The sequence below is a fragment of the Carboxylicivirga sediminis genome (assembly GCF_018156225.1).
Classification (GTDB): Bacteria; Bacteroidota; Bacteroidia; order Bacteroidales; family Marinilabiliaceae; genus Carboxylicivirga; species Carboxylicivirga sediminis.
This window is the reverse complement of record NZ_JAGTAR010000007.1, coordinates 57,672-172,111: the sequence shown is the minus strand read 5'-3', so window position 1 is coordinate 172,111 and position 114,440 is coordinate 57,672. Positions and strand designations below refer to the sequence as shown.

General features: G+C 41.0%; 79 protein-coding genes. 32 read left to right on the top strand and 47 right to left on the bottom strand.

Annotated features, from left to right (window positions below; translation table 11 throughout):
* The 8 genes from KDU71_RS06635 to KDU71_RS06600 form a co-directional block, all read right to left on the bottom strand.
* Positions 1-612: hypothetical protein (locus KDU71_RS06635; RefSeq protein ID WP_212189134.1), on the bottom strand; the 612-nt coding region annotated here is incomplete at its 3' end.
* 126 nt (positions 613-738) lie between these two features.
* On the bottom strand, positions 739-1,608 hold the full coding sequence (locus tag KDU71_RS06630; RefSeq protein WP_212189133.1) for a hypothetical protein: 870 nt from the start codon (positions 1,606-1,608) through the stop codon (positions 739-741).
* A gap of 18 nt (positions 1,609-1,626) precedes the next feature.
* Complete coding sequence (locus KDU71_RS06625; RefSeq protein ID WP_212189132.1) at positions 1,627-3,069, bottom strand: RagB/SusD family nutrient uptake outer membrane protein; 1,443 nt, start codon at positions 3,067-3,069, stop codon at positions 1,627-1,629.
* A gap of 29 nt (positions 3,070-3,098) precedes the next feature.
* The gene (locus KDU71_RS06620; protein ID WP_212189131.1) at positions 3,099-6,008 is read right to left on the bottom strand and encodes a SusC/RagA family TonB-linked outer membrane protein; all 2,910 of its coding nucleotides are present in this window, start codon (positions 6,006-6,008) and stop codon (positions 3,099-3,101) included.
* Between the two features lie 86 nt (positions 6,009-6,094).
* Entirely contained in the window at positions 6,095-6,523 is a 429-nt protein-coding gene (locus KDU71_RS06615; protein WP_212189130.1) for a DUF4625 domain-containing protein, read from the bottom strand.
* A gap of 130 nt (positions 6,524-6,653) precedes the next feature.
* The gene (locus KDU71_RS06610) at positions 6,654-8,678 is read right to left on the bottom strand and encodes a T9SS type A sorting domain-containing protein (protein WP_212189129.1); all 2,025 of its coding nucleotides are present in this window, start codon (positions 8,676-8,678) and stop codon (positions 6,654-6,656) included.
* 143 nt (positions 8,679-8,821) lie between these two features.
* The gene (locus KDU71_RS06605; protein WP_212189128.1) at positions 8,822-16,468 is read right to left on the bottom strand and encodes a S8 family serine peptidase; all 7,647 of its coding nucleotides are present in this window, start codon (positions 16,466-16,468) and stop codon (positions 8,822-8,824) included.
* Between the two features lie 10 nt (positions 16,469-16,478).
* Positions 16,479-16,625: a hypothetical protein gene (locus KDU71_RS06600; protein ID WP_212189127.1), complete on the bottom strand. Its 147-nt coding sequence runs from the start codon at positions 16,623-16,625 to the stop codon at positions 16,479-16,481.
* Positions 16,626-17,067: 442 nt separating this feature from the next.
* Here KDU71_RS06600 and KDU71_RS06595 point away from each other — a divergent pair, with 442 nt between their 5' ends.
* Together KDU71_RS06595 and KDU71_RS06590 are read left to right on the top strand one after the other, a co-directional pair.
* A complete protein-coding gene (locus tag KDU71_RS06595) occupies positions 17,068-18,708 on the top strand; it encodes a tetratricopeptide repeat protein (RefSeq protein WP_212189126.1) in 1,641 nt (546 codons plus the stop codon).
* 37 nt (positions 18,709-18,745) lie between these two features.
* Positions 18,746-19,726, top strand: a complete 981-nt coding sequence (locus KDU71_RS06590; protein ID WP_212189125.1) for a helix-turn-helix domain-containing protein — start codon at positions 18,746-18,748, stop codon at positions 19,724-19,726.
* 103 nt (positions 19,727-19,829) lie between these two features.
* On the opposite strand, the gene KDU71_RS06585 is transcribed toward KDU71_RS06590, so the two are convergent.
* Positions 19,830-20,207, bottom strand: coding sequence for a hypothetical protein (locus KDU71_RS06585; RefSeq protein ID WP_212189124.1), 378 nt, complete (start codon positions 20,205-20,207; stop codon positions 19,830-19,832).
* Positions 20,208-20,458: 251 nt separating this feature from the next.
* Between KDU71_RS06585 and KDU71_RS23180 the strand changes: the two genes are divergently transcribed.
* Together KDU71_RS23180 and KDU71_RS06580 are read left to right on the top strand one after the other, a co-directional pair.
* Positions 20,459-20,590 carry a hypothetical protein gene (locus tag KDU71_RS23180; protein ID WP_262898256.1) on the top strand — a complete coding sequence of 44 codons (132 nt, stop codon included), beginning with the start codon at positions 20,459-20,461 and terminating at the stop codon, positions 20,588-20,590.
* Between the two features lie 410 nt (positions 20,591-21,000).
* Entirely contained in the window at positions 21,001-21,189 is a 189-nt protein-coding gene (locus KDU71_RS06580; protein ID WP_212189123.1) for a cold-shock protein, read from the top strand.
* A gap of 190 nt (positions 21,190-21,379) precedes the next feature.
* On the opposite strand, the gene folD is transcribed toward KDU71_RS06580, so the two are convergent.
* Complete coding sequence (folD, locus tag KDU71_RS06575) at positions 21,380-22,321, bottom strand: bifunctional methylenetetrahydrofolate dehydrogenase/methenyltetrahydrofolate cyclohydrolase FolD (RefSeq protein ID WP_317195160.1); 942 nt, start codon at positions 22,319-22,321, stop codon at positions 21,380-21,382.
* 10 nt (positions 22,322-22,331) lie between these two features.
* Positions 22,332-23,669, bottom strand: a complete 1,338-nt coding sequence (ffh, locus tag KDU71_RS06570) for a signal recognition particle protein (protein ID WP_212189122.1) — start codon at positions 23,667-23,669, stop codon at positions 22,332-22,334.
* A gap of 373 nt (positions 23,670-24,042) precedes the next feature.
* On the opposite strand from ffh, the gene KDU71_RS06565 reads away from it, so the two are divergent.
* The 4 genes from KDU71_RS06565 to KDU71_RS06550 all read left to right on the top strand — a co-directional run bounded on the left by KDU71_RS06565 (position 24,043) and on the right by KDU71_RS06550 (position 29,059).
* Positions 24,043-24,822, top strand: a complete 780-nt coding sequence (locus KDU71_RS06565) for a polysaccharide biosynthesis/export family protein (RefSeq protein WP_212189121.1) — start codon at positions 24,043-24,045, stop codon at positions 24,820-24,822.
* Positions 24,823-24,827: 5 nt separating this feature from the next.
* Positions 24,828-27,212, top strand: coding sequence for a GumC family protein (locus KDU71_RS06560; RefSeq protein ID WP_244828246.1), 2,385 nt, complete (start codon positions 24,828-24,830; stop codon positions 27,210-27,212).
* 54 nt (positions 27,213-27,266) lie between these two features.
* A complete protein-coding gene (locus KDU71_RS06555) occupies positions 27,267-27,956 on the top strand; it encodes a DUF4377 domain-containing protein (RefSeq protein ID WP_212189120.1) in 690 nt (229 codons plus the stop codon).
* A 254-nt stretch (positions 27,957-28,210) separates the two neighbouring features.
* Positions 28,211-29,059, top strand: a complete 849-nt coding sequence (locus tag KDU71_RS06550) for a restriction endonuclease (protein WP_212189119.1) — start codon at positions 28,211-28,213, stop codon at positions 29,057-29,059.
* Between the two features lie 21 nt (positions 29,060-29,080).
* On the opposite strand, the gene KDU71_RS06545 is transcribed toward KDU71_RS06550, so the two are convergent.
* The 5 genes from KDU71_RS06545 to KDU71_RS06525 form a co-directional block, all read right to left on the bottom strand.
* Positions 29,081-29,722, bottom strand: a complete 642-nt coding sequence (locus tag KDU71_RS06545; protein ID WP_212189118.1) for a GNAT family N-acetyltransferase — start codon at positions 29,720-29,722, stop codon at positions 29,081-29,083.
* Positions 29,723-29,781: 59 nt separating this feature from the next.
* Entirely contained in the window at positions 29,782-30,957 is a 1,176-nt protein-coding gene (locus KDU71_RS06540; protein WP_212189117.1) for an MFS transporter, read from the bottom strand.
* Between the two features lie 67 nt (positions 30,958-31,024).
* Positions 31,025-32,344, bottom strand: a complete 1,320-nt coding sequence (locus KDU71_RS06535) for an MFS transporter (RefSeq protein WP_212189116.1) — start codon at positions 32,342-32,344, stop codon at positions 31,025-31,027.
* 91 nt (positions 32,345-32,435) lie between these two features.
* Complete coding sequence (locus KDU71_RS06530) at positions 32,436-34,136, bottom strand: alpha-amylase family glycosyl hydrolase (protein WP_212189115.1); 1,701 nt, start codon at positions 34,134-34,136, stop codon at positions 32,436-32,438.
* A gap of 1 nt (position 34,137) precedes the next feature.
* A complete protein-coding gene (locus KDU71_RS06525; protein WP_212189114.1) occupies positions 34,138-36,144 on the bottom strand; it encodes an alpha amylase C-terminal domain-containing protein in 2,007 nt (668 codons plus the stop codon).
* A 365-nt stretch (positions 36,145-36,509) separates the two neighbouring features.
* On the opposite strand from KDU71_RS06525, the gene KDU71_RS06520 reads away from it, so the two are divergent.
* Both KDU71_RS06520 and rimK read left to right on the top strand, forming a co-directional pair.
* Positions 36,510-36,866: a hypothetical protein gene (locus tag KDU71_RS06520; protein ID WP_212189113.1), complete on the top strand. Its 357-nt coding sequence runs from the start codon at positions 36,510-36,512 to the stop codon at positions 36,864-36,866.
* Between the two features lie 275 nt (positions 36,867-37,141).
* The gene (gene rimK, locus KDU71_RS06515; protein ID WP_212189112.1) at positions 37,142-38,518 is read left to right on the top strand and encodes a 30S ribosomal protein S6--L-glutamate ligase; all 1,377 of its coding nucleotides are present in this window, start codon (positions 37,142-37,144) and stop codon (positions 38,516-38,518) included.
* Positions 38,519-38,578: 60 nt separating this feature from the next.
* Here rimK and KDU71_RS06510 read toward each other — a convergent pair whose 3' ends face one another.
* The 6 genes from KDU71_RS06510 to arcC form a co-directional block, all read right to left on the bottom strand.
* Positions 38,579-40,552, bottom strand: a complete 1,974-nt coding sequence (locus KDU71_RS06510; protein ID WP_212189111.1) for a GNAT family N-acetyltransferase — start codon at positions 40,550-40,552, stop codon at positions 38,579-38,581.
* A 25-nt stretch (positions 40,553-40,577) separates the two neighbouring features.
* Positions 40,578-41,822, bottom strand: a complete 1,245-nt coding sequence (locus KDU71_RS06505; RefSeq protein ID WP_212189110.1) for a radical SAM protein — start codon at positions 41,820-41,822, stop codon at positions 40,578-40,580.
* 229 nt (positions 41,823-42,051) lie between these two features.
* Positions 42,052-42,906, bottom strand: a complete 855-nt coding sequence (locus tag KDU71_RS06500) for a mechanosensitive ion channel family protein (protein WP_212189109.1) — start codon at positions 42,904-42,906, stop codon at positions 42,052-42,054.
* A 208-nt stretch (positions 42,907-43,114) separates the two neighbouring features.
* A complete protein-coding gene (locus KDU71_RS06495; RefSeq protein ID WP_212189108.1) occupies positions 43,115-45,961 on the bottom strand; it encodes a S9 family peptidase in 2,847 nt (948 codons plus the stop codon).
* 104 nt (positions 45,962-46,065) lie between these two features.
* A complete protein-coding gene (locus KDU71_RS06490; RefSeq protein ID WP_212189107.1) occupies positions 46,066-47,067 on the bottom strand; it encodes an ornithine carbamoyltransferase in 1,002 nt (333 codons plus the stop codon).
* 135 nt (positions 47,068-47,202) lie between these two features.
* Positions 47,203-48,183 (bottom strand): carbamate kinase, encoded by a 981-nt coding sequence (gene arcC / locus KDU71_RS06485; protein ID WP_212189106.1) that lies wholly within the window; start codon positions 48,181-48,183, stop codon positions 47,203-47,205.
* Positions 48,184-48,503: 320 nt separating this feature from the next.
* Here arcC and KDU71_RS06480 point away from each other — a divergent pair, with 320 nt between their 5' ends.
* The 12 genes from KDU71_RS06480 (at position 48,504) to KDU71_RS06425 (ending at position 63,737) form a co-directional block, all read left to right on the top strand.
* Positions 48,504-49,184, top strand: coding sequence for a hypothetical protein (locus KDU71_RS06480; RefSeq protein ID WP_212189105.1), 681 nt, complete (start codon positions 48,504-48,506; stop codon positions 49,182-49,184).
* Positions 49,185-49,318: 134 nt separating this feature from the next.
* Positions 49,319-51,778 (top strand): FtsK/SpoIIIE family DNA translocase, encoded by a 2,460-nt coding sequence (locus KDU71_RS06475; RefSeq protein WP_212189104.1) that lies wholly within the window; start codon positions 49,319-49,321, stop codon positions 51,776-51,778.
* Between the two features lie 72 nt (positions 51,779-51,850).
* Positions 51,851-52,492, top strand: coding sequence for a LolA family protein (locus tag KDU71_RS06470; protein ID WP_212189103.1), 642 nt, complete (start codon positions 51,851-51,853; stop codon positions 52,490-52,492).
* Positions 52,493-52,709: 217 nt separating this feature from the next.
* On the top strand, positions 52,710-54,311 hold the full coding sequence (locus tag KDU71_RS06465) for a carboxyl transferase domain-containing protein (RefSeq protein ID WP_212189102.1): 1,602 nt from the start codon (positions 52,710-52,712) through the stop codon (positions 54,309-54,311).
* Entirely contained in the window at positions 54,292-55,092 is an 801-nt protein-coding gene (locus tag KDU71_RS06460) for an enoyl-CoA hydratase/isomerase family protein (RefSeq protein WP_212189101.1), read from the top strand. Before KDU71_RS06465 ends, KDU71_RS06460 begins: the two co-directional genes overlap by 20 nt.
* A 6-nt stretch (positions 55,093-55,098) precedes the next feature.
* The gene (locus KDU71_RS06455; RefSeq protein ID WP_212189100.1) at positions 55,099-57,033 is read left to right on the top strand and encodes an acetyl/propionyl/methylcrotonyl-CoA carboxylase subunit alpha; all 1,935 of its coding nucleotides are present in this window, start codon (positions 55,099-55,101) and stop codon (positions 57,031-57,033) included.
* Positions 57,034-57,303: 270 nt separating this feature from the next.
* The gene (locus KDU71_RS06450; protein WP_212189099.1) at positions 57,304-58,452 is read left to right on the top strand and encodes an acyl-CoA dehydrogenase family protein; all 1,149 of its coding nucleotides are present in this window, start codon (positions 57,304-57,306) and stop codon (positions 58,450-58,452) included.
* A gap of 41 nt (positions 58,453-58,493) precedes the next feature.
* Positions 58,494-59,495: a beta/alpha barrel domain-containing protein gene (locus KDU71_RS06445; RefSeq protein WP_212189098.1), complete on the top strand. Its 1,002-nt coding sequence runs from the start codon at positions 58,494-58,496 to the stop codon at positions 59,493-59,495.
* Between the two features lies 1 nt (position 59,496).
* Entirely contained in the window at positions 59,497-60,801 is a 1,305-nt protein-coding gene (locus tag KDU71_RS06440; RefSeq protein WP_212189097.1) for a hydroxymethylglutaryl-CoA reductase, read from the top strand.
* Positions 60,802-61,725 (top strand): GYDIA family GHMP kinase, encoded by a 924-nt coding sequence (locus tag KDU71_RS06435; protein WP_212189096.1) that lies wholly within the window; start codon positions 60,802-60,804, stop codon positions 61,723-61,725.
* Between the two features lies 1 nt (position 61,726).
* A complete protein-coding gene (locus tag KDU71_RS06430) occupies positions 61,727-62,758 on the top strand; it encodes a diphosphomevalonate/mevalonate 3,5-bisphosphate decarboxylase family protein (RefSeq protein ID WP_212189095.1) in 1,032 nt (343 codons plus the stop codon).
* Positions 62,736-63,737: a mevalonate kinase family protein gene (locus KDU71_RS06425; RefSeq protein ID WP_244828244.1), complete on the top strand. Its 1,002-nt coding sequence runs from the start codon at positions 62,736-62,738 to the stop codon at positions 63,735-63,737. The genes KDU71_RS06430 and KDU71_RS06425 overlap by 23 nt, the downstream gene beginning before the upstream one ends.
* A gap of 458 nt (positions 63,738-64,195) precedes the next feature.
* Here the strand turns inward: KDU71_RS06425 and KDU71_RS06420 are convergent, their stop codons facing one another.
* The 3 genes from KDU71_RS06420 to KDU71_RS06410 form a co-directional block, all read right to left on the bottom strand.
* A complete protein-coding gene (locus tag KDU71_RS06420; protein WP_212189094.1) occupies positions 64,196-64,735 on the bottom strand; it encodes a GNAT family N-acetyltransferase in 540 nt (179 codons plus the stop codon).
* Between the two features lie 82 nt (positions 64,736-64,817).
* Positions 64,818-65,939, bottom strand: coding sequence for a nucleotidyltransferase family protein (locus KDU71_RS06415; protein ID WP_212189093.1), 1,122 nt, complete (start codon positions 65,937-65,939; stop codon positions 64,818-64,820).
* Between the two features lie 6 nt (positions 65,940-65,945).
* The gene (locus KDU71_RS06410; RefSeq protein ID WP_212189092.1) at positions 65,946-67,424 is read right to left on the bottom strand and encodes a carbon starvation CstA family protein; all 1,479 of its coding nucleotides are present in this window, start codon (positions 67,422-67,424) and stop codon (positions 65,946-65,948) included.
* Between the two features lie 197 nt (positions 67,425-67,621).
* Here KDU71_RS06410 and KDU71_RS06405 point away from each other — a divergent pair, with 197 nt between their 5' ends.
* Both KDU71_RS06405 and KDU71_RS06400 read left to right on the top strand, forming a co-directional pair.
* Positions 67,622-69,535 (top strand): beta-N-acetylhexosaminidase, encoded by a 1,914-nt coding sequence (locus KDU71_RS06405; RefSeq protein WP_212189091.1) that lies wholly within the window; start codon positions 67,622-67,624, stop codon positions 69,533-69,535.
* A 213-nt stretch (positions 69,536-69,748) separates the two neighbouring features.
* On the top strand, positions 69,749-71,101 hold the full coding sequence (locus KDU71_RS06400) for an MATE family efflux transporter (RefSeq protein ID WP_212189090.1): 1,353 nt from the start codon (positions 69,749-69,751) through the stop codon (positions 71,099-71,101).
* A 651-nt stretch (positions 71,102-71,752) separates the two neighbouring features.
* Here KDU71_RS06400 and KDU71_RS06395 read toward each other — a convergent pair.
* Together KDU71_RS06395 and KDU71_RS06390 are read right to left on the bottom strand one after the other, a co-directional pair.
* Positions 71,753-73,426: a PNGase F N-terminal domain-containing protein gene (locus tag KDU71_RS06395; protein ID WP_212189089.1), complete on the bottom strand. Its 1,674-nt coding sequence runs from the start codon at positions 73,424-73,426 to the stop codon at positions 71,753-71,755.
* A gap of 145 nt (positions 73,427-73,571) precedes the next feature.
* Positions 73,572-74,369: an HAD family hydrolase gene (locus KDU71_RS06390; RefSeq protein ID WP_212189088.1), complete on the bottom strand. Its 798-nt coding sequence runs from the start codon at positions 74,367-74,369 to the stop codon at positions 73,572-73,574.
* Positions 74,370-74,587: 218 nt separating this feature from the next.
* On the opposite strand from KDU71_RS06390, the gene KDU71_RS06385 reads away from it, so the two are divergent.
* Both KDU71_RS06385 and KDU71_RS06380 read left to right on the top strand, forming a co-directional pair.
* Positions 74,588-76,459, top strand: a complete 1,872-nt coding sequence (locus tag KDU71_RS06385) for a helix-turn-helix domain-containing protein (RefSeq protein WP_212189087.1) — start codon at positions 74,588-74,590, stop codon at positions 76,457-76,459.
* Between the two features lie 242 nt (positions 76,460-76,701).
* Positions 76,702-77,463: an energy transducer TonB gene (locus KDU71_RS06380; protein WP_212189086.1), complete on the top strand. Its 762-nt coding sequence runs from the start codon at positions 76,702-76,704 to the stop codon at positions 77,461-77,463.
* 69 nt (positions 77,464-77,532) lie between these two features.
* On the opposite strand, the gene KDU71_RS06375 is transcribed toward KDU71_RS06380, so the two are convergent.
* Positions 77,533-77,991 (bottom strand): protein-disulfide reductase DsbD domain-containing protein, encoded by a 459-nt coding sequence (locus tag KDU71_RS06375; protein ID WP_212189085.1) that lies wholly within the window; start codon positions 77,989-77,991, stop codon positions 77,533-77,535.
* Between the two features lie 345 nt (positions 77,992-78,336).
* On the opposite strand from KDU71_RS06375, the gene KDU71_RS06370 reads away from it, so the two are divergent.
* On the top strand, positions 78,337-78,861 hold the full coding sequence (locus KDU71_RS06370; protein WP_212189084.1) for a putative periplasmic lipoprotein: 525 nt from the start codon (positions 78,337-78,339) through the stop codon (positions 78,859-78,861).
* Entirely contained in the window at positions 78,845-79,393 is a 549-nt protein-coding gene (locus tag KDU71_RS06365; protein WP_212189083.1) for a PepSY-associated TM helix domain-containing protein, read from the top strand. Before KDU71_RS06370 ends, KDU71_RS06365 begins: the two co-directional genes overlap by 17 nt.
* Positions 79,394-79,621: 228 nt before the next feature.
* Here the strand turns inward: KDU71_RS06365 and KDU71_RS06360 are convergent, their stop codons facing one another.
* The 5 genes from KDU71_RS06360 to KDU71_RS06340 form a co-directional block, all read right to left on the bottom strand.
* Complete coding sequence (locus KDU71_RS06360; RefSeq protein ID WP_212189082.1) at positions 79,622-81,946, bottom strand: family 20 glycosylhydrolase; 2,325 nt, start codon at positions 81,944-81,946, stop codon at positions 79,622-79,624.
* A gap of 209 nt (positions 81,947-82,155) precedes the next feature.
* Positions 82,156-83,484 carry a serine hydrolase domain-containing protein gene (locus KDU71_RS06355; protein WP_212189081.1) on the bottom strand — a complete coding sequence of 443 codons (1,329 nt, stop codon included), beginning with the start codon at positions 83,482-83,484 and terminating at the stop codon, positions 82,156-82,158.
* 104 nt (positions 83,485-83,588) lie between these two features.
* Positions 83,589-84,170 (bottom strand): thioredoxin family protein, encoded by a 582-nt coding sequence (locus KDU71_RS06350; RefSeq protein WP_212189080.1) that lies wholly within the window; start codon positions 84,168-84,170, stop codon positions 83,589-83,591.
* A gap of 11 nt (positions 84,171-84,181) precedes the next feature.
* Positions 84,182-84,661 carry a TlpA family protein disulfide reductase gene (locus KDU71_RS06345; protein WP_212189079.1) on the bottom strand — a complete coding sequence of 160 codons (480 nt, stop codon included), beginning with the start codon at positions 84,659-84,661 and terminating at the stop codon, positions 84,182-84,184.
* A 45-nt stretch (positions 84,662-84,706) separates the two neighbouring features.
* A complete protein-coding gene (locus tag KDU71_RS06340; protein ID WP_212189078.1) occupies positions 84,707-85,870 on the bottom strand; it encodes an Lnb N-terminal periplasmic domain-containing protein in 1,164 nt (387 codons plus the stop codon).
* 91 nt (positions 85,871-85,961) lie between these two features.
* On the opposite strand from KDU71_RS06340, the gene KDU71_RS06335 reads away from it, so the two are divergent.
* On the top strand, positions 85,962-86,486 hold the full coding sequence (locus tag KDU71_RS06335; RefSeq protein ID WP_212189077.1) for a hypothetical protein: 525 nt from the start codon (positions 85,962-85,964) through the stop codon (positions 86,484-86,486).
* A 2-nt stretch (positions 86,487-86,488) separates the two neighbouring features.
* Here the strand turns inward: KDU71_RS06335 and KDU71_RS06330 are convergent, their stop codons facing one another.
* Positions 86,489-87,934, bottom strand: a complete 1,446-nt coding sequence (locus tag KDU71_RS06330; RefSeq protein WP_212189076.1) for a hypothetical protein — start codon at positions 87,932-87,934, stop codon at positions 86,489-86,491.
* 204 nt (positions 87,935-88,138) lie between these two features.
* On the opposite strand from KDU71_RS06330, the gene KDU71_RS06325 reads away from it, so the two are divergent.
* Positions 88,139-89,515, top strand: coding sequence for an MATE family efflux transporter (locus tag KDU71_RS06325; protein WP_212189075.1), 1,377 nt, complete (start codon positions 88,139-88,141; stop codon positions 89,513-89,515).
* A 48-nt stretch (positions 89,516-89,563) separates the two neighbouring features.
* Here KDU71_RS06325 and KDU71_RS06320 read toward each other — a convergent pair whose 3' ends face one another.
* The gene (locus tag KDU71_RS06320; RefSeq protein ID WP_212189074.1) at positions 89,564-90,868 is read right to left on the bottom strand and encodes a carboxypeptidase-like regulatory domain-containing protein; all 1,305 of its coding nucleotides are present in this window, start codon (positions 90,866-90,868) and stop codon (positions 89,564-89,566) included.
* A 353-nt stretch (positions 90,869-91,221) separates the two neighbouring features.
* On the opposite strand from KDU71_RS06320, the gene pepF reads away from it, so the two are divergent.
* Entirely contained in the window at positions 91,222-93,096 is a 1,875-nt protein-coding gene (gene pepF / locus KDU71_RS06315; RefSeq protein ID WP_212189073.1) for an oligoendopeptidase F, read from the top strand.
* A gap of 303 nt (positions 93,097-93,399) precedes the next feature.
* Here the strand turns inward: pepF and KDU71_RS06310 are convergent, their stop codons facing one another.
* From KDU71_RS06310 to KDU71_RS06300, 3 genes are all read right to left on the bottom strand, one after another.
* A complete protein-coding gene (locus KDU71_RS06310) occupies positions 93,400-93,798 on the bottom strand; it encodes a hypothetical protein (protein ID WP_212189072.1) in 399 nt (132 codons plus the stop codon).
* Positions 93,799-94,145: 347 nt separating this feature from the next.
* Positions 94,146-94,898 carry an SDR family NAD(P)-dependent oxidoreductase gene (locus KDU71_RS06305; RefSeq protein WP_212189071.1) on the bottom strand — a complete coding sequence of 251 codons (753 nt, stop codon included), beginning with the start codon at positions 94,896-94,898 and terminating at the stop codon, positions 94,146-94,148.
* A 10-nt stretch (positions 94,899-94,908) separates the two neighbouring features.
* The gene (locus KDU71_RS06300; protein WP_212189070.1) at positions 94,909-95,487 is read right to left on the bottom strand and encodes an HD domain-containing protein; all 579 of its coding nucleotides are present in this window, start codon (positions 95,485-95,487) and stop codon (positions 94,909-94,911) included.
* A gap of 703 nt (positions 95,488-96,190) precedes the next feature.
* On the opposite strand from KDU71_RS06300, the gene KDU71_RS06295 reads away from it, so the two are divergent.
* Positions 96,191-98,074 (top strand): sensor histidine kinase, encoded by a 1,884-nt coding sequence (locus KDU71_RS06295; protein ID WP_212189069.1) that lies wholly within the window; start codon positions 96,191-96,193, stop codon positions 98,072-98,074.
* Between the two features lie 67 nt (positions 98,075-98,141).
* Here KDU71_RS06295 and KDU71_RS06290 read toward each other — a convergent pair whose 3' ends face one another.
* The 9 genes from KDU71_RS06290 to KDU71_RS06250 all read right to left on the bottom strand — a co-directional run bounded on the left by KDU71_RS06290 (position 98,142) and on the right by KDU71_RS06250 (position 114,431).
* Positions 98,142-99,569, bottom strand: coding sequence for a sulfatase family protein (locus KDU71_RS06290; RefSeq protein WP_212189068.1), 1,428 nt, complete (start codon positions 99,567-99,569; stop codon positions 98,142-98,144).
* Between the two features lie 7 nt (positions 99,570-99,576).
* A complete protein-coding gene (locus tag KDU71_RS06285) occupies positions 99,577-101,001 on the bottom strand; it encodes a sulfatase (protein WP_212189067.1) in 1,425 nt (474 codons plus the stop codon).
* Between the two features lie 106 nt (positions 101,002-101,107).
* A complete protein-coding gene (locus tag KDU71_RS06280; protein ID WP_212189066.1) occupies positions 101,108-104,512 on the bottom strand; it encodes a LamG-like jellyroll fold domain-containing protein in 3,405 nt (1,134 codons plus the stop codon).
* Positions 104,513-104,590: 78 nt separating this feature from the next.
* Complete coding sequence (locus KDU71_RS06275; RefSeq protein ID WP_212189065.1) at positions 104,591-105,538, bottom strand: LamG-like jellyroll fold domain-containing protein; 948 nt, start codon at positions 105,536-105,538, stop codon at positions 104,591-104,593.
* 327 nt (positions 105,539-105,865) lie between these two features.
* The gene (locus KDU71_RS06270; protein ID WP_212189064.1) at positions 105,866-108,064 is read right to left on the bottom strand and encodes a M60 family metallopeptidase; all 2,199 of its coding nucleotides are present in this window, start codon (positions 108,062-108,064) and stop codon (positions 105,866-105,868) included.
* Positions 108,065-108,087: 23 nt separating this feature from the next.
* Entirely contained in the window at positions 108,088-109,650 is a 1,563-nt protein-coding gene (locus KDU71_RS06265) for an arylsulfatase (RefSeq protein WP_212189063.1), read from the bottom strand.
* Positions 109,651-109,706: 56 nt separating this feature from the next.
* Entirely contained in the window at positions 109,707-111,416 is a 1,710-nt protein-coding gene (locus KDU71_RS06260) for a DUF3472 domain-containing protein (RefSeq protein ID WP_212189062.1), read from the bottom strand.
* A 103-nt stretch (positions 111,417-111,519) separates the two neighbouring features.
* Entirely contained in the window at positions 111,520-112,494 is a 975-nt protein-coding gene (locus tag KDU71_RS06255) for a LamG-like jellyroll fold domain-containing protein (RefSeq protein ID WP_212189061.1), read from the bottom strand.
* Between the two features lie 122 nt (positions 112,495-112,616).
* Positions 112,617-114,431 (bottom strand): RagB/SusD family nutrient uptake outer membrane protein, encoded by a 1,815-nt coding sequence (locus tag KDU71_RS06250; protein ID WP_212189060.1) that lies wholly within the window; start codon positions 114,429-114,431, stop codon positions 112,617-112,619.
* Positions 114,432-114,440 lie beyond the last annotated feature (9 nt).

Below are 114,440 nucleotides of genomic sequence, written 5' to 3'. Positions count from 1 at the left end.
GTTAACAACCGTACCTGCTTCTGCTCCGGTCATACCAATGAAGAAAAAGACATCGTTGACGGTTTTGGCAACCGGCGCTTCTGCAAAAACAGATATGCCCATATCGTTGGCGCAATCAACTGTTGTTGTACCCGTTACCGGCGTTTTACATTCTTTGCTAATTGAGTATGAGTACTCGCCATAGGGCACGCCGGCAAACATCACATCTTCCATTGGTAAGCCCTGCACCGTATAGCTTTCATTGTAACCCGAACCATTGTAAAGGTTAACAACCGTACCTGCTTCTGCTCCGGTCATACCAATGAAGAAAAAGACATCGTTGACGGTTTTGGCTGTCAATATAATACTTCCACTACCAACGCCACTGCTAACCGCAATTTCCGTTGTATTTGAATGGTAGCATGCCATACCAGCTGTAGTTGTATGTGTTGCATCTGAAACGCCATTTATAATTGCATCACCTGATGCATCAGTTGTACCTGTTAGTCCATCAATACTTACTGTGGCCCCTTCAATAGGATTTGTACCATCCGTAACATTAACTGTTACTTGTCCCACCATATTGCCCAAAATCAATAGAGTGGCAATCACAAACATTGTAAATCTTTTCATAGTAGAATTTTTTAAGTGAATAACGAGTGATGAAGGTTTGGCTATAAGTAAAAAAAGGCAATAGTGAAAAGAGGTATTGCACCATTGCCCTTTAACCACTCCTAACCAACCATATAAAAATTTATTCTATTCTTCATCAAATGAGATAGGTATCAATCTATTAAAGTCTGGTACAGTATGAGGCATTGAAGATGGTGCGATATTCTCTTTCACCCATAATGAGTTGGTAACATCGAAATAGCCAGCTTCAACATATACTGTGTATTGCAATCCTTCAATAGAGCCTTTGCAACTATTTATAAGACCGTCTTCCAGACTTCTTATATACGCCTGACCATATGTTTCGTGGACAAATACAGGCTGCTCGGGAATGTTGCATGTTGATGCACGTGTATTAAACACCACCTTGATTGGTATACCAGCCAATGTCCATAGTCCATCCACGTAAATTGAGTATTCATCATCTCCTGGTACAGTGCTAACAGGATAATTGTATGGTCCGAAAACACTAGAATTCTCATAGATGGTATAGTTGCCAACAAATGCATCACGGTCAAATGAACAGAACTTAAACAAATCCAGTGTGTAATATTTATTGTAATCAGCAATACCTTCGCTGATTGCTGTAATTCTAAAAACTGCAGTCCTCCCGTCCGGACTAACACCATTGTATAAGCCGCGCACCTCGAACGATCCAATGGTTTCATTGGCAGGAATTGTAATGGTATTGGTCAACAGTTCAAAATCGGCACCTTCAGCAGCTGAAGATTGCTCTGCATCTACTTCAATTTTATAGATGCGGTCGGTACTCAATACGGTGCTGGTACCAATTTCTATAACTACAGTTGGATTGGTCTCATCTACAATTACACTGCCTGATGTCTCCAGAAAATAAGCCTCATCAGGTCCATTATAGATACCCACTTTATTTTGATCACAAGCGAACAGTAATACACTTGCCACCATGAATAGATAAATATTTTCGAATATTTTCATTATCAAGATTTTATTAGGTTAGTAACCAGGATTCTGTTGTCCCTTAATATTTGGATTACCATTGATCTCACTGGTAGGAATTGGCCACTGCCATCGATAATCATCGCCCAAAATCTTCAAATCATTGGCAGCTGAGGTATTTTCCTGGGGACTACGTTCAAATCCAAGCCCTAAGCGCTTTAAATCATGATAGTAAAAGCCTTCAAAAATGAGTTCACGAATGCGTTCCTCAAAAATGAATTGCTTCAACTGATCTCCAACTGCACCAATACCATTATGGTTACCAATACGTGCGGTAAGCAGCACATCCAAAGCATCACGCGCTTCCTGATCTTCATCCTGCATAGCATGTGCTTCGGCTTTGATCAGGTACATCTCCGCCAATCTCATAGGTTTTGGCATATTCATTCCTTGCGTGAATGGAAAAGTTGGATTAGTCGGATACTTGCTAACCATGAATGATGGCCATCCATGCCCCGTGTCACCATAGGTAAAATAAGTGGTAAAACGAATATCATTGTTGACATCGTAGAGGTTAAGTAACCAGTCAGCCGGTATGTAATCTGGTTGCGGAAGCGTACTTGTGTTGTTACGGTTACCAAAGTTATAACCTGGAGCAGAGCCCAAATCTGTTTCGGTATAACCGACCTTCCAGATAATTTCGTTACTAAAATCGCGTAACCACATATTCTGAAAGGCTTCGCCTTCAGCTAATATGCAACCACTATTATCAATTACTTCAGATGCATAGGTGATAGCATTGTCGTAATCTTTCATATCGAGATATACGCGGGCTAATAAGCCATTGGCAAAATGACTCGTGAAGGTGACATTATCGGCTGAAGGATTGGCTGGTAATAAGTCCAGTGCCTGTTCCAGATCCTCGATGAGATTGTGATACACATCCTCTACTGTATTGCGTCGTGGTGCACCAATTTCATTAACGGTAATATAAGGTACACCCAAATCCTCCGCTGCCGATGAAGCCTTGTAAGTTTTGCCGTAGTGGCGCACCATGTTATAGTGTAATAGTGCTCTTCCAATAAAGGCTTCACCTTTAATACGATTTATTTCATCAAGATCACCTTCCAGATTGTCGATGTTATTTATCAGGAAGTTGCAGTTATAGATACCACCGTAGTGGTTACTCCATAAACCGCTAACTTCCGATACACCTGGTTGAATATTCCAGGCATACATATACCCCATCTGGTTGGTAAAACCAGAGGCTGCCAGCGATGCATCAGTCATGATATCTGTTAAGACTGTCAGGTTTTTACCATAGGATGAACTGGACATGAAACGTGCATATACACCATTAAGCATCGTTTGGGCATCCTTCACATTGGTCAAAATATCACTTGTTGGCGAACTGTCATGTGGTTTTAAGTCAAAAAAGCTTTCACACGATACCAATGACAGGCTTATTAAAAAGCTAAATAAATATATTATCTTCTTCATTATTTTGTATCTGATTGTTTAAACACCTGTTAAAAAGCTAAATCAATACCTAAAGTAACGGTACGGGTATGCGGATACATATTGGCCTCAGCTGAGCCATAGTATTCTGGATCCATCCCTGAATATTTGGTCCATGTCAACAGGTTTTGTCCCTGAGCATAGATTCTGGCTGAGCGGAACAAAATTGATTTTTGTACCAGGTCGGGATTGAAGTTGTAAGCAACAGTTAAGTTCTTTAAGCGCAGGAACGAAGCATCTTCCAACAGGCGCGTATCAAACTGGTTATCCTGGTGAACAGGAGAAGGATGAGCCACTACATCACCCGGCTGCTTCCAGTAATCCAGCATTTCTGTTGTTTGATTATAAGCGGCAAACATACCATGCGATTCAATAAAATAGCGGGTATTATTGATCATCCACTTATCTGCCATCCATGAGAAAAAAGCTGAAAGCGACAGATTTTTATAACTGAACGTTCCTGTAAATCCACCTGTCCATGGTGGTAACCATGACATACCCTTTTTAATCACACGGTCATTGTCGCTGTATGTATCTGTTACACCACCATTGGCTGTATACCAAAGTCCTTTACCATCGGCTGCCGAAACTCCGGCCCATTCAGTCATATAAAATGTACCATACTGTTCACCTACTTTCAATATGGTTGTTCCATTATCTATTTCCTGCAGGTTATTATACAGCTTAGTTATCTTATTGATGTTATAGGAAGCATTGGCATTGAGGTTAAATTTGAAATCGTTGAGTGTAATCAGATCGGCATTAATCTCTAACTCAACTCCTGAATTCTGCATCTCGCCAATATTTTCCATACGCCCTGATACTCCTGAAGTAAGTGAGTAAGGAATAAAGAATAACATATCAGTTGTTTGCTCCCGATAAACATCTACTTTTGCCCTGTATTTACGCAGGAATGCCATTTCCAGTGCCACATTGGCTTTCATCACCTTCTCCCAGGTCAAATCGGGATTCTCATACTGTATAAATACACTGGCACTTTGGTTCATGTAAGTTCCATAGCTCCAAAGATCCTGATGCTGGTAGTTACCAATATTGTAGTTACCTGTTTCACCAATGCTGGCACGAAGTTTTAACTGGTCAATCCATGAGATATTCTTAACAAATGCTTCTTCCTGCATATTCCAGCCAATACCGATCGACCAGAAGGTTCCCCAGCGGTTGTTTACCCCAAAGCGTGATGAGCCATCGCGACGAATCGACATGTCCACCAGGTATTTGTAATTATAGTTGTAAGCCATGTTGGCAAAGAAAGAGGCCACATTGTAATCCTGGTTGTTACCACCCCAGCTGTCAATCTCGGACGTCACATCCAGTACCTGTAGTTTGTTGTTCGGTATGTTGTTGGCCTGTACATTAAATGTCTGGTAGTTGTTCGTAATTATTTCCTGACCCGCCAGCACATTAAAGTCATGCGCCTGATTGATTTTGAAATTATATCGCAAGGTATTAGTGGGTGTCAGTCTGAAGTTACGTGTGAACGAGCGATATACCTGTCCGTTAGGACCGGCACCCCAGTCAGAATCCGGATTCAGGTAACGGTTATAGGTATAATCGTAGAAGTCAACACCCACATTGGTTTTAAATACTAAACGCGGCAGAATCTCATATTCAGCGAATAAGCCACCAACGATCTTTAAACGATCGTTTTTATTGTCGTTTAACATTAGCTGTTCAATGGGGTTGGCCCATGGCAATCCATCGTTATTATAACTGCCATCTTCGTTATAAGCACGCAGGTAAGGATTTAACAAACGTGCCGAAAAGATGGGGTTGTATACATTTGTACCCGATTCAATGGTGTGGTTAAACTGCTCATAACCCAAGGTGAAATTTAATCCCATGGTGGCTTTCTCACTCAATTTGTTATCCAAGTTCACACGCATGGTGTAGCGTTCAAAATCGCTTCTGTACTGTATGCCTTCCTGGTTAAAATAACCTCCTGATATATAATAACGCGTACGCTCGTTCCCGCCCTGAATCGATAGTTCATGACTTTGTGTAACGGCATCGCGCAGTACCACATCCAACCAGTTGGTATTTATTTTCATCAATTCCAGTCGCTCCTCCGGTGTATATTCCTTAATACCAAGGTCTTCTTCATACTGAATTTTTTGCTCGGTATTCATCATCGAGAAATTATCATTGGCAATCTTGTTAATACCATACTGACCGCGATACTGAATTTTAGCGCGGTCCATTTCTTTACCACGCTTGGTGGTAATCACAATAACACCGTTGGAGGCACGTGAACCATACAAGGATGTCGCGGTAGCATCTTTCAGAATGGAGATATTTTCAATGTCATTCTGGTTTAGTGCACTGAACTGCCCGGCAGTTATGGGAACACCATCCATAATATATAGCGGATCGTTTCCTGAGCTCAGAGAACTGATACCGCGGATACGAACGGTAGCTGCTGAACCTGGCGCACCGGATGAACCAACGGCTACAACACCTGGTGCCTGTCCTTGTAATACCTGATCGAAACTGGCCACGGGTATCTGTTCAATTTTTTTGGCATCCACCACTTCAACCGAACCGGTATAAGTACCTTTCTTCTTAATACCATAGCCCGTTACCACTACTTCATCAAGATCTGTAGCTTCCTCAACCAGCTCCACATCTATGATTGACTGACCAATTAATGAAATTTCCTGCGTTTCATAGCCTATAAAGGAGTACTGCATAACGGTAGCATCGGCAGGTACGGAAATAACATATGAGCCATCTACCATTGTAATAGTACCAATGGTAGTGCCTTTGGCTATAACTGTAACGCCCGGTATAGGTTCTCCCGTAGTTTTTTCTATCACAACTCCTTTAACTGTCTTATTTTGTGCACATACACCACCAAGAGTCAGCACAAAAAAGAGCATAAAAAGTCCTATAGTCTTTTGCATAAAGATTATTTTTAATAACGAATTGAATAAAGTGTCAGCCTCATTGGATTTTATTCTGAGACTCTTAAACCATAATTGTATTCCGCTTACTCGATGATTATTGGAATTTCATAGCTTGAATAGTTGAGATCACTATCCACTACAAGCAAAACAAAAGCATAATCACCTGCTTTGATATCAAATGGAATTGATGGCTCGAATAACCATTGATTCTCAATGCGATCAACCTTTGTTTCGTTTAGCGCAATGGTTTGCTCAGGGGTCCATGGGTCGTCCCAACCTTTTAATGACTCTGCCTCTGCTAAATAGGCAGTACATTCTTTAAGCCCTACTTTTGACTCAAAATCCGCCGTCAGCATAATAGTGCTACCCCGCTGATAGAGTTGCCCTTCAGCAGGCATTTCCACAACTGCTGTGGGTAGTTCGTTAACGGGCGAATCATCCTTGTCGGCACAACTTATTCCAATTAAAGCCAACCAAAATGCGATGGCATAGTATTTTATTTTGTGTGTCATAAATTAAATGTGTTTTAGTTGCTCATAATATCTTGGAAGGGGCACAAGCCAATGTCGATTCGTAATTTTAAAACAACTGCGCTCCGTTGAACGCAGCTGTCTTTCCTACTTAACTTGAATAACCCCCTGTCTATTTCTTGGTAATTTTTGTTGTTGATTGCTTACCATCAGTATCCGTTAGCACCAGTAGATAAATACCGGATGACAATGCTGATACATCAACTGTATTCAGGTTAGTGCCACTTACCTGCTTAACCTTTGTGCCCGTTAAGGCATAAATGGTTAATGATGTGATTGCTGCATCGCTTTGAATCTGCAGTACATCGTTCACCGGGTTAGGGAAGAGCCTAAGGTTGGTGATTTCATTATCACCAATAGCTGTGGATGCATCAGGTGTTAACTGCAAATCGCGCGATCCATAATTATTATAGAGCTCATCCGGAATCCAAATCGTCGCCCATTGATCATACTCAACTGTTTCATAACCGGAAGCACTCACCGTAAAATGATAATATGAAATTGGTTTCCACGCATAAAAAGCCTGTCCGCTTGCGTTAGTGCTCGCACTTAACTCATCAATAATCAAATTCTTCTCACGAATTGTAACATTAGCATTTTCGATAGGATCACCCGTTTCGGCGTCTGTCACATTAAAAATGAAATTACCACGATAAAAGGTTGTTAAAGGCATTGGATTTGGCTTTATTGCTTCAGCCGGAACGTGGTCTAATTGATATATTTTTACAAACGGTTCACTTGTGACTTTATCTTCAGCTTGAATAAAATAAAAGAGCTTATTGCCTTGCGCAATAATATCAACAATATCACCATCCCATGAATAAGTGTATGCGCCTTCAATATTATCATCATCAACAGCCATGTAGGCAGTGGCTCCAAAACCTTCCGTGATTTTTGAAGAACTACCGTATGATGACTTGTACGAATAAACCAAACTACCATCGGCGATGGCTTCCATGGATGTTAATTCGCTGCCTTCATAAATAAAGCCAACCTCAACAGGCTGGGCATCTGCCATATCTATTCGTAGCATGTATAGATAGTAATCATTGCTTCCTGTGTGACTGGCCCAAAAGAATAACTTGTTACCGTTGATCAATAAATTGGAAACATTGTCAGTTTCTGCTTCAGCATTGATATGGATCAATTCAACTTCGTTAGGAGAAGAGATGATGGCTAGTTTTTTTAGACCATTGGCATTAGAGATGGCATAAATTTTATCATCATTTATAAGTGGTTGCGCACTGGCAAAAGAAAGAAGTGAACCATTGTTAACGGATAGCTTTTCGCCGTCATGATCAATAGCAACCATGGCACCATCATCGCTGATGGCATACAAATAATCGCCCATACCAATCAAATGCGTCCATGCATACACCTCGTTTTCAATATCCGCGAGAAATTCAAGGGTTGAGCCACCTGCGTTATAATCAACATAGTATATTGCTGAAGGATTGCCCAATGGTCCCGGGGCGGAAGCTACAATGTGCAGTTTGTCGTTATGTACTGTGCTAACCAGTTTGCCAGCCGTATGGCCATTGGTCACTTTCACAGATATACGCTCATTGGGATCAAAAGGATTTTCATTGGTCAAACCTTTTTCAACTTCAAAAGTGCCAAAATCAGTACCATCTGACTCCCATAAAATAACCTCATCGCCGGTAGGGGCAACATACGTGCCTTGTGCAATATAGTAATAACGATAACCATCGGCTCCCTGGTTGACGCGTACAACATTGGTTAAAGCAGGATGAGCCGGATCATGGCCGCCACTCATGTCCCACAACAAGCGTCCTGTTCCATTGTCATTCACACGCAGATCAGTACCGGCTCCATCGCTGGTTTTATTACCATAGAAAAAAGCTGTATTTGATCCCATCCAGGCATTTAACATTGATGAACTTCCTGCTTCCAGGCTTTCTAGAGTTGAAAACGATGTACCATCCAATGAATAACCTACAACATCATTGGTTCCATCATTGCCTAACCACATCACGCCATCAGCATAGGCCTGGACTGAGCTTAAGGTTCCATCAAATGTATGAACCAGGTATGCGTTTTGTTCAGCCATTCTTTGTGCACGAGCGGATGAACCAAGCGTTATAATTGCGATTAATAATAAAGTAAATCTGTTCATGTGTAATCTATTTTGGTTAACAAAAGTGTCTTTTTGATTGAAGAAGCCACCGACCCCGTTGGGCCGGATGTGCTTTCTTCCTCATTGGTTTTGCGATTGAATTCCAGAGTTAGTTTTCAGGCTGTTTCCGGCGAGCAATGCCCTTATCGCTTTGTGAATTTTTGTGTTATACTTGTCTTGTCATTGATGACTTCGATAAAATAGAGCCCCGGTGATAGTTCAGCGACATTGATGCTTAGTTGCTTAGCTGCAAATGCTGAATCCACCGTTTTCACTACCTGACCGTCGGTATTAGTTATTCTTACCATGGCTTTTTCATTCAGCTCCTGCTGCAGTTCGATGTTAACAACCTCAATAGCCGGATTAGGATACAACAGCAATTGGTTGGCTTCATTATCATCGATACCTACACGATGTTCTATAAATACATTAAAGCTCGTTTCCATCGCATCCCCATGTTCGTCGGTAGCTGTTATATTGACTGAGCCAGAACCTATATTCAATGGTTTCATGATTATTCCGGCGTTGGTAATGAATGTTTCCATTACACTCTCATTTTGCCAGTCAAATTCAAATGTCAAGGCATCACCATCCAGATCTACAATGTGATCATTCATGTTTATTTCAAGACCCTGCTTGTCTTCAAGTAATAGGTACTGATTACCAATGGCATTCACCTCTTCGGGTTTACGATTCACATTCGACACAGCAATGTCGATGGTAAATTCTGATTCATTCCCATAGCTATCGATGCCTTCCACCACTACCTGGTGTACACCGGCAGCTTCGTGATTGGCCGCAAAGATGACTTCCATTTCATTCCCATTGACATGAGCAGATACGTATTCGTATTCCTTTTTCAGTTGCAGGGTAAATGCATCACCTTCCTCATCATAGGCACTAACTGTATGGCGTAAGGTATCCCCTTCGTTAATGGCATAATAAATACTGCTACCATCGGCGTATTGCGGACCTTTATTGCGATTTAAAGTAATCGGTAATTTGGCCAGTGGTGTAACTGGGTCGTTGCTCTTTACTAACATATTAGCCACATTAATGCCTTGCTCAGCATATTCAGCAATAAATGACAGATCCAGTTGCTTTTCATTACCTGGTGTTATCGTGTCTAATTTGTTCGAATCTAATATGGCCCAGATATTTGATTTATAGCTCTTTTCAGCCGCCTTCATTAGCCAACCCCAATTGTCATAACCATTTTCAATTAGTTCAAACATGGCTTCGTCATTTCCGAAATAGAAACGGTGCTCTATTGCTTCTTCAACTTCAACACGTCCCTGAGGATAACCCATATCTTTGTCGTACTTAAACACGATAAAGAACTTTTCTTTTGGGTAAAAGAGCAGGTTGGTGCTCAACTCAAAGGTCATAAAACGTCCTTCGTCACTTGGTTCTGTTTCCGAAAGTGTATATGATTCAGCATGTAATAGCTCAGCATCTTGAATGGTTTCGGCACCACCAAATACCATTACTTCCACCTCTGCATTAAGCGCATTGCCCCAGGCGATCCAGCTCATGGCGTGTGTCAGGTTAAAACCATTCTCAGGTGCCCAGAAAGCCGTTGCAATATACAATCTGGCACCGCCACCAAATCCAATCATGCCGGTAGGTGCTTCAAAAGTATCGTGCTCTAGTATTCGGTTGTATTCATCTCGTTCCAGTCCTTCAATGTTTGTGCTCTTCAGGCTACTGTAAGCAGTGGCATGTAAGGCTGGTGCAGCAATAGTATTTTCAGTAGTGCTGGTCTGCACTTTCGTTGCTTCTTCCTCCTCCTTAGCACGCTCAAACTCAAAGTCGATTTCGAATGTCAGATCTGCCTCACCATTAAGGTTATCGATCATCACGCTACGGTCGATGATTTCATCAATTGAACTGCTGGTTATCTCAAGCCCTTCGGATTGAATATTAACCACCGGCGGATTCGTATATTCAGCCGATACAGGTATTTTATACAAACCATCTTGCAGGTCGCAATACACCAATACGGTATCAACGATATCGGCTGGTGTGGCAGGCTTAATTCTTAAATTGAATGTCTCGCTGTTGCCTGGTTTCAAATAATAATTCAGGTTTTTACGTGAGATATCAATCCATGGGTCTTCTGCTCCGGATGTACCAAATTGGTTCTGGTCACCCATTACAGTTAGTCCGGCAGCACGTTCCTGCAGACGCATGCGACTCAACAGAATTTTTTCAGTACCCACATTGCTTAGGGTGAAGTTCATATCATACACTTTTGGTGCAGAGCTGCCATCTTCTTCATTGGTTTCATCGTAAATAAATACCTCACCAAATTGAAGAGAGTCTCGCAGTTCAAGTTGTTTCTCACCAACAACCGTCATGGTAACAGGTAAACTGTACTCAGGTGCATCAGGCGTATTGTTTGCCAAGGATAAGCTTTCCTGATAAGTTCCGCCATAAGTACTTCGGGCATCATAAATCAAGTCAAAATCTTTACTTGAGTTAGCAGCAATCTCGTATTCCTCAACCGGAATAAAGGTAATTACTGATCCATCCTTAACAAGATTGGCGACAAACTGAGAAGGAGCATAACCTACTGTTCCATCCTGGTTTTCAATACCAGCCACGCACCATTGAGTGGTAGCTTCTTCCCATGGGAAGTGGTATAAAAACTTGATGTTACCATTCTTATACAGGATCACTTCAAAAGACACCGGATAGCCCATGCTGAACACATTCATATAGTCCTGGAACTGGATCACTACTTTGTCCGCATACTCCTGATAATAAGTGCCGGTAGTCGGGTAATATTCCAGGTACCCGGGACCAATTGGTCCCCATAGCGGAGCGATAAAGTTATTGGGCGCATCTACATGCGGAATCAGTTGATTCGGGCCAAACGAGAAAATTTCATCCAGTTTATCAAAAGTGATAACCCCATTGTAACTGATATACAATGTATCCTGCTTTTCACCAAAGAACTCAAATTCAAAAGGCAACTTTTCAGTTCGCCAGAATACTGATGGTTCAAACATATCGCCATCGTGCAGTTTACGACCTGTTTCGCGAATGTCAATCCAGTTATCATAGTTGGATCCTCCCAGTTCGATAAAGGTCATATCGTAGCTTACATTGGCCGACTGACCTTTATAGCCTTCCTCAACAATGGATAACCACTCGTTCCCCACCGGACTGATCAGCATCGGACTCTTACCTGTGTTTTCAATGGTTAGGTTATTAGTTTGAACTTCACCATGGTTTACTGTTGCAGACAATTCGTTTTGTGCAGTGGTGATGATCGGAGCCTCAATAACGTTGCCTGAAACCGGCACATGATAGCTATCACCAAAGTTATCGGTGAAGACCAATACATCGTCTTTGTTACCCATCTCCGTGCTGTTGATGGTAATGGTATATTCAACCCGTGAATTTGGTTTTAATTCAGCAGGCAGGTAACCTTCAGCTGTATAATAGCCATTCTGGAAACTCATGCTCTCAATGGTGCCAATGGCTTTTCCTTTATTGGTAATGGCAAAGGTACGTGTCACCTGATCGCGCTGGAATACCTCGTTAAAGTCAATGGTCTCAACATTGTATTGATAATCTACTTCGCCACCTGAAACAATATTGAGGTTAATGCTATGAACAGCCGGATTGTTATACGGATCGTTACTAATGACATTGATGCGTTCCACAAAATCACTAACATATAAATCCTTTGTATCCACTACATAATCCAACTGAATACTCTCACCAACCTGTAATGTCCCATATGGGTTAGTAACGCTCTGCACACAACCAAGCCCTGGATAGCGGAAATACATTTTATAACCCGTTGTTGGCGGCATATCATCTTTCAGACGATCGCTCATTTCAAATACTGATTGAGGAGCGATATAGCCATTCAGCATTACACCATCTTCAAGCGTTTCATCATAGATGGATACCTGCATGCTATTACGGTAACCTAACACTGCTGTTTCTCCAAATGGGATGGTTCCCATGTCTTTATAGTAAACTTCAATATCACCATTGATAAAGAGTACAATCTGGAAGGTGACATTGGTATACTTTACTACAAAGTTATCGTCCAGGTATAGCGCATGTATTTTATCATACTGCGTTACAAAACGATCCGGATATTTCTGGTAATAGATGGCGCCGCCTTTGGTTAGATCCATCTCCAGACCGTAGGCACAGATTAATTTATCGGGCTGTGTGACGTTGCCGTACATCACCGGTTGTGAGTTAAACCAACCTTCAGTGGTAAAGGATAAAGCACCTTGCTTAGTGATAAACACTGTATCTTCCTTGCCTTCAAAGAAAGGGAAGTCAAAGCCAATCGGCGCCTCCAGATAGGTGACTTTCGAGTTGCTCACAAACTGGTTGCCCACTTCCGTTCCTGTTGAGGAGATTTCTATCCAATCAAAGGCATTGGTGGTTGCATCGCCTTCTACTTGTCCGGCAGCATAGCCAAACAAGTGCACCAATCCGGATGTATTTTCATTAAGATTAGTGCCGTCGGCGAATTTTGGCACGTAATAAGTTAATGGATACTCACCATCGTTGCGTAAAGTAAATGAACCTCTTACCACATCACCCAAATTTAAATCCGAATATGAATTTTCAGCTGGTTCAACAGTCGCTACCGGTGGATTAATGCCAACGCCGAATAAGTTGAATTTATATTGGTTTCCGTCTTTATCCGTTAAGGTTACCGTGGCATTACTGGCTCCTGCTTTTTGTGGCCAGAAACGGAAAGATAAGGTTTCGCTGCGTTCAGCATATATAATCTTCATTGCCGAATTACTCAATTGATATTCTGAATTGGAGATTTGCACGTCAATTGATGAAAATCCATCGGCCGCAAAGGCCCCTAAACCACTGTTGTATATCTCAATGCTCATTTCCTTTGACTCACCAACGAAGATGTTGCCAAATTCCAATACCTGCTCACTTTCCAGTACCGGCTTGTTACCCATCACTGAGAAGTTAACCGGCAGGTAGTTGATTTCTTTACCCGTTTCATTGGTTAAGAAGGCCAGCTTTGCCTGGTAATCACCATTAATCAATTTAGAAGCATCCAACTCTATCGTCATGTCTTCTTTGGTATTGGATTGCAATATGCCTTTAGTCGGTGTTAACTTTAAGTAGGTATCCAACGGTTCGTACATGCTCCATGCGGCCACATCCCACACATAGTCAGGACTGAACACATCTTTTAGTTTATCCCATCTTTTGCCCAGGTTGTTACTGTAAAATTGGTAGTCGGCAAAACTGGTATGCCATCCCCAGGAGGCAACCAATGGGAAGCGTAGGTTAGCAGGCGTGTGCACCACCATAAAGAAGATATCACCTGATTCGAAAAACACTTGTTCAGTCATTTCAACAAAATGCCAGATGCGGTTTTCTGTAGGCAGATATTCCTGCGCATAGATGCGTTTGGCCGTACTCAGGTCTTCACCTTCGTATAACTCCAGAATAATGGGTTCTTCCATTGGTGTTTCCACCACATCCGGCAGGCTTAAAGCAAACTCAAAATGCGTCATATTAAAGCCTTGCTCACGTGTTAACTCAAAGCGGGTAGCCATGGAATTGGTATAATCCAGATCCATATCGCCGATGGTCGTCATCGAATACACTAAGTAATCCGGGTGGAAATAGAAAAGGTCGTCATTATCTACCGGTTTTTGTGCATAAGGCACAATCTCGCCGGCTGAATCATGCATTGGAGCGGAACGTAATTCCGGTAATTTTGATGTAGCGTTACTTTGCGGATAAGTCACTGAATTGACACCATAGGTATCTTCATTCTTTACATGGCGCTCCTGTACTTCCCACTTTAAAACACCTTCACCAATATTTCTTAACTCGAAAATGTCGGATGCTTCTTTCGCAGTATTGATATCAATATCAAAGCGTACTTCACCAACTGAAAATTCAACTTCCGGTCCTTCATTGGTTGTGCCAACTACTTGATTGGAAAGTGGACTGGCATTGCCCCAGCGATCCAGTGCTTTAATGGCTATGAAATATTCAGTGGTTGACTCTAAACCGTTTAGTTCGTAACGATACAGGGTATTGGCGTCGTGCACATTCGTAATCAATACTTTTGATGCCACTTCGATGTTTGACTCATCAAAGTCAAGGGTTGCGTAATACACTTCAAAAAAGGTGGCTTTATCATCGTCCTCATCGCTTGGAACGGTCCATGTTAAGGAAGCAAAATCCTGAGATACACCAGCTATCTCAAGGTCTGTTATTTGTTTTGGAGGTATACCGTTGTCTTTACGCAACGCTAGGTCTGCATCCGTTCCACCAACACCCATCAGGTCAATGTAATGGGAGTTACCTTCAATGGTATCCAAGACATTGGTTCCACCTAACAAATGTATTTTTAGGTCATCTACTGTAAAATTGTCACTGCCATGCTCCGATACTACCAAAGCTGCCACTCCTGATACATGTGGACATGCCATGGATGTACCATCCAAAAAGGCATAGTTGTCGTGATTAACCGTACTTAAAACGCCAAACTCTTCACCGTAACGGTTATCACCACCAGGCGCTGTAATATCGATGTAGTCACCATAGTTAGAATAGTCGGTCATTAAATCTTCCGGCCCTGTGGCCCCAACAGCAATGGTGCTTTCAAAAGCTGCCGGATAGTGCAAACCCTGGCTACCATTGTTACCAGATGCACAGATAACAATACCACCTTTCATGGGGCTTCCTTCGTAGTTGCCAGCTTCAGCCACAAAGTAATCGATGGCATCTTTTACAGATTCCTCGTAATGACCATCCGTTGTCCATCCCCAGCTGTTTTGAGAGATAACAGCACCCATGTCGGCAGCGTATACAAACGAAGCTGCAATATCGTTATAAGGACCTTCACCGATAATCTGGCAGCCCATAAGTCGGGCGCCATCACCTATACCAGTACCACCGGCTACACCGCCAACACCAATACCATTGTTATTGACCGCGGCTACTGTACCTGCTACATGCGTTCCATGATGATTAGGCGCTATAGCACCGCTGCGGGTGATAAAGTTATAGCCATAAACATCATCAACATAGCCATTCCCATCATCATCAACGCCCTCTTCACCGTTTAGCTCAGCTTCGTTGATCCACATATTAGCAGCCAAATCTTCGTGTTCATATTGTACACCTTCGTCGTGGATAGATACAATGACATTGGATTGTCCGGCTTGTCTTTCCCAGGCTTTGTACAGGTTGATATCAGCACCGGCCGTTACATCTCCAGTACCAGTATTGTGGTAATGCCACTGATCAGCCAGGATAGGATCATTAAAAGGAGTCGTTTGCGTTGCTTTTAAAGCTGCTTTCTTAGTCTCATCCAGTAAGGTTATGGAATAAGGCACTAATTGTTTCTCATAATAGGGCTCTGCAATTTGAATATCTGTTGCCTGAGAATAAGCATTAATGACAGATTCGATATCTGCATCAGTATCCACCTCAATGCGATACCATAAATGTAAGCCGTGCTTTTGATGGCGCGCTTCGTACTTTGGGGAGTAAGGAAAAACGCGTTCCATTGTATGGGCTTTGTTCTCAATATTTAAGCGATCGATGGATAGTATGCCTGTTTGGGCGTAACCATCAACAGATTGAGATTTCAAGCCTTGCGGGCTAACAATGAGCTCAGGTTGAAGCTTAACCTTAATAACGCCTTTTTGCATGCCCTTTTCGTATAGCTTAAGTTCTTGAGCAAATCCACTACTCAAAATGAATAGGGAGATGATTAGTAGCATAAGGCATCGATACTGTAGAGTAATATTGTTCATATTAAACTGTTTAGTTTGTGATTTTACTGGATTTACTTTTGTATGATTTGAGTTCAGTAACCTTCTTTAAAAGCTTATGTAATGCAGCATTTTCTTCTTCTCTTCGTTTGATGAGTTTTTTAATTTCCTCATCCGTTATTTCCTTTTTATCTCTCATTTTTCGATTCTTTAAATTCAGGAGCAGGTGGGTATTGTTGAAGCGAATAAAGTTGAAATGACTGCAAGTGTGAAAAAAAGTGAATTAACAAGAGCATAGGTAGAGAGAATAATACCTTAACACTCTATAATATTGAGATAACAAACTATAACAACACCTTAGCGCCGCACAGCTATAATTCTGATTTTCAAATACATTAAACCTTAACAATTAAACTTTTGAAACTATGCTATTAAATCGTCATCTGAGTATAAAAATCATTAACATTTAATGCTATTTAGTTTTCGTATTGAAAGAAGAGTTCACTGTTAATGGAAATTATCAGGCTTAATCTGTTTAATTTGACAGGCAAATTGACGATTGAAAATGAAAAGTGAAGACCAGATTAGTTTAATCGAATAAAGAAAGTGTATATTTGGTAATACCACGCCATCAGATAAGTATGATTACAAGAATTCTTAACTACGCATATCGGCTGAAGTTGATTTTACTGCTATTAGCCTGTACTCCGTTATTAAATTCACAAAACCAGGTTTTGGTTGACAGTTTGAAACTTGTTATTGACCATGGTGGTGACGAAAAAGCAATTTTTAGTGCATACCGCGACATTTGCGACCACTACATGCAGTATGATTTTGTTAAAGGACTGGAGTATGCTCGAAAAGGATATGAATATGCACGAAAAAAGCAACATCAGGAACGTCAGGCATTATTTACTCAGCGAATAGGAAATTCATACTTATTTATGGGCAACTATCAACGAGCCATACAAAATTATTATGATGGTTTAAAACTATTGGAAGAAAAGCCTGATTATTACATGCAATTTGCTCTATATAACAATATTGGCGTATGCTACGATCGTCTTCATCAATATGATATGGCCCTGGAGTATCAGTTTAAAGCCCTGGAAATATTCAATTCATATCATCAGAGTTTTGATAAAACGGTGAATAAAGCAAATCTGCAAACTCAGATTTATAATAATATTGGAAATAATTATGAGGTAACCAACGATAACGATAAAGCAATCCAATATTACACAAAGGCCCTAAATGTTAAGGGTCCGGTTGAACAACGCTCACTGGCTCAAGTCCATAATAACATTGGGAAATTATATAGCAAGACTGGCAACTTTGCACAAGCTAAGTATCATTTGAATAAAGGATTAGAATTGCGACAGGCTATTAACGATCAAATTGAAATGATCAAATCCTATGTCAATATCTCCAATCTATACCGTGAACAAGGGGAAACAGATAGCGCATTAATTACACTTAATCGAGCTGAACCATTGGTCAAGACAAGTCATTCAAGAGAGCTTCATGCCATGTTTAATTATGCGATGTTTAGTAATTATGCCAGCCAGGGACATTTCCAAACAGCATTGGATTATCATCTAAAATATCAGGAAAACAAAGACTCCTTAATGAACCAGCAATCATTGAAAGAAATTTCAAACATGGTAGCTCAGCAAAAGGTTGATGAGATTGAAGGAGCCTATAAGCTGCAATTGCAGAAAGATAAATTTCAGCTTCGCATGCTAATCTATGGCTTATTGGCAATAGCCATTGTTTCAGCATTAATCATTATACTCTTTAATAATCAGCGAAAACGTATACAACTGCAGAAAGAAAATCTGGAAAAGGATCTGGAGTATAGAAATAAAGAAATGGCCACTAATGTGATGTACATGGTTCGTAAAAATGAGCTAATCAATAATGTGGCCAAGCGCTTGCTTAGTCTGAAGGAAAACCTGAAAGATGAAAACAAAGGCCCGGTGAGTTCTATTATTTATGAACTGCAAACTGAAGTTGACAAAGAGGTATGGACCGAATTTGAGATGCGTTTTCAACAGGTGCACAGTAACTTTTACGATAATCTGAGAGATTCACATCCCGATTTAACCCCCAGCGAAGAGCGCCTTTGTGCATTTCTGCGTTTGAATATGAGTAGTAAAGAAATTGCTGCTATCACCCATCAGAACTCTAAAAGTATAGAAGTAGCCAGAGCCCGATTGCGTAAAAAACTGAACTTAACAGGTACCGATACCAACCTGATTTCATATTTGGCAGATTTTTAAAAAGTTGATTATATGTAACATCCAAACCTAAACCAATATGTCAACCAAACACATCTATTTTCAGGAAGGCCATGCCATTGATTACGTTAAGGGGCTACAAAAAGAGTATGGCGGCGACATAGAAGACAACAAAATATATATTGAACGAGGACGCTTACGGATTTATGTTGAAGCTATTCTAATATTTAATGGGTTTGAGTTACTGCTATTAAATGTTGATAGTCCTGAAGATATTGTTTTTCACCGAACACCAGATAATAACCCCAACTTCATCCACCTTAACGTGATTAAAGAAGGGATATACCAGCAGAAATTTGAACAAGAGATGACCCAGATGCAATATGGAACACAAAATGGTGTTTTTGTATACGATGCTTTGTTTCCAATAACTGTTGAAATACCTGCCAACTCAAACCTAAAAATAATTGGATTTAAGTTTGATTTAAGTATACGTAATAGTATTATGAGCAATGCACTCAATTCTATTACCACGTTATTTAAGGAGCAGGCCGGGGTTGCCTTTCACACAAACTTATCTCAGGAAAGTGAGCGATTATTAAAGGATATCCTTCATTTTCAAACTCTTGATAAAAATAGAAGAGCACTAATTGTTTCAAGGGCTATTGAGTCGTTCACCATTCTTGCTACAAATCTCGAAAAACTCAATAGTCAGGATGAACTTCATGGCCTGCACATTGAAGACTACTCTCGCCTTCAAAGTATCAAACAGAAATTGTCAACCAGCTTTGAGGAACGTGCTACCGTTGAAAAGTTGGCTGAAACGTATGGTGTGAGTGTTTCAAAGCTTAAACGTGATTTTAAAACACTTTTTAATTGTTCTATTACGCACTACTATACGAATGCCAAAATTGATGAAGCCTATAGGCGACTTAAGTCTGGAAAATTTACTGTATCGGAAGTTGGCTATGATTTGGGCTACAGTAATCTTTCTAAATTTTCTGAGATGTTTAAGAAACTAAAAGGCATCTCCCCCCGTGATGTGGTTAAAATAAACTAAGCGTAACTAAGCTCTTACGGGAAATAAAAAAGGCCATCCCGCTTAATGCAGAACAGCCTTTATAAACGAGTCACGAAATACTTTGATTCCGCTCCGGAATGAACTATTCAATAATTTCTAATGAATGTGTACCCATAGCCGATTTACCATTAGCATCAATAACTGTTAGTGTAACTGCCCCAGGCCCAACTTCGTCTCCTGCAACGAACATACCTGTTATTTCACCTGACACTGCACCTTGTTCAAGGTTGGCCGGAACTGCAAACTCACCTCCAGCTGTTTCAATAGTAGCTGATGCAAAGCCTCCTGGTACATTAATCTTAAACATTAGCTCTTTTGAATCACCAATTGCTACCTCCTGAGTACCTTCAGGCACCACAACCTGTGGTCCTTGCGGAGTTACTTCATCCTTACTACATGAGGTTAAACTCATTACTACTGCCAAAACTCCTAATAAAAAAACCGATCTTAAATTTTTCATGACTAAATAATTTTCGTGTTTAATTTTTGATTACGATGCAAAGATGCACGCTCTTCATTTCATAAATTGCTCTTGTTAGTTCTTCCATTACTCTTAATGGTCCACACTCCAACCAAAGCTGTTAGAGACTAAATAACAGATAGATAGCTTTCTCAATTTAATTTGAGCTATCAAGAGCAGCGATAGAGCTATTAGAAATATTGAGCCTGACCTTTGATAGCTATGTTTGCACTAAATCAAACTATAAAGTCATGATACTATTACTAACACTATTAAGCTTTTGGTCAACTATTGATGCAGAACCCCTGGATGATTTCATCTTTGAACTGCCCCCTAATGAAGTTTCAATTATTGATATCATTGACTATTTCGATGCAGAATGAGAAGTTTTATTATCCAAAACAGAATGGAATGAGGCAATATGCTTCACCTTGTATATTTACTACCCAAATTATTAGGTAATTTTAAAAGATATAGTTTACAATTCAGGCAATTAGTGTGGCGTACACCCCACAACATTAACAATACCTTAATAGGTATAATGGAAAATCACATGCTCAGCCATCACAAAATATTAACTTTCGATGAATTTGAACTTTACCGCAAAATGATTTGGTTGTTATTCCCAAATACCTATGTGATAATGCATAAGACTTTCTCCCTAGGTAACTTTTCCTTCCAATAGCCATCGATTGTTAATTATTGTATTTTAATATACTATTTCATTAAATGCGATTGAAACTAAGTTTATTAATGTATGTTTGTTGTCATATTATAATTTCAACAAAATAAGATGAATAAAGGAAAAGTAAAATTCTTCAATGACTCAAAAGGTTTTGGCTTTATCACTGAAGAAAATGGCAAAGAACACTTTGTACACGTTACTGGATTAATTGATGAAATTCGTGAAGGTGACGAGGTAGAATTTGATCTGCAAGAAGGTAAAAAAGGCTTAAATGCTGTAAATGTGAAAGTTGTATAACTATATAAGTTTTTATTACTGTACCTTTAAAAGAGGATAACCATTATGGTTATCCTCTTTTTTATGGTTTGATAATAAATTCAACGTATGGAAGTTATTAATCAATGTCGCTGTTTTATCATCCACAACATATATAAAAAAAGCTGATAGTCAAACTATCAGCCTCCCCCATTTATATTGGATAAGTTTCTTAACTATAAATCTCCTTCTTAGCTGATTTCAAGGTGTTAATGATTAACGAGGTAATGGTCATAGGACCAACACCTCCAGGTACTGGTGTAATATATGAACATTTCGGGGCCACTTCATCAAATAATACATCACCTTTTAAACGCCATCCGGATTTTGTATCAGGCGCTTCTACGCGTGTTGTACCCACATCAATTACAACTGCTCCTTCTTTCACCATATCACCTTTAACAAAACCCGGTGAACCAATGGCAGCAATAATAATATCGGCCTGAAGACACAACTCTTTAAGGTTGGCGGTGCGGCTGTGTGCCACTGTAACAGTAGCGTTACCAGGATTGCCTTTTTGAGATAATAAAACACTCATAGGACGACCAACAATGTTACTACGTCCAATAACCACTACATGCTTACCAGATGTCTCGATATCGTGACGTTTCAGCAACTCCATAATACCTTGAGGTGTGGCAGAAATGAATGCTGGCATACCGATAGTCATGCGACCAACATTAACAGGATGAAATCCATCTACATCTTTACGCGGATCAATGGTTTCATTCACTTTATCTTCATTAATATGTTTTGGAAGTGGCAACTGCACTATAAATCCATCAATATCAGGATCATTATTCAGCTCTTTTACTTTGGCTAACAGCGTTTCTTCGGCTACATCATCTTCATAACGTATTAAGCTGGATTTGAAGCCCACTTCTTCACAGGCTTTCATTTTTCCAGATACATATGATTCACTGCCACCATCATGCCCAACAAGTATGGCAGCCAAATGAGGTATTTTGCCTCCTTTAGCTTTAATAGCTTCTACTTCAGCAGCAATTTCCTTACGTACTTCTTTAGATGTTAATTTTCCATCAATCAGTTGCATGGTTATCATTTTTCGGGTTTGTATATAAAAAAAGAAGCACAAGCGTGCTTCTTTTTCCAAAGTTCTTTATTTATCGGCGTTTACCTATTGGCATCTTACCCATCATCTTGCCCATTTTATTACCCGTGGTCATCATCTTCATCACCTTCCGGGTATCATCAAATTGCTTAATGAGTCGATTAACTTCCTGTATGGTTGTTCCACTACCAGCCGCGATTCGCTTTTTACGACTTCCATCAATAATAGATGGCTGTTCGCGTTCGGCCGGTGTCATTGAACGAATAATTGCTTCGATACCTTTGAAAGCATCATCATCAAAATCAATATTTTTAAGCATCTTACCCATTCCTGGAATCATTGCTGCCAAATCCTTCAGATTACCCATCTTTTTGATTTGCTGAATCTGTTTCAGAAAATCATCAAAATTGAACTGGTTTTTGGCTATCTTCTTCTGCAGCTTTCTGGCTTCCTCTTCATCATATTGTTCTTGGGCACGCTCTACAAGTGAAACAATATCACCCATACCCAAGATACGGTCGGCCATACGGTTAGGGTGAAACACATCCAGTGCTTCCATCTTCTCACCCGTACCAACAAACTTAATGGGTTTGTCAACCACACTTCGAATGGAAAGGGCAGCACCACCTCGGGTATCACCATCAAGCTTTGTTAACACTACTCCATCAAAGTCTAGGCGATCGTTAAACTCTTTTGCTGTATTAACAGCATCCTGTCCGGTCATGGAGTCAACTACAAACAGAATCTCATCTGGATTAACAGCTTTCTTAACTGCTGAAATCTCCTCCATCATCTGCTCGTCAATGGCTAAACGACCCGCGGTATCAATTATTACCACATCATGGGCACCCTTTTTAGCCACTGCAATACCATCTTTGGCCAGCTTTACAGGATCTTTACAGCCCTCTTCTGTATAAACGGTAGTGCCAATTTGCTCACCCAGTACCTGTAACTGGTTAATAGCTGCCGGACGATAAACGTCACCAGCAACTAATAGAGGATTCTTACTGCGTTTTGTTTTTAAGAGATTAGCCAGTTTACCGGTAAATGTTGTTTTACCAGAACCTTGTAAACCGGCAATCAAAATAATACTTGGACTACCCTTGAGGTTGATGTCGGTAGAAGTTCCCCCCATCAATACAGCCAGTTCATCGTGAACCAGCTTTACCATCATCTCACCCGGCTTAACAGCATTTAGCACATTTTGGCCCATGGCCTTTTGCTTAACTGTTTCGGTAAAGGTTTTGGCAGTTTTATAGTTAACATCAGCATCCAATAATGCACGACGTATATCTTTTAGTGTCTCGGCAATATTCAGTTCGGTGATTTTACTTTCACCTTTCAATAGCTTAAATGACTTCTCGAGCCTTTCGCTTAGATTCTCAAACATTCCTGTTACTATTTATAAATTTGCTGCAAAATTAAAAAATTATAAGAGATAGTTGATAGATTTTATTTATAACTCAAAAGAATTAATTGGTAAGCAAATTACTTGGTTTAACAAACTTTAGGCTATTCATTTACATAACTCTCAAAAACAACCATTTAACAAACACCCATGTTTCTCTCTTTGATATAAGCTTAAATACCTTTCTCCATAATTTAAATCTTACATACCATTAATTGGGATTAACAATAAAGAATAAAAGTATATTTTTGTTGCTAGAATATTTTATACAAGTTCTTTTTTCTACTTTTAAAAGGTAGACTATTCACGACAGTACCAAATGATTAATCTGAAAAACGTCGCTCAAATCAACCCTATGAAAAACCTAAAAATTTATTTAGGCTGTTTAGCAGTTGCTGCATCATTATTTACCGGATGTATCCCTCAGAAGGAATATGTTTTGCTTCAGGATAAAAGCACTGAAAAAAAATACGAAAATCCTTATAATCCACTCGATAATATTACTGATAAATATTTTCTGCAGCCCAATGACTATCTATTTATTAATGTGTCAACGCCCGATCCTAAGATATCGGAGTTTTTCAATCAAAATGCCAGCAATTCGGGCAATATGCAGCGCAACCAAAACTTCTTTTACTACCAGATAGATGATTCGATGAACATCGATTTTCCTTATGTTGGACTTATTAACCTGGATGGCTGTAATGTAAAAATGGGTAAAGCAAAAGTGCAGGACGCCTTAAAACCGTTTTTAAAGGAGTATAACCTCACTTTCAGGTTGGCCTCCAACACTTTTACAGCACTGGGTGAATTCCGAAATCAAGGCGTACAAACCATGCAGCGCGAACAAATAACCATATTTGAAGCCGTAGCACAAGCTGGTGGTATCACACCATTTGGTAAACAGCGAAAGCTACAATTAGTAAGGCAAATGCCAGAAGGACCTGTTACTTATGAAATTGACCTGACAGATAAAAACATCATCAATTCAGAGTATTATTATATCTATCCCAACGACATGCTATATGTTCGTCCGATGAAAGCCAAGCAATTTGGCATAGGAGAATCTTTCTCCATTGGAATAATAACTACCTTACTTGCACTATACTTAACCCTACAAACAGTTATTAATTAAACTCTATGTCGCTGGAAAACCAACATTCCCAAGCCAATACTTCGTTATTTAATATTGACATAAAGCGCTTTATTCAGGACTTAATGCGTTACTGGTGGTTATTCGCCATTACTGTGCCTATCAGCCTGTTTACAGTATTTATGATTCATCGCTATATACATCCTGTATACCGAGCCACTATTACACTTTTAATGGAAGAACGAGGCGATGTGATGCCTAAGAATGACATTATGCAAGGCTTTGGTTTAACACCCGGACAAAGGAGCGTTGATAACCAGATTGCCATTCTGACATCGTGGGATGTTATTCAGCAAACAATTGATAAGCTGGACTTTCACGTTAGTTATTTTGCTGAGGGACGATTAAAAAATACAGAAATGTACAGAAATGCCAATTACCATGTGCAGTTCGATTCAACACATCCTCAACTTCAGAATATTCCCATTTACATTACCCCCATTAACAGGACGCAATGCAAAGTAACTGTTAACACAGAGGTGCCAGCCAGTACGGTCGTTTACAGTAATCCTGAAGCAAAAGGTTCAACAGGGCCAATTCAATTTGAGGCTACCATCAACTATAACGAACAATTGATTACTCCTTGGGCATCGTTTACTATTGTACCCCGAGTTGAAAACTACAGTTCTAAAATTGAACAATACTTTATTTTTAATCACCCCCGTCAATTGGCAGGACAGTTTAAAGGCCAATTACATGCACAGTTACCAAACGAAGGTTCATCCATAATCAGGGTATCAGTTACCGGCAAAAACAATTCAAAAAACATCGTATTCTTAAATAAACTTGCCGAAGTGTTTATTGCCAATAACCTTAGACAAAAAAACCTAATTGCAACAAATACAATTGATTTTATCAGTCAGCAATTAGTGGTTATTGCCGATACATTGCAGTTGACCGGGACTGAGCTTAGTCAGTTCAGAACCAACAACCGCATCCAGAGTGTTTCAGCCAAAGCTGAGTTCCTTTTTGGCAGTATGCAGGAAATTGAGCAAAAACTAACCGAAATAGAAATCAAACGCAGCTACTATTTGTATTTGCGCAATTATTTTGCCAATACCATTGACAGTGAAAACGTGCTTGCACCTGCCATGTACGAAACAGAAAACACGTTATTAAGTGAGCAAATAAAATCCATAATGGAACTCAATTCTCAGCGTCTTACGGTTATAAGTTCCTATGGCGAAGAATTGAACCTTACCAATCGGGATATTGAAAACCAGATTGAGATTGCCCGTAAAACATTACTAAAAACAATAGGCAGCCAGTTAAGCATATTGGAAGAAAACAAGGCTCGTCTCGTGCAGGATAAAAACACCAATGAACAAGCCCTTAACAGCTTGCCCGAAACGGAGCGAAGACTATTGGGCATCGAAAGAAAGTTTGAGCTCAGCAATGAAGTATACACTTATTTGTTAAGAAAGCAATCCGAAGCCCAAATTCAAAAAGCCTCAAACACACCCGACCATCAGGTGCTTGAAAGCGCAAGATATGCAGGGCAAATTTCTCCGGATACAGCAGGTAATAAAAAGAAGGCTCTACTTTTAGGTGTATTAATTCCATTGGTATTTCTGGCACTACGCCAAATCCTGAATAATAAAATAATTGATATCGAGGATGTCGAACGCATCACTTCCTTGCCTGTAGTAGGAAACATTATTCATAACAAGAATGATGAGAGTAACGTCGTTAGTGCTCATCCGAAATCGGTTGTTACCGAAACATTCCGTCGTGTTAGAACACGTATTGAATTTATGAATAAAGGAATAAGCTCACCAATAATAGGCGTTTCGTCATCTATGCCTGGGGAAGGAAAAACATTTTGTGCACTTAACATGGCTGCGGCATTTGCATTAAGTGGCAAGAAAACAGCTCTATTAGGTTTTGACCTTCGTAAGCCCGGCTTGAACAAGATTTTTGACGTAAATGGCAGAATGGGTATATCAAACTATCTGATAGGTAAAGTAAGCTACGAAGAGATTCTATTTGATTCGGGACAGGACAATTTGATAATTGTCCCTACAGGCAATATACCACCTAACCCATCGGAACTAATCAGCTCTGAAAAGACCAGAGAACTATTGAATAAATTAAAATCTGAATTTGATATCATTATCATTGACACGCCGCCAATGGGCATTGTATCTGATCCTTATTTATTAGCCAGACATACTGACACGCTCATCTTCCTGGTTAGGCAACAGCATACCATTAAGTCTGTACTTGCGCAAACCATTAAAAACATGCACGAAGAAGATATATCCAATGTGGGTATCTTAATTAATGACCTGCAAGTTAAACGAAGTAAATATGGCTATGGATATGGCTATGGATATGGTTACGGATATGGCTATGGCTACTACGAAGAATAAATGTATTTAAGTAAAAAATAAAGTAAATTAGACCAAACTAAATCAGTCTTTATTATGAAACTTTTATTGTACTTAGCTCTCTTCGTATCATTAACAGCTTGTTCTTTTCAGAATAATAAGAAACAAAAAGATAGTGGTGAAACAGACCATATTTCAACCTATTACATCGCTCCATATAAAGTGAGTTGCGTTGGAGTTGCGCCTATGCAATGCCTGCTAGTAAAAAAAACACCAGAAAGTAATTGGGAGTACTTCTACTCTACCATTAAAGGTTTTACGCATGAGGCAGGTATTGAATATACTCTTAAGGTAAAGGAGACTACACTAAAAGATGTACCCACCGATGCAAGTAGTTTAGCCTATGAACTTATAGAAATTGTCGAATCGAAAGCATATGGTCCTAAAGCCACCAACCTGCACGATATATGGGGCGTGGTTGAGTTGAACGGCATCAACCCGCTATCGAAGCAATGCGAGCAAACTCTGGAACTTAATGTGGCTGAAAAAACACTGCTTGGCAAAGCTGGCTGTAACGATTTCAGAGGTCAGTTCACCACCTCAGAAAGTTCAAATGCGATAACATTTGAAAACCTTATAGCTACTAAAATGATATGTCCTAATCAGGATCTGGAAGATACCTACCTGACGACTTTGGAAAGTGTAAATGCCTATTTCAGATTCAATCAGAATCTCTTTTTAATCAGTGATAATCTGGTAGTTATCAAACTTAAAAGAATGGATTAATCTGCTTCTATAAGCAGGTGGCAAATATTACCAGTAAGTCTATTTCATAATGGCTTATCCTATGCTTGAATGCGTATGACAGCATCTATGATAAGCTGCAATCATATTTCAGATTCATACATCTGTCTGTTATAATGTCTATCTGCATGCGAAACCTTTCATATGGTGCCATTACATGATTTCTATTACTGCAATCATCGATAACAAAGACCCGCACATCGATATTTCTTCTATCTTTACCAAAAACGCAATATATGCACACCAAGTCGTTATCCAACTACCTTATCGAAAAGGCATCAGGAGAGAAAGTGTATTTTGAAGGACAAAAACTTATTGGTTCGCTAATTCGCTCGGGCGCCAGCGAAGCATTAGCTAACCAAATACTGCAAGCCATCAGCCTTGAATTACACGACGGTATGCTTACCAGTGAAATATACAGAAAAGCCTACCAGATGCTTCAAAAGCAAGAGCGTAAAACGGCTGTTAACTACCGCCTAAAGCAGGCTGTTTTGCAATTAGGCCCTTCGGGATATCCTTTTGAATACTTTATAGGAGAGCTGTTTAAAGCAAGGGGGTTTAAAGTGGAAGTAGGTAAACTGGTGAACGGCTATAGTGTACGCCACGAAATTGATGTTGTAGCCATCAACAAGCACAAACACATATTTGTTGAGTGTAAATTCCATAATTACCAGGGGACTAAAACCAACGTGATAGTTCCGATGTATATTCGTTCACGTTTCGATGATCTTAATCGGGTAAGGCATTTTGATGAACAACTTAAAAACACCAATACACAAGGGTGGATTATTACCAATACACGCTTTACAGAAGATGCTATCAAATTTGGGCGAGATTATGGTCTTACATTACTTGGCTGGGATTACCCTAGCAAAGGCAACCTGAAGGACTGGATTGAGCTGGAGAATTTACACCCTATCACTTGTCTTTCATCCATTACACACAAAGAAAAAAAAGCATTACTTGACATTGGTATTGTAATGTGCCATGATTTGTATCAAAAGCTGCTTAATCGTGACTCTCTGCCGGTAAAGCCCCGTAATCAGAGAGCTTGCAAACGTGAGCTTAAAGATTTTATTGAATAATTAAGGAGTAGTCATCAACTTTCAATTTAATTCGAGAGCATAAGTATCATCTGTTACCGTTGGTCTGAATCCAATATTCTTCAGGTATTTAATGTGCGATTCATTTTGGGTTGAACTTGTTAGCCGGTTGACGCCCTTATCTATAAATGCTCTATTAAAGCGTTTAAGCAGGTACCTACCTGTTTTATAATCGCGATATTGAGGTGTTACATAGTCCAGCACTACTTGCGAATTACCATCTTGTGCTTGTGAAGTAACAAATACGCCCGCCACATTCATATCGCGCATAGCCATAAGAATGTGGCAATTATTTATGGATTCAGGAGTGAAATCCGGAAAGAAGCGCTGAATATCCTTCATGTGTCGATTAACAAACAGGGTAACAAACTCATCTTTTGCTGTCATCCATATGCCGTCAAAAATCTCTTTCTTAAACAGTAAAGTCCTCAGGTAATAGATATTAAAAAAACAGATTATCAAGTTCATTATCCCAACTGGCAATGCTTCAATATAGAAACCATAGAATGAAAATAATGCTGAACCAATCAGGTTGTAAACTCTAAGTTTAACAATGGAAGAAAGGCTAAGTGATATTAACACCAATGTAGAGGCTCCGTAGCCTATCCATTCAATAAGAGGCAGATCAAGAAAAATTGTAGACATTGTCAGGTTTAGTTAATAATGAATACTGATTAATTTCGTGCAAATTAATAAAAACTGACCTATGAACCATCGCGTTCCAAAGAACGAAGGAATAAAAAGATGCTGGAACCTGTCAGCACCGTAAAAATAATCCCAATTATCACAAATGCCTGGCTCAGTGTGAGGCGATCCGTCATGTAACCAAACAAGGGGGCTAAAACAGAGAAGTTGGCCCGAATGATTAAGCTTCGAATGGACAGCACCGTAGCCCTCATGTCCGATGATGTAATCCTGTTGATGTAGTCCTTCAATACTGGGGTAGCAATTCCTCTGGAGAAATAGAAACATATCATAACTGGCAAAACATAGATGGAATGTAATAACCCAGCAGCAATAAAAGCACCGGTTATCACCAGTGTTGTTCCCCACACTGTAGATTTTGGCCGTAACTTCTGCTCAATTTTATACGCAAATAATGTAGTCATGCCCACCACCAGGTTCAGCACTGTGCTGGTAGTTCCAATGTGAATCTCTCTAAACCCAATTTCCTTGAGGTAAAGCGGATACACCCAGGCCATAGTAAGGGTAGCTGAGCCAATAATAGATGAGTAAATGATATTGTAACGCAAGCTGCGATTGGTCACCATTGCATACTTCACTACATTCAGAATATCTCTCCAGGTAGCTTTTTGAGTGCGTGTATATAATTGTGGTTCAACTAGCATAAAAGCAGCCGGAATAGCAATGAACGCGATACCTGTCTGAAAGAAAAATGGTGTGCGCAGACTAATCTCAGCCAATGCACCACCTAAAAAGCCGGCTATCGCTTCGCTAAAGTTTCCTACTGAAAAGTTACGCCCTTCATATTTGAGGTAATGCTGCTCACGACCATCGGCTTTTAAACTATCATATAATAATGCGGAATCAGCTCCGCTAATAAAGCTTTGTCCGATGCCCAATATCAATTCAGCAGCTAAAAAAGCGTAAAAACCCGAAGTAAAGGAATAGATGGCAAAACCAAGCGTTCCCATGATACTGCCAATAATAAGCGTACGCCTGCGTCCAAGCACATCGGCTGCGTAACCTGACGGAATTTCAAAAATCACAATGGCAATGCTGTAAATCGCTTTTAATTGAAACGACTCTTCAACGGTAAAACCTAAATCCTGAAAAAACAGCATCATAATAGGCATGGTGAGCATAAACCATTTAGCTATTTTAATCAGATATAGCTTTGTTATATTGCCTGAATACATTCTTTCGTGTTTATTTTAAATTTATCCATTAATTACTATAATCCCACTTCCCATTCCCATCTACTCTTTAATTACTATTTCGAAAGTGCTTTTCCGAAAGAACCATTAAAACAATGGCTAACACCAATAGCAGCACGCCAACGCCATAGGTAAAACTAAAGCCCAACCATTCGTATAGCTGAATACCTATAATGGGGGCAAACAAAGCTCTCAACCCTGTTAGAAAAAGGTGTACCGACTGGTAATCAGCAGCCTCGTGTGGCTTACAAAAATAGCTACTGCCTATTCCCCATAGTATGGGCATACTGCCGGTAAAAACACCATTGAAAAAGAGGGCGACCAAAAACAGGTAATATATCTTGTAGTAGCCCACTTCAAAATAGTAAGGAAAATATTCGGTCAGAGCCGTAAAGACAATAAAGAGCATTAGCGATCCAAAGGTAAGAATGGCAAAACGACGCGGATCGCGACTACCTATTAGCTTTCCAAACAAAGGCAATAAAAGGATAGCAATCAGGTTAAAGATAATATTGTATAAGGCCACCGTTGGATAGTTAACATCCAATGCTTCTTTGTAAAAAATGGTTACCACAGCATGGGTACTCATCCAGGCAAAGCCATAGAGCATAAAGCCTATCTCCAAATGACGAAATGGTATATTCTGTTTGACGATGGCTAATATTCGCTTAAAGGAGTCACCCACTGCATACCACATGGGCTTGGTAATGCGCTCGCCTTTCTGTATGAACTCAATCTTTGTCAGTTGATAAACAGATACAACTCCCAAAACACCTACAACCGGATAAAACACTTTGTAGGAGTTGGCATTTAAATGTAGCAATTCCCCCACGGCAAAAGTTGATACTAACACAGCAATTTTATTTACCGTAGTAGCGTAACCAAAGAGTTTACCAAATAACTGATGCCGATAGTTCCCTTTTAAATATTGGTTGATGGAAGGGACTACTGCAATTTTTGAAGTATGAAATAAGAGAAAGACAGCAAGGAAAATCAAGTGGTAAATTTCGGGTAAGCCTTGTTCGCCAGTTATTGATGGGAAAAAGGCAAAGCCCACCAATGGCAGTCGGGTGATGATGCCCGTAACACGCAAAAACCGTTTTCTATTGGAAAAACGGCGCATCAGCTCATTGGCCACCATGGCAAATAAAAACACAACCATGCTAAACTGGAACAGAAAAGCCAGCTGTACATTGGAGCCTTTTAAGGATTTAATAAAAATAAACTCATTGAGAATCAGCGCTCCACTGACTATGCCATCGATACTGCTATAGAACAGATGTAAACGAAAGGTACGGGCTTCTTGCTGATTAAGTTTACCGAATAAATTCATAGCGCGCAAAGGTAAGCTTTTTGCGTAAAACTTCATCTGCGCAGTTTTGTTTAAACCGGCTAATTCTTAACGCTTATTACCACCCTTATATGGTATTATCAACTACAGCATTAGCTGCCAAGACCAATCAATAACTAAATGCCAATACCAGGTAATCCCAGGCTGGTACACGAATATTTAAGCCCTGATTAATTATTTCTTCGCTTCCAATATCAGATACCAAAACCGCATTCAATGCTGTGAAATGCAATCTTGAGGGCCTGGGAATATTTAGCGTTTCAAAGGCATGTGCCGGCACCTGAACATTCATCTGCTTCGACAAACTATCAAAATTACAAACTACAATTAGCTGCTGAGTATCACTGTACCTGATAAAAGCATATACTTTTTGCGAATCAAATAGAACATTGTCCTTATTTTGCCACATGACATCATAAAACAGTCCCTGGCTTATAGCTGGCTGTGCACATAGTAAAGTGATATCTATATATTTCTGTCGCAAATATTGTTGGTCATCAGATAATAAACCGCCGTCAAACAATCCATTATTCATCCATTTCTGATGTTCGGGTAAGTGCCAATAGTCGAAAATGCTTGTACGACCGTCATCGCCACTAAAACCACAAGGCCCCTCACCTTTTTCACCAAACTCCTGTCCATTATACAGCATCACTGGCCCCTGGTGCATAAAAGCAGCAACAGCCATCGCCGGTATGGCACGTTTTGGTTCTCCAACTACAAATCGCGAAGCCAATCGTTGTTCATCATGGTTTTCCATAAAGCGTAGCATATGCCTGTCAAGCCCCTCTAATTGCTGCCAGCACTTTGATATATTCGTGGCTGGCTGCTCACCTTTAATAACACCAATCAAAGTATCGTAAAGCCCCACTTTATCATAAAGGTAATCAAATTGCCCCTGCAAAATATATGACTTATACAACTTTGGGTTATATACCTCCGCTATGAAAATAAGCCAGGGGGCTGTCTGACGTAATTCTGCAATAAGCCATTCCCAAAACTGGACTGGGACCATCTCAGCCATATCACAGCGAAAGCCATCAACACCTTTGGCTACCCAATAGTTGAGAATATGCTTCATCTTTAACCAGGTGTCAGGCAGTGGACTGAAACATTTTTTATTTCCCGCCGTGTAATCCACACCGTAATTCAGCTTAACAGTTTCGTACCAATCTGTAACACTTGGTGTTGCCGTAAAACGGTCGTTACCTGTTGCTTTAGCAGGCATCTCACTATAAGAAACTTTCGAAAACTTGCTTTTCAACTCTGAGGGCAATTCAAGTGCCTGGCCTGGCAAATAATAAAAATTGTTTTGCTGACTAAAAGAAACGGATGTATCATCTTGTTCACCAAAATCTTCCAGCGCATCAGGCTTGGCATCAGAATGATATTGTCGTGCCAAATGATTGGGGACAAAATCAATTATCACCTTCATGCCGGCTGCATGTATACGGGCTAGTAAACTCTCAAACTCATCCATTCTATTGTCAACATCCTCTGCCAAATCCGGATGAACATCGTAATAGTCTTTGATGGCATAGGGCGAGCCTGCCTTTCCTTTAATAATCAATTCATTACCATGAGGTATTGCATGTGCCGGATACCCCTCAACAACAGCATGTTCAATAACACCTGTCAACCACAAATGGGTAATTCCCATTTTCTTAAATTCCTGAAGTGCCTTATCGGTTAATGCACTAAATTTACCGCAACCATTCTCCCCACGACTGCCATTAAAGGTCATATGGGCTTTTTCATTCCCAAATAACCGGGGTAAAAGTTGATATATAACTAGTTTTTGCTGTTCCATATCAAAAAATTCTTTTGGGTGGAGTGTGCTTTAATACCAATACAGTGCGACTGGGCAGGTACAAATGCACCCGATGCCGGTTGGACATCTGTGCCTCAGGCCTGGTGAAATAGTCAATGCCATCATCAATTCGGTTAAAACCCCCAAAAGACGATGCATCGGAGTTGAGCAATACGTTGTATTTACCGGCTGGCGCCGAAATACCGTAGAAGGTGTAAGACTGACTGGGATGAAGGTTAAAAATAAACAACAGATGCTTTCGCCGGATGGCTAATACCTGATCCTGCTCATTGGCTTCTAAACATTGGATATGTGGCTCATTAATAAACTGTTCATTTCGTTGAAGAGCGATCATAGCCTTATCAAAAGCATCCAGCTGTTCAAACCGGAGTTCCTTGTTATCAACCAGGCTCCATTGACGGCGTGCATATTTATAGGACCAATCGTTGCCAGCACGCGGGAAATCAATCCACTCAGGATGACCAAATTCATTACCCATAAAATTAAGGTAACCATTGCCGGCACAGCAAAATGTCATCAGTCGAATGAGTTTATGTAAAGCCATGCCTCTATCAACTTTCAGACTCTTATCCGTTTTGCTCATAGCCCAATACATATCTGAATCAATCAACCTGAACAGGATGGTTTTATCACCTACCAGGGCCTGATCATGCGATTCGGCATAACTGATCGTTTTCTCCTCTGCCCGCTTGTTCGACAGTTCATAGAAAATATTGCCAACGCCCCACTCTTCATCCTTCTTTTCTTTAATAAGCTTAATCCAGTAATCAGGCGTTCCCATAGCCAGGCGAAAATCAAAGCCTAGCCCTCCCTGCTCAATGGGTGTTGCCAATCCGGGATAACCACTCATTTCTTCAGCAATGGAAATGGCATGACTGTTACATTGCTTAATGAGCTTATTGGCCAAAGCAAGGTAGACAATAGCATCCTCATCCTGACCGCCATCATAGTACATTTGATACTGCGTAAAACTGCGCTCCAGCCCATGATCCAAGTATAGCATACTGGTGACACCATCAAAGCGAAAACCATCAAAATGAAACTCTTCCAACCAATATTTAACGTTGGATAATAGTAAATGTAGTACTTCATGCCGGGCATAATTATAGCAAAGCGAATCCCAGGCCGCATGTTCGCGGCGCTCATTGTCGTGAAAAAACTGGTAGGGCGAACCATCGAACAAACCAATACCTTCAAGTTCATTTTTAACAGCATGCGAATGCACAATATCCATGATAACAGCTATACCCATTCCATGTGCTACATCAATCAGTTCCCTTAACTCATCAGGTGTACCAAACCGGGATGATGGTGCAAAGAGACTGGAAACATGATAGCCGAAAGACCCATAATAGGGATGCTCCTGGATGGCCATCAACTGGATAGTATTATAACCTGCTTCCTTAATGCGCGGCAACACATCAGTCATAAACTCGCTATAACTGCCCACTCCTTCGTTTTCGGTAGCCATCCCCACATGCGCTTCATAGATGAGAGGCACCTCAATAGCGCTTCTTTGCGATTCATTTTGCCACACATACTGTATATCAGGCTGCCACACCTGTGCCGAAAACAATTTTGTTTCTTCATCCTGAACAACCCTGTTAGCCCAAACTGGTATGCGTTCACCTTTACCTCCGTCCCAGTGAACCATGAGCTTATACAAATCGGTATGCTGCAATATCTGCTTTGATACTTTCAGCTCAAACACGCCATTGGCCAGCTTGTCAAATTGGAATTGTCCCTCCTCTGTCCAACCGGAAAACTCGCCAATAAGAATAATAGCTGTGGCATTAGGTGCCCATTCCCTGATTATCCAGTCCTCGCCTGACGGATGTAATCCAAAGTACTTATACCCATTGGCAAAGTCATACAACGACGACTTGGCGAGTTGGCGCTCTTTCTTCAGGATAGCTTCTGTACGGCTAGAAATAACCGAACTAAATGGCTGCAGAAATGCATCAATTGCTGTAATGTGATTTGGCATACACTATTTAATTCAAAGGATTTGAATTGCTGAAAGGGATGTTTAAAGATACAACTTATATTATTTTTTCGATGGCTTTTTGTGTTAATCAATCATCAAATTAAACCTCAATATTGAAAGAAGCTACCAAATACGGCTTTTGCAATCAGGAATGCATCAGTGTGCATCCTTTCATACTATATATCCGCAATATTTCGCATCCTTCATTTCGATCATAAATACTTCACATTCAGCAAGCGTTATCTCCTATTTTTATAGTGGCAAAAAAAATTAGTCGAGATTGAAAAAATTCCGGTAATATGTGGAAACAGTTATTATATTAGTGTCGTAGAAAAAGTAACAATTACTCAGATAAAACTTACATTATGATTGCAAATAAACCGAAGGTAATCATGGATTACCAGAAATTGGCTGAAGACCTAAAAGAACAGCTGAAACTGGTTTATCCAGACGGATTTCATGATAACATTATCTGGTTTAATGATAGTAAAGGGCAACGGATTTCGGCACTGCGCTTTGAAACTGATGAAAAAATATATATGCTACGTATGTCAGCCGAAAGAGCCCTTGAAATTATGGATGATGATGATGACTTTGGCAGTGATTATAAACTAAAATCTGATGTTCAGAAAGAATATGCAGATAAGCACAGTGATGTAGACTACTTGCCGGATAATCTGGATGAAGATGACGATATAGATGCTGCTGATGACGACGACTAGTTTATAACATTACAGGAAAATATATTGCCGCACAATCCCGCTATAGTATGGCGGGATTTTTTTCATCCTCTACCCTATAAACAAATCCTTAACCACTCAAACACTACACTCACTCCCTCATTTACTGATATTTATACACCCATAATTTTAGCTTATTTTAACTAAACCATGAGTGTACAATCAATCGAAAGTTGAATATATTGCGCCCATAAAATCACATTGATTTTATGCATTATATTACAACTTATTTTATCACCTCATTTATCGTTAATTAAATGAATAACAAAAAGATAGTGGTTGGTTCAGAAGAATGGTGCAACCTGCCACAATTGAATCTACCAGGCATTAAAGCCAGGGTAGATTCAGGTGCTAAAACATCAGCGCTACATGCTGTTAATATTAGCCCATTTATTAAAAATGGCGAACCATGGATTAGCTTCGATGTGCATCCAATACAAAATGATGGTAAAACAACGGTTCATTGCGAAGCTCCAGTGCTTGATAAGCGTCGGGTGAAGAGTTCCAGCGGTTCCAGTGAGATACGTTTTGTCATTAAAACTATACTATCCCTTGGCGATGAAGCATGGGAAATTGAGGTGACGCTCACCAACCGGGATTCGATGGGCTATAGAATGCTATTGGGCCGACAAGCTATGTCGGGCAAAATATTAGTTGATCCCGAAGCATCCTTTTGCAGAGGTGAGCTATCAAAAGAAACACTTCTGGGCTATTACCATACGCATATAACGCGTCCAACAGGATTAAAAATTGGCCTGTTGGCAAGCAATCCAGATTTATACAGTAACCAGCGAATTATTGAAGCCGGTCAGGAACGCGGGCACGAAATGGAGTTCCTCAACCTGAAAGATTGCTACATTAAGCTGGATGGTAAAAATCCGGAGATGCACTATCGCGGTGGACGTATTTTGAATAATTTTGATGCAATCATTCCACGAATAAGACCAAGTGCAACCTTCTATGGCTGTGCACTTACCAGGCACTTTGAAGCGATGGGTGTTTATACACTCAATACGGCTTCTGCCATAACACAATCAAGGGATAAATTGTATGCTTTACAACTCCTCATTAACAATGGCTTACCCATTCCAACCACTGGTTTTGCCAATTCGCCGCTGGATACTAATGAGTTAATAAAGATGGTTGGTGGCGCTCCTCTAATTGTGAAATTACTGGAAGGCACACAAGGGAAAGGGGTTGTATTAGCAGAAACCAAGAAAGCTGCCGAAAGCCTGATTAATGCTTTTAAAAGCTTAAGAGCCAACATACTTGTACAAGAATTTGTAAAGGAAGCCAATGGCAAGGATATCCGCTGTTTTGTAGTTAATGGTAAAGTAGTGGCCAGCATTATGCGCACAGCTGCTCCTGGCGAATTCAGGGCGAATATTCATATGGGAGGCACCGCTTCCATCACCAGAATAACGCCTGAAGAAAGACGCATTGCAATATTGGCTGCCAAAACACTTAACCTGAAAGTAGCTGGTGTAGATATTATACGAGGCAATAACGGGCCGCTGCTTCTGGAGGTCAACTCATCGCCAGGGCTCGAAGGTATAGAGGGGGCATCCAATAAAGATATTGCCGGCAAAATGATAGAGGCGGTTGAACGAGATTTGAAATACACAAGACCTTAAAGAGAATATCAGCCGGCTCATGCATAAGCGTGAGCCGGTCTTTTTTTTGAGGCATATCAACTAGTATTTTGAAGATACTCTATCGTTTGAGAAATTAATCTTGCTCACGTTTTTAGCCTGCTCTATACGATTAATAAAGGCATCGACCAATTGCTCATACAACCTGCCTTCGAGCAGTGAATCCTCAATACCAGCATCAATATTCGGGTTATCGTTAACCTCTACAACATAAGCCACATCGTCCACCAGCTTAAGATCAACACCATACAAGCCATCTCCAATTAATGAAGCCGCCTTTTGAGCTGTTTGAATAATCACATCAGGCACATCCTCTAAAGCTAAGGTTTCATGGGCACCAGCCTTGTCATCTTCTGCACTATCCCAATTATATATCTGCCAATGATTGCCCGACATATAATACTTGCATGCATAAAGCGGCTTATTATCCAGAATGCCAATCCGCCAGTCAAAATCTGAATACAAAAACTCCTGGCATACAATCATATCCGATTTCTTAAACAGTTTCAGCAACTGTGCTTCGGCCTCCTCGGTTGATTCTACTTTAATAACACCCAAAGAGAAGGCACTATCTGGTTGCTTTAGCACCATTGGGTACTTCCATTGGTCCAGTTGATTTTTATCAAAAAAGTTTTTAGTCAACACCAGTGTTTCTGGCGTTTTTATCTTGTTCTTCCGGAAGAGTTCATTCTGATAAATTTTGTTGGAACATCGAAGTATAGACCAGGGATCATCCAGTACAACCAATCCTTCGGCATAGGCCAGTCGAGCCATTTCATAGGTATAATGGTTCACATTGGTGGTTTCGCGGATAAACAAGGCATCAAACTCATTAAGCTTATCCACATCAGCCTTAGTTATAAATTCAACATATACACCTTTTCGGTTGGCTGCCTTTTTCATCTTCTGCAAAGCCTCATCATTCGAAGGTGGATTTTCTTCCTGTGGATTCACCAGGATGGCCAAATCATACTTAAAGTTCGTCAATCGCGGAAAATTATAACGCTTCTTTTTAAAAAAGCGATTGGCGAAATCATACATGGTTGACTCATCTTCTTTTGGCACTGTTTTTATATTTAACACCTTGATATCCTTTATTAGCCATCGCTCGTGTCTGACAAATGTGACTTTAAACAAAGGGGCTTCATACAACTGATATAAGCTCAATGCCAAAGACTTATAAGTCTTATCGGGGGTTTGTCCGAAATATACATTCAATGAAAACTGGCTGGCGTCAGACTTGCTAAGCAAACGATTCATCTGTTCATCAATTTCGTAGGCTGCAGACTGAATCACAAGATTAATTCTTAAATCACGAATGGTCGCATTACTCGGTATCACCCGTTGTCCACGGGCTGACGCTAAAAGGGACACATAATAGCCGTAGCTCTGATACTTGTATGAGCTACAAAGATTAAACACCCTGAATCCTGAACCATTCTGATAAGTCGGATTATTGATATACTCTTTTACCGAGACAATTCTTGCATTGACAGATGTATCTTTCCAAACATTGGGATGATTTATGACAATCAAGTTGTTGGTTTGTCCTGACTCACGGCCGATGCTCATAACCAATTTACAGGCATGGCGGCCTTCCCCGTAATAATTTTCCAGAATATCTTTCTTTTCAAAGCCTTTCGCTTCATACCACCGGAGTAATTGTATGTTATCGGCACTTGCTTCCAATATTATTTTCTTGAAATACAACCTATTGGCCATTTCTTTAATGTGACAAAGGATATATTCCCCAACTCCTTTCTGCTGATAATCTTTACAAACACCAATGGAATAAATGCGTAAAGTGTGTTTGTACTTATACAGAATAGCACATGCAATGGATTGCTTGTGTGGGCGTCCGCTTTCCACAATCAACACCTCCTGAAAAGGACTTTTAATGGCATGCCTCAGATTATTAGCTGACGTTTGCTGGAATACCGGAAAGGCTTCTTTTTCGAGCCTAAGGAGAAAAACTAAATCACTGGATGTGGCTTTTCTTATATTTAATGCTGTCATTTTAGCAATACTATTCAATTGCTGATTAAAAATAGGCCCTTAAGCCGGATTCAATATATTCGAGTTGCCAGATACGAAATAGAAGGCTATCAGCAGGAGGCACACTTGGTTCAGCAGCTAACAAAGCTTCGATTTTGCCTTGTAATGTCAATGAAAGGTTCTCCTCTTTTAATATGTAATACTCTTCGTAGTTCCATAATTTATTATCTAGCCTGGTTGACTTCGCACCCCCATTTATGCTGTTACCTGTCACTAGTTTAACTAATTTATAGGCAATGGCATTTCCAGAAAATTCGCGCACATAACCTGCTGAAGTAATCATTTCAGGTGGGTACAACTCACGTGCCAGCATCTGACGATAACCTGCCTTCTGAAAACGGTGCTTATAATGAAAGGAGCAATAATTAATCCCTATTTCCATATCCTGGTTTCTTGCAGCGTTAAGTATTTCCAATGCAGCCATTTCAGATTCTAGCACCAATGGCCTTTCTGCATTAATAATGGTATAGCCGCGTTTGAGCAATTTACTGGCATTATGCTGTGTCAATCGCATCTGATGAAGATTCAGGTTAGTGACACCAACCTTCTTCATAGCAGGCAACATAGCTATCAATTGTTCTTTCTCCTCTGGCACAGCTGGAATTTCAATGGTCACATTCGGAATAATACCCTTCGCCAGCTTTACTTTATCCAGCGAGAAATTAGTGGCCCCTATATCAAAACGTATCTCATTGAGTCCATTATCGGCCAACTCTGCCATTCTTTGAGCATCCGCCAACAAGCCATTGGTATACATCCATATGTAAATATCGTCCTTACAGTGTTGCCTTACTGCTTTCAGATAATCCTTTGTGCGCTGATAGAACAGCAATGGCTCTCCCCCACTAAAACTGACACCTTTGAAGTCAAAATGCTTAATATAAGCCGCATATTCCATGGCATTATTAAAATCTAGCCCTTGGGTAGATGGACGTTCATCATCATTTTGCGGCACCGGACAATAAAAACATGCTGCATTACATTTATTAGTGATAAATAAACAGCTCCACTGGCCTGCTCCACATATTGAGCAACCTTTAGATATTTGCTGATGATAAGGCTTGGTGGCATTAAATAAGATACTGCTATCGAGTTTTTCTAGTAAAACAGTTCTCTGAGCTTCATAGTCTGAAGCACTGTAAGGGTTCAACCAATTAATTGACGACCACTTTGCAAACTCACTCTTGTTTTTATTGACCAGAGAGTTTAACCAACTATAAATTGCTTCCATTAAAAGGAAAAAGAAAATGACTGTACAAAACAACTAGGCGCACAAGTAGTGAACTAACTAGGCATTAGATTATCTACTTACCGAATAATGGGCACCTTCCATTATTATCGCAATTATAGTTCTGAGAAGATAATGAGGAACATGAGCATTTTTCTCATGTTATACAGAATTTTATTTCTATGAAAAGTCGTTATCATTCCTTTTTTTTAGAGGTATTCAATGTACAGTATTATAACGACTCTCCCTCCTGCCTGTTGGCATGCTGGATAATTACATTTCGGTAAGGATAAGGGATAGAAATTCCTGCCTCCTTAAAGCGAAGCACAATAATATTGTTCAAATCACAATTTATAATAAACGCATCATCACTATCTTTCGCCCATACATAGGCTCTTAACTTAATGGCATACTCCATTAATTCTATGGTTCGTACAATCACCTTATGGCTCCCTTTTTCTACATCCTCTGGCTTGCGGACGTCTAATGTTAATGGGTGCTTTTCCGCTTCCTCCCTGATAATGTTGTGGGCTTTTTCGATATCTGAGTTAAAATCGACGGTAAACTCAATGTGTTTCTTTATCCGTGAATCAGATATTGAACTATTGACGATGGTTTCATCACTAATAATACCATTAGGAATAATGATACGCCTGTTTTCATAATTACGAATGATAATGTGTCGCAAGGTTATTTCCTCTACAATTCCTCTGTATTCTGTTCCAATAAAAACGACATCCCCCACCCTGAATGGTCTGAATATAAGAATAAAGACACCACCAATAATATTGGCAAAGGCCTTTTGCGCGGCAAAACCAATGATGGCAGCAAAAATACCTGCACTGGCAAACAGAGCCGTCTTCACCTGCTTGAGGCCAGGCACGTACTGCAATATATAGATAGCCGCAACGCAAAATATAATGAAACCAACCGAATTCTTTAAAAATGAAAACGAGGTAGCATCCGCAGAAACACGCTTGGCGTAGCGATTAATAAACAGCTTAATAATCCGTCGTAACAGGAAATTAAGTAAAAACGCAATTATTAATGCCCCACCTACTCTGATAACAAGCGCATATTCCTCCATATCTAACAGATATACTGTGTGTTATAAAACTTAATTCTAATAATATTGCCTTGGCAATTTACATTATTTAGTCAAATACAAATACACCAAAAGCAAATTTCGTTAACTGACATAGTAAATAAACACTAATCAACTCACTACCTTAATATTACAACAAGCCCCCATCAAAAAAAATGATGAGGGCTTCACTCAAGTCTTTTATTATTTCTTACTCAACCAGATCGTAGCCAAGCTCTTTACCTTTTTTAACAGCTGGAATACCATCATGCATCCACACTGGCATGGGTGCACCTTTTAAATAATGATTAAAAAACTGCATCATTCGAATACTCAAATCCTTTGAATTGGCACGTCGCGTCAGGTTGTGCTCTTCATCGTTATAGACCAGCATCCAAACCGGCTTTTCTAAACGGCGCAGGGCCATGTAATACTCAATTCCCTGGTACCAGGGCACAGCACCATCCTTATCATTATGCATCATCAACAAAGGTGTTTCCACCTGAGGGGCAAAAAACACGGGTGAGTTCTCGATATATTTATTGGTTTTTTCCCATAAGGTTCCACCAATGCGGCTCTGTGTTTTTTCGTATTGAAACTGACGACTCATACCCGATCCCCAGCGGATCCCCCCATAGGCACTGGTCATGTTACTTACAGGTGCGCCCGCCATACCTGCTTTAAACAGGTTAGTACGTGTTACGAGGTACGCCACCTGATAGCCACCCCAGCTCTGACCTTGAATCCCCATATTTTCACGATCAATAAAAGAAAAACGATCAGCCATGGCCAGGCAACCACTAACAACAGCCTCGTAGGCGCACAGTCCAGGATCGCCATCGCGGTAAAAGATGTCTGGCACAAATATGATGTAACCATTGGAGGCATAAAAATTCCAGTTAACGGTAGAACGACTTGGAGCAGGCGCTCTGTATCCATGCAAGTTATCGGAGTAGCGCTCATAGAAATATGAAATCATCGGGTATTTTTGATTTGGGTCCAGATTTTCCGGTGTAATCAATAATCCCTGGTGTGTTAAACCATCAGACGCCACCCAATCGACCAGCTGAATATCGCCCCAAACGTAGTCTCTTTGCTGAGGATTGGTATTACTAATAACTTTTGATTGAGTTAAATCTCCCTTACTCAATCGCAATTCGGGGTATTGAGTGAATGTGGATTTACGCCACAACATTACATCGGCTTTCTTCGCCTTTATGGGTGAGTATACCCGATAATCCCCCATCATAATTTCCTCAATGCCCTTTGATGATAGCTTTGAAAAACCAGATTGCTTGTTTAAATCGTTAAAGGTAGTTAGTAACCAATCTTTTGCCAGATCAACTGTTTTTTCTTCTTTATCGAGCTTCACATAGCGATACTCGGTTGTATGCTTACGTCCATTTCCATTGGTCAGGCATTGAGCATCCGTTTTACCAGTTAAGTCGAGCTTCCAGATATCGTAACGATCATATACAACCAGGAATTTATTATCGCTGGTGAAGCCTTCAATACCATAGGCTCTAGCTTCATTAGGTGTATCGTGCAGCTCGTCAGCAAAACTAACATTAGCCCCTTTAGATATCAGTGCGTTGGCTCCGGTTTTTATATTGACTGAGTAATACTGACCATCATTGGCGTTATAGTATGCAATCCAGCTACCATTTTCAGCTACAGCCTCTTCCCCCGAATGATTGCGCACCAACAGAGTTCTTTGGCCAGTGATAATATCAATTTTATAGATATCAGCCGCCCAGCGCCCTGAATAGGTTCTGGCCCAACGATAGGGGGCACTGTCATAGCCAATGGCGATATTGCCGTTGCCCTTATCTAACACTTCAACCGATTTAATTTGCTCATCGGCCAGTTGCACCACTTGTTTCTTCTTGATGTGGTATACACAATTGTAGCTCGGGTCTTTTTCTTTGCTCAGATTTTTCTTCTGCATCGGCTGAATATCCATGTCTTTCCAGCCCCAGATGTCAACATGCGTTTTTTCATCAGCTACCAATGTATCCTTTGGTTCGGGAGATGGTCGCAAACCAGCTTCGAAAAACAGGCGTTCACCATTTCTTGAGAACTTCAAATCGCCTTTTGTGCGTGCAGCCCATTCCGTAGGTAATGCAACATGTAGCGTGTCAATGATCATTTGAGGCACCTTCATTTTAGGAGTGAAATGATATAAACGGTATACTTTTACATCAGCTGTATCTGGCGAAAAGAAGAAGGCACACTGTGCGCCATCATAAGCGCTGGCAATCTTCTCCACTTTACCAATTTGCTTAAATAGGGTATCAACAGTAAAACTCTGTGGATTAAATTTAAGCACCTTTGACACCTCTGTTGTATCACCAATACTTTGCACAATATAAGCTGCCGAACCATCTTCGGCCAGTGTGTAATGATTCACTTTTTCGATATAAAGGCTATCACCTGAGGATGGACGGTAGAAAACCAGCGGCTTACCCTTTGACTTGAAAGACTTTTTCTTCTTGTCTTTCTTATCCTTTTCCTCCTTCTTTTCTTCTTTAGCCTCTTCTACTTTGGTGGTATCCTTCGGCTCATCCTTTTTCTTTACTTCTTTGTCAAGCAAATAAGCCACCCAATCACCACCTTTCTTTGGCGCACTCCACTTACTAATATCAGCTATCTTAGTCATTTCACCCGTAGACAGGTTCCTGATAAACAAACTATCTTTAGGCAACTTATCTTTTTTGACTTTCTCCAGTTTCAATGCCCGAATACTATCTGCCTGAGGCAACACATTAAAAGCAACAAACTGATTGCTATAAGAAAAAACAGGAGACTTTCCTCTTGGCACTGAATCGAGCTCCTCGGTGGCAACATTGTATAGATAGAGGTATGTATCGCCCTTTTGAGGCTTAATAACATACGAAACAAATTTCCCGTCGTTAGAAACAGCATAGCCTCTGTCAATCGATTTCCATCCGTCATAAACGGATGCATCCAACTGCTTTTTTTCGTCTGCCATTGATGGGACAAAAATCAATGACGCAAATAATAAGATAAGTGTAGTTTTAATTGTAGATATCTGCATAGTTAATATGTGTTTTAAATACCGAAGATAGAAAAATCGTTAGACATTTTTGAAACAAAAAAGGCACCTCAGATGAGATGCCTTCATATTGTTATTAAAAAGTATTATGCGCCTAAAGTTGCTACCATAACAGCCTTAATAGTATGCATACGGTTTTCAGCCTGATCAAATACAATTGAAGCAGGTGATTCAAACACATCTTCAGTTACTTCCATTCCGTCTAAACCAAACTTCTGGAAAATCTCTTCTCCCACCTTTGTTTCGCGGTTGTGGAATGCTGGCAGACAGTGTAAGAATTTACAAGCCGGATTACCTGTAGCTTCCATGGTTTCTTTATTGATTTGGTATGGCTTTAACAAGTCGATACGCTCTTTCCATACTTCATCAGCCTCGCCCATTGATACCCAAACGTCAGTATAAAGGAAGTCACAGCCTGCAACACCTTCTTTCACATCATCTGTGATAGTAATAGTTGCGCCTGATTTTTCAGCAATTTCCTGGCACTGCTTCACTAAGTCAGCATCTGGCTGCAGTGAGGCCGGACCAACAATACGTACATCCATACCCATGATAGCACCACCTACCAATAATGAGTTAGCCATGTTATTACGGGCATCACCCAGGTATGCATACGACACCTGATTTAATGGCACACTTGTGTGCTCCATCATGGTTAAGAAGTCAGCCAAAATTTGCGTTGGGTGAAACTCATCAGTTAAACCGTTCCACACAGGTACACCTGCATACTCAGCCAACTCTTCAACAATCTTTTGACCATATCCACGGTACTCGATACCATCATACATACGACCTAAAACGCGTGCTGTATCTTTCATCGACTCTTTATGTCCGATCTGTGAACCTGAAGGGCCTAGGTAAGTAACATGTGCTCCCTGATCGTGAGCTGCTACTTCAAAAGCACACCTTGTACGTGTCGATGACTTTTCAAAAATCAGAGCAATGTTTTTACCGGTCATACGTGGTTGCTCGATACCTGCATATTTAGCAGCTTTCAAATCTTGCGATAACTTCAGTAAAAACTTAATCTCTTCCTGTGTGAAATCCAACAACTTCAGGAAGTTCCGATTTTTAAGGTTGAATGCCATAATTCTTTGTTTTTATATGTTATTTATTTGGTTTATTTATCAAAGCCATTAGTTACAAAAAGTTGATTATCAATTACCACAACCACTCTATATATCAATGACTTATTCATAATTTACAGTGTACTCTATCTAATCTTACTTCTCGTACTTTTTTAAATCTGCCTCGTCGTACTCTGTGGTAATTTTTGTACCATAAGCTTTATCTTCCAGCTTTGTGGCTTCGGTAATCACACTCATATCGCCTCCACCTTCAACAAATTGAAGAGCTGCCTTGATTTTTGGAGCCATACTTCCTTCGCCAAATGTTCCAGCCTCGAGGTATTTATGGGTATCCTCCACGTTGAGGAATTCCAACACCTTTTGATCAGGCTCGCCAAAGTTAGTATAAACAAATGGTACATCCGTTAAAATATAGAAACGATCTGCTTTAATCTGACGCGCCAATAAAGAATTGGCCAAATCCTTGTCGATAACAGCTTCTATTGGACGAATGTCGCCCTTTTCATCGGTGTAAACAGGAACGCCACCACCACCAACTGCTATAATAATGGTTCCTTCCCGGGCATTCTTCTCAATCACTTCCCAGTTGCCTACAGTTTTTGGTTGAGGAGATGGTACCACGCGTCGGTAGCCACTCGTAGTTTTCTTTTCCTCTTTAAAGGTCCAGCCTTTTTCCTGTGCCAGCTTATCGGCTTCTTCTTTCGAAACAATTTTACCAATACGTTTGGTTGGATTCTTAAAGGCTTCATCATTAGGATCTACTTCCACTGTTGTCATCAAGGTAAGTACATTACGCTGAATACCGTGCTTTCGCATCACATTTTTGAGCGAACGCTCAATCATATACCCGATACCTCCCTGTGAATCAGCTACACAAACATCTAATGGCATCTGAGGTATATTATACATTTGTTCGCCTGCATCGTTACGCATCACAATGTTACCAACCTGCGGACCATTGCCGTGAGATATAACAATGTTGTAGCCTTCCTTCAACAGAAATACGATATTTTCTAGTGTATCAGTAGTATTTTGCTCTTGCTCATCAATAGTACCAACCTGATTGTCACGCAACAGAGCATTTCCTCCAAGTGCAATAACTGCTAATTTGCCCATGGTTTTTTAGATTTTAGTTACTTGGTTTATAATTATTAGGTCTTCTTTTTGCGATATAACAAACTTTTAGTGATTTAATACATGATTATTATCATTCATCCCGCATAAGCTGTTATTAAGCATATTTCAGCGGTTTCAATTTGTAAGTACGTGATAATTTAGTATCAGAATCTGCACAACGTTTCTGAATAAACCATACTTAATCAAAAGCTTGTTTTTGACCAATCATGGTTTTTACCTTGTCAACGATTATATCCGAAGCATTTATTATTATTACTTTTGACCTAAACTCATTGAGGGTATCTACAAACCAAAACACAATGCAAAAATTATTTGTTTTAATACTTCTTACAGCGTTTGTCACAGCTTGTAACATCAACCAACAGGCCCCGAAAAACCAGGGAGTTATAAACTATAAAATTGCATACCCCGATGAGATTCAGAAAAAAGGATATGCCAGTTTCCTGCCTACCAAAATGGAAACCACCTTCAAAAACAAAAACTATAAAGTTTCTATAAAAGGCGAACTCAGTCTTTATAGCCTCGAATACATCTCAAGAGCCAATGGTGACAGCGCAACAACCTTATTTAGAGTGTTTGACAAACGTATGTTCCATAATCATAAAACTGGTGAACATCTTTTCCTTTTTGAGAAACACGGAGAATCAAGAGTAGAGTTTATAAATGATACGCATAAACAAATAGCAGGCCTGATTGCTAACAAGGCTTTGGTGTATCTTAATGGCAGTAATACGCCAAACATTGAAGTGTATTACTCTGAAGAGGTAAAATTTAACCGCCCTAAAGAAAACAGCCCGTTTGATGACATACCGGGCGTTTTACTTGAGTTTTCGCTGCCATATAAAGATTTAAATCTAACATTTACGGCTCAAAACATAGAACTTAAAAAGATAAATGACAAAGAATTTGCTACACCTAACAATTATACTCAAAGTGATTCGGGTGAAATTGCAGAACTTGTTAGCTCACTAATTCAATAAGTGTAATACATTTAGAAGACCCATATAATTTGTTCTTAAGCCATAGTTTTAAAAACTAATAAAGGAATGACCTTATTGGTGGTGGTTTTATTATTTTTGTGATTGAATAAGACCTCGGACAACAAACATATCTTATGGCAAAGAAGAAAACGAAGACCAAATCACAGAAAACATCAGCCAAAGGAAGACTAAGTGCATTAAAGGACAATTTTAAGAACTTTAAATTTCGCTTTATACTGGGTATTATCACCATTGGTGTAGCCTTTTATTTCCTACTGGCCTTTTTCTCATTCCTTTTCACCGGGTTTGCCGATAAAAGTATATTTGATATTAACCGTTGGGAACTATTCACCAGCTCAGACATTGCTGTTAAGAACTGGACGGGGCATCGCGGTGCACTTATAGCCGACCTATTCATCAACCAAGGCATTGGCATTGCTGCCTTTTCAGTAGTACTGCTCTTGTTTGTCATCGGTTTCCGCTTATTGGGAGCTCGAGTACTTCCACTGCGAAAAACCTTTTTGCACTGTTTTGTTATCTCAGTATGGTTGTCAGTGGCATTAGGCTTTTTATTTATCAGTTCAGTTAATGACCAGTACCTTTTATTGGGTGGAACGCATGGTTATTTCATGAGTAAATGGCTAACTGCTGCTATTGGTGGTGTTGGTACTGTCATTTTACTCCTTGTAACACTACTTATTTACCTGTCTGTCACCTTTGATTCCTTTTTCCATTTTATAAGTAAGCCGCTTAATAAGGAGCAAAAAGCAGAGGAAGAGCTAGCAGTCAGTGAGCCAGGCAGTGATGTGTCTGCAAATGATGTAACAGAGCCTGACACAACCACTCCTGTGCCAGTTGAAGAGTTGAGCTTTGATAAGGAAATCGAACTGGAAGAGAAAGAAGTAATTCAACAGGTAGAAGAAGCACCCGTTGAATCACCCCAGGAACCAATGGCTGGTTCAACATTAGAATTTTCACCGACAGTTGATAAAAACATGGTGGATGATGAAGCGAGCCTGGACTTAACCATTGAAAAGGTGGAAGAGGAAGAGTTATCAGACGACTACGAAAACGAACCGCTTGGCGACTACGATCCAACGCTCGATTTATCATCATACAAATTGCCGGGTGTTGAACTGCTGGACGATCACAGCGCCGACAACTCGGAAGTGTCAATGGAAGAGCTGGAGTCTAACAAAAACCGCATTGTTAAAACTCTGGAAGACTATAAGATTCAGATTAAAAACATCAAAGCTACTGTTGGACCAACCGTTACTTTGTATGAGATTGTTCCGGCACCTGGTGTTCGCATCTCTAAGATTAAAAATCTGGAGGATGATATTGCCCTCTCACTGGCTGCCTTGGGTATTCGAATCATAGCACCTATACCAGGACGAGGTACCATTGGTATTGAAGTGCCTAATTCAGAACCTGAAGTAGTTGCGATGCGCTCAATCATAAGCGCCAAGAAATTCCAGAATACAAAATATGAACTTCCTATCGCATTAGGTAAAACCATTTCGAACGAAACCTTTGTGATTGACCTGGCCAAAGCGCCTCACATGCTGGTAGCTGGTGCCACCGGTCAAGGTAAATCGGTTGGTCTGAATGCCATCATCTCATCTCTATTGTATAAAAAGCACCCATCGCAGTTGAAATTTGTGATGGTGGACCCCAAGAAGGTAGAGTTGAATATCTATTCGAAAATAGAGCGTCACTTCCTGGCGAAAATGCCCGATGAGGAAGATCCAATCATTACCGACGTACAGAAGGTGGTGAACACGCTTAACTCGCTGGCCATTGAGATGGATAACCGCTATGAGCTGCTAAAAACAGCCCATGCCCGTAACATTAAGGAGTACAATCATAAGTTTGTTAAACGACAATTGAATCCTGAAAAAGGACATCGCTTCTTACCATACATCGTAGTCATTATCGATGAGTTTGCCGACCTGATTATGACCGCCGGCAAAGAGGTAGAACTACCAATTGCGCGTATAGCCCAGCTGGCACGTGCGGTAGGTATTCATATGATTGTAGCTACCCAGCGTCCTTCTACCAATATTATTACCGGTGTCATTAAAGCTAACTTCCCAACACGTGTGGCCTTTAAAGTAGCTTCTATGATTGACTCACGAACCATATTAGACTCACCAGGAGCCAATCAACTGATTGGACGTGGTGATATGTTGATTTCGCAAGGCAGCGACCTGGTGCGTGTACAGTGTGCCTTTGTTGATACACCTGAGGTAGAACGCATCAACGATTTTATTGGTTCGCAACGTGGCTATACATCGGCTTTCCTGCTGCCAGAGTATGTTGGTGAAAGCAGTTCGGAGCCTGCCGCCGGAGAGGTTGACCTAAGTAAGCGTGACCCCATGTTTGAAGAAGCCGCCCGCGTAGTAGTGGCTAATCAAAGTGGATCTACTTCTCTTATTCAGCGACGTTTCTCTATTGGCTATAATCGTGCAGGCCGTATCATCGACCAGTTAGAAGCCGCCGGTGTGGTTGGTCCATTTGAGGGTAGTAAAGCGCGCCAGGTACTCATACCTGATGAACTGGAACTGGAAAAACATCTGGCCCAATTTAATTAAAGTCCATTTTTGGAACAGTTATTGAATGCTATAGCACATCTAAACAAACAGCATATGAAAAAAACGATTAATATGAGATACATTTTCACACTGGTACTGGCTATTATCGGCCTAATTAGCAATGCTCAATCACAAGAAAAAGCCAAAGCCATTCTTGACCAGCTATCTGCAAAAACAAAAGCTTACACTTCCATTGAAGCGACATTTTCATTTTCCCTGGAAAATATGCAGGAAGACATCAACGAAGTGTATGACGGCCATATCATCCTGAAAGGCAATAAATACAAGGTAAACCTGATGGATGTAGATACCTATTTTGATGGCGGGATACTCTATACACATATGATAGATGCTGATGAAGTAAATATTACGATTCCGGATTTGGACGATGAAGAAACGCTTAACCCGGCAACTATTTTTACCATTTATGAAGAGGGCTATACCTTTAATTATGTGGCCGAAGGAACGGCTAATGGAAAAGCATGTCACGAAATTGACCTGTACCCGGTTAATCGCGACAAACCCTTTTCGCGCATTAAACTTTTAGTATTAAAAGATGATTTGCAGCTATACTCTATCCGTCAGGTGGGCAAAGATGGCAATAACTACACAGTGATTGTGAAGAACATGACAACCAATAAGCCATTTGATGATAAAACTTTTGTATTTGACAAGGCAGCCAATCCTAATGTGGATGTTATTGATATGAGATAACCAAACAGAAATATTCAGGTGAAAAGTCTGGCTTCGGCCGGACTTTTTTGTTATTAATGTTTCCTCCTGAAATACTACTACACAAGCGTTAGACTTTAAGAATCAGCTAGTATTTCACTTCAACAAAATACTTCAGCTAAATTCGTTCAGATATTTTCTCTTTTAGCTGAACATTTACCCTGTGAAAAGGTTATTATTTGCGAATAGCGAATAAAAGATGTTTAAGTATAAAACGACTATAGATACCGATTCACTGGAGTTTGTCAACAACCAAAAGTTAAACAAGCTGTTGGCTGAAGAGTACCATCAAAAACTACGAAAAGTTTATGAAGGTGGTGGTTTCAAAGCCATGCAAAAGCACATGCAAAAAGGTAAACTAAGCGTCCGTCAGCGTATCGATTACCTGCTCGATAAAGATTCGTACTTTTTGGAATTATCAGCCCTGGCTGCTAATGGCCAGTACAACGATGCATTTCCATCAGCGGGCATTGTTACCGGCATTGGACAGGTGCATGGCCGGCAGGTAATGATTGTGGCCAACGATGCCACCGTAAAAGGAGGTACGTATATTGCCGAAACGATAAAAAAACATCTTCGGGCACAGGAAATTGCACTGCAAAATCAACTGCCTTGTATATATATGGTGGACAGTGGAGGCGTATTTTTGCCTAACCAGGCTGAGGTATTTCCCGACAGGGATGATTTTGGTCGTATCTTTTTCAACCAATCAAGACTTTCGGCCAAAGGCATCGCGCAAATTGCCATCGTAATGGGTTCGTGCACAGCTGGTGGCGCCTATGTGCCAGCCATGAGCGATGAAACAATTATTGTTAAGGAGCAAGGAACTATATTTTTAGCAGGTCCTCCATTGGTAAAGGCAGCAACCGGCGAGGTGGTGAGTGCGGAAGAGTTAGGAGGCGGCGCTGTGCACACGCAGATTTCGGGTGTTGCCGATCATCTGGCCGATAACGATGAGCATGCTATTCATATTTGCCGTAACATCATCGAAACCTTGCCAAAGCAACCAGCAATTACATCAGAAGATAATCAAGAACCAAGCAACCCTGTTAATGAATTAAGTGGACTGATCCCCGAAACAGGTAAACCGTTCCCCGATGTGCGTGAAATAATTGCCCGCCTGGTTGACAACAGTGAATTTCATGAATTTAAAAGTGACTATGGCACTACACTAGTCACAGTATTTGCCAGAATTGAAGGTAAACAAGTCGGCATTTTGGCCAATAATGGTATTCTCTTTTCAGAGTCGGCATTGAAGGGTACACACTTTATCCAGTTGTGCAATGAGCGTGGTATTCCCATGCTATTTCTGCAAAACATTACCGGCTTCATGGTAGGTAAAGATTATGAACATGGTGGCATTGCCAAAGATGGCGCCAAGATGGTGAATGCTCTGGCTAATTCAACCGTGCCTTACTTTACCATTATTATGGGCGGCTCATACGGGGCCGGCAACTATGCCATGGCTGGGCGTGCTTACGATCCTCGCTTTCTATTTATGTGGCCCAATGCCCGTATTTCCGTGATGGGTGCCAAACAAGCGGCACAAGTATTAACCACCCTTAAACGTGACCAGGCAGCAGCACAAAACACGGTTGTTGATGAAGCAGAACTGGGAAAAATTGAGGCATCCATCCTAAAAAAATACGAAGAGGAAGGCTCACCTTATTACAGTACCAGTCGTTTGTGGGATGATGGCATCATCACGCCTGACTCCACGCGCTCCATTGCAAGCCTGGTATTAGAGATTATTCATAACAACGAATCACAAAACACAAAATATGGCGTCTTTAGAATGTAGTATTAAACCGCTTGTAGAGCTGAATCAATCCAATGGCATCAGTCGTTTATTATTGAACGATCCTACCAAACGAAATGCACTTTCTAAAGGTATGCTGTCATGCCTCATAAAAGCCCTCAATAAGATAAAGGACGATGAGCGGCAAAAGGTAGTTGTTATCAGAGGAGCGGAAGGCGTATTCAGTTCAGGAGCCGATTTACAATGGATGCAGGAAGGTTTAAACCAAACTAAAGAGCAAAACCTGGCTGATGCCAACTTGTTTTATGAGGCTTTTGAACTGCTCAATAACTTTCCAAAGCCAGTCATTATCTGGGTAGAAAGGTATGCCATGGGCGGAGCATTGGGCTTATTGGCCACTGCCGACTATGTAGTGTCTGATAAAGATGCCCGCATGGCATTTTCTGAAGTTAAGCTTGGATTGGTGCCGGCCACCATCGCTCCTTTTGTGATAAACAAAATTGGTAACTCTCATGCCAGAGCGCTCATGTTAAGTGCAGCGTCCTTTACGGCAAAAAAAGCACGTCAGATTGGTCTTGTACACGAAATTATGGCCAGCAAAGACATACCAGCCCGTATTGATGAGCTATGTGAAGCCTTTAAAGGGAACGGACCACAAGCCATGGCAACAACCAAACAGCTTATTAATCAAATGAGTCAAGTCAGCCTATCTCAAAATAAAGAAACATGTACCAGTGCCATTGCTGAAGCACGCAGCAGTGCTGAAGGTGTAGAAGGCGTAAAAGCATTTTTTGAAAAGCGCCTGGCTGAATGGAATAAATAGGAAAGAATGATGAGGAAAGTACTGATACCAAACAGAGGAGAAATTGCTGCCAGAATAATAAGGGCAGCGCATCAGTTGGGTTTGAAAACGGTTGTCACACTCTCTGAACTTGAAAAAGATACACTACCGGCACAGCTAAGTGACGAAGTGCATCTATTTGCAGATGGACCATTCGAAGAGAATTACCTGAATATTGAAGGCATTATTGATATTGCCAGACAGTATAAAGCTGACTGTATACACCCGGGTTATGGTTTCTTGTCGGAGAATCAACACCTGGCAGAGGCTTGCCAAAAGGCCGATATTACATTCGTAGGGCCATCAGCGAATAATCTCAAACTGATGGGCGATAAACAAGTAGCCCGAAGCATTGCGCAACAGGCCAATGTATCACTTACCAAATCGTGGGAAGGTTCTCTGCAAACTATTTTGGCTGAAGCAGATGCCCTGCCCTACCCGGTACTTGTTAAAGCTGCCATGGGGGGTGGTGGCAAAGGCATGCAAATATGTCATAATAAAAACGAGCTGCTCGAACACCTGCCCATTTTAAGTAAGCAGGCCTTGCGCTACTTTGGCGATGAACGTCTCTATGTTGAGCAATACATTCAAAAAGCACGGCACATTGAAGTACAAGTGCTGGCTGACAAGCATGGCAACAAAGTTCACCTGTTTGATAGAGAATGCTCGGTACAGCGTCGCTTCCAGAAGATAATAGAAGAAGCACCTGCTGCACATCTTTCTGATGACATAAAACAACGTTTATACAATGATGCCCTGCGACTTTGTCGCTCCATTAACTACACCAATGCCGGTACTATTGAATTTTTAGTGGATGATGAGGGGCAGCATTATTTTCTGGAAATGAACACACGCATTCAGGTTGAACACTGCGTAACAGAAGAAATCACAGGTGTAGATTTAGTTCAATGGCAGTTTAAAATCGCCAATGGATTAACTCTTGACTTCAACCAGAATGACCTGGCTATTAATGGTCATGCCATCGAATTGCGTGTTTGTGCCGAAGATGTGACCAACAATTTCAGACCGAGCCCTGGAGTAATAAAGAATCTATTGCTTCCTGATCCCAATTCCGCACGACTGGAGATAGGTTTTAATCAACCAGGTGAGATACATTCACAGTTTGATCCGATGATTGCCAAACTGGTTGTGCATGCAAAAGACAGGGCGACTTCTATACAAAAAGCAATACACGCAAATGATAATTTAATTATTCAGGGTATTTCCACCAATGCCGGTTTCCTGAACACCCTGCTGCAACATCAGGCTTTTACAGATTCGAGTTTACACACCCGTTTCTGTGATGAGCATCTGGCAGAATTACTGAAAACTACAGCTGATAATGATGACCTCATCAGTTTAGCTTATACAGCCTACCGCATCCTACGACAACAAGGCCATTTTTGGCGACAATTGCCGCTGTTTACTTTCAGTATCAACGAAAATCGCTACCTGAGCGAAGTCAATCTGATTGATAATGACCTTAACATTCAACTCAATCAAGAATTTTTCCAGCTAAAAAACTGCATATTAGACAATCATCAGCTTAACTTTCAGCTTGATCGTGAGGATTATCACTTCTATTGCTTTGAGGAAGCGGATAATGTGCTCATCAATCATCATCAACAATGGGTAAGCATTAAAGCCCATGACTGGCTACCGGACTACCATCCTGAAAGTAATGGAGAGACAACCTTAAATGGCGATCATTACCTGGCTCCTATCCCATCACAGGTAATGAAAGTGCATGTAGATGAAGGTCAAGAGGTGAAAAAAGGCGATTTGCTACTGGTGCTTGAGGCCATGAAAACAGAAAACCATATTAAAGCCTGGAAAGATGGCATCATCGATAAAGTACATATCAGCGCAGGACAGCAGGTAAAGTTCAATCAGAACCTACTGGCCTACAAAGCTGACGAATAATAATGCGCATTAACAATTGAATCCACTCCGGGGTTTTGTTGGTGATGTGTTTATATTCCATGGGTTACACCCGTGGCTATTAAAGTAAAATCCCTTTGGGATAAAGAAATGTCTGAAGGACATTAATAATAATAACCCCATGCAGAGCGTGGGGATAATGGAAAAATCATCAAGCAACCCTGTAATGGGTTGAACATTGAAATTTTAGCCGATTTTAATACTAATGGAAGAACATAACTGAATTTGAAATAAAGCATAACAAGAAATTACATGTCAATACTAAGTACAAAAGAACACGAAGCTTTTAGACAAGAAGTGAGAGCCTTTGCCGAAAAAGAGATTAAACCAATGGCTGCCCAGCTGGACGAAAACGAAACCTTTTCGGTGGAGTTATCCCGTAAAATGGGACAAGCAGGGTTATATGGCATCGATATTCCTAAAGAACATGGCGGACAGGGCAAAGACACCCTGTCTTATATTATTGCTGTTGAAGAACTGGCTCGCGTGGATAGTTCGCAGGCTGCTACTATGGCTGCTCACAATAGTCTGGGACTGGCTCCCGTATATCATTTTGGCACCGAAGAACAACGCCAGAAATATGTACCCCTATTAACTTCCGGAGAAGGACTTTGGGCCTTTGGTCTGACAGAGGTAATGGCAGGCTCCGATGCTCAGGGCGTTGAGACAATCGCTGAAGACAAAGGTGCTCACTGGCTAATCAACGGCAGTAAACGATACATTACCAATGGCAGTAATGAACTGATGAAAGGCATTACCGTTCTGGCCGTTACGAATGAAGAAAATGGTAAGAAGCGCTTCTCAACAATCCTGGTTGACAGAGACTCAGAAGGATTTGAAACTAAACGTATTTTTGGAAAAATGATGTGGCGAGCCTCAGATACGGCTGAACTTAAATTCTCTGATATCAAGGTCAAAAAAGATCAGCTTCTGGGTAAAAAAGACAAAGGTCTGGGGCAAATGCTAAAGACGCTTGATTCAGGACGTTTATCCATTGCTGCCATGGGATTAGGATTGGCACAGGGAGCCTACGAAATGGCTCTGGATTATGCTCAGAAGCGCGAACAATTTGGTCAGACAATTGCCAGCAACCAGGTAATTGCTTTCAAATTGACTGATATGGCCCTGAAACTTGAGTTGGCACGCAATACGTTATATAACGCCTGTGCATTAAAAGATGCCGGACAGCCTTTTGGTAAAGAAGCAGCTATGGCCAAACTTTATTGTAGCGACATTGCCAAAGAGATTGCAGATGAAGCCGTTCAGATCTTTTCGGGACAAGGCTTACTAAAATCATCCGCCATTGAGCGCTTCTATCGTGATCAGCGTATTCTGCAAATTGGTGAAGGCACATCTGAAATTTTGCGCATTGTTATCAGTAAGCATTTGGGATTGGTTTAAGTTCACCTTATTTTTACCATAATTAAACAAAACTACAGGTAATGGAAGACAGGAAACGCGACCATATTGATTTAGCTTTTAGCTCGCGACTTGAAGCAAAGCATGCTGATAACCGCTTTGATTACGAGCCTTTGTTTGGTACCCACCATAAAACGGAGCAGGAATTTCATTTCGCCGGTAAAAAAATGCGGCTACCATTATGGGTATCAAGCATGACGGGTGGCACCAAGCGAGCCGGCACCATCAACAAAAACCTGGCTCAGGCCTGCGCCGAGTTTGGTTTGGGAATGGGTTTGGGCTCATGTCGCATCCTGTTGGACTCACCTGAACACTTTGAAGATTTTAATGTCCGCCCCATCATGGGCAATGAGGCCCCGCTGTTTGCCAATATAGGCATCTGCCAGTTAGAAAACATGCTGCAAGATGGCAGTTCAGATAAACTAGCTGAACTGGTTGATAAATTGGATGCCGATGGCCTGATTATACACATCAATCCACTACAGGAAGCTTTTCAGCCCGAAGGCGATCAGTTAAAGCGACCGGCTTTAGAGCTGCTTCAGGAATATCTGGAGAACACCACCATGAAGATCATCGTCAAAGAGGTTGGTCAGGGATTTGGCTATGCCAGCCTGAAACAGTTATTACAATTGCCGATAGAAGCTATCGAGTTTGCGGCCATGGGAGGCACCAATTTCTCACTGGTAGAACTCAACCGTTCCGATGCTGTTGCTGCCGAGGTGTTTAATCCTTTTATACATGTAGGTCATACAGCTGAAGAAATGACGCACATGGTAAATAAACTGGTGGATGAACTACCGCTTGAAGCTATACAGGCGAAGCAGCTCATCATATCAGGTGGCATTTCAAGCGTGCTGGATGGTTATTACCTGACATCTATCTCGAAGCTACCTGCCTTTTATGGCATGGGTTCTGCTTTTCTGCGTCATGCCATGGGCGATTACAGTAAGCTGCGCGCATTTGTCGAGAAGATTGACCAAAGCTGGAGCTTGGCAACTAATTTCCTCAAAGTCAAACAAGCGTAATATGCAATCACTGATAAAAGGTTTCTCTAAATTGAGTCGGGAAGAAAAGATTAAGGTGCTAGCTGAGCAACAGCAGCTGGCACCTGAAATTGCCGCATCCTTTGAGGCATTTCTTCACCCTGAACAGCAACATTTATTTAATGACATTTCGGAGAATATCATCTCAAATTTCTATTTACCATTTAGCCTGGCGCCAAACTTCCTGATAAATGAAACATTGTATATGGTGCCCATGGTGATTGAGGAAAGCTCGGTGGTGGCTGCTGCTTCAAAAGCTGCAGGTTTTTGGGCTAAAAATGGTGGTTTCCAAACCAGAGTCATCAGTACCACCAAGAATGGTCAGCTCTTCTTCAACTGGCAGGGCAATATCAATGCCCTTAATGAACGTAAGAAAGAGATAGAAGATTTAATCCTTACTGCTACTGCCACCATCACTTCTAAAATGCGACAGCGAGGTGGCGGCATAACGGGCATTGAGTTTGAAAAGGTACCAAATATAGTGGATATCTACCAGGCACTAATTAAGTTTCAAACGGCCGATTCGATGGGTGCCAATTTTATTAATACCTGCCTCGAAACCATCGGTCCCGAGCTAATGGCCTACATCAACCAACATCCTCAACTTAAGCAGGAACACGAGGCATCGGTTATCATGGCCATATTGAGCAACTACACCCCTGAGTGTTTGGTTGAATGTAAAATAAGCTGCTCAATTGAACAACTGCGACCTTACGCAGGCAGCTACACACCGAAAGAATTTGCAAAACGATTTAAAACAGCAGTTGACATTGCCATGAATGATCCGTACCGGGCCGTTACACACAACAAAGGTATTTTTAATGGCATTGATGCTGTGGTATTGGCCACTGGTAATGATTTCAGAGCCATTGAAGCCGGCGCACAGGCCTACGCATCGCGCAACGGCCGCTATGCATCACTCACCAACATTGAACTGAGGGATGAACAATTTAAATACACATTAACAGTGCCATTGGCATTGGGTACGGTTGGCGGATTAACCAACAATCACCCAATGGCCAAAGCAGCTATGCACATATTACAGCAACCATCGGCCGAACAGTTGATGCAGGTGGCAGCGGCAGCCGGCATGGCCAATAACTTTGCTGCAGTAGCATCTCTCGTAACCACCGGCATACAAAAAGGCCATATGAAACTGCATCTGAGCAATATACTTAATGCCTTTGGTGCTGATGAAGCGGAAAAAGCTGCAGCTACCAAACATTTTAAGGATAGCGTGGTTAGTTACACGATGGTGGCAAACTTTTTGAATACGATTAGAAGATAGATGGTGCAGGATAACTCAGAGTCATACTATGCACATGGCAAACTGCTGATTAGCGGCGAATACCTAGTGTTAGCAGGTGCAAAATCACTGGCGATACCTTTAAAATACGGACAAAGCCTGAGAGTTGAAGAGAATCACACTCACTTTCTGACATGGAAGGCAAGTACAGTCAATGGCAGCTGGTTTGAGGCCAGCTACAACCAATCATTAGAAGTGTTAGAGTGTGACAATTTATTGCTGGCCCAAAGGCTGGCGGATATCCTTCGTAAATGTCTGGATTATCGAGAAGATATAACACAGTTACTACAAAATAAGCAGGTAACAACTCACCTGGAGTTTAATGCAAGTTGGGGATGGGGAAGCAGTTCAACATTGATATCACTACTGGCGCAGTGGCTGGGGGTTAATCCCTACCTTCTGCTGCAAGACACTTTTGGTGGCTCAGGTTACGACATTGCCTGTGCAACAGTAACATCGCCTATCGTCTATGAGCTAAAGAACGGCATTCCTAAAAACGAATCTGTAAAGTTTCAGCCTGATTTTCATGAACAAATATATTTCATCTATTCGGGCCGAAAACAAAGCAGCCAGCAAGCTATTGCCAGCTTTAACAAAAAGGAAATACACCCTGAAAGTATCCAACACATCAGCTCTCTTACTGATAGGATGCTTGCATGTAACGACTTATATGAGTTTGGCCATTTGATGGAAGAGCATGAAGCCCACATCAGCAAGATTGTTCAATTATCACCAATCAAAAGTGAACATTTTAAGGATTTCCGTGGTTTTATTAAAGCACTGGGTGCCTGGGGGGGCGATTTTATCATGGTAGCTTCAACAGAACCTGAAAAATATGTTAAAGACTATTTTTCTGAAAAAGGCCTGAACACCATATTTAAACTAAACGAATTAAAAATTGGGTAACATGTCTATATCAACTCAAAGCTATCAGTCAGCCACCAGTGCTCCATCAAATATAGCCATTGTCAAATACTGGGGAAAAAAAGGTATACAGGAACCGGTCAACCCAAGCATCAGCTTTACGCTTTCAAAAGCATTAACCAAAACAGCGGTCTCCTATCAGCCAGGTGATGCTCCATTAAATATAGAGTTCCTGTTTGAAGGAATAGCTAAACCTGACTTTTTACCCAAATTACAAACCTTAAGCGACAGACTGAAAACGTTTCTGCCCTTTCTAAGCAGCGGACGTTTGAAGATTGAAAGCTCCAACACCTTTCCCCATTCAAGTGGTATCGCCTCCTCGGCCAGCTCTATGGCGTCCATAGCCAAAGCTTTATTGGCTATTCAGAAGCAGGTAGATGCCTCACAACTACTCAATGATTATCGCCAGATGCTATCCGAAATGGCTCGTCTCGGCTCAGGCAGTGCTTGCCGTTCAACTATGTCAGGCTGGGTATTATGGGGTGAAACATCAGCCCTGCCAGAGGCATCCAACAAGTATGGCCTTAGCATTAACCAGCAGGTACATGATTCATTCAATGATTTACAAGACACGATACTGGTCATACGTAAAGGCAGCAAAGCGGTAAGCAGCTCATTGGGGCACGAGCTAATGACTCATCACCCCTACCGCCACGGACGTATTGAGCAAGCCAATAAAAATACCATCGCCCTGCTGAAAGCAATAAAAGATGGTGATTTTAAAGCTTTTGCTCAGATTTGTGAAGAAGAAGCCCTTAGCCTACACGGTTTAATGATGAGCTCTTCACCGGGCTATACGTTGATGGCTCCGGAATCGCTGCGGGCAATTAAGCGTATTGTTAAATTCAGGGAACATCAGCATGTACCAGTGACCTACACCCTTGATGCAGGCCCCAACATCCACCTCATCTATCCTAAATCGCAGAGTAAAGTGTTGTTGCCATTTATTGAGGAACACCTTAGGCCGCTTTGTGACAACCAGGAAGTAATCTATGACGAAATTTCGATTGACTAACAGAAGCATGCAGGAACAAACTAAAAAAGATATCTATTATTCAAAGGTGATGCTGTTTGGCGAATACAGCATTATTCTAGGCTCAATGGGGCTCACTATTCCCTATTCACATTTCAACGGGGAACTGCGATTCATCAACAGTGATAGCTATACCAATCTAAATTTTGCCAGAAACTCAAATCTGCAGCTAAAGGAGCTGTTCGATTACATTGTTTCGCTTAAAGAACAAAAGGTACTACTGGCTGATATTGATACAGAGCGATTGACTAACGACCTGAAAAAAGGCTTATATTTTGAATCATCCATCCCAGAAGGATATGGATTGGGCAGTAGTGGTGCCTTGGTGGCCACGCTTTATAACAGTTATGCTAACAACAAAATTGAAGCCAGGGCCGACATTAGCGACAAAGAGCTGTTTGAACTTAAAAAGGCATTTGCTCAGATTGAGTCGTTTTACCATGGTACCAGTTCGGGCATCGACCCGCTTATCTGCTATCTTAAACACCCAATTGTACTGGAAAATGCACACCATATTTCATCTGTGGGTATTCCTCGACAGGATATACTCAACGAAGATGCCATCTTTTTGCTTGATGCCGAAACCACCGGTAAAACAGCTCCATTGGTGAAGCAGTTTATGGATAAGGTGAGCGACCCAGGCTTTAAAAAGCTGATTGATACACAACTGATTCCTACCACCAATCGCTGTATCAGCACAATGCTAAGTGGGCAATTGAATGATATGTTTCAGTCGTTAAAAGAACTTTCGCATTTTCAGCTTAACTATTTTAAGGAGATGATACCTGAGCCAATTCAGGCATTCTGGGAAGAAGGATTTAATACAGAACTCTATACCCTTAAGCTTTGTGGCTCGGGCGGCGGAGGTTTCTTCCTGGGGTTTACGCGTAATTATTCGGCTGCTAAAGCGTATTTTGCCACTAAAGGGAAAGAGATTATCCCTGTTTATCAGGAAGTTTAACAGCCTGATGTCAAAAACTGATAGAACAGAACCTCAACAAGCAAACGGAAACGTATATCTACAAATTATATTAAACAACAGCTTTCTATTGTCTACAGCACTCACAGCCTGACCAGGGACACTATGCTTTGCACCTGAACATGGACTCTGCGATACATGAAAATGACTGCGATACACGACCTTGTCCGGTATTTCTTCCACAATAACAACCAGAAATGTAAACAACAATCATCCAGCCACTTTGCAAATAGTATAAAAACGGAAGGGCGCTGAAAATATGATATTTTTGACGGCCTTCCCATATTTTCCATGGCCTGCTATAAAAACGCAACGGCCTTCCCATATTTTCGAAGGCCTGCTAATTAAAATGCAGGGCCTTTCGCTATTTTTAATGTCCTGCCAACAAATACCGTATCTACCATGTCAAATTTTATAGCAATAGTCTACTATTCCTTCAATTATACTATAGTTTTCCAATCCTTTTTAAGCACAGCATAAACCAGGTCATCCACCCATTGCCCGTTAATCAGCAGGCTCTGTACAAAATGTGCTTCTTTGCGAAAACCAAGACGCTCAACCAGCTTTATAGAACTACTATTAAACGGGTCAATAGAAGTAATGATTCGGTGTTTGCTAAGGTGATTGAACAGATAGTCTATCATCGTTTCAAGTGCTTCGGTGGCGAATCCATTTCCCTGATACTCTTTATCAAGTGTGCAGCCTAACTCTACCTGCAAATTATCACTATCTAAGAAGTGTAAGCCAATATCCCCAATTATCTGCTGAGTAGCTGGCTCTATCAGCACCAGCTGAAACCAGGTCTCAGGCACATTTGGCTGCTTCGCTACTTTAGAAATAAATGCTTCTGCATCTTTTATAGTTTCAGGTATCCACCCTTGATATTTATTAGCTTCCTTGTCTGAACGATACTTAAATAACGCACTGGCGTCATTAGCTTCAATAGGACGAATAATTAATCTTTCGGTTTTAAGATGCATTAGCTTAGTCGTAAGTTGATTGTACAGTTAAATAGTCTGTTCAATAAAGGTTCTTGAAGTCGTGCTACAAGCATAATAGCTCTTAAAACCTGAAGAAACTAATCATCTTTTGGCGCAGCATGCCCAGCATGCGGATGCTTAGGGTACCAAGACGCTTAAGGGTTGATTGTGAATTATTATCACGTTTTAAAATTCGCTGCTTTACAAACGCCAACTTTGCTGCCAATCCTTTTGTATTTTTTAGTCGTTCAAGCGCTATCTCGTAGCTGTAATCAGTTCCACCCTCACCTTGGTGATTCAAAAAGTAGATAATTCGCTTTTTAACCGAGCGAATGGTTTTACCCTTAATTCCATGCTCAATAAAGTCAAAGTGATATGCAAAGAGATCTTCAGTGGCATAAAGCAATCCCAACACTGGTTCTGTGCAGTTAAGCTCATGCAGTTGCTGCATAAAATCGCCCTCGCACTGCCCGAACTCATCAGATTGGCTATAGATAATAAAATCGTAGAGCCACCCAATGCGCAATCCACCACGTTTAACGGTATAATACAGGTGCAGACATAGATATATTAGATTCAGATGTGGATGAATACCCAAAGTATGCTTGTGTCTGATAGCCTGTTTCCAGATAAGATCAACCGGTAAGTTATAGTTAGCGTCATCCGGAAATAATCCCCGATGAAGTTCTATATATACACCTTTGTAAGTAAGTCCGGGCAGATGGTGATCAGTAGTTGAAGAATACGGCTGATATCCGGGTTCTGCACTGACAGCCCCCTTTCCAAGTAATTGAAGATAGAGTTCATCGGCTTCCTGAGGCTTCATCAATACATCAATATCACTCATGGCCCTCAGGGTAGAATCAGTGTAGATGTATTGCGATAGATAAATGCCTTTGAGCGGTATATAGCTAAATTGAAGTTGCTCCATCTCCACTTTCAACTCTTTCCAAACCTGCTCTATATTAGCATTACGCATCAGATTAGTAAAATATGCTTTTTTCAGCTCGGCTTTTACTTCCGGCGGACAATCCAGCTTCTGTTCACTGATGGTTTGGAACACCAAGGCCCCTACTCCATTTTGCACTGCTGTATGCACTGCATTATCACCATCACAGCTCATCGGCCACTTTGGTTGCTTATTAGCCAAAACCTCAATCAGCCATTGCTTCTCAGTCGATTGTATTATGCTCTCATCGCCCATACAGTGCTATTTTATATCATCTACCTTTACAAATACAGCTTGTGCTTTCATGGCGATTCGCCTGGTACGGAATATAAATAAGCCTAAAGCCATTAAACCTGACAGCAAGCCAATTACTGTTCCTAATTGTGCTTCCATAGCCAATCCGCCATTTTTCAAAGGAGCCACCATCAAATAGGTGATACAAACCACGGTCATGAATGCAGCAGGTAATGACAAATACCAGTGCGCCTTATTGACTTTAGCGAGGTACATGGCCCCTGTCCACAACACCACCACAGCCAGTATTTGGTTCGATAGCCCCAGGTATTTCCAGATCGTTGTAAACTCAAGCTGCGACAATATAAAACCCACAGCAAATAACGGAAGACTAATGATTAAGCGCTTTTTAATGGTCGACTGATCGTATTTAAATACATCGGCAATGGTAAGCCTTGCACTTCTAAAGGCTGTGTCGCCGGTTGTTATCGGACAGGCTATAACACCAATAATGGCGAAAATAGCCCCAACAGACCCTAACCACGCTACACTGATTTCGTTCACCACCCAGGCCGGATTATGTCCATCCATTTGCATGGTTGTATTCAAGCCTTCGGCGCCGCCAAAGAAGGTCATTGCAGCGGTTGCCCAGATGATAGCAACTATCCCTTCTGCCACCATCGCGCCATAGAACACATAACGACCATAGCTTTCCTTTTTAATGGTACGAGCCATCATAGGAGCCTGCGTACTATGAAAACCACTCAGAGCTCCACAGGATATGACAATAAACATCATAGGAAACAGGATATTTTCGGTAGGATGATGGTGCCAGTTGGCAAAGCTGGCAGCCGATAGCTCGGGCATCAGCAATGTACCCGACAGTCCCCCCCAAAGCATCGCTCCGGCAATGGCGAGTGCCATAATTATTAAAGCAGCGCCAAAGAGTGGATATATTTTACCAATGATTTTATTGATGGGCAATAAAGTAGCAATCAGGTAGTAGGCAAATATCACGTATAACCAGATGCGCAGACCGCCACCGGTGAGGTTGGCCAACAGGCCGGCTGGCCCCGAAACAAAAGCAACCCCAACAAAGATTAACAGCAACAAAGTAAACACCCGTAGAAAATTCTGAAATCCCGGTCCGAGATATTTACCCACAATCTCGGGAATACTTGCGCCTCCGTGGCGAATAGACAGCATGCCAGAGAAATAATCGTGAGTAGCCCCCATAAAAATACAGCCCAACACAATCCATACATAGGCCATTGGCCCATACATAGCTCCCAAAATGGCTCCGAATATAGGACCCAGTCCGGCAATATTCAAAAACTGAATGGTAAATACTTTCCAGGTAGCCATGGGCGCAAAATCAACACCATCGGCTTGTTTAATAGCTGGTGTTGGTCTGCTGTCGTCCGCCCCAAAGAAGCGCTCTATAAATCTGCCGTAAAAGATAAAGCCAAGTACTAAAACCACAATGGCTCCAACAAATGTCCACATAGTATAATCATAAGGAGTTTCACATTAACAAAACTAATGGTTTATAAAAAGCAGACAATCATGTGCGTAAAAATAATGCGTTAGTTGAGTGTTTTTCTATTATGCAGGATGTAACTGCACACAAAAGAATTCCCACCCTTTTCTTGCAATCGCCAGTGCATTTCGTATTTTCGGAATTAAATTGATAAACCGGTCATATGCGAATCCTTTTCTTATGCCTTGTTCTTTTGACAGGTCAATTGAGCATCGCCTCTGTTTTAAGCAACTATTTGTTGCCAGCACCTAAAGCACTTCAAATACATGAGGGACAACTGCAAGCAACTAGTCTGACGATTCACCTGCCTGGCACTGCTGTTCAATGGAGCAAACCGTTACTTCATTTACTTACCAACTTTGAACAAACCGGTATTGAAACAAAACTTTTGCCTACCCCTGCGCTAATTGGCCAATCCGCACTCTCAATAATAATTGACACGCAACTGAAGCCACAAGCTTATAAGCTAGCCATCAGCGAGTATAATATACAGCTAACTGGCGGCAGTGAAACAGGCGTGTATTATGGATTGCTGACATTACAGCAAGTAGGCCGCTATGCTGTTCACCATGGCTACTGGCCATTGGTAACCATTCTTGACGACCCCGATTTTGAACGACGTGGTGTAATGTTGGACATCAGTCGTGATAAAGTCCCCACCATGGAAACACTGTATGGCATTGTGGATAAGCTGGCGTCATGGAAAATTAATGAGCTGCAATTATATACAGAACACACCTTTGCCTATCAGAATCATCAGACCGTATGGCAAGATGCCAGCCCCATGACGGCCGAACAGGTACAGACTTTAGATGCCTATTGTCGGCGTCATTATATCGATTTGGTGCCCAACCAGAATTCCTTTGGTCATATGAAGCGCTGGCTGATACACGAGGAATATGAACACCTGGCCGAACTGCCACAACCCGGCAAAACCATCTGGGGCATGATGTCGCGCACCAGTCTTAGTCCCGTTGAACCTGGCTCACTAGAGCTGATGCAAGAGCTATATGCCGAGCTGCTGCCCAACTTTACCAGCCAATATTTTAATATTGGCTGCGACGAAACTGTTGAACTTGGCGTTGGTAAATCAAAGGCACTATGCCAGCAAAAAGGCAAAGGCCGTGTGTACCTCGATTTTGTTCTCGAACTAAAAGAAGAAGTGGATAAATACAATCGCACAACACAGTTTTGGGGCGATATTATTCTGCACCACCCCGAGTTGATACCTGAGCTCCCCAAAGACATGGTGGCCCTTATCTGGGGTTATGAGGCCGATTACCCATTCGATAAGAATTGTCCAAAGTTCCAGAAGGCTGGTCTGCCCTATTATGTATGTCCGGGCACATCTACCTGGAACAGCATCATTGGGCGCAACCAAAATGCGTTTGCCAACTTAAAAAATGCCGCCATCAACGGCAAGCAATACGGTGCCAATGGCTTTCTGAACACTAACTGGGGCGATCAGGGCCACTGGCAACCACTTAGCGTTTGCTACCCTGCCCTTTTATATGGAGCAGCACTCAGCTGGAGCGTTGAAAGCAATACCGAAATAAACATTGCACAACACGTTTCGCTGCAGGTGCTGAATGACACAAGCGGACAGAGTGGAACAGCACTGGTCAACCTGGGCAATGCCTACCTTAAGATGCATGCCTCGACTGACAACAGTAATATATTTCATCAATTACTGAAACGTAACAGCAAATCCATTAAAACCGATCGATGGCTTAAGAGGATTAATAAAACCAATACTGAAGCAACCATTGCTTTTATTGAGCAACAACTCGCCGCATTTCAAGCTGCCCCTATCCAATGTGCCGATGCTGATATTGTCCGACAAGAGGTGACACAGGCCAGCACATTAGCACTACATGCCTGCCATCTGGCACTGGCTAAGCTCACCACCACAAATGGACAGTTTGACAGTCTGGATGCAGCCAGAAAAGCCGAACTAAAGCAGGAATTGGAAGCTCTTATTGCACAGCACGAAACCATATGGCGAATGAGAAATCGTGATGGAGGTCTTGCTGATTCAGCAAATAAAATGAAGGCCATACTGAAGACATACCGGTAAATAATTACCAAATGACATAGTTTTTTAACGCGTATTAACACAAAAACCAACTATTTTTGCCTCCGTCTTTGGCGACTTTAATACATTGATGACCGACATTTCAAAACTTCTCACCTTGAAGCCCAAAACCTCGTTTTGCAAGCCTTGAATGTTGCAGGTGTATTAAAGGGCAAGGTCTCGCCCACATTGTAATTAGTTTATTTTATTTTTATTATGAAGCGATACTGGCGTTTGTTTCGTCCGCACTATGCCGAAACACGAAGATTAGCGTTGCCTGTTATTATAGCGCAGGTAGGACAAATTACCGTTGGAATGGTTGACAACATGATGATTGGCCATTTGGGTAAAACAGAATTGGCTGCTGCGGCCTTTGCCAATACCTTGTTTTCATTACCACTTATTTTCGGAATGGGTTTTGCCATGGCCATCACGCCATTGGTAGGTAAAGCATTTGGTAAAAAGCAGTACGAACAATTGCATTTTCTGAAGTATGGAGCTTATGCCACCAACAGCCTAATGGGTATCATCCTGGCGCTCACCTGCCTGGCACTGTACTATGCGATGCCTTTTATGCATCAGCCTGAGAATATAATTCAACAATCACAAACCTTCTTTAGCATCATCAGCCTGTCCATTATACCACTCATGCTGTTTTTAAGTGGCAAGCAACTCGCCGAAGGTCTTTCAAATACACGCCTGGCCATGGTTGTTACGCTAATAGCTAATGTGATGAATATCCTCGGTAACTACATCCTTATCTTTGGTAAGCTCGGAGCACCCGAACTGGGCCTCTACGGAGCCGGCTGGTCAACCCTCATAGCACGGGTGGCAATGGCTGTTATAATGACTGTCTTCATCAGAAGGTATAAGCCACTGAAATCTGCAGCTGTTAAGCTGACTTTTAAAAAGGTATTGCAGACGGTTAAATCAATTGTCAAACTGGGTGTTCCAATGGGCTTACATCTGTTTTCAGAGGCATCGGCGTTTATTGTGGCCGGCATTATGATTGGTTGGATAAGTGATACCGGTCTGGCCGCCCATCAGATTGTTATCAGCCTCTCCACTTTTGGTTTTATGCTTTACCAGGGTATTGGTGCGGGTACCACAATTCGCATCAGTCAGTTTTCGGCCCGCCAGGTACCCGCATTGATTAAACAAGCCTCACAGGCTTCTTTTCAGATTGTTATTGTGATGGTTGTGGTTATATCATCCGCTTTTATATTATTACGCAACTGGCTACCCCAGCTCTTTACTAACGATGCGGAGGTGATTGCTTTAGCATCTAAAATGATTGTAGTGCTGGTAATCTTTCAGCTTTTTGATGCCGTACAAATCATCTACTCAAGCATTTTAAGAGGTATGGCCGACGCTACCATCCCCGGTATTTTAACCATTATCTCCTATTTTGGTATTGCCATCCCCTTTAGTTACTGGGCTGCCTTTATAGGTGGATTTGGTGAAATAGGCATTTGGCTGGGCTTTCCGGTCGGATTAGGCATTTGTGCCTTGCTATTCCATTTTCGACTTCAGAAGCTGAATAAAAAAGCACTTCAAATTACAACTTAACAGCATTAAATATTAAAAAGTGTCAAACATAAAGCAACCCCCGTTTATTGCAGATAAAATGGCAATCAAACGGGGATTGTTACTTTCACCCCCTACAAAAATACAATTTCAAGTATATATTTAAGCACTTTATTGAATCACACCCCCCTATTTTCATTACCGAAACATGTCATTAATTAGTATTTTTACAAATACCCCCCTATTTTAATAGTGCTTTTACAATTTTTTAACACTTTCACTCTTGCAACCCCCAAAAATATCCCCATCTTTGTAATGGATTTTTTCATAAAACTTGGATTTAGTTAGCTGATTTAAGGGTAAGGACAGATAAACGTATCTGTCCTCTCTTTTTTTATAGCCCACCCAACTTCTTTCTTAATCAGATTAATCAACAACTACTACCCATCCAGTTCCCCTTGCCATCATTCATATAAACCTTACCATAGATTTTAATTGCTGCTTCAAAATGGATTTCTGTTATCCTAATAATTGTATAGTGAACTGAAATATGCCATTTGATAACGTCCTGAATTTAGAAGAAGGAAACTGAAGCCTACACCATATTCTCACAACCTCCATTGTGGGGTGAATAAAAAGAAAAAGGCCAATACAATTCAGTATTGACCTTTTCAGATTCACACATTCTAACTTCTACTCAAACTCACCTATCAGAATACCTGAAATATTCCAGGCACTAAAACTTGTTCCGGCTCGCTCTCCAAGTGGAATAGCCACTTTCAATTGGTGACGTCCTGGCTTTAAATCGGGCAACTCCACATATTCGGGATTGGTGGCCGTACCCGGACACCAGCCGCTTCGGCTTAAATCCGATGAAGAAATACCATTCCAGAAATTACCCGACACAGGATTGTGCTTGCGATATGCTGCACAATCGGTGCGCCAGGGCGTATATACAAATACACGTTCACCATCGATAAAAATTTCATTTTGCTTAGGGTTGAACTCATCGCCGCCACCCCAGCCACCGTGACCAGTTGTTATATATCGCAGTTTGATATTCCTGGCTCCTTCAGGTACCGTAAATTCAAGCGTCAGACTGTCATTTTTAAACATGGTACCATAGCGCTGGCCACCCATCTCCATCACATTACAGGTATTAAAGAGCGGTTGCATATATTGCTTTTTACCCGCATCCTCTTTCCAATCGAAACTACCCGGATACGCCTTAATATCGAGCGACAGCTTATGTCCGCCCCTATCATAATTTCCAATAAATGCGCCAATCAGCACCTCGCCTTCCAGGTATGACTTCAGTTCGGTAATATCCTGCTTATATATGGAGTGGTCTTCCCATTCAATATCCTTAATTTTCACTCGATCGTTAAAATGGCGCACACCAAAGGTGGTAAAGAAACGCACCAGTTCAACGACTGGCTCATAGTTATCTGTCACTACAACACCCTGATAATCGAGGCTGTCGGCATCGTAATAAACGGGCAAGGTACCCATGCCATCTCTTAGCCCATCCCAGAAGCTCTGCTCCCGATTGGTTGGTATCACAAACACCGAGCCGGTGCGGTCGTAGGCATCGCCATTACTATACTGCTCAATCTCAGCAAACACCGAATAATGGTCGGGTGTTTCGGGCAGTTTCACCTTTTTTACAATCAAGGTGCCACCAGCGAAGTGATAAACCGAATCCAGCACCGGCTCAGTCACCTCCATTTTATCTTTACCCCAGCATATTTGCTCATCGTCAAACACTCGAGTGGTGATAATCATTTTCTCCCGCTTGATATCACCCAGCTCATTCTTCGTCACCGTCTGCCCAATAGAAGCGGGCAATACTGATTCTTTAGCTTTCTTTCTTTTAATATCAATTTTGGTGGCGAGTGTCTCATAGTTGCCATTACGAACGATGCTGAGCACCAGGCCAGGCACATATCCCACATGTGGTTGAGGCGAGCCTTGAATGCCAGCTTCGGTGGTGTACCACACCTCAATATGATTGGAGTTGATAACTGTTTTAGCCTGCCTACAAATGTAGCCTTCTATTTCGCGTGTTTTATCGGTTAATTCCAATGTTGGCAAACCATCAAAGTCAGTGCTCGAATTATAAACATCACCATCATCAAACGAAGCCATCTGAATCAACTCCTTGTTGATGTAATCAACATAAGTAGCCTCTTGGGCATAACCTGGTATCAGTTGTTCCACCACAGGTTGGTCGCGCCAAACCTTTGCAGATTGTTTGGCATACATAACATGCAATAGCGGCATATCGCCACGCTCTTTGCCATTATACAATACTTTGTAAGATACTGTCCCCTGTTTGGAATAATCCTGCGCTAATGCACTGCTCATTAGTATGAGAGTTAGTAGCGACCAACAAAAAATCTTCATATGTTTCAAATTGAGTTAATTGTAGTTTGACTACAAAATTAAACGCCATTGTTACATATAAAGGGAACAAATGTTCAAGAAAGAGTTAAAACAGGTAATGGCATCCTTAATTGGTTAATTGAGCCAAGCTCTTACGAATCGCATGCAATACGCCGCTTTCATCATTACTCAGGGTTGAAAACCTGGCCACCTCTTTTATGTCAGGGTGCGCATTAGCCATAGCATAACTGTGCCCTGCTACCTGCAGCATTTCATAATCGTTCAGATAATCGCCAAAAGCCATTGTTTCATTGGCTGAAATACCCAACTCTTGTTGCAGAAACTGAAGCGCCCTGCCTTTATTAATCCCATTGGGCATTACGTCAAGCCAAATAGGACTGGATGTACTAATCTGAAATAAGTGCCCAAAACGTGCCTTTAAAAGTGGATAAACCTGCGTCTCGATATTTGAGAAATCATTAATAGCAATTTTCAGCAGGTGGTCATCAACACGCAGTAAATCATCAACCAACTGATGCTTTGCATAGTATTTGGCCAGTTCGGCTTTAAAGGCATCTGAGGAAGTATTTTCGACATAAGCCGCTTCTTTGCCACATAACACAATATTAGACCCTGCTTCTCTGGCCGCCAGTATCAGTGGTTTTATTTCCGTCATAAGTAATGGCTGCATCACTTTGGTTTGCTCGTTCCAGCCAATATACCCGCCATTTTCAGCTACAAAGGCAATGTTATGATCGAGGTGAGCAAATTCATCTATCAATGTATAATATTGCCTCCCACTGGCCACTACAAACTGTATACCTGCCTTTGTGATTTGCTCATAAACCTCAGCAAAATCGTTGGGCAGTTGCTTTTTGGAGTTTAATAGTGTACCGTCCATATCAGACACAATCATCTTAATCATCGCCTATAAATTTTCCAGCAAATATAAATTGAATAAATCAGCTGATGCCACGACAAATGTTAATATTCTGAAAGAAAGTCAAAACCCTAATAATAAAGGACTGCAAGCATTATTTAGTACTCATCAAATTATACAGTATCGCTCTTGTCATGGTCTGCCATGAGGTCGTATCTTTACCTATTGCGAACATTCAATCATCACTATTCACAACTACTGCCATGGAAGAACATCAATCTATGGATGATCAATTCATTAGCAAAGTTCAGGATATCATTGAACAGAACATTGACAATGAGAATTTTTCGGTAGAAGAATTGGCCTGCCAGGTAGGATTGAGTCGTTCAATGTTACATCGAAAACTAACCAAATTAACAGGTAAGAGTGCAAGTGAAACAATTTCACATGTGCGTTTAAGCCGGGCTAGAGATTTATTGGAACACAACGTTGCAACAGTCTCAGAAACAGCCTACCGCGTAGGCTTTAAAAGCCCCAGCTACTTTAATAAAGTTTTTAAAAGCTATTACCATATATCACCAGGCGAGATCAAAAAAGAAGCTCAAGCCGAAGATCAGGTCAAACGATTTGAACAAACAACTGCCAATACTAGAATTCACCTCTTATTAACTAAAACTAGAGTTAAATTTATAGCTACGATTATTGCATTGGCAGGTATCGGTTTTATCTTATTATTCTCTCTTACAGCATTATTAGCTACACCTAAGTCTATAGCTGTTTTACCACTTGAAAACCTGACAGGTTCAGCTGAAAATGATTATATTATAGACGGTATACACAACGCATTAATTGGTGAACTAGGCCAGATATCGGCACTAAGAGTCATCTCACGCAGATCTACACTACGCTATGAAGACAGCGATATGTTAATTAAAGACATCGCTGAAGAACTGGATGTTAACACTATCATTGAAGGCTCAATACTATCAGCTGGCGATAGCATTCACCTGCTTATTCAAGTCATAAAAGTTGGCCGTAAAGAAGAACACTTGATGACATTAGACTTTCATGATAGTTTAGCCAATATACTGAGCATACAATCGAAGGTTGCACAAGCTATAGCTAAAAAAATAAGAGCTAACATCTCCAATAAGGAATACAAGCAAATGCAAAACACCCAAATTGTTAATCCGGAACTTTACAAAGCTTACCTTAGAGGAATGTATTTATTGCATCAGGGCAACACTGCAGATTTTGAAGAAGGTATCACCTACCTGGAAGAAGCCATTGAAAAAGATCCTGGTGATGCATTTGCTTATGCCGGTATGGCACTTGGCTATGCCACTATGGGCCATGGCCAGCTTGATGCTCATTCAGCGTTTTTAAAGGCTTTTAATGCTGCCAATAAAGCCATTAAACTCGATCCGACTCTTGACGAATCATACACTGCTCTATCTTTGTTGATTCTTTATCAGGATTGGAACTGGTCGCTTGCTGCATCATCATTCGAAAGTGCACTTGATGTCAATCCTAATAATGCTGTAGCTCATGCTCATTATGCGTGGTATTACGTACTCTTCAATAACAATAAGAAAGCCATTGAACATGCATACCAGGCAACTATACTTGATCCTCTTTCCGCTTCCTTTCATGCCTGGCTGGGACTAATATATGTCCACAACCATCAATTTGACAAAGCTGAACAATCTGCCCGCCGTGCTTTGGACTTAAATGCCAACGCCGCCTATGGTCAACTGATACTGGGCAGGTGTTGCCTTTACCAAAAAAAGTACCTTCAGGCAATTGCCTATCACGAGCGCTTGCCTAAAGGTATGTATTGGGATGCCCAACGTGCCTTTTGCTACATTGAAAGCGGGCAGCGAGAAAAGGCTTTGGAAATATGGCAACACTATGAAGCTTTAGCCCAAACTCAACCTATAAATTCGTGCTATAGAGGCATGATGGCTTCTAGCTTAGGCTTTAAAGACGATGCCTTTAAATATCTGAATGAAGCCATTGATGATAAAACATATCCCATTACCTATCTTAACTTTTACCCCCATAGTAAAGACATTAAAGATGATGTTCGATATATACATCTGTTACAAAAAATGAAACTTCCGTATACAAAATAGTAACACGAATACACATTTATTCCACAATATTACAATAAAAGTGCAGGCCTAAAGGTGACGTGCTACTAAATTACAATAACTGAAACATATCTACTCCTGATGTTACAATAACCTGCAACTTCACAGTTCAGTTAACACACCAATATGGTTGTAATTTGCATATTGAATCTAACAGTAAAACGTTCTTCGGTCTATTTGATTACTGTTGCTTTTCAATCAATTACTCATTTAATCTACAAGCCATGAAAAAGACATTGTTAACAATTGCCATGTGTTTTTTTGTTCTTGGCTTAGTTGCACAGGAAGAAAGAAACATCATGTTGAGTGACCAACAGGTTGTACCACCAAAATTTGCTGGTATAGAACCTGAGGTGAAAGAAGAAGTAAAGCAGTCGCCCATCTGCTGCTACCTTCAGGAGCATTTGGACATAGAAGTACCTGCTAATGGCATGCTACCAGAAGGTACCGTAGCCATAGAGTTTACAGTTAACTCTAACGGTACATTATCTAACTTTACGGTTGCCAATCGCGTAAACTACACTTTAGAACAAGCTGTTATTGAATGTATTAAAGAAACAGAAGGCATGTGGCGACCAGGTGAAGTAAATGGTCAACCATCACCAATGGAAAAGAGAGTGTATGTGCGGTTTGACAATCCTGACAATGAATCATTTGAACAAATAGCACGAGACCATTATTTGGTGGCTGTTAAACGATTCAAAAAAGGCATGTATATCGAAAGTAATCAGCTTCTTGCGAACAAGAAAAAAGTTCGTAAATCGCAGCGTCAGTTCAACAGTTCTATTAACCAACTGAATGCAGCTACTGTTTACATGCCTAACGATCCAACAATTGCCTTTTGGAAAGCACGCAACTACGAACAACTGGGTATGCACAAAGAGATGATTAATATGCTCGAAAAAAGAAGAGAGCTATTGAGCATGAAACTATCTGAGCGAGAACTGAAAAACCATTATGATTTGGCCATTATCACGCTTAAATAAATAATTGAATACGTGCCACAATAAAAAATCCCGCAAAATGCGGGATTTTTTATTGTTTTTTAGATGTATTTACTTCACCTGGAATTCAAATTCTACATCAGTTGGTGGCAGACACGTCTCATTATCACAACACATAAAAGTCAGATAGCCTTTAACAGTTGCCGGACGCTTTGTAATGCGCACATTATGCGTAATGGTTGCTTCGTGCTTAAAAAATGGCACCTCCATATCAAACACTTCATCGTGCTTTACAGTTGGCTTAGTCACTTCTACGGGCTTTTTAATTTCTTTGGCATTCTCCATGCCTTCAAAAGTAAACTCTGTGGCTACAGGACCGCCTTCTGGTACATTTACGCCGTAGGTTTTCCAGCCATCTTCAATAGTAGCATGCGCCACTACCTGTATTTCGTACTGGTTAACCTCTTTAATCTCAAACTTCCATTTTACAGGCTCTTTCACCTGCGCACTCACCCCTATTGCTCCAAAAATAAGGAGTACCATTAAGGCAAAAATGTTTCTTTTCATCATTGATTACTGTTTTTAATATGAAACCGTATTATCTTCAACTTATACGTTAGTGTAAATAGGATGTAACAAATATACGACCAAAATATCTTGTTAAAATCTCTTATAATGATTTTGGTTAAAAATCATATTTATCTTAAAGACACTAATACACGCGTTTTGGGTGACACAACTCTTTAAAAACTTACGATCCGCAATTAACTGCTCAAACTTGTTAATGCGATGTTAAACCCAGGGTAATCCAAATAAATAATTAAGTATTTCCAATTCTTATTAAAGCGAAATATGTAGCTTTATCATCGATAACTATTTTTTACAGACCATCAACAAACTAAAATTAATCGTAACATGAAACATTTATTATTGGCAGCCGTTGCCGTCTTTAGCCTGATGGCCTGCAACGGACCAGCTAAGAAAACCACCGAAACTCAAAACGAAACACAACAACTTAAATCAGTATCTGTTGATAACCTGCTTGCTCAAGCCGACAACCTAGTAGAGAAAACCATTAAAGTGAAAGGCCATGTAACACATACCTGTAAACACTCGGGCAAACGTTGCTTCTTGGTAGGCGACAATGAACAATTTACCATTCGCATAGAGGCAGGCGGAAAGATTACTGGCTTTAATCGCGAACTGGTTGGCAACACCATCGAAGTGGAAGGTGTTCTTAAAGAGCGTCGCCTATCTAAAGAGTATATTGACCAGATGGAGCATGAAGTTAATGAAAAGGTGAAGGAAGACGGATCGGCCGAAAGCTGTGCTACAGAGATCAATAACATTAATGATATGCGTAGCTGGATGAAAGCAAATAATAAAGACCATTATTCGATATACTTTATTGAAGGATTGAACTATGAAGTGGTCGAATAAAGCTGTTAGAAAATGGCTTCGCATCATCCACCGCGACTTAGGCTATGTAATGGTTGGCATTACTATTATATATGGAATTTCAGGTTATGTGCTCAATCATATGGATGGCAAAGACCCAGCCTATGAAACCATAGAAGGAACACTAATGCTGCCGGCTGGCTTATCAAAGACACAGGTAGAAACGGCATGGACATTGCAGACTGACTTGCCTGCCCTAAAACGCATTCTGCCTATTGACACTGAGCATTACCGGCTAATGCTCGATGGTGGGATTGGCGTTTACCAAAGTCACAATGGTGAGGTGGTGTATGAGCAGCACCGCAAAAAGCCTTTTATTTATTTCATTAACAAATTGCATTACAATAAAGTAGGTGGCTGGACCATTATGGGCGATATCTTTGCCTTTACGTTGATATTCTTCGCAATTTCTGGGCTGTTCATGGTGAAAGGACCGAAAGGACTGGCCGGGCGAGGTAAATACTACCTGCTGCTGGGACTGGCCATACCAATCATCTATATATTTATGCTATAGCAATATACATTAGCCTCATCATCAGATGGGGCTTCTCTTTGCTTCTAGTAACTCCGCATTTCAATATAATTCGGCCGTTAGGCCAACCATTGCAACATGCTTCCCAAAACACTAATTGAGCATTGGAACAATAGATTAGCAATTCAAAAACCCAGATGCAAAATTGAAAGGGCAGATACCCGAAGATATCCACCCTTTGCTTCTAATCACTACATTATTAACCTAAACCTACTCTACAATTATTTCATCAACAAACAACCAGGCTTTACTACCAGCGGCTCCATGCCATGGAGGCAGCATACCCTGATTAACCACAGTCACTTTTACATACCGGGCAGTTGTACCTGAGATATCCACCGTAAAATCCATCATCTGATCTTCACTCTGCAGTGGAATGTTATTAATGGTTGCTCCTGCTTCCGCAAAAAGCTCACCATCAAGCGATGTTTGTACCTTCACCTGCTGTGGTAAGAATATCCATGAGCCAGTCTGGTGCAGACAACCAACAGTCACCTTCGTTAAATCCTCAACCTTATTTAAATCGATAACTACATCCAAATCGTTTCCTTCAAAACCTTGCCAGTTGCCGTCATTAAAATTTCGGCTACCACGCAGGCTATTAACTAAGGTTATATCAGTAAGACCGGGATAATTATCACTTGGTTGCTTTTCATACTTCAATGGCTTTGCCGTAGCGAGATGCAAACTAAAGTTCACACGGGCATCCTTTCCGGCCTGCTTTCCATTAATGAATGAAGCAGCCACCACCTCAACCGATGAGTCAATATCAATGGCACCTGAGTAATGAATTGCTGTGAGATCTGGTGGTGTACCATCCAGTGTATAATATATATCTGCCTCCGAAATTTCTGTATTCAGCTCAAGCGCAATAGTTTTATTCCTGGCATTAAACACACTTTCGAATTGTACAGTATACATACTTTTGGCATAGTTTAAGCCCATGACATCATAGCTTTGTGTTATTTGCCCAATACGTGTTGTAAAATCATTCCAGTTACGCGTTTCGGCGTTTGTCCAAAGCGCTTCAGCCATAGCAGCCATGCGTGGAAATGTCATGTACTGCATATGTTCTTTTGTGGGCACATGCTCTGTCCATAAATTACCTTGTCCACCCAAAATATGTTTGGCGCTTTCAGCACTCAATTCTGCCGGAACAGGATTAAACTGGTACACTTTTTCTAAAGGAATGTAGCCATTGAAAGCTACAGGCTCTGTATCCATTGGCCCCTGATAATAATCAAAGTAACAATGCGAAGTTGGCGTCATAACAACATCATGACCGCTTTGAGCCGCCTCAATGCCACCATGAAAACCTCTCCAGCTCATTACTGTTGCATTCGGAGCTAATCCTCCTTCTAAAATCTCATCCCAACCAATTAAAACTCTGTCGTTGGCCATTAGGAACTTCTCCACCCGCTTAATGAAATAGCTTTGTAAAGCATGCTCATCGGCCAGCTTTTCACTTTTAATTCGAGCCTGACATTTAGCGCATTTTTCCCATTCAGCTTTATTGGCTTCATCACCGCCAATATGGATGTATTTTGATGGGAACAGCTCCATAACTTCGGTTAAGATGTCTTCAATAAACAGAAAGGTTTCATCCTTACCGGCACAATAAATATCAGTAATAGGCCATAAGCCTCCAGGTACTACATTAAAGGGTCCTCCTGTGCATGAATATTCGGGATAAGCGGCCAACGACGAGGTTGTGTGTCCCGGCATCTCTATCTCAGGCACAACTGTAATAAACCGCTTTTGTGCGTATGCAACTACTTCTTTGATATCTTCCTGTGTATAATAACCTCCGTAAGTGGCTTTCTCACCAGCTTGCATAGCCGGACGGGCATTCCAGGGCAAATGTTCACGGTCTACGCGCCAGGCACCCACTTCTGTCAGCTTCGGATATTTCTTAATTTCGATTCGCCAGCCTTGATCATCCACCAGGTGCCAATGAAATACATTTATTTTATGGAATGCCAGATAATCGATCAGCTCCATCACCTCCTCTTTGGTGAAAAAATGGCGCGATACATCGAGCATCATTCCACGCCAGGCAAACTGGGGGCTATCCTCAATACTAGCGCCTTTTACGGCATAACTAAACTGGTTCTTTTCTCCATCAACTAATAATTCAGGGCACATTTGAAGGAATGTTTGGAGCGCATAATAGACCCCTTTCGCACCGGATGATTCAACTGTAACGCCAGCGCTGCCTACTTCCAGTTTATAGCCTTCATCAGGTAACTGCCCATTAAAATTGATGGTAATATTAGACTTTGAAAGGGCATTATCCGTAATCTTCAGTTTATTTTTACAATGTCGGGCAATCCTCTCATTGAACGCTTCAATGCCCGGTAATAAATCCGCTTGCTCAATCACAATTTCCGTCTTATTGGTCAGAACAAAAGCATCGGAATGGTAATTGATACTATTGGGTAAAGGAATTAAAGGTGTTTTATCGGCCTCCTTATTGTTACATGCGACTAAAAACAGTAAGGATCCAACAAATAAAAGCATGTGCAATTGTTTCATGTTTCGGCGTATTTTAATTCATCATAAAATTCACCAAAAACAGATGCATGTAAAACCGCAGCGTGTTCAATTACTCTTATCGGTGTTCATAACAGGCATGTTTCCCCTTCAAAACATGTTCACGGCATTAGCACATATGTTTACACCAAGAGAATTTTAGTAAGACACCCAACCCACAAAAGAAGCCTTAAGAATTGATATAAAGGAATTTAATATATAACCTGTGGACGTTTTCGTGTTGAAGCCCATGTATTGTCCATTTGAAAGAGGTTATAATCGGGCCAGTTTTCAACTGCATCCAAACCACGGTCCATTACACGGGCAATATCATTGGCTAATGCAGGCCCTTTCCAGCTGCCGGTATTAAATAATACAACGTATGAAATTCCATTTTCTTGTCGGGCCATCAACGCCGAGGTACCGGCAAGGGTTCCTGTTCGAAACCAAGTATTGGAGCGTATACGACGCCATCCCAGTGGACCATATTTATTACTTTCATCATCCACCATCGTTTGGATACTTTCGGCACTCAGAAAATCAGGATAACTATCGAAACCATCAATTGACAACATCAGCTTCATCAGATCAGTTGAGGATGCAATCCATCCACCTGCTGCTCCTAAGGCATACATATCATTTCCCCCGTAGGTGCGCAGCACCTCACCCTCAGCACCTGTATGATCAGCCACCATAAATGTAGGGGTTGGCTCATAATACTTCACCTCTAACTCGGCACGTTCATGCAAATGACTTCCTCCAATACGCATATCAAATATACCCAATGGATACAGTAAGTTGGTTTGTATGTACTTTTCGTAATCCATACCTGAAGCATGACTGATTACCTCGCCCAATATCATATAACCCAGGTTGGAATAGTAGGATGATTCTCCAGGGGTAAAATGTAATCGTTTATTAAGTACGAAACGAATAATATCATTTTTGCTGACTGGCAAAGACTTGTTCAGCGAACTGGCCACAATAGTTGGCATAAACATCTGATCGCCCCATCGAGTAGTCCAGCCCCCACTATGTTCCAACAGATGACGAACCGTAATATCTTCCACCCGTTTATCACGATAATTTAAATAGATGGAGTCGTTTAAAATACCATCAGCCCCAAAGACTTTATCATCTAACGATACTCTTCCCTGCTCCTGCAAACGCATAATGCCTGCTGCAGTAATCAGCTTTGAAACACTTGCTATTCTAAAAAGGTGATGCGGTTCTACTACTATTCCTGACTCTTTATCGGCATAACCAAATCCTTTGGCATATACCAATTTTCCATCTCTGGCAACGGCCACAGAAGCACCCTCCAACACCTCGCGGCGCATAAAACGCTGCAATTGCTTCTCCAACTGAGTAAACTCCTCGTTATCGGATAAGTAAGCCGGTACGTGAAACGAACTGGCCTTGCTTCCTGGGGGATTAAAATCACTACCGTATGATTCGGTAACCGGGTTTATCATTGCTGATGAAACCCATAAACAACTTGTTATGGCAACTGCTGCCAGAGATTTATATAGTAACTTCATGTATTCAATGTCCAACCACGCAAAAATAAAGCTTTCTACTCAGTTTTAAAACTTTCAAACAAGTAATTCGAGAGTTATACGACTGAATTGGGCCGCTTTATGCATTAAAAAGGTTTGATGCTGCAACCAATTGCTTTTGTTAATGTAGGATTAATTGCCGTTCCTTTTTTAACAGCCTTAATAGCATTCTCCAGATATTTTAATTGAACCTCACTGGCATCCTGTGGACTATCATCAATAGCGCCAATATATCCTACTTTAAAGTTATCAGCACCGGATTTAAGAAGCAAAAACACATGTGGCGTTTTATTAGCTCCATAGGCTTTATAGATACCTTCATTGTCCAGCAAATAAGGAAACTCATAGCCTTTATCTACCATGTATGAAAAACCATCTTCCTTGTATTTAACCGAGTCATTGGGATTAATGGCTACCACCGGAAATCCCTGTGATTTATAAGCTGAGTGCAGCTGCTTTATACGCTCTTCGTAGAACTTGGCATAGGGGCAATGGTTACATGTAAAAATCAGAATAACCCCTTCCTGCTCGTTATAATCCTCTAATGCCACCTCAGTATAATCCGTATTCAGTAGTTTAAATTTTGGCGCAACATCACCAACCTGTACCTGCGCCATGGCAACCAAAGACAAGGCGAACATCAATAACAACGTGCTCATTTTTCTCATAACATATTTCATTAATGGTGAATAGTCTTAATTAATTCCTTCAATTCATGAAGGTTTAACTCCCCTTCATGGAAAACTGACGAACTGTTCTTATAGATCACTGTTGCCGGAATAGCGCCTGACCACGAAGGATGAATCAAATCCACCCAGTCATTCGGATTCCGTTCATTAAGCAACAACACCTCCTGTTCCATCTTTTTCTGACGGATAAAGGGTATTAAAGTTTTTTCCTTTTGCGATTTAAAATCAAGGCTGACCAGTAAAACTTTAAGGTGTTTCTGATTTTGATGAAGCTCATCAGCGCTAAAAACAGGTAACTCTTCAACACAAGGGCCACACCATGTAGCCCAAAAGTTGACGACATAAACACTGTCATTTTGCTGATTAACACGTTGCAGTAATTGCCTAACAGTCACCTCTTCTACCTGCTGACTATAAGCATGCGTAAAAAATCCAGTCAGCACAAATAAACTCAAAACCATCCGTTTCATATTTAAACAAACAGAAAGTCTTTTAGATGGTTCGAAGCTATGATGTTAACGCCTTGTTAAGAGATATAGCCAGGTAGCATATCGACTGATTAACAGAAGACACAATGGGTACACAATAACAGGCAGATATTGCGGTATCATCCAAAAGAATACAACAGGGATAGCTGCACATACTACCAGCATTGCCAGGTACAGTTTAAATACCTTTGACTTGTAAAACCATGAAGCAAAGAATGCTACAAACAAGTTAAAAGGCATGGCCCATAGTATATTGAAGTTTTCACCTGTTACACTGTGCCTTGATAGGAACCAAAGGAAGAAAATTAATGCACCAACGATACCAGTAAGCAATAAAAACAGCCGATTGAGGAATACCAATGGCTTTTTCCGCTTTAGCTCGGTGTAAGCAATAAACATTGAAAGAATAAACAGGAACCAAAACACCTGCGCTGGTGCAAATCCTCCAGGTGCAACGGTTGTTTTAATGGTTATTACGGGTATATCGGGCCCTAATAACCGTTTGGTGGCTTCATTGCTGACGCTGGCTGCTGCCAAATGCTGCTGCAAATAATCAGGCAAAAACATTTGGTTATACTGGCTGGCATTATCATCTGTTTTTAGGCCAAGAATAATATCCAGGCCATTGCTAATCCAGGGATATGCACCATTGTATAGATGCAACATTTCGCGATAGCTATATGATTGCACCTCTTTGGAATCATAAGTTAGCGTTCCATCAACATTAGCCTCTATAATATCACGGATGCGCGAAGCACAGTTATCAAATAAGAAATCATAACGATAATAGCGATTTTCCTCCTGTGCATTAAACAAAAGTGCGTCAAACAGTTTTTGTTTCTCCTTGTTACTCAGGTTTAGCTTATTCTCAACCACACTTTGCCCATAATAGGCATAGGCTCTTTTAAAACGCTCAAAACTATAATAGGTAAGCCAATAGTTTAGATCTCCCTTCGCAAACTTGAGGTAGAAATTTGGTGTATCAAAGTCAAAAGTACCATAGTTAAATACCTGATCATATCCGGTAACCGGATCATTCACTCTGATAGCACTGTGGCCAAACAGTGAATATAGCTGATCGCCGGGCGAGCAGGTTAATAATGAGATACTAGCTTCGTTTGATAACTGCTGTGTGGCTGACGTATGAAAAGTAAAACCCAGCAGTAAAGAGAGTATAAGGAGGTAACGCATTTTTTGTTTTTTTGTCGAAGATATAAAATTATCAGTGCCAAAAAACATCTTGCTGCTATCGAATATTGCTCAAGGGCTGTATCTTTGCGCCATGCATAAACGAAAAGAAGAACTAATATCGCTGATTGATGGCGAATGGGCAGGTGATTCATTTAAAAACCTGGCTAAAGAACTATACCAATCATCAGATGATATTCAGATTCTTTTTGAATTAAACGAACATGCAGATAGTAAAATCGCCTGGCGTTCTGCCTACCTGCTTGACTTGACTCATGACATAGACGTGCATGTGCTGGATGACTATCTGGAGCTGATTTTGGAACGCACCCCACAGCTTACTAATCAAAGCATCAGACGGCACTACCTGAGAATACTTACCCAGCACGATATTAGCGAAAAAGCTGATGGTAATTTGCTCAATTGTTGTTTTACCTGGCTACAAACCGAGGAAACACCCATAGCCGTTAAAGCCCATTGTATGCAAATCATTTATAATTTAACCACCACCTATCCTGAACTTATTCCCGAACTCAAAGCTGTACTCGAAAACCTACTGCCATACGGCAGTAAAGGAGAAGTCAACCGGGCTAAGAAAATTTTAGAGGCGATCGCCTGAAATCAATTGGCCTTATCGCCGTTGTTGAGCAGTTTATCCTCCCACTTTTTGGCAAAATCATTTAAGAAAGGTATAGATACACCGACGATGAAACGCCAGCGATTCCAATGAACATCAGTGTAAGCGTCCGGATCAAAGATACCGGAATTGCCATCCTCGGGAAATACCAGCGAGCGCTTAATCCGGTAGTCGGTAGTTGCCAGCGAAGCACCTAAAGTAATATCTGCTCTTTTGAGGTGCATCACCACTCCACCCCCAAAATGGTTAATATTGCTTTTAAAGGTAGATGCATAGGTTTTGGCCCTGAATATATCTCCTTCGTTTACCGTTGCCGAAGCCGCGGAAAAATCTGTTGAATAACTGATATACCCATAAAGAGCATCGCTAAACACAAAATTATAACCAATACCAAAGTTGAGCACCGGCTTCAGCTTATCAACCAAAACTGCCTGATATTCTGTATTGGTACTCTGACCGGTAAACGGTTCACTGGTCATCAGTGTATATTCACTTATAGCCCCAAAATACTCGGCGCTGGCATGAATTGAGTTACGTTTAATATTAACTCCCACACCACCAGCTATCGAGAATGGTGTTTTATAGGTCATATCCAAATCATTTTGCTTATTGCGCTCATAAATGGGATTAGCCTCATTAATACCTGTATAAACGTAGTCGTAGTTAAAGGAGCCATTACCCGATAGAGAAACCATTGGCGTCGTTATGGTAATCCCACAGGTTATAGGGTCGAGATTCCAAGCCAAGCCAATCTTCCATAGCACACCGGCGTGCGAAAAACTATAGCTATTATTGTTTTTATACGATTCAACATCCTGAGCTTCGGTATAGGCATATATCTGCGTTTCATCCAGTGCATTCTGCTTGCGAATGGTCAAAAAATTAGATAAGCCAATGCTAAATCGCTCGTTGGGGGCAAACGACCAACTGAGACCAAACCATTCTTCGTTAAACTTCTTTTGAAGGTAAACATCACCACTAAAGTACTCCTCACCAGGTAATATTGGCAGAACATCGCCATAAGTGCTGCTGCTTTCCGTGAGGCTGATATCCATATTACGACGCCCTAAAAAGGAGTAGGCAAAAGAGTGCTTATCCCACCCTTTAACGCGGTAGGTACCAGCCAGCAAACTGGGCGCACCACCAAAAGACGACTGCCTTTTAGGTGACGTGCGTTCACCATTAGTATTTGTATCAAAAGCGTATGAACTAAGCTGATACACTTTACCACTAATTAAAAAGGCATTTTCTTCGATAAAACTCAAGCGGGCCGGATTGTAATATACGGCTCCTAAATCCTCAACACTACCATACACCGAGTTGCTCAGCAACATAGAGCGCGTACCATATTGTTCGGTCCAGTAATGGGCATCCTGGGCACTAGCGCTAGCCAAAATAATACTTAAAATAATCAGTAGTCTTACTCTCATAGAATAGGTATAGTAATTAAACAAATAACAAATTAGCCATTTAAAATGAGAAAAACATATTTCAAAGTTAAACGGCCTTTTGATAATCGAGGTTGATATATTTAATTTCTCATAATAAACAATAAAAACTGACAAAAAGCATGAAATAACCCAGTCGTTGATTACCTTTTGTTACTTTTGTGCCGCGCAACAGAAACTTTATTCATGTCGAAACAGGCACAAAATGTAAAAGAGCTGGAATTTGAGAAGATTCCAAAGCTCCTTTGGAGGTACTTTTTGCCAGCCTTTGCAGGTGTCATTATCAACTCTCTTTATAACATTGTCGACCGCATTTTTATCGGGCATGGCGTGGGAGCCATGGCTCTATCGGGCCTAAGTGCTGTATTCCCTATCATGGTCATCATGATGGCTTTTGGTATGCTGATAGGCATGGGAGCCGGTGTGCGGGTCTCTCTAAACCTGGGTAAAAAAGACTTTGACCGGGCTGAAAAAGTGCTTGGCAACGCCTTTGTACTCATGGTGATGGTTGCCTTGTTTATTATGTTTCTTGGGTTTACAATTAAAGATCCATTGCTTCGCTTTTTTGGTGTTAATGACGAAACCTTCGACTATGCCAATGAATATCTTAACATCATATTATTTGGATCGGTATTTAATATTGTTGGCTACTCGCTGAATAACCTGATACGCTCTGAGGGCAGTGCAAAGGTAGCCATGGTATCAATGCTCATCAGTGCCGGCTTAAACCTGATATTGGACCCGATATTCATATTTGGCCTTAACATGGGTGTCGAAGGAGCCGCCTATGCCACAATTTTATCGCAGCTGGCTTTATGTATTTGGGTCATTGCGCATTTCAGAAGCCGGCGTTCGGTTATACGGCTTAGAGTACGCAACTTTAAGCTCAACAATGAGATTATCTGGTACATCATCTCCATCGGCTTTGCTCCATTCTCGATGCAAATGGCTTCAAGCCTGGTGTTCGGTACTTTTAATGTGCAATTGGTGAAATATGGAGGCGATCTGGCGGTTGGTGCCATGGGTGTGATCATGAGCGTAGCCATGCTGCTCGTAATGACCGTTATTGCCATTAATATGGCCGCCCAACCCATCATAGGGTTCAATTATGGGGCTAAAAACTATCGCCGTGTGAAAGAAACATTGGTTATAGGACTGATATTTGCCACCATCATTTCCATACTGGGATTTGCCTTGAGCGAATTATTTCCGCGTACCATTATTAAAGCCTTTAACAACAACAGTCAGGAGCTGCTTGATATTGGCACACGCGGATTAAGACTCTTTTTGCTGGCTCTGCCACTGGTTGGATTTCAGATTATAACGGGTAACTATTTTCAGTCGACCGGAAAAGCCGGTTTGGCTGCGCTAATCTCCTTACTTCGTCAGGTGATTGTGCTGGTACCTATTTTGCTGATATTGCCCAAGCACATCGGCCTTAATGGCGTATGGCTGGCCGGACCGATTGCCGATACCGTATCGGCTCTGATTACATCAGTATTTCTAATTTACGAGCTTAAGCGCCTTAACAGGGCCATTGCATTTGGGCAAAAAGAAAGCTGATAGTCACCAGGGACTACCAGCTTGATATATGATGTATTGGTTTTAATGCTAGTTATCCAGCTTTTCGATATTCTTCTGAATCTTTTTAATAGCCGACTCGATTGATTTTTCTGGTTCAATCACATTATAGGCTCCCCAGAAATCAGCATCAGCAAAGCCCATTTCGGTATCACTCATCACCACGCTCTTCTTCATACGCTCTGTACCTTTAAAAGCTTTCTCACTTGTTCTTTCCCAATCGGTAATAGCCATTTCAATACCGGTATGGTAAACAGTGTTAAACCACTTTTTCTTCCAATCCACCTTAAATGTTATCTCACCACGCGAGTAACCATAGATCCACTTACCACCTTTCTCTCGGTAGGTCACCAGGTAAGACGCTTTAGTGGGATAAACATCGGCACCGGCAGGCTTACGCTTGATAAACATCTCACCTACTGCTCTTTTATCCTCAGTATTTACATTGTACGATGCACTTACAATAGCCATAGTTTCAGAGTCGATGTATAAACTGCCGTAGAACAATGGTTCAGGTACCCAGTCTTTCTGCTTGAAATTTAAGATATACAATATGCGATCGTCCTGACGGGTGATATTGGCAATCTCAAAATCATACTGGTCAAGTAAGTCGTATCGTAAAATCATATACGGACTCTTCATAATATCCAGCATCAATGTTGAATATGGGCCGCCCTGCAATTTGAACAATACGGTATCCAGCTTACTGTAATCAACGCTCTTACGTCCCTTCAGCAGCTTCACTGCATCATCTTTATGGTTTGAATAGCCTTGCTTATACACTTCCACTACAGCTTCTGATAAAGATGCATAGTTGCGGCGCTTACGAATTGTCTCGCGGTAAAAAGCAGTCATTTTATTCTCATCCTGCGAGTAATTGTCTTTTCGATGATTCAAAACTGCCTCAATGAGTAGGTTAGGATCCTTGGGAAACACTGTAATGGCATCCAATGACACCGTTAGTAGTTCCAGCTTAATCTTGTTTTTGTCGTCTTTAAGAGAAGCAATAGGTACTGACTTCTTTTCATAGCCGATGTATGAGAAGGTCATATTCTTGTTCAGCATTTCGTTGGGCACTTTTAGTGCAAAACTACCTTCGGAATTAGTAACTGTTGCTATGTTCGTTCCTTCAATGGTTACGTTGGCAAATACCAGGTCGTCGCCACTGTTTGCATCCACAACTTTTCCTTTGATTTCTTTATAGGTGCCTTCTTCAAAAACCCGCTTCTCTTTTTTTACCACTCCCTGGGCCATAAAAGAGATGGAGAGCATTCCTGCCATCAAAATCCAAAAGAAACGTGTGCTTAATCCAATTGATTGACTATTTGCTTTCATGATATTTAGGTTTAATTGTTTATTTATCGCATTGTCATCATAAGGACAGCTCATGTGTTTTTTTACCCTTATCGAAAATGGATTTTTTTTAAAAAATAAGTCAGAAGACAGAGGACGAGGACGAAGAAAAATAACACTTTAATTTGTACGTCATAAGATTCGCTAGCTATCTGCCATAAGCAATTAGCCTTTTAATTAGCATCCCTGAAAAAGCTAACAACTAGCCTCTGGCAGACCTTCACAATTGATGATAATCATCTTTTCGCATCGCCATTATACCCCCTAAACATATGTGCTTCTCATTTACTTTCCTTATTTTGCGGCACTAATAATTAACACACAACGATTAAACCATGAAGAAAGTATCTACCAAACTGCTGTCACTGGCCTTAATGCTATTGACTGTAATGACTTCTTTTGCTCAAAAAGAGCGCTCTGAGATTGAAGACAAATACAAATGGAATTTCACTGATTTGTATGAAAGTGACCAGGCCTGGTCGGCTGCTAAAGATAAGTTGGCTCAAGAAATGGAAAAGGTGAGCAGCTACAAAGGCCAGTTGGGCACATCTGCCGCCAGCCTGTTGAATTACATGCAATATTCAGAACAACTGATGAAGGAAGGCTACCGCCTTTACATTTATGCTTCACTTAAATCGGATGTTGACCTGCGCGATGCAGATAACATGGGTCGCGTGAAGGAAATCCGCCAGGTTTTTATTGAATATGGTCAAAAAGCCTCGTTTGTAACACCTGAGCTGGCTGCTATCCCTGAAGCTACCATGAAGCAGTTTATTGCAGAGGAACCAAAACTAAAAATTTATGAGATGGGGCTGATGGATGTGTACCGCATGAAGATGCACACCCTGTCAGAACTGGAAGAAGCTGTGATGGCTAAAACAGGTATGATCACCGGTACTGCTAATGCGGCATTCAGTGTATTCAGCAACGCCGAAATGCCACGTGCTACCATTATGATGGATGGTAAAGAAACCGAACTGACACCTGCCAGCTTTAGTGTTGCCCGCTCATCGGCCGACCGTGAGATGCGTCAGGAAGCCACCAAAGTATACTGGGACAACTACCTGAAATACGAAGGTACCTTTGGTGAAATGCTGAACGGTCAGGTTAAAGTGAACGTTTTCCGTGCCAAAGCCCGCAACTATAATTCGGCATTAGAAGCAGCCGTTAAGCCAAACAATATTCCGGTTGAAGTATACAAGTCGCTGGTTGAAAATGTGAATAATAATCTGGAGACGTTCCACCGTTACCTGGCGCTTAAGAAGCGTATGCTTGGTGTTGATGAGCTGGTGTACTCGGATATGTATGCGCCAACCGTAAAAGGTGTTGAACTGAAATACTCGTACGAAGAAGCACAGGAGCTTATCCTGACATCATTGAAACCACTGGGTAAAGAGTATGTAGAAGTCGTTGATAAAGCATTTAACAGCCGCTGGATTGATGTGTATCCAAACCCTGGTAAACGCAGTGGTGCCTATTCAAACGGTGGCGCCTACGACGTGCACCCTTACATTTTAATGAACTACACCGACCAGTATAACGAGGTGAGTACCCTGACTCACGAGCTGGGACATACCATGCACAGCTATTTCTCAAACAAAACACAGCCATTTGCAACAGCCGACTATGCTACTTTCGTAGCGGAGGTAGCCTCTACCTTCAACGAGGTATTGCTGAACGACATGATGCAGAAAAAACTGAAAGACGATGATTTACGTCTGTCTTTATTAATGAGCATGCTCGATGGCTTTAAAGGCACCTTGTTCCGCCAGACACAATTTGCCGAGTTTGAACTGGCTATACATGAAGCAGCCGAAAAAGGCACACCTTTAACAGGTAAAGTGTTAACACAGATGTATGGCGACATTACCCGCAAATACTACGGACACGATAAAGGTGTGTGTACCGTTGAAGATAATATTGCGGTTGAATGGGCTGCCATTCCTCACTTCTACATGAACTTTTATGTGTACCAGTACAGTACATCTTTTGTGGCCTCACAGGCTTTAGCAGCTAAAGTGCTGGAAGGCGATAAGGAAGCCACTAAGCGTTACATCGAGTTCCTGTCATCAGGTGGCTCGGATTACCCAATCGAATTGCTTAAAAAAGCCGGTGTAGACATGACTTCATCAGAACCGTTTGATAAGGCCATTGAGGCCATGAACAGCATCATGGACGAGATTGAAGCTATTTTGAACAAGAAAAAATAGGCATTTACATGCTATATTATTGAAGGCTGCTCCACTCTGGAGTGGCCTTTTTTGTTATCAGTCACTCCGCTGCCGCACAAATCCTCTCGTGTGGTTCCCTTCGCTCGGCGAAGTTTGCAACTTCGTCACACCAAACAAGTAGTCTCTGACTACAGAACATATTTGCATTAAAAAGCCACGCTATTGCTAACGCGACTTTCAATTATCAATTACATGTCTGCTTAGTAATGTCAGTTGCAAACTAACATTTATATACGACATAGTTATAAACTATGGCGAGCAGGGGATTTTTACTTTTTATATTCATGGTGTAATTAGAACTGTTACTAACACAAGAAATATACTCCCAAGAATATACAATAATGCCAACTTTCCTTTGTGCGAAGAGGAATATTCTTCTATTAATTTTAAATACCTATTCTTGTGTAAAATAGCATAGTAATTAACTATAGCAAAAGGTAATCCAAAATTTAAAAAACCTCCGATTGCACTTGATAAAATATTATTAGACTTAAATGTTAGCAAATATTTATGCGTATCAATATTGAAATATTCAAGCCATAATAATACCACAAAGAAATTCAGCGCTCCAGCAACAGTCAATAGAAAAAATACATTTGATTTCCAATTAGGTTCTTTATTCTTAAATCCTTTTGAGTTTTCAATTGCATCAACCCAAATCTGATAATATAAATTTTTCATTCTTTAATATTTTTTACCATCCAAAAGCTATATCATACATCCCTGTAGCTGGGTTATATACTCCTTCTAATGGATAACTATTATTAATGATATTATCTTGAATCTGATTCATATTTGGAACAGCTACAAAATCATACCACATGCTGCCGCACAAATCCTCTCGTGTGGTTCTCAACTCCCGTGCAAAACAACCTTCAGCGCAGCCAATCCCTTAACGTAATGTAAATGCTCATACCGTCAAATATAACAAAAGCTATCCTAAAAAATAGAGCAGCTTTTGTTGTTATCTTATTTGTACTATACTAAACCACGCAAAAGGATTACTCCGGGAGCGGCGTACTTTACCATTACTCCTCATACATCATTTTGCGGGTCATACCACCGTCTATCACCAGGTTAGTGCCATTTATAAAAGTGTTTTCTGGTTGTGTGAGATACATACAGGCCCTGGCAATATCAGCCGGCCGGCCTACCCGTCCTGAAAAGTGTTGTGCATGGTCTTTAGCGCGCAGTTGAGCGTAATCACCTGTTTCTATCCACCCCGGACTAATGCAGTTAACCTGTATGTTATCTGTTGCCATTGAAGCGGCCAAAGCATGAGTCAGGGCAATAATACCACCTTTAGAGGCTGCATAGGCTTCACTGTTGGGCTCCGACATCAAAGCCCTTGTGGAAGCAATGTTTACAATGGCACCTCCTTTATTTGGCCGCATCAGCTTAGCTGCTTCGCGTGCACATAAAAAGGTACCTCGCAAATTTGTGTCAATCACACTGTCCCATTCATCCACTGTTATTTCATAAGGTGATTTAAAGCTGGTAACACCGGCATTATTGATTAATATATCAAGACAACCATATTGATTCTTTATGCTATCAAATAAGTTCACAATTTCATTTGCCCGGCTAATATCCGCCTGATATACCGCTGCTACTCCCCCATCCTGATGGATCATATCTGCGGTATTTGCGGCCATCTCCCCAGTTTTATCCACCACCAAAACAGTGGCCTGGCAACGGGCATAACTCCTGGCTATCTCTCGCCCTATACCAGATCCTGCGCCGGTTACTAATACAATTTTATTTGCAAAACTATGTATCATCGTTCCCATTTTACTGCTCCATGCCATTCAAACCCAATTCAGCAGCTACCTGCTGCATGCCTTTGATTGTTTCTTCAATCAGCTCCTCAATTGGCATATTCAATAGCTCGGCCCCCTTGGTAATAATCCCACGGTCAACCTTAGCTGCAAAACGCTTATCTTTCCAACGCTTCTTAACTGATTTAACGCTTAAGGTGTGAATACTCTTATCAGGTCGCACCAATACAGCTGTGGTTACCAATCCGGTCAGTTCATCGCAGGCATAAAGCACCTTTTCCATGGTATGCATTGGTTCAACATCGGTACATATACCCCAGGCGTGACTTAAGATGGCACGGATATAATCATCGGGCCAGTTGGCTTGCTTCAATATCTCTTCTGTTTTAAGGCAATGCTCATCCGGATACATTTCATAGTCGAGATCATGTGCCAGCCCAATTATCCCCCATTTCTCTTCATCTTCGCCATATAGCCTTGCAAAATGGCGCATCACCGCTTCAACAGCCAGGCCATGGCGGTACAGACTATCGGTTTGATTATAGGTGCGAAATAATTCAAGCGCTCGTTCTCTCGTAGGAATTGTTGTCATAGTTCTGATGTGTTTGAATGATTGTTGAAAATAACAAAAATCATTGGTGTACAGTTAAAATCTATAAATAAGCCCAGGGTATTACCTGTAAAACTAGTATTAGATATTACACGCTATTTTAACCACAGCTATCTCAGATTAAACAGATTTTGGGAGTTTCCGAAAATCAAAAAATCATAATAATAAACTTATAATTCATAATAAAACTCCTCTCCTCAATCCTCTACTTCAAGGAGAGAAAGCCACTACTAAACAAAGATATCCTCATGCATAGGAGATAGTTGTCTTTTTATATAATGTCACCTTCTCCTTGAGGAGGATTTATTCCGCCAGAGCGGAAAGGCTGGGATGAGGTGATGAATTTATAGATTATTAGTATAAAAAAATGTCTCTCTTGATTTTCGGACATCCTCTTTGTGATAATCCGTGTAATCTGTGGTTATAAAAAATTTTTAGCGCTTAACGCAACATTAAGTTTTTTAATCGACTAACTGCATCAATAACGCAAATTGTTTCACTTTTAGGATTTAAAATTTATTGTAGTCATGAAATTAGTGGATAAAAGAGGGAATTTAATCAATCTATATTTTAAAGCACAATCCCTGCCTTTGGTCCGCACCATCATTTCATTAACTTCCGTTGCGTAAACAAATAATATTCTGCATATTCGCTAAGGAATTAGTTACGCCAAATCACCATTATTTTGAAGTACCATCCTAAATCCATAAAGAATAATCTGGCCCTTACCATGGGCTTATTTGTGATGCTCACGGTAATGGCACTGGGCTGGGTGCATTATTATGCGGTGCGTGCTTCTATCATGGACGATGTTTATAAAAACGAACTCATCACCGACCTGAAAGCCCATCAAAGCAACCTGCTGATTATACTGGAAAAAGCCATTGAAACATCAGCTACCATTGCCGATGATCCCGCCTTCATTCAGTGGTTTAGCGGAATGAATGATAGTCCCGAAATAAAGCAAATTGCATTGCAGAAGTTAGACTTCCTGCATAAAAATCTGGGTTATCCGTCTGTTTTTGCAGTAAGTAATACCTCCAATGAGTATTGGTGCGAAGATTTTAGATTGCTCGATGTGGTTTCTGAGGACGACCCTGATGACAGCTGGTTTTTTGAAACACTGCGCCATACGCGCAAAAGCACACTCAACTTTGACTATAATAATGTGCTAAAGCAATCCATGCTGTTTGTGAATGTGATTATGGGTGATACCCATCAACCGATAGGCGTAGCTGGTGTAGGTATTGATCCGAGTATTCTTATCAAACAGTTTGAACAAAACAAACCATCGTCCAACACCCTCCTCTGGTTAGTTGACAACAAGGGTAAAATACTGCTTTCTGAGAATACCGAGGAGATTAACACCAGCCTGACGGGTCTGTTTGAAGCCTATGTGGTGGATAGCATATTAAACAGCCTGGGAGAACAGATTATACGCGAGGTGCATTTCAGTAATGAAAAATATGAGCTGGCTACCATGCCCGTTGGTGCTGCCGATTATAAGGTGGTAATGATTATACCTCAAAGCGACCTGCTGGAAATATTAGATGTCATTGGGTATAATACCGTATGGCTCACCATCATTATGCTGATATTAACCCTCATTGTAGCATCGTGGCTGGCACAAAATATTTCAAGACCCATTGTTCACCTCACACAGCTGTCCAGCCAGTTGGCGCACTCAAAACTGGATGTTACAGTAAAAGAAAAGCTGGTTAATCGCAACGATGAAATTGGTCAGTTAGCCAAAGAGTTTGCCAGCATGCAGAAACAGCTATCGCTGGTAATAAAACACCTGAACACCGCCAATGCTGATTTGGAAAAGGAAAAAAGTCAGCTAAAAAGCATCAATATTGAATTGAATACTGCCATTGAAAAGGCATCGGAGAGTGAAAAGCTGACCAAAGCATTTATGGCCAATATCAGTCATGAAGTGCGCACCCCAATGAACAGCATCATGGGCTTTGCTCAATTGCTGCATGCCGAACTGTTGGACAATAATGAGCTCAGGCCCTTTGCCAACCTAATTGTTGAGAATGGTCATCACCTGCTGGCTATCCTCAACAATATCATTGAGGTAGCTAAGATGGATTCAGGCGTTACAAAACCGTCGCCCAGCAATTTCTCAGTTAATCATATCATTGAAGATGGCGTCAAGCTCTTTTCTTATGGTTTAAAAAGCAATATCCAACTCATCAACCGGGCTGACTCTTCTCCACCTGAAACCTTTATTGTTTCTGATGAATTATTGGTACGACGGATATTAAACAACCTTATTTCCAATGCTATTAAGTACACTCAAAAAGGGACCATTGAAGTCGGGTTTACAAAAACAGCCAAAGAAATAGTACTGTTTGTGTCTGACACAGGTATTGGCATCGATAAAAAAGACCAGGAGTCGATTTTTAAGCCGTTCTGGCAAGCCAGCAATTCGAGCTCCATAAACGAAGGTGCAGGTCTTGGTTTGGCCATCTCAAAAAAAGTGGTGGAACTACTTAATGGCCGAATATGGCTGGAAAGTGAACCAGGTAAAGGCTCGGTATTCTATTTTTCGTTGCCTGTATAAAAAACTCCCCTGACATTCTATTCAAAATACCAGGGGAGCATACTAATCCTATGAAAAGCAATTTCATTTACTGCTCTATTGGCTGATTACTCTCAATGGCTTTATTGGCATCTTCGGCCAATCGCATGATAGTTTTTACAACATCAGGATGTTGCTCTGCAACGTTTATCGTTTCCCCAATATCTGATGATAAATCATATAAATGAGGTGTTGTTAGTTCTCCTGTCCAGTGTTTACCAGGCAGTATTAATTTCCAGTTTTTATATCGCACACTCAACAAACCGCCGGTTGCCCTGAAGCCGTATATAGCCTTATGAGGCGATTTTGCACCCTTTTCTCCCTTCATCAATGGCAGGATATTTTTGCCATCGATCACGCGGTCATCAGGCACATCTGCCCCTGCTATGCGTGCCATTGTGGTAAATAAATCCATAGCGGCAATTGGCTCATCACAGGTCGCTCCGGCAGGAATATTCCCCGGCCATGTCATGATGCAGGATACGCGAATGCCTCCATCGTATCGCTCCTGGTATTTTCCTTCGCGCAGTACATGCTTACGCTCAGGATTGGTAAAACCAAACTTGCCATAGCAATTCTCCAGTTCCTCATCGCGGTGCACCAGCGGACCATTATCAGACGAAAACACGATGATTGTATTGTTCTCGATGCCCAGGCGCTTTAAAGTATTCATAATGATGCCCACCGAACGGTCAAGGTATTCCACCGCATCGCCAAAGGCCGCAGCCTTACTCTGACCTTCAAAACCTTTCGGTACAAACCAGGGCGTGTGCGTTTCAATATTGGCGTACTGCAAATAAAATGGTTTTTTATCTTCCTTAACCGAACGGTAAATAAATTTACACGCTTCACGGGTAAATAGGGCCGGCAATTCGGCCAAATCGTTGTTATCACAACGTTTAATCACCTGTGCCTGCTCAATAAGCGGAATAGCCGGATCGCTTACCCCATTAGGCCGCCAGCCACTATTACCAATCCGTTCAGGTCCATGATCATTCGGGTAAGGAATACCCAGAAATTCATCAAAACCATGCACGCAAGGCAAATATTGTGGCAGATGCCCCAAATGCCACTTACCGTATAAACCGGTAGTGTAGCCTTGTGCCTTCAACAGCTCTGCAATGGTCGTCTCCATTTCATCCTCCAGGCCATGCTTTGAATGAGGGAACAACACGTACAAGCCTTGTCCCTCATTAATCCTTGGCGCGTATCGGCCGGTTATCAAAGCAGCTCGCGAAGGCGTACAGGTGCCGTGTGGGGCATAAAAACTGGTGAATTTCATGCCTTTAGCCGCCAGCTCATCCAGGCTGGGTGTTGAAATGTCCTTGGAGCCAAAACAACTTAAGTCATCGTAACCCACATCATCCGCTAAAATATGGATGATATTAGGCTGTTTGACAGGCTCTTTGCCATACGCCGACAGGCTTGTCAGGCTTATCATGACACTTGCCAGTATTACATATTTTATTCTGTTCATCGTCTGTTTACTTTTTTTGATATTCGGGATTATGGATGGTTGGCACATGAGCATCAGTCTCATTAAGCCAATCAACCAGTTGTTTATTCAAGGCTTTTGCCACCTCAGGATATGTATTCACCAGGTTGGTACTTTCACCCGGATCATCTTTCAGATTGTACAACTCCATCTCATTGTCTTCGTAGTACACATGTAACTTCCAGTCTCCTTTTATAACGACTGAACCGGGCGTTGTCCGGAAATGAGGATCTCGTGCCTGATCCGTTTCAGGATTAATGGCCTGCAAATAAATGGGAAAATGGAAAAATAGCGCTTTTCGTTTCAAGCGCTTATTTTTTGTGATCAATTTCACCAGTGATACGCCATCCAATATCTGCTTAGTATCCGGTTTGACACCCGCAATAGCCATAAATGTCGGGTAAAAATCGAGGCCAGACACTTGCTGGTCTATCACTTTACCAGAGGGAAATCCGGATGGCCATCGCATAATAAGTGGTTCCCTGATACCTCCTTCGTAGTATGAGCCTTTCCCTGCCCTGGCAGGGTATTGTGACGAGATATTAGCGATACCTCCATTATCTGAGAAAAATACAACCAGGGTGTTTTCTGAAATACCACAATCATCAAGACAAGCAAGCAGTCGCCCTACATTATCATCCATGGATTCCACCATTGCGCCATATACCGCATGATTACGCCCTTTGCATCCTGGCTTTTGCTCGTACTTTTTAATGAGCTTGTCTTTTGCCTGCAGAGGCGTATGAACCGTATAGTATGGCAAATAAAGGAAAAATGGTTGTTCACTTTCTGCAGCGCTGCTTTTGATAAAATCAATGGCTTCACTTGTGAGCCGGTCAGTCAGATACTCGCCATCAGGACCATCTTTCAAAGCAGCATTCTTATATGGACTGAAGTAAGACTTAGGGTGACCAGCATGCGAACCACCAATGTTCACATCAAATCCCTGCGAACAAGGATCTTCCCCCAAATGCCACTTGCCCATTGAAGCAGTGGTATAACCCGCTGACTTCAGTTTTTCGGCTATCGTTACTACACTGTCAGCTAATACAGTATTATTCACAACTGGTATGAGCTTCCGGTTAATGGACTTGCCCCTTTCCGAGGAGCCAACGGTATATATACTATGCCTTGGTGTGTTTTGACCAGAGATAATACAGGCCCTGCTTGGCGCACAATTGGCAGCGGGTGCATAGGCGTTATTGAACATGACTCCTGTCTCAGCCAGGCGGTCAATATGCTTTGTTTCAAAATAGTTGGAACCACGATAACTCACATCCTGCCAACCTAAATCATCCACAAGGATTAAGAGAATATTAGGCTTACTTGCTGATTTGGGCTTAATAGCACTATAACTTTTGAATGTTGTTAAAACCAACAGTGATGCAAGGACTACAAACGTTTTTAATTGCATGTTCTATTTATTTCTGTTTTCAGCTAAATTGTCTCCCTCGTGCTGTTGCAACCCGAGGGAGACAGATCCATTCTCACATACTAATATATCAACTCAAACAATTCTGTTATTCCAGGAATATCTTTTTTACAAACTCTCCTTTTGTACTATCAAGCACCTGTACAACCACCAACTCCTTTTGTCGGGATGATAGTGAAATAGTGGATACGCCTTCCTGAATAATTTCCTTTTTCAACATCTTACCAGCTAAACTATAAACACTTACCTGTGCTGACTTGCTACCCAAAAGCTCAAGCTGAATATGGCCACCTCCGAGCACATGCAATTTTACCCATTGCTCTGCAGCGGATTGTTTAATAGCTGTTGAAGTGGCTGCCAATTGGGTTATATCACCACTACTCAATGCAGAACTATATATTCTGACATCAGCCATCTGCCCAACAAACCTGCGTCCCATTTGATCGTTTCCAATGGTTACATCGCCTTGTGCCACAGTATTGATTGCCACACTCGATGGATAGGTAACTTCCTCAATGCCATCAACAAACAGCTTTACATCATCAACTGTTGGACTGCAATCATCGTCAAACACGCACGCCACATGATGCCATTGACCATCAGCCACATTGGTACTACCGATGATATTACCGCCACCGGGCTCCAGGCGTAAAACGCCAGTTGTCTCAAGGCGGAATGCCCATTTAGTAGATGTGGCTGCTTTACCCCACGCAGCTATGGCCTTGCTGTTAGTCGATGTCTTAATCCAGGCACTAATGGAACGGGCATTGGTTCCTTCTTCACCACTGTATCCAGATACTGCAATTTGTGCACTGCCATCAAAGTCAGCAACTTCTCCATGCTTCGAATCAGCAATAAAGTCAACGCCAGCATTCAATCCATCCCGATGGTATAATGAGGCATCCTGTGCATCTCCATCAAACTGATAGTGCACCTGCAGATCGCCCCCTTCAGACGCCACAGTTATATAATTAGTAAACGTTTTTGTATCAGTCCCGGCACTATTGGTAACCGTTAGACTTACCTCATAAGTTCCCGGAGCATCATAGCGTACCAATGGATTAATGTCCAGGCTGGTAGCCGGTGAACCTCCTTCAAACTGCCACAGATAACTCTGTAGATGCTGTGTACTTAAATCGCTAAACTGGATGGTACTGCCCACCACCGCATTCACATAATTGGCTTCAAAATTAGCGACAGGCGCTTCAACAGCGACTCCATGCAGTGGCGAACGCCAGAATCCACGACCATCGGTGGACACGGTAATCAGGCTTTCGTCACGAGTATCACCATAGTAAATATCCATACCCGACACCCGAACCGCCGGTAAACCATTGGAAAAGTTAATCCAGTCAGACATGCCGGATTCTTTATAAAACACGCCTATATCGGTTTCTACATAGATGCCCTCATTGGCTGTCTGATCAATCGTCATCTCCAGTAAAGCTACTGCCGGCAGATTGCTGGTTAAATCAGTCCATGAAGCACCCTTATTGGATGAGCGGTAAACCTTACTACCCTGCAGGATGAAAACCACATTCTCATCAGTTGAAAGAGCAGCAATATCATTGACTGACACCCCTGACAATGGCAGATTGCCCGTTAAATTGGTGTACGATGGGGTAGCAGCATTTATATTATCACTGCGATAGAGTTCTGTTCCCCTGGCCACATAAAACACATCCTCATTAGCTCCAGACTGTTCAACCTTTTGAATTTTAGACGTACCTGCAAACGAAGAAATGGTATTCCAGTTAACCGAAGCAGCGCGCACATTATTGCTTCGTTGCAGCTGCGTAAATCCGGCAAAAAGTGTATTTACATCACTTTTATGTAATACACCTGTCCCGGTATACTCACCGCGGTCAGTATTTGCAGCATTAATCCTCGAAAAATTAAACCCTCCGTTGGTCGAACGGCTCACCTTTTCATACTTGAGGTGATAAACATATTGAACATCTGTTGGATCTATAATACAAGTCGCTTCATCACCGCCCCAGGGAGTATACCATACTCCGTTGTTATTCAGTTTAACCCCACAATGCATAGTACCACCAGCCACATTGGTTTTCCTTGTCTGGCTTTGGGTGCATTCATACACCTCGGCAATAGGCAAACCATCGGTTATCATCTGAAACTGATTGGCGTCATTCAGGTAATAGATGCCTCCGTCATTGGCAGCGTACAGGGCATTATTATGTGGTGAATAAGCCCAGTTCAACTGATCCAGGTGCAGATTATCCCCATCAGTTGTCACGCCATTGAAAAATTGCGTCCAGGAGCTTCCACCATCCTCTGATTTCCAACTCTTAACGCCACCGGCCCATACCTTGGATGCATCAGCAGGATCAACCACTACAAACAGATTATAGTTGGGCTGTCCCCTCGAAATAGCACCATCATCTTTATACCCTGTTATACAAGGAGTGGTACCTGACAGCTTTGTAAAACTTACTCCTGCATTGGTTGATTTATAGAAGCCTTCAAAGGAGTCATCACCAAGATGGTCTCTGGCATTTAATACAAATACGTGATCAGGTGCTGCAGAAGTAACCGCTATTTTCATAAAACAGCCTTTTCCGAATGACGTGTTTTCCGTCCAGCTTGCACCTCCGTCGCTTGAACGATAGAACTGACTGGTTGGACCATTGGTGGCCGCAAATAAAATATCCGGATTTGTCGGATGAGACTTTAGATCTTCAACGTTATTGGAAGATAACACAAAGCTCCAGGATTCACCGCCATTGGAAGAACGGTAAATCCCATTACCAGCTCCCGCAATAATAACATTTTCATTGCCCGGCTGAATCAATAAAGCCTTCACTTCTGTAGTTATTGAGGTCGTATTCCAGGTGTCACCCCCATCATTGGTGATATACACCCCCATATCTGTCCCAATTAAAATCGTATTTGGATCTGAGGGTTTGATGGCACTCACATACACCTGCTCAGGAATATTGTCGCATAAGGGTTCCCATGAGGCTCCCCCATCCATCGTCTTGAACAATCCACTTTTGAAACAGGACACATACAAGGTTTGAGGATCAACAGGATGAAACTGAATATCTTTAACACGGCCACCATCTCTTTTGGTTCCATTACGAGGCCCTACATTCACCGGACCATAGCAATACCAATGCCCTTCCATTTCTGCATTTGCCGCACTCATCATATTTCTGTAAGCGCTGCTTACTGCTTTAGCCGGTATCAGATGTCCATTTTCATCAATACGCTTTGAGTTGATGGCATACCAACGCTCAAACTGCTTATGGCGGTCTCCCTGATAATGCTCATGGCCTGACCAATAGGTATCGAAAGCATTACGGGCCTCCAGCATATTTACATCAGGCTGATCCATCATTTCAATCCAAACGGGGTATTCACTATACTCTGAACCATCAATATTCGGACTATGATTCAACCTAACAATAATAACAGAAGTAATTATTGTTGATATTATACACCCTGCCAGTAATCTACCTTTATTCCTCATGTTCTTATTTTGAAAAATGCCGGAAAGTAACAAAGTGCTTTCCGACAATAACAACTTTATAAAATTGTATCAGTGGTACTATTTAAGAAAAACTTTTTTAACAAAAGCTTTACCGTTACCAGCTTCAATCTTAATCAGACAAATACCACTCAAGCCATTGGTGTTAATTGAGTTTGTACCAATTTCTATTTTTTGTTGAAGTACTTTTTGGCCACTTATAGAATAAATACTACAAACCGCATTTTCTTTAGCTTTAATTTCAATACTACTATTATTAATGGGTGTTACTGAATACAAATCTGAATCCTTCACATCTGATAAAGCTGTAGGAACATTAAATGCTGCTATTTCTTGAGCTGAAAGAGCTATATCATACAATCTAAAATCACTCATATTGCCATTAAACCAAAAACGAGGAGTGTCTTGATAAACAGCATCATGTGCAATGTAAAATTCCTGAGGATCTCGTGCCAAAGTATTGACGTCAGCCCAGGCTTTTGAAGCATCTTCAACACCATCAACATACAACTTCACGGTAGCCCCATCGAACGTTACTGCAACATGATGCCATGCTCCATCTGTAACAGTCGTAGTACCTAAAACAAAATTACCCACAATTTCAGCCCTTATAACATTACCTGTTGCTACATAAAATGTAAATTTGTTTCTTGTAGTTGACACCCCATAACTTGCAATACATTGAGACGTAGCTGTCACTGATGTTTTTATCCAGGCAGCAATAGTTCGAGCACCAGCACCTAAAACTCCGTCTGTAGTTGCAACTATTTGACAATCTGCACCATTCAGTACAGCCACATTACCTTTTTCAGTATCACTTGTAAAAGTTACACTGGTGTTCTCATCATTAACCGTTGTGTTGTTAGTCGATGCATCGTTCACATTCTCCGTTAAAGGTAAATGCAAAATTTGTCCATAACTTGTTACAACACCTACCAATACCAATGCAACAATTGATATTACTTTTCTAAATACATTCACTTTTCTCATTTTGTAGTTTTTTTTCATAAATTAATAAATAAGGACTTGATGCAGCCGACACCAACCTGATCAAGATAATTTTATAGGCTATTCTCTTGAATATTCATCCAATATCAGAGTGATGCCAGCCATTATTTTCAATGATTTACAATCACCACCCCACATTACATATATCATTTATATGCTGTCAATTAGAGGATGAACAACTGAAGTTAACAACGATTTTTTCTTTCAAATTTTGGATATAGAAAGTCCAGCACTGATAACTCCTCATTCTGAATCAAAAGAGGAATATCAGCGTAACTTTGATTCTACACTCTCATCGCATTAGGAAGAGCATGAAGAATTCACCAACTAAAATGTCACTTCCGTTTTATTCCCATCAGCACCTATTGCAAATACTGAATAATTACCCTCAGGTAAAGTTGTTGTAAATTGATTGTTTATATCAATATGAACAATCGCATCATTTACATATACCTCATAAGCAACTACATTTTCGTAAGTCGACATATTAAAAGTATATGAATTCCCATTGCTATACTGTGTGGCATTTCCTTTTACGATGGCTTTCTGCTCTTTATAAAGTTCAACCTGTGATTCACGAATATACTGAATTGGCTGTGTCGGCTCATTAAATCCAAGTTCAGCGATACGTGCTTTTATTTCGTCAGATAATTGATACCCCCAAAGGTTAAAGAAACTAGTCATATCAAAGCCAGATATTTTACTAACTAGGTAGGCAAACTCATGGTGTTCAACTCCCCTTGCAGGGTCTGGGGTAATCCTTATCTCTTCATGCAAGTCTTTATAAAAATCTTCCATTCCCAATACCTGTGAGAAATACAACTCCAATTGCCAGAAGTGGACGAGTTGTTCAAAAAAGTATTTCTTATCAACTGCTCCTGTCGCTTCCATATGCTTCATGTCTTCAACCATAAACGAATTATAGGCTGGCATATATTTACCTTGTGTTTCCAAGCGTGATGTGTTGCCAAAAGCAGCCTGCACATATAACGAATAAACATTATTTGAGACCTCACCCAGGACGCTCTCATTGGCCATATTTTTCCACCTAAAGCCTTGCCTGGTCTGATTAACATGCCCTACTTCGTGAGCAGGCCCCCAAATATCAGTTGTCCTTAAACCATCAACGTCACACAACTTAGGCATTGTAGATGGATTATATTCTGTCCGATAACTTGTCGCATGCATATAAGTAGCTGCAGGAGATGACCTAAAGAGCATTCTTGATTTATTCGTGCGGTTGTATTTGTAAAATCCCAAAAACTGTTCTTCAAGCCACACGATCGAATCATATACTTCTATTAAACGCGTCGGATCTGGTGTATATTTCTTCAGATCCGCTGTGTTAAAAATAATGTGAGAATATTTCCCTTTTAAATCGATGCGGTTATATATCGATGAATTTAAGATATCTTGCCATTCGTCATTGGTATTGTGCTCAATATCAAATTGTCCGTTTACTTTACCATTTGCAAAATTGACTTTAATTTGTTCATCAGAATCATTATGATATAACAAGTAAACTAAACCACTAATTTGTGCCTTAATTTTATTTACACCCGAATTTAAAACAGTATTTTGTCCTGTAAAGCCAGATCCTTGGTCGTCTTCATGATCGATAATTCTTAATATCAATTCATGATTGTGCTCTTGGGCAAAAACAAGTAAATCATCCCCTTGTGACACAAAAACACCTGTGACATTATCAAGCAAACCATATGTTGAAGTTTTGTTTAAATTACTTTGAATACTTGGATGTGGATAACTTTTATAGGTTCCTACACGACGCTTATCATAGGTTTCATCAAACAAGGATAAAGCCAGATTTCGAAAAACAGAATTTGTCATGCTCTCAATAGATTCCCTTGATACGCCCTCCTTAATAGCTGAGCAACTTTTATCAGTGAATACATCTGGAATATTCATTCCAACTCCTTCGTTATAAAACTCTATTTCCTGAATTGAAACAACGTCACCAATACCTGATGATATATCAAAAATCAACTTCTTGATGTTACCTTGAAATTCAGCCGGTATTTTAATTTTCTTAGGCGCAGGATCATCTACGTATTGTAAATCCAATATGGTTGTATAGTTTTCTGGATCATTTTTTGGTGATACTTTAACAGCACCTGTTAAAATTCTACCATTACTACCAACCTGACGCGGCCAGTAATACAGATACTCAAAGGATGGTGAATCATCTGGAAATGTAACCGTAATAATCACAGGAAATTCGGTAGGTGGATTATCAGTTGACCACGGACTATGATACTTGGTTGATAAATCTCCATCAAATGCCATACTCAGTGGCTGTGAAGCTCGTTCAGTATGATTGACCTGCAATTCCAAACCACTAATTTTTACTTTTTGCGGATCACCATTTATAATCTCATCAAGATCTCCAACTATGTATTCAAATTTTGGAATCTCAACCTCAATTGATTCATCCTTACTACAAGCGTATAAAATACTTATGGCAATAATTCCTATCAGGAATATAGCTCTATGCAGATTTTCTTTCATCGAAATTCATTTAGTAATTAAAATTATTCATTCGTTATGCTATCGCCTAATTGCATAAATTTCCATCTGTTATTCCAAGATTCAATATGTTCATCATTTAAAATCTGGCCAACTTGAACCAAAATTTCAGGGTGACTGGCTGCTATGTTATTTTGTTCTTGCGGATCCAGCTCAAGGTTATATAACTCAAATTGAGTATTGTTTTCCTTTCTAACGTTCTTACAAATTGCCTTAAAATTACCAAGTCGAACAGCGAGCTGCCCTCCGTATTCGGGGTATTCCCAATACAGGTACTGATGGACTTCCTGTTGTTCACCCATTAACTCAGGTAAAAAACTTATTCCATCTGTATCTTCTGGCTTTTCTACACCTCCTATATCACACAACGTTGGCAAGACATCCCAGAACGCTGATATATGTTCACTTTCCGAACCTGCTTTTATATGACCTGGCCAGGAAGCAATCATTGGTACACGAATCCCTCCTTCATGCAAAAAACCTTTACCACTGCCATACTTACTATTGAACGGGCCTCCGCTATTAAACCATGGAGAATCTGTACCTCCATTATATGTAGGGCCATTATCAGAACTGAAGATGATAATGGTATTTTCGTATTGTCCCAGTTCTTTTAACTGTGCAATAAGCTGACCAACACGTTCATCGAGGTATGATACCATAGCAGCATAACCTGCATGTGGATATCGGTGTGGAAAATAACCTCGATTACCATCATAAGGCTCTTCATCGCCAAACTTTTGTGTATAATAATCTACCCAATGCTGAGGGGCCTGGATAGGAGCGTGCGGTATAGGTGTTGCCCAATAGAGAAAGAAAGGCTCATCCTTCGAATGCTCAATGAAATTGGTTATACGGCCAAACATTAAATCAGGTGAATATTCATTTAAATTGTAAGGTTTATAATTATCTATATCATATGGGTCGGCACCATCGGCTAACTTTGTGCCTGGAGCAACAGTGTCATTATTAAGATAAAATCGGTTTTCATTTTCATAAAGATGCACGGGATAGTAGGTATGTGCCTGACGCTGACAATTATACCCAAAGAAATAATCAAATCCCTGCTTTGTAGGAATACCATCTGTATGTGGCGCTCCTAACCCCCATTTACCAACAACTGCCGTTTTATAACCATTCGACTGTAATAACCTGCCAATTGTTTGTGTTTCTTTGGGTAATGGCCTTTGTCCTTCAAGTGTTGAATCAGCAATCTGGGCTTTGTAGTTCCACACATCGCCTCGCTCTTTCCATTCATCATTTCCGCGCACATATGAGTGTCCCATATGCTTTCCTGTCATTAAAACGCAACGCGATGGCGCACATACCGGAGCACCAGAATAATGCTGTTTAAAAAGCATTCCACTTGCTGCGAGGGCATCGATATGTGGTGTTTCAATCTGTTTTTGCCCATAACAGCCTAATTCTCCATAACCCAGATCATCTGCAAGAATATAGATGATATTTGGCTTATTGGCTTCCTTTGTCTGCTTCGTGTTAGTCGTAAGGCATCCATTTAATGAAATGGTAAACAATGCAACTAACGCTAATAGTGTAATTGTTCTCATTCTGCTGGTTCTGATATTAATTTTAAATTCTTACAATCAATAGGCAGCTAATACTCCTATTCTTTTAAAGTCCTGAACTTTTGTGTATCGAAAGACCAAGTAATACCTTGATCATTCTTAATTTTAATTCGATAATAATACTCTGTATCGGCTTGCAGTTCTTCAAGACAAAAGGATTGCTTTCCATAGGTCATTTCAATTGATTTATTATTTTCCCACTTATCTTCTTTTGTTAAGCCTTCTTCCCTGCCCCAGAACAGGTATCCCTGAGCGTTAGTTCCTAAATCTAAAATGGTCAGTGATAATTCAGCTGAATTAGCTGTAATATTTTGGACAGTACCATCTTCAAATGTAGCAGGCATCCTGTATAATTCAGCCAGATAGTCTCCCTTCAGGTAATAAGGCACCGGATCCGGATTACTCAATGTAACTGTTTTAGCAGGTGTTCCAACTTCACCCCATCCTCCCATCTGCATCGAAAATTTATTACCGACCGTACGCCAATTGCGATAACTAAGTTCATTAACTGAAGAACTACCAATCAGTTTATTTATCGGATACCAGTTTTTATCTGTATCCATCTGCCAGCCTCGGTATTGGGTTTCTCTCAATTCATGGCCACTACGTTCTGTAGATGCAGGTCCTGCAACTTCAACAAATGCACCTGTTTCAAGGTACTTAGTGGCTCCTGTCTTATTGTATTTTTTTCCACATCCATAAAGTTTCCAATGACTATCAACAGGATCTAAGTAATAACTCCAATACGTATTATATATTTCTCCCGGTTGCATTCTTACTGCAACAACCTGAGTATTAGTTTCAACATCCATATAAGGGTGGTTTCCACGAGGTTTAACACCTGTCCCCTCATGCCCGTAAGCTCCGAATGTCAGGCCGGGACCAACAGCTATCAAATGGCTCTCCTGGTAAAATGGTGGCACCTGATCATTCTGGCCATATGACCACAATGAAAAGTTATAGCCCCCAAAGGTTCTTGTATCAAGAGACCACGGAGAGCCCGTATAACCAAAAGGAGTTGTTATTGGCTGATAACAGTTAACGGATCTATTCATGACCGTGAGCTCATGTACACAGATTTCAACAGGGTTTGTACTTTCGGTTTGCCATTTGCCATGAACAGCAAATGGTCGATATCGACGCATCTCAATTTTGGCATCTTTCACAGCTGAACCAATCAGGTGTACATTTTTTAGTTGGCCGATCTCAGTCCCTTCACTTTTAGCCATTTTTATCTGGAGCTTCACCATATAAAAACCTGGTTTCACATCAACAAATTCAACCCCATTCTGAATTTCATATTTATCATCACCTCCTGTTGAAGTGATAATATGCGATTTTCGTTCATCGTTAAGGTAGACATATAGTTCAGATCCGTCCTGGCTATCGGGTAAACTCATTTCGGGATGAATAAAAAGATTTCCTTCCTTTTGAATGGTCACCCCGAATAAGATGGTGTCATTAGGCTGCTTCCACTTATAGATATAATCGTAAAACTCAAACTTATTGTATTCTTCTCCAGAGGATTTATCAACCAGGTGCGCGCTTAATGTCCCGACAGGCGAAAAAAAGCTTTCATTAGTAGTGAACGTTAGTGTGTCAGATACAATGGGCACATTTCCTCTTATACTTTCTTCAGAAATATCTGCATTATTACATTGGCAAAACATTAACAATAAAGCGATTTTACCAAGCATTCCAAACATGTATAATTTATTATTATATTTTAAGGAATAATCATTTTTCATGGGGTTGATTATTTAGGCCAAAAAGACAGAAGCATGGAATTACATGAATAATGGGTATGCAATTCCATACTCACTTTTGCCAGATCTCTTTTATTCCTTTACATTATTGTATACCTGCTAAAAAGCTAAGCTGATCAGCATCAAGTGCCGTTTCATAGATACGAACATCGTCAATTAATCCTTCGTATAAAGAACCACCTAACTGTGACCCAATATAAATGCCTGTTTCGCCAGCCACACCTGTATTAATAGCTGTGGTTGCCACTGAAGCATCTAATACACCATCAACGTATAATTTAACAGTACTCCCATCATAGGTATATGCAACATGGTGCCAGTTATTATCATTGACAATTGTTGCTGCATTCAGACCGCCTCCTTGCCACTCAAAGCGAATGACACCCGTGGACTGCATCTTAAATGATGCCCGGCTATATGTTCCTGATGCTCCCCAATGCACAAGACCACTTGTTGCTGCTGCATCTGTTTTAACCCAGCATGCAACCGTGCGAGCATTACTTCCATTTACTCCCGAATAATTTTCCAACTTCACATCCTGGCCTGCTGTGGCATTTAACTTTAATGCCATACCACCGTATTTTGATCTTGGCTCGTAACTAGAAGATCCGCCAGTACCTAGACCTCCTACTGAACCTTGGTTTTCAAGATTATTATCAAAGGTCATTTTTACTGTCGGCTTCACACCTTCTAAGTCAGGAATAACTAATGGGTTAACTTTTACGGTTTTTGTTATTTCGTCGGCACCAGCATCGTTACGAACGGTTAAAGTAACTGGTTGATCTCCTTCCGCAAGAAATTCTACTTCAACACTACTTTTATTACTGTATGTTGGATTACCACCCGGAATTCTCCATGTAAATAAAGATGGTTCATTGGTAGAGGCATCTGTAAAAGTAACTATCGTTCCTACTTCAACCGTCATATCATCATCATCTGACATAAAATCAGCAACAGGTTTTGCGCCAATATATGGCTTATCATCTTCTGAACATTGAATAAACAATAAGCTTATAATGCTTAATACTAGTATATATTTATATAATTTAATTTTTATCATGATCTCAAGGTTTTATTTTAAGCTCATGGTAAATTGATTCTTTAGAATCCTCATTATTTACCATCAATTACTCATATTTTTCGATAACCTGGCAGCTACCAATGTAACTGCCAGTAACATTGCTACTCCCAACCCGGATTTTGTTCTAAAGCATCATTTAGCACCAACTCTTCACTTGGAAGCGGAAATAAATAGTAATGCTCAGGGAATAAAGGAGGAGTACCTGGCACCAGTTGTATATACCCTTCGGCTGCACCACCTTGTATCGGAATTACTTTCTTATAATCACTTTGCTTGATCCAACGTCCTAACTTTGGTGCTGAGGCATAGCTCATTTTCTTCCATCTTCTAAGATCATCGCGTCGAAAACCTTCGCCCATTAACTCGATGGCACGTTCTCTACGTATCTCCCACAATATTTCATTAACTGAAGGGTCGCGCGTTGGATCAAAATCTGATGCAATAGCGGAAACATTCATCGCAGCTACCTCACCACGTTCTCTTAACTTATTGATGGTTTCATCCGCCACTGCCTGGTTAAACTCCCCGAGCTCAAATTTCGCTTCTGCATGGTTTATCAAAATTTCACCCATTCGGAAGATAGGTCCATCATTAAAGTCTCTCGACGATGTTCGGTAACTCACATTACTGAAGTATTTCCAGAAACGGTACCCAGATGCTGTCTGCGTAGGTAATAACCCTTCGAAATTTGGTACTTCTGTTGTTATTCTGTCAGACCAGTTACGATCTGGTAAAAATTTATACTGAGTTTCCATGCTATTTCCATCTGCACCACTAACACGTGCCATTTCATCTATCCATTCTTCATCAGCTGGATTCCCAGTGGGTGTCCAAACGCCAGTGCCTGATGAATTAACTTTATATGGCGGAGGGGTCATAATTAACAATCGTGTATCACGATCTCTAAATTCAGCATAGGCATCTTTATCACCCTGATATAAAGGGCTATTCCAAATAGTTTGTCCATCTTTACACAAAAACTTGTCAACTCCCTTGCGCGTCACATCATATTTATGGTTGGTTGAACGCGTATTGGTTGACATAATATGGTAACCAGCATCATCTTCAATGTAATGACGATACAAAATTATACCTGGTTTACCTTGTAAATCTTCACTGTTAAAAATCTGATCATAAACAGGTATTAAATCTGGATAATCAACGATCAGCTTCTCTGATGCGGCAATACTGGCTTCCAAGAATTTTGTATAGTCATCCAAACCATGATATTTACGCCAGGTTCCTTCGAATAAGCCAAAACGAGAAAGCAATGCTCTTACGACATTTGAATTAATTGTATTTTCACCGTCACCTTCTTCTTTTACGCTTTCAACAGCTTCTTTCAAATCTCTTAAAATATTATCTGCCACCACATCGCGTGAGGCTCTAGGTCCAAACAGTATATCTGCATCGGCATCGGTTAATGCGTTTTCAACCCATGGTACACCACCAAACTTAGCTAACAGTTTCATGTACTCATAGGATCTAAAAAACAAACCTACCCCTCGCCAGTGAGCCTTTTCTGCATTTGACATGTTGGCATTTGGTACATTGTCAATTAATAAATTTGCCCTGCGTATGCTCTCGTACCTATTCGTCCAATCCATATCTGTTGCCGGAATATTTGTACGCTCCCATAAATAGGCATCTCCATTAGTGGCATAGCCATTTTCAATTAAGTCACCACTTGCATCCCATGAAAGAGGAGTATAGTAACTGCCATTTTGTCCACCCATTGGATAAGGGTTAAGATTCTCATAAAACCCCCAGGCAAATACTTTACAATTGTCGTAGGTTGAAAACATTGTCGCTTCAGACAATTCATCTTTTGGTGCCAGGTTCAGAAAATCGTCGTTACACCCAACATTAAACAGCAACAGTAAAAAGAGTACTGATATATATTTTATTTGTCTCATTTCTTTCAG

Bases quoted from the DNA above. Each gene is read 5' to 3' on its own strand.
- KDU71_RS06630 (WP_212189133.1), bottom strand. From the start codon at position 1,608: ATGAAAATATTCGAAAATATTTATCTATTCATGGTGGCAAGTGTATTA.
- KDU71_RS06625 (WP_212189132.1), bottom strand. From the start codon at position 3,069: ATGAAGAAGATAATATATTTATTTAGCTTTTTAATAAGCCTGTCATTG.
- KDU71_RS06620 (WP_212189131.1), bottom strand. From the start codon at position 6,008: ATGCAAAAGACTATAGGACTTTTTATGCTCTTTTTTGTGCTGACTCTT.
- KDU71_RS06615 (WP_212189130.1), bottom strand. From the start codon at position 6,523: ATGACACACAAAATAAAATACTATGCCATCGCATTTTGGTTGGCTTTA.
- KDU71_RS06610 (WP_212189129.1), bottom strand. From the start codon at position 8,678: ATGAACAGATTTACTTTATTATTAATCGCAATTATAACGCTTGGTTCA.
- KDU71_RS06605 (WP_212189128.1), bottom strand. From the start codon at position 16,468: ATGAACAATATTACTCTACAGTATCGATGCCTTATGCTACTAATCATC.
- KDU71_RS06600 (WP_212189127.1), bottom strand. From the start codon at position 16,625: ATGAGAGATAAAAAGGAAATAACGGATGAGGAAATTAAAAAACTCATC.
- KDU71_RS06595 (WP_212189126.1), top strand. From the start codon at position 17,068: ATGATTACAAGAATTCTTAACTACGCATATCGGCTGAAGTTGATTTTA.
- KDU71_RS06590 (WP_212189125.1), top strand. From the start codon at position 18,746: ATGTCAACCAAACACATCTATTTTCAGGAAGGCCATGCCATTGATTAC.
- KDU71_RS06585 (WP_212189124.1), bottom strand. From the start codon at position 20,207: ATGAAAAATTTAAGATCGGTTTTTTTATTAGGAGTTTTGGCAGTAGTA.
- KDU71_RS23180 (WP_262898256.1), top strand. From the start codon at position 20,459: ATGATACTATTACTAACACTATTAAGCTTTTGGTCAACTATTGATGCA.
- KDU71_RS06580 (WP_212189123.1), top strand. From the start codon at position 21,001: ATGAATAAAGGAAAAGTAAAATTCTTCAATGACTCAAAAGGTTTTGGC.
- ffh (WP_212189122.1), bottom strand. From the start codon at position 23,669: ATGTTTGAGAATCTAAGCGAAAGGCTCGAGAAGTCATTTAAGCTATTG.
- KDU71_RS06565 (WP_212189121.1), top strand. From the start codon at position 24,043: ATGAAAAACCTAAAAATTTATTTAGGCTGTTTAGCAGTTGCTGCATCA.
- KDU71_RS06560 (WP_244828246.1), top strand. From the start codon at position 24,828: ATGTCGCTGGAAAACCAACATTCCCAAGCCAATACTTCGTTATTTAAT.
- KDU71_RS06555 (WP_212189120.1), top strand. From the start codon at position 27,267: ATGAAACTTTTATTGTACTTAGCTCTCTTCGTATCATTAACAGCTTGT.
- KDU71_RS06550 (WP_212189119.1), top strand. From the start codon at position 28,211: ATGCACACCAAGTCGTTATCCAACTACCTTATCGAAAAGGCATCAGGA.
- KDU71_RS06545 (WP_212189118.1), bottom strand. From the start codon at position 29,722: ATGTCTACAATTTTTCTTGATCTGCCTCTTATTGAATGGATAGGCTAC.
- KDU71_RS06540 (WP_212189117.1), bottom strand. From the start codon at position 30,957: ATGTATTCAGGCAATATAACAAAGCTATATCTGATTAAAATAGCTAAA.
- KDU71_RS06535 (WP_212189116.1), bottom strand. From the start codon at position 32,344: ATGAAGTTTTACGCAAAAAGCTTACCTTTGCGCGCTATGAATTTATTC.
- KDU71_RS06530 (WP_212189115.1), bottom strand. From the start codon at position 34,136: ATGGAACAGCAAAAACTAGTTATATATCAACTTTTACCCCGGTTATTT.
- KDU71_RS06525 (WP_212189114.1), bottom strand. From the start codon at position 36,144: ATGCCAAATCACATTACAGCAATTGATGCATTTCTGCAGCCATTTAGT.
- KDU71_RS06520 (WP_212189113.1), top strand. From the start codon at position 36,510: ATGATTGCAAATAAACCGAAGGTAATCATGGATTACCAGAAATTGGCT.
- rimK (WP_212189112.1), top strand. From the start codon at position 37,142: ATGAATAACAAAAAGATAGTGGTTGGTTCAGAAGAATGGTGCAACCTG.
- KDU71_RS06510 (WP_212189111.1), bottom strand. From the start codon at position 40,552: ATGACAGCATTAAATATAAGAAAAGCCACATCCAGTGATTTAGTTTTT.
- KDU71_RS06505 (WP_212189110.1), bottom strand. From the start codon at position 41,822: ATGGAAGCAATTTATAGTTGGTTAAACTCTCTGGTCAATAAAAACAAG.
- KDU71_RS06500 (WP_212189109.1), bottom strand. From the start codon at position 42,906: ATGGAGGAATATGCGCTTGTTATCAGAGTAGGTGGGGCATTAATAATT.
- KDU71_RS06495 (WP_212189108.1), bottom strand. From the start codon at position 45,961: ATGCAGATATCTACAATTAAAACTACACTTATCTTATTATTTGCGTCA.
- KDU71_RS06490 (WP_212189107.1), bottom strand. From the start codon at position 47,067: ATGGCATTCAACCTTAAAAATCGGAACTTCCTGAAGTTGTTGGATTTC.
- arcC (WP_212189106.1), bottom strand. From the start codon at position 48,183: ATGGGCAAATTAGCAGTTATTGCACTTGGAGGAAATGCTCTGTTGCGT.
- KDU71_RS06480 (WP_212189105.1), top strand. From the start codon at position 48,504: ATGCAAAAATTATTTGTTTTAATACTTCTTACAGCGTTTGTCACAGCT.
- KDU71_RS06475 (WP_212189104.1), top strand. From the start codon at position 49,319: ATGGCAAAGAAGAAAACGAAGACCAAATCACAGAAAACATCAGCCAAA.
- KDU71_RS06470 (WP_212189103.1), top strand. From the start codon at position 51,851: ATGAGATACATTTTCACACTGGTACTGGCTATTATCGGCCTAATTAGC.
- KDU71_RS06465 (WP_212189102.1), top strand. From the start codon at position 52,710: ATGTTTAAGTATAAAACGACTATAGATACCGATTCACTGGAGTTTGTC.
- KDU71_RS06460 (WP_212189101.1), top strand. From the start codon at position 54,292: ATGGCGTCTTTAGAATGTAGTATTAAACCGCTTGTAGAGCTGAATCAA.
- KDU71_RS06455 (WP_212189100.1), top strand. From the start codon at position 55,099: ATGATGAGGAAAGTACTGATACCAAACAGAGGAGAAATTGCTGCCAGA.
- KDU71_RS06450 (WP_212189099.1), top strand. From the start codon at position 57,304: ATGTCAATACTAAGTACAAAAGAACACGAAGCTTTTAGACAAGAAGTG.
- KDU71_RS06445 (WP_212189098.1), top strand. From the start codon at position 58,494: ATGGAAGACAGGAAACGCGACCATATTGATTTAGCTTTTAGCTCGCGA.
- KDU71_RS06440 (WP_212189097.1), top strand. From the start codon at position 59,497: ATGCAATCACTGATAAAAGGTTTCTCTAAATTGAGTCGGGAAGAAAAG.
- KDU71_RS06435 (WP_212189096.1), top strand. From the start codon at position 60,802: ATGGTGCAGGATAACTCAGAGTCATACTATGCACATGGCAAACTGCTG.
- KDU71_RS06430 (WP_212189095.1), top strand. From the start codon at position 61,727: ATGTCTATATCAACTCAAAGCTATCAGTCAGCCACCAGTGCTCCATCA.
- KDU71_RS06425 (WP_244828244.1), top strand. From the start codon at position 62,736: ATGACGAAATTTCGATTGACTAACAGAAGCATGCAGGAACAAACTAAA.
- KDU71_RS06420 (WP_212189094.1), bottom strand. From the start codon at position 64,735: ATGCATCTTAAAACCGAAAGATTAATTATTCGTCCTATTGAAGCTAAT.
- KDU71_RS06415 (WP_212189093.1), bottom strand. From the start codon at position 65,939: ATGGGCGATGAGAGCATAATACAATCGACTGAGAAGCAATGGCTGATT.
- KDU71_RS06410 (WP_212189092.1), bottom strand. From the start codon at position 67,424: ATGTGGACATTTGTTGGAGCCATTGTGGTTTTAGTACTTGGCTTTATC.
- KDU71_RS06405 (WP_212189091.1), top strand. From the start codon at position 67,622: ATGCGAATCCTTTTCTTATGCCTTGTTCTTTTGACAGGTCAATTGAGC.
- KDU71_RS06400 (WP_212189090.1), top strand. From the start codon at position 69,749: ATGAAGCGATACTGGCGTTTGTTTCGTCCGCACTATGCCGAAACACGA.
- KDU71_RS06395 (WP_212189089.1), bottom strand. From the start codon at position 73,426: ATGAGCAGTGCATTAGCGCAGGATTATTCCAAACAGGGGACAGTATCT.
- KDU71_RS06390 (WP_212189088.1), bottom strand. From the start codon at position 74,369: ATGATTAAGATGATTGTGTCTGATATGGACGGTACACTATTAAACTCC.
- KDU71_RS06385 (WP_212189087.1), top strand. From the start codon at position 74,588: ATGGAAGAACATCAATCTATGGATGATCAATTCATTAGCAAAGTTCAG.
- KDU71_RS06380 (WP_212189086.1), top strand. From the start codon at position 76,702: ATGAAAAAGACATTGTTAACAATTGCCATGTGTTTTTTTGTTCTTGGC.
- KDU71_RS06375 (WP_212189085.1), bottom strand. From the start codon at position 77,991: ATGATGAAAAGAAACATTTTTGCCTTAATGGTACTCCTTATTTTTGGA.
- KDU71_RS06370 (WP_212189084.1), top strand. From the start codon at position 78,337: ATGAAACATTTATTATTGGCAGCCGTTGCCGTCTTTAGCCTGATGGCC.
- KDU71_RS06365 (WP_212189083.1), top strand. From the start codon at position 78,845: ATGAAGTGGTCGAATAAAGCTGTTAGAAAATGGCTTCGCATCATCCAC.
- KDU71_RS06360 (WP_212189082.1), bottom strand. From the start codon at position 81,946: ATGAAACAATTGCACATGCTTTTATTTGTTGGATCCTTACTGTTTTTA.
- KDU71_RS06355 (WP_212189081.1), bottom strand. From the start codon at position 83,484: ATGAAGTTACTATATAAATCTCTGGCAGCAGTTGCCATAACAAGTTGT.
- KDU71_RS06350 (WP_212189080.1), bottom strand. From the start codon at position 84,170: ATGAGAAAAATGAGCACGTTGTTATTGATGTTCGCCTTGTCTTTGGTT.
- KDU71_RS06345 (WP_212189079.1), bottom strand. From the start codon at position 84,661: ATGAAACGGATGGTTTTGAGTTTATTTGTGCTGACTGGATTTTTTACG.
- KDU71_RS06340 (WP_212189078.1), bottom strand. From the start codon at position 85,870: ATGCGTTACCTCCTTATACTCTCTTTACTGCTGGGTTTTACTTTTCAT.
- KDU71_RS06335 (WP_212189077.1), top strand. From the start codon at position 85,962: ATGCATAAACGAAAAGAAGAACTAATATCGCTGATTGATGGCGAATGG.
- KDU71_RS06330 (WP_212189076.1), bottom strand. From the start codon at position 87,934: ATGAGAGTAAGACTACTGATTATTTTAAGTATTATTTTGGCTAGCGCT.
- KDU71_RS06325 (WP_212189075.1), top strand. From the start codon at position 88,139: ATGTCGAAACAGGCACAAAATGTAAAAGAGCTGGAATTTGAGAAGATT.
- KDU71_RS06320 (WP_212189074.1), bottom strand. From the start codon at position 90,868: ATGAAAGCAAATAGTCAATCAATTGGATTAAGCACACGTTTCTTTTGG.
- pepF (WP_212189073.1), top strand. From the start codon at position 91,222: ATGAAGAAAGTATCTACCAAACTGCTGTCACTGGCCTTAATGCTATTG.
- KDU71_RS06310 (WP_212189072.1), bottom strand. From the start codon at position 93,798: ATGAAAAATTTATATTATCAGATTTGGGTTGATGCAATTGAAAACTCA.
- KDU71_RS06305 (WP_212189071.1), bottom strand. From the start codon at position 94,898: ATGATACATAGTTTTGCAAATAAAATTGTATTAGTAACCGGCGCAGGA.
- KDU71_RS06300 (WP_212189070.1), bottom strand. From the start codon at position 95,487: ATGACAACAATTCCTACGAGAGAACGAGCGCTTGAATTATTTCGCACC.
- KDU71_RS06290 (WP_212189068.1), bottom strand. From the start codon at position 99,569: ATGAACAGAATAAAATATGTAATACTGGCAAGTGTCATGATAAGCCTG.
- KDU71_RS06285 (WP_212189067.1), bottom strand. From the start codon at position 101,001: ATGCAATTAAAAACGTTTGTAGTCCTTGCATCACTGTTGGTTTTAACA.
- KDU71_RS06280 (WP_212189066.1), bottom strand. From the start codon at position 104,512: ATGAGGAATAAAGGTAGATTACTGGCAGGGTGTATAATATCAACAATA.
- KDU71_RS06275 (WP_212189065.1), bottom strand. From the start codon at position 105,538: ATGAAAAAAAACTACAAAATGAGAAAAGTGAATGTATTTAGAAAAGTA.
- KDU71_RS06270 (WP_212189064.1), bottom strand. From the start codon at position 108,064: ATGAAAGAAAATCTGCATAGAGCTATATTCCTGATAGGAATTATTGCC.
- KDU71_RS06265 (WP_212189063.1), bottom strand. From the start codon at position 109,650: ATGAGAACAATTACACTATTAGCGTTAGTTGCATTGTTTACCATTTCA.
- KDU71_RS06260 (WP_212189062.1), bottom strand. From the start codon at position 111,416: ATGAAAAATGATTATTCCTTAAAATATAATAATAAATTATACATGTTT.
- KDU71_RS06255 (WP_212189061.1), bottom strand. From the start codon at position 112,494: ATGATAAAAATTAAATTATATAAATATATACTAGTATTAAGCATTATA.
- KDU71_RS06250 (WP_212189060.1), bottom strand. From the start codon at position 114,431: ATGAGACAAATAAAATATATATCAGTACTCTTTTTACTGTTGCTGTTT.